We start from the raw sequence: 113,821 nt of genomic DNA, 5'->3' as shown, positions 1-113,821 counted from the left end.
CATCTTGATATAGGCTACGCCCTCGGCCAGCAAACGATCCCAGCCCGCTTCGACATTGCTGGCGATCGCTTTTGCCCGCAGCGCCATGTCACTGTCCAGCTGCGCCACTACCGCCGCCAGCAGCCCGCGCTTGTCGCCGAAATTATGATACAGCGCGCCACGGGTCAGCCCCACGCTTGCCGTCAGCTCATCCATTGATGCGGCGGCAAACCCCTTCTCCGCAAACGCTTTGCGCGCTGCGGCAATAAGCTTATTTCTGTTCTCTTCCATCATTGCAGCACGACGTCCCACAGTCACTCTCTATCCCCTTTCACATACGCCGCGTATTTTATTTTGACATACGAGGTGTATATGTGATTTATTCAACATACGCCTTGTATATTAAATCAATTGCGTCTCGCACGCATCCAGCCTGCAATAGCCAAAAAGAGGTCGCTTATGACGGAACGTGAAACAATATTTCCTGCCAGTCGCCATGCCTTGTATGAACAGCACGGCTATTCCGCTGCTATTCGATCGGGTGATTTGCTGTTTGTCTCCGGGCAGGTTGGTAGCCGGGAAGATGGCTCGCCGGAGCCCGATTTTTCCGCCCAGGTCAGGCTGGCGTTTGATAATCTGCGCGCAACGCTTGATGCCGCAGGCTGCGGGTTTGACGATCTGATTGATGTCACGACGTTTCATACCGATCCAGAAAACCAGTTTGCCACCATCATGGCCGTTAAACAGGCAATCTTTCCCCAGCCGCCCTATCCCAACTGGACGGCGGTGGGGGTGAACTGGCTTGCCGGGTTCGATTTTGAAATAAAAGTCATTGCCCGGATACCGCAACAGCCGCGTTAAGGGTTTCCTTTGCCTGGCGCGCGGAAGGCGGCCAGGCAACGTGTTTAATCGACCCAGCCGCGCATAACGTAAAACATCTCGGCGTGGTCGTAACCCGCCTCAACGCCACGGTATGAGGCCAGGCGTTTTACGCCATCAAGTGAGATTAACGCGTTACGGGTAGCGGACATCTGTGACTGATGGGCGGTCAGCATCGCCAGTTTCGCCGGTAAATAATCGCTGATATTGATATATACCGCGCCGCGCGAGCTATCCCAGGAGGAAGAGTTTCCCCAGCCCGCAGCCGGATATTCATACGCAGCGATAAGGCGCAGGGAGCGCTGATTTTTAGTAGGACGCGTGGCGGCGACACAGCAGTGATAAACCCACTGATGCTCCTGATGAAACGAGGGAACCGGCATCAGCATCAGTTCGGGCTGGAGCGTTTCCAGCAGTTGATCCAGCTGCTGCACGCATACCGACTGGCTTGAAGAGGCCATATCAAAGCTTTCCCCTTCATTAACAAAGTTCAGCACTGAGTAGTGCGCGCCTGCGCTGTTCATCGCGGCGGCCAGTTCCTGATGGCGCTGCGTGGCGGAAACATAGCGCTGTTCACGCAGATGGGTTTCCCCTTTTAGCACCACCACGGCGATATGCACTTCAATACCGGCTTCGATAGCGCGGGCGATACTGCCGCCGCAGCCCAGCTCGGCATCATCCGCGTGTGGGCTGATAATCAGCCAGCGCCGGTAAGAAAAAATCTGCTCCATCATCAGTTTACTCCCTTCATACCGGCCACAACGCCGAACGTTTTCAGGAAAATATAGATATCCATGCGGCCATGGCGACAGCGGCTGTAATAACGGTCAATCGCCACTCGCCGGTGATAAGGCAGATCGTCTCGTCCCGAGACCTGCCACAGGCCGGTAATCCCGGGTTTGACCGAGCAGTAATAGCGATAGCTGCGGCCATATTTATCTTTTTCATACGCGGCAATCGGACGCGGCCCGATGATCGACATATCCCCCATCAGCACGTTAATAAACTGCGGCAGCTCATCGATGCTGGTTTTACGAATAAACGCGCCGAAGCGGGTTACGCGCGGATCGTTTTTTACCACGCTATAAAGCTGAAGCTCATGATGAATGCGCGCCTGTTCGGCCGCAGGAATTTTCTCCATTGGCAGCATGGAGGTGAATTTTATACAGTAAAACGTTTTGCCTCCCTGCCCCATTCTGGGATGACGGAACAGAGGTTTCATGCCCGTCGACCACAAAATAAGCGCCGTGATTAACATCATCGGCATCACAAGAAGCAAACAGAATGAGGCAACAAGGATATCAAACAGCCGTTTTTTTCCTGTCATAGCAACTCCAAAGAGCAGCAACGCAGCCGTAACATTAGAAAAATAAAGCAATCTAAAGATACAGATTGAAATATAAGCAAACCCAGGTAAAGGCGCTTATTTCTCTGCTGGAGCGGGCGGCCTGTTATTATTTTTTAAATTAACGGCTTATCTGATTACGCACAGAAAAAATTAAGAGTTTCCTTATTATTCTTCCATGCAAAAACATATGATTCACCTTAATGTGAACCCATTAATTAACCAGGATTTATTGCGTTTTATGTGCTCTTGTTGCTGGCCAAATGATCATCGCCAGGCCAGCTGTTGCGGCAAAGAGCGCGAGCGCACTGACCGCGCCCATCCACGCCAGCGAGGCGCTAAACAGCGGTGTTCCCACGCTCTGGCCAATCGCCAGCATCAGGAAAGGAATGCCAAGCCCCAAATCGGGCCGGTCCGGGAGAAGGTTGATGCCTTGTATCAGATACACGCCGGAAGAGACAATATAAGCGGCACCGAACAAGCCCATGGCAACGAAGCCACTGGCGGGAAAAACAGAGGCGGCGGAGAGTCCGATAATGGCAACGGCCATCGCCAGCAGCGCAAAAACATGTATGCGCCCTGCGCCGAACCGGTTAGTCAATACGCCGGTGAAGGAACCGCAAATCCCGGCCGCGCCAAGCACAATCCAGCCCCAACCGATATAAGTATCAGACAAGCCAAACTGGCTACGTAAAATATCTGCTCCGAATGTCCAAATCGCCGTGCTGGCAAGGCCCATAAGAAATGCGCTGATGCAAAGCGTTGAGACGCCAGGCCGCTTAAGCATGCTCAGGCGAAACCCTTGCGTAGCGTCACCCTTCGCATGCGGCGGGATGGCAAACCAGAGCCAGACTGTCACAGCGCTACCGATCGCCGTAAACAGCGCATAAAGCTCGCGCCACGCTCCGGCAGCCACCAGCGCCGCCGCACCGGAAAACATAATCCCCGCTGCGGTTCCGGCATTGATCGCTGCGTTCGCTTTTGGACGATCGTTACCCGTGAACTGCCGCGTAACCGCAACAGCAAGCGGAGGAGATGTCAGGCCGGTACTTAACCCCGCGAGCGCGATACCTGCGCCCAACGCCAGGCCTGAAGCAGCCATAAAGACCAGCCCCATTCCTGCCGTTGCGGCGAGACCTGCCGCCAGCGCAATCACGCGAGAACTGAGTTTACCGCTGTAATAAAAGGTGAAAATAATGCCCGCACAGTAGGCGATAAAGGTACCGCTGCCAATCCACCCGGCGACGGTAACATCAAGCGACAGCGCGGCACGCATCTGCGGTAAAAGTAACCCATAAGCAAAACGCGCCAGGCCATAAGAAAGCGCCGTCAGGGTGAAAGCGGCGGCGACAAGATTGATGCCCTGTTTCATATGCGGCCTGCCCGGGCGAGTTTAAGCAGCGGCAGCGCGGCATCACGGGCGTCGTCAGTAACCGCGCCCGCAATAATTTCCAATAATTTCATTAGGTTTATTCATATGCTAAGCGTAAAACGATCGCTTTACCCGTCAAGTTTATTTTGTGTACAGCCAATTCAGGCCGATTCACGTATCACCAACTGTCCGGAGAGAATAATGCGCTGTGGCGGCAGCGCGGGTTCACTCAGCTTGCGCAGTATTAAACCCGCCGCCTGACGGCCCGTTTCTTCACTGGCGGACGACACATAGGTAAAGGAGGGAGACGTGAGATTAACGTGCAGCATATCTTCGAAGCCGAGCAGCGCGACCTGCTGCGTCAGAAACAGATCCTTGCCCGGCGTGCGGCCCACCTGATAAATACCGGTAATGCCGCCGATCACCGCATTGGACGAATGGCAGAGCAGCGCGGTAATGGTGTTGTTGCTCTCCAGCAGCTGACGCGTGATTTGGCTGGCTGCCTGGGTGCTTTCAGCGCAGGCGGGCATCAGCGCCTCACGCAGAACCATGCCATATTGCGCCAGCGCGCTGCCAACCCCTTGCAGACGCTGCCAGCGAACGCGATCGTTCTCTGCGCCGCCGATATAGGCGATATGGCGATGCCCGCGCTCAAGCAGATAGCGGGTCGCGAGGTTAGCAGCCTGGCGATTATCACGCAGCACCACATCGCAGGCATCCTCCTGCAGCGACTGCGACACCACCACCAGCGGCAATGGGCAACGGCGGATCTTTTCCGGTAGCGAAGAGGCGGTAACGTCCGATGCCAGATAAATCACCCCCGCGACGCCCTGCTGTTTAAAAGAGAGCAGACAGCGCTCAAGCGCGTCGTCTTCATCCTGCGGCTGGCCTAAAAACACCATATATTGCTGGCGCTCCAGCTCCTGCACGATACTTGCCATCACCTTAATGGCAAAGCTGTCGCTGAAATCACGCACGATCAGGCCAATCAGATTAGAAGTGTTGGCGCGCAAATTCGCGGCGGCCACATTGTGTACATAGCCCAGCGCATTCATTGCCTCATGCACGCGGGCGATGGTGGCGGCGGAAATTTTTCCTTTCTGACGCAACACCAGCGACACGGTGGAAACCGATACGCCAGCCTCTCTGGCGACATCAACAATGCTGACCCTTTTCACATCTTCTCCCTGAACCTGCTGGCGTTTAGGCGCCAGAGTAAAGCCTCCTGCAACAACAGAGGAGGCTTATTTCACTACCGCTCCCGTTTTATTTGCCCAGCATGGCGGACATTTTCTGGGCAATAAACTGCGCCCGGGCGCCAAAAATAACCTGAATGCCCCGCTCGCCGACGAACACGACGCCACGCGCGCCTAACCCATTCAGCCCATCTTTATCCACCTGTCCGCCCTGCGCCACTTCCAGACGCAGACGCGTGATACAGGCGCCGACCGAATCAATATTACGCGCGCCGCCCAGCAGGCCGATGATTTCCGTTGCCAGCTCGTCGTCGGTTTTATCACCGGCATCGGCAGTGACATCGGCGCGCCCCGGCGTTTTGATATCAAAACGGCGAATCACAAAGCGGAACGTTACGTAGTAGATCAGCCCCATCGGCACGCCGATGATAATCGCATTAAGGAAGTTGGTCTGATAACCGTTAAACGACGGCAGAATACCGAACGAAATATAGTCAATAAGCCCGGCGGAGAAAGATTTAGCAATATGCGCATGCAACAGATACATACACATATAGGAGAGTCCCGCCATCACCGCGTTAAACACATACAGGATCGGCGCGACAAAAATAAAGGTAAATTCAACCGGTTCGGTGATGCCGGTCAGGAAACAGGTCAGCGCGGCGGAAAACAGAATCCCGGCAGCGATTTTTTTGTTTTTGCTCTGCGCTTCATGGTACATCGCCAGACAGGCGGCTGGCAGCGCAAACAGCATCAACGGGAACTCGCCCTGCATAAATTTACCGGCGTTCTGGTAGGTGTCACTGCTGAACGATTTCACCCCCTCCTCTAGCATTTTGAACCAGATGGTCTGGTCGCCGTGAATCACCTGCCCGGCATGGGTGGTGTAATCGCCAAACGAGTACCAGAAAGAGGGATACCAGATATGGTGCAGGCCAAGCGGGATCAGCGCGCGCTCCACCAGCCCGAAAATAAAGGTCGAGGCCGCCTGGTTATCACCGTTAACCACCACCGAGAGCGCATCAATCCCGGATTGAATATATTGCCAGATATAGGGCAGCAGCAGGCCCAACAGGAACGAAAGAAACGCCGTGGCAATAGCGACAAAGCGTTTACCGGAGAAGAAGCCGAGAAATTCCGGCAGCTGAATGGTGTGAAAGCGGTTATAACACCAGGCGGCAAGAATGCCGCACAGCAAGCCGCCGAACACGCCCATTTGCAGCGTAGGGATCCCCACCACCATGGCATACTTCCCGCCCTGCGCGGCCATTTCCGGGGTAATCCTCAGCACGGTGCCGATGGTCATGTTAGTGATAAACACCGATACGGCAGCGGAGAGCGCGGCAATGCCCGATTCTGAAGCCAGCCCCACGGCAGAACCAATGGCAAACAGTAGCGGCAGGTTATCAAATATCACCCCGCCCGCATTCATCATTAACGGCAGGTGAAACTTGTCCCCAAACGCCAGTAACAGCCCGGCGGCGGGCAGCAGCGAGATAGGCAGCATCAACGCGCGGCCAATCATAGAAAGCCTGGAAAGCGATTTAACAAACCCTGACAGTACACGCATTTTTCATCCCCGGGTTACGGCCATTATCTGCGCCAGAGCGGCGCTGTTATTGTAGGTAGAACGTTTTATTAGAACGTTCTACCATCGTGAAATAAGTGATAACGACGCGCAACAAAAAAAGCACATTGCGTCATAGGGAATTGTGATTGTTTGAAGTCCATCAAAGATTGCGTGGCCGATCGCCCTGTATGCAGGGCGTCGCATTGCAGGAGGCCAGCAGCGTGGTCGGGGCGAGATCGCTAACGTAGCATTCCCTGTTCATCGGGACGCAAGGTTAACACCGAGACGCCGTTGGCCGTGACGGCCACGGTATGTTCAAACTGTGCGGAAAGCGAGCCGTCTCTGGTCATCACCGCCCACCCGTCAGCCTCGGTTTTAATGCTGCGTCCGCCCTGATTGATCATTGGCTCGATGGTAAACACCATACCTTCACGCAAAATCAGGCCGGTTCCTCGCTTGCCATAGTGCAGAATTTGCGGATCTTCATGCATTTCGCGGCCAATACCGTGACCACAATATTCACGCACCACAGAATAGCCGCTGCGTTTTGCATGGCGTTCAATCGCCCAGCCAATATCGCCTAAACGCGCGCCCGGACGAACCGTTTCGATGCCTTTCCACATCGCTTCATATGTCGTCCGCACCAGCCTGCTGGCATCCAGGCTGACCTCACCAATCAGGTACGTTTTACTGGCGTCGGCGATATAACCGTTCTTCTCCAGCGTAATATCAAAATTAACGATATCGCCCGCCCGCAGTTGGTCGGATGCAGAGGGAACGCCATGGCAAATAACCTCATTTATTGAGGCGTTTAATACAAATTCGTAGCCGTACTGCCCTTTACTGGCGGGCCTTGCCTGCAGATCCTGGGTGATAAACTGTTCGACGAGGCCATCGACATCCAGCGTCGACATCCCACAGAGCGGTAGCCGATCCAGCATAGTGAATACGCTGGCCAGCAAGCGCCCCGACTCCGCCAGCAAAGCGATCTCCTGCGGTTGTTTGATCATGCGCCGCTTACCAGCAAAGGTTCAGCGGTGACGCCCGCCGCGTCCAGCTCACGCCGCATAATTTCGTTGAAACTGAGTTCAGGGTTGGTTTCGCACAGCATGCCTATTTTGATCCAGTAAGCGGCCTGCGCATTTATGGATCGCAACGATGCTTTCGTCGCCTTACGCACCTGATCGTGCAGATGATCATCAATGTTAACAATGCCCACGTCTCTCTCCTTATATGTTTCATATACGAAACATATATTATTACTCAGAGAACAGCGAGGTCAATGTTCGATGGCGGGTAATAACGCCAGCGCCTGTTTCATCCGGCGCGTCTCTTCCCCGGGGCTGCGGCCAAAGAAGCGGCGAAACTCACGATTAAACTGCGAAGCGCTTTCATAGCCCACCTGCAACGCGATTTTTGACGCCGGGATCTGGCTACGTATCATCATCAGCCGGGCCTGATGTAGCCTGACGGATTTGATGTACTGGATGGGCGAAGTATGGGTAATGGCTTTGAAATGCAGATGAAAACGCGGCACGCTCATGCCCGCCGTAGCGGCCAGCAGCGGCACGCTTAACGGGCTTTGCCACTGCTGATGGATATGGTTCAACGCGCGGGAAATGCGGCCAAAATGTCCCTGACAGGCGAGCGCCGCCCGGATAGCGCCGCCCTGCTCGCTCATTAAGACGCGAAAATAGAGCTCGCGCAGCAGCGACTTGCCCAACGCTTTCGCTTCCAGCGGCGATTGCAGCGCCAGCAGCAGCCGATGCAGCACATCCAGCAAAGGTGCATCCAGCGACGTGGCAATCATCCCTTCCGGCGCGGAGGGAATCGGTTTCCCCGCCTCTCCTACCAGCATCAGCAGCTCGGTCGCTAGCGCCAGGTTAAGCTTTACCGCAACCGCCAGCATTGGCTCTTCCGGCGTCGCTTCCGTTTCCGAAGAAAAAGGCAACGGCACGGAAAGCACCAGAAACTGCTGCGCATCATAGTGCCAGACGCGATCGGCGAGATAGCCTCTTTTGCGCCCCTGACAAACGATAATAATGCTGGGTTCATAAAGCACCGGCGTACGCTCAATCGGCCGATCCGCGCGCATAAAGCGCACCTCGTCCAACAGCGAAGCGGTGTAGCCTTCCTGCGGTGCCAGCGTCTGGAGCGCGCGGCAAATCTGCTGCTGTATGGCTGACATCATCCCGTTATCGTCCCGGCGGTTAAACGGCTCAGGCCATAGTAACCGCTTTTTATTGGTCAGCAACAGCGCTGCCGTGATAACGAGACAATCAGGCAATACTAAGCGAGGAATGGCGCTATCAGCGGCTGTGGGATGTTTTTAAGCTTAAGGCTCAACGATTCGATGGAGAAGCAAACCATGAGCCAGACAATTCGTGAAGCTAATAAAGTGATCATTCTGACCGGCGCCAGCAGCGGCATCGGTGAGGCTACCGCGCGCCTGCTGGCGGCTGAAGGCCATATGCTGGTGGTGGGCGCCCGGCGTACTGACCGTCTGGAAAAACTGTGCGCTGAACTGCGCGCTGAGGGCGCCAACATCGATGCGTTAGCGTCCGATGTGCTGGAGCGTAGCGCGTTGCAGCAGCTGGCCGATCTGGCGATGGAAAAATATGGCCGCATCGATGTGCTGATTAATAATGCGGGCGTGATGCCGCTGTCGCCGCTTTCAGCCCTGAAGGTTGAAGAGTGGGAACTGACGCTGGATGTGAACGTTCGCGGCGTACTGTATGGTATCGCGGCGGTGCTACCGGTCATGGAAGCGCAGGCGTGTGGACATATTATCAATGTCGCTTCAATCGGCGCGCATAGCGTTACGCCTACCGCTGCCGTGTACTGCGCCAGCAAATATGCGGTTCGCGCCCTCTCTGACGGCCTGCGTCAGGAGAGCGACAAAATTCGGGTAACGGTGATCTCTCCAGGGGTGGTGGAATCGGAACTGGCGGATATTATTAGCGATGACACGGCGCGCGAGGCGATGCGGGCATTTCGTCGCGTGGCGCTGCAACCAGAAAGTATTGCCAGAGCGATCTCTTATGCCATCGCCCAGCCTGATGAGGTTGATGTAAGCGAAATTATCGTACGTCCTACCGCCAGCCCTTACTAATCTCCCTTTCGCTGCCGGACGCAGGCCTCGCCTCCGGCAGCGCAACGCCTTTTCTTGCTGCCGGTTAAGCCGCAACAGGCAGCCAGCACACAGAAAACCAGTGAAAAGCTGCCGCTCAGCCCGATTTCAGTAAATTAACGTAACAATAAAAGGTTGGGGTTATGGATAGCATTTCTTTCCGTTATAAAACAGAATATTCAGAACCTTCCCCCTTTATATAGCGCGCTAATCTAAAATGAATCGCACACTGGCCCAAACGTTATTGCTTATCTCTTTTATTACCCTTGTGGGTTGTTCGTCATCATCCGGTAAAAAAACAGCAATGGCGCAGGAGCCGGTCGATGCCAGCAGCCTGCCTGGCGATCAGGCAGATTTGATTCCGGTGATTGCCGCCCTGCACGATCAAATGCATACCTGGCACGGCACGCCTTATGAGTGGGGCGGCACGAAGCTGTCTGGGGTTGATTGCTCAGGGTTTGTCTGGCGAACGTTAAAAGATCGCTTCAACTTACCGGTGGAACGGCTGACCACGCGCGACCTGATCCACATGGGCACCCATGTAAAGCCAAAGCAGTTGCGCCCTGGCGATTTGGTTTTCTTCCGCATCAATGGCGGCATGCATGTCGGCTTTTACGACACCGACCGCCATTTCCTGCATGCCTCCACCAGCAAAGGCGTGATTCGCTCTTCGCTGGACAATCCCTACTGGAAATCGGTTTTTTATCAGGCGCGTCGGCTGGATAAAGCCTATCAGTCGGGCATCAGCTTAGATGATGACGGCATCAAATTAAGCAAACGGAATTAACCGGCCTGCGGCAGTGGTCGTTTCTGCCGCCGGAATCTGAGGATTGCGTCTGTGACTTTGCCGCGCCGCTTTACATAACGCCAAAATAGCGCGTTACGGCGGTTACCAGCCCGGCGCTGATAATCACCACGATCAGCGGCGCTTTACGCCAGGCAAGAAACAGCGCTACCAGCACGCCCGCCAGCCGCGCGAACCCGGCAAACTGTTGCCCGGTAAACAGCGTGGCGGTAGCCGCCACCGCCAGCAGCAGCACAATAGCCGCATCGGATAACAGCATGCGGGTACCATCTGATAACGCCATGCGGCTGCCCAGCTTATAACCGATAAAGCGCATCAGCCAGGTGCCGGAAGCCAGCAGGGCGATCCCGCCCACCATCATGGTTGTCGACGTCATTTTCTGTTCCTCCACGCCAGCAGGCCCGATAAGGAAAGCAGCACCGGCATGCCCACCGGCACCCACGGCAAGGTCACCAGCGCAATGGTCGCGCCTGTTATCGCTGGAATGCGCACCCGCCGCTGCTGCAAGGCCGGAAAAATCAGCGCGATTAAGATGGCCGGAAATACCGCATCCAGCCCGATAGCATCGGTGTCCGGGATCCAGCGCCCTACCACGGTTCCCAGCATCACGCTCAGCGGCCAGCAGAAGGCGATGCCTAATCCGCACAACCAGTAGGCGGCCCGGCGCTCAACCTGTTTGCGCTGAGAAATGCCAAACACCACGCTTTCATCATTCATGATATGGCAGCCCAACCAGCTCAGGTATTTACGCCCTACCAGATCTTTAACGGCAATGCCAAAAGGCAGATGGCGAGCATTCACCAACAGCCCAGCCGCCGCGGCGGTAAAAGGGCTGCCGCCACCGGCGATAATGCCGATAAACATAAATTCTGACGCACCGGCCAGCACCAGTACAGAGAGTGTCATCGGAACCCAAAATGGAAAACCGTCGGCAATCGCCAGCGAGCCGTAAGAAAGCCCCACCAGCGCATCGGCCAGGCATACCAGCACGATCCCCTTCAGCACACTATTTTTGAGTAAAAAACGCCGCCGAACCATAACCCCTCTCCCATAACGAACAGATGACCGTTATAATGAACAGTTCAGGAACGTTTTACAAGACGAACGATCGTTCGATACAGGAAGAGCGCGTGACCCAACCGATTACGATTATTGCTGAAGGCCTGATCCGAGAGCGACAAAGAGCCGGACTCTCCCTGGCGGAGGTGGCACGACGCGCCGGGATTGCCAAATCGACCCTTTCTCAGTTGGAGGCGGGCAACGGCAATCCCAGTCTGGAAACGCTTTGGGCGCTGTGCGTGGCGCTGGATATTCCTTTTGCGCGTTTAATGGAGCCGCAGGTTAATCAGATGCAGGTAATTCGCCGTGGCGAAGGGCCAACCGTCACCGCCGAACTGGCCGATTATAAAGCTATTCTGCTGGCTACCTGCCCGCCTGGCGCGCGACGAGACGTTTATTTGCTGATGACGCAGCCTGGCAGCGAGCGCCTCTCCAGCCCGCACTCGTTGGGTTCGGTAGAGCATATTATTATCGCTCAGGGCCGGGCGCTGGTGGGGCTGACTCACGCCCCGGTAGAGTTGAATGTGGGCGACTATATCTCCTACCCGGCGGACCAGGAGCACCTTTTTCGGGCGCTGGAACCGGATACGCTTGCGATACTGGTTTCCGAGCAGAACTAAGCGCAGGCCAGGCGCGCACCAGCCTGGCCGGACGGCTCCTGGTTCGCCGCTTTGCCTGCGGTATTGGCTGCGAGCAAAATTAAGCACGGGCCAGGCGCGCACCCTATTTCACCGCTTTAATGGTAAATGTCACTACGCCAAAGATTTGCAGCCCTTCCTCGCTGTTCGGCACAATAGGACGCCAGGCCGCATTCATCGGCACCAGCTGCACCTGCGGCCGTAGCTGAAGCTTTTTAACCGTAAACTCCCCTTCCACCGCCGCCACCACGATATCGCCATGCTCAGGGGTAAGAGAACAATCCACCACCAGCATATCGCCATCGCTGATGCCGCCTTCAATCATCGAATCACCGCTGACCCGCACAAAATAGGTCGCGCTGGGGCGCTGCACCAGCAGATCGTTGAGATCGAGGCGTTGTTCAATATAATCCTGCGCCGGAGAAGGAAAGCCGCACGCCACCCGCTCAATAAACAGCGGCAGCTGCAAAATAATGCCCAGCTCGGCAGGCTTGATGAACTCCATAACCCATAATTCCAATGAATACTGTATATAAATACAGTAAACGTAACAGGCGCTTTTGATCAAGCGCAGCGGGAATATTTTTCAGAAAAACCGGTCGCGGTATTCCTTTCAGCTATTACGCTTTGCGTTGAAATTAAGCACAACGGCAGACAGCATATTATTTTGCCGCCTCGCCAGATTGCTGGTTTTTTCAGCATTGGCGGAAAATTTAATTTTGCTGAATCGGGAACATCACCCAAAAATTGTAATATCAATTCATTATAAAACCACAACCATTTAACCCGCCTTGACACCGGAAGGGTCCGTGTTAATGCTTAGGAAAAAACTTATTATAAATTGTTGTGGAGATTGCGATGCCTCTGAAAGTCCTGTCCATGCTCCCTGCCACCGGCGCAGCCATCAAAACCACACGTCAGGCGGCGGGCCTGACGCAAGCGGAAGCAGCAGAACGCTTTGATTACAGCCTGCGCGTATGGCAAAAGAAAGAGTCAGAAGCGGAAGCGGGTAAAAACGGTGGGCTTAGCGCAGGTGAATATGAACTACTGCTGCTGCTGGCGGGAAAACATCCCGATTATCTGCTGACGCCCAGAAAATAAGATGCGTAACCTGACCAACGCCGCCGACTGTATCAGGGCGGCGCAAAGCAGCAGCGTGCTGATGGCACCTCATGCATAACCGTCGCCGGGCGATCGCCTGGCCACATAGCGGGTTAGCGTAGCTGGCTGTCTTTACTGCCGCGACGATTATACAGACTGAGGTTTTTTTGTTGTTTATCCATTTCTGTCTGGCAGGCGAGGCAAAAACGTACGCCTTTTAGCGCTTTACGTCTTGCCTCAGAAATTTCCTCACCACACTCCTGGCAGAAGCGTTCACTTTCGCCCTGCCCCAGCGCCTGGCGCACCCGTTCTACGCCATCGTTGATGGTGCTGTTGATCTGGTCATTTACGGCTTCATCAGAAGCCCAGCCGCTCGCCATGATTTTCTCCTGATCCGTTGATTAAGATTAAATATGGTTGCAGGTGCCCCACACTTCAAGTCACACAGCACTTAACAAGGTGCTGAGAAACCGCCGTGTTCAATAAGGACAGTAACAAGAGATGATTCAGGCAGCCTGCGGCACCCGATAGCTTACCAACATGGGAGATTTACAAAAGATGCAGATAGCACCGTGGGGATTACGCATGGAAACATCGAACAAAGAGATACGGCACTGATGCCCCTGACAACGCGAGCATCGATATTTGATAGTTAGAATAAAAAAACCTTAATATTTGCTGAATGATTAGTCAGCTTAGCACCCTTCATTCGCGCTGTCTGCGGTTGACCGATTTTTATTTTTTTCATCCTGAACAGCGCAGCGCAAATTTCTGAAGGTTTCCCTGGTGTTGCAGCCTGATGGCTTTTTTTCTCCGCCCAACAGCATCACACTGTGGCAGGTTTGCGTTGCCGTGGACGTTAACTGCTGCGACGCCCCGTACAACCAACGCTGCCTATATTCCGTTAAAATAATTTATGTATCAACTCTCTTAAAGTACAGGTACCCCCACTTCTCAGAACATTCCTGTTTTACTTCTCATCACCTTTTGCCCTCTTCACTCGCCCATCGCCTGACTCAGCAAAAACTTATTTCATTTCGCAAAATAATCAATAAGTTAAATCAAAAGCACTAAAAAGTTGCGAAAAATTAATTAATTTCTAAAAATAGCAGTAAATTCTGACTATAATCTGTGTAGCAGAGTCGAGACTCTTTTACTCAAAAAGCAGGATTTTTTTGTTGCCGTTTTATGGAGCAGTTATGGTTTGGTATGTACTTGACTCTATTGTCAGCCCTGATTCAGATACCGTTTTTTCGCTGGTAAGCTCGCCTTACAACCTGAAGTTCGTTTTATGGTACGACGCAGAAAGGTACTTATTTCCCGGAGATAAACTGGAAACATCCGATCAGGGCATGATTATCAATGGCGATATCCAGCCTGTCACCATCCTTGATGTTTCCATTTTTCGCACCCTCTATTGGCAGAAACTTCATGCTTATAATCAACATTGCCCGGGCAACAATCATCAGGCCAAAACTGTCTGCACTTATCAACATAAGTGTCGAATAAAAAGGTGCCCTTTTACTGCCCACTAAGGCAACGTTAAATACGGTACATTAAAGATAGCGTTTTATTGCGCCATGGCTTTTTCTAATCCATACGGACAACGAGCAAAGCGACAGACTGCGGGACAATCACAGCCTGATGGCTTATGTATGCCATTTGCCGGGCATCTTGTGCGTTTAGATAACAGTGACCAGTTGGCCCGATTAAAAGGAAACACCGTAAGAACATTGATGTCACTGACGACACCATTAACCGCTAATTTATCGCCTGCTGAAGATAATCTATCGCCAGACTGAATGATTGTCTCTCCCTGATACCAGATAATTAACTTTAGATTTTTATCTGTAATCACACCGCTAAAAATCGTCCCTGTTAAAGGGCACATCAGCGAGTCCATAACGTTGTAATGCATGCCACCCTCTCATCGATAACGCAAAAACCCATTGTACATCCGGTGGTTATAAACTTATCACCCTAATGAAACCATGTTTAACCATGAGTGAAATAATATTTCACCCGACTAATGGTTGAAAGGAAAATTCTTATTATTTTAGTTAAATTAAACAAACAATAATCAATAAGAGGTTTGCTCAGCTAACTTTAGATAGCTTAGAAACAATGACAATTGGATACATTGATTGACATATTACAGATAACATTATTTATATGACTTCTTTGCATTGTTTTCGTTTTTTTAAAAACAAATAACATTTGTTTTATATATTGCCTTTTTTAGCGATGATTTAACATCTACCTAAAAAACACCAGGAAAAAACAACATTTGCTTTAATTGCGAGGTCAATATTAAGTTAGCTATTACTAAGTTAGCTAAGCATTATAGATAAAAATGATTAACGGGACATATAAATGACCATGAAAACAGGTCTGACCACACAAAATGATAAATAGCAAAATGGATAAATATTCATTTTCCGATATAACTTCAGCAATGCAAAACAAGCAAAAGAGACCACAGAAACTTACCTGACGAATAAGAAATATCGCGCCCCGACTTCAGGCCCTATCTTTTTTACGGGCATTTCTCTTTTGATATCGTATATTTATTCTCAAGGAAGCATTATTTTTACAGGAGATGAGCCGTGAACCCTACCCCAGGTATTGAAACGCAAATTGTTGATTATTTTAAGCAGTCTCAGGAAAAACAAAAAAGCCATGAGGCGGCTTTGCGCACGCTAATGGAGCACATTTCCAGTAAGAAGAAAGGACGCGACGAAAAAAAGATCATTGCAGGACTATTAGAAAACATTGAAACCGAAAAGGACACCGTTCGGCTACAGATCTATCGCCAGGCGCTGGAGTTATTATTGCGTGGCGACAGATGTTAACGCCTCGTGTTAACAGGGTGAAACCACTCTTTTTGTCGCGGCCGGATTGTTAATGAGTTTATCAACTGGCCTGACGGGTCGGCGTACCAGTTCGCCCTTGCAGTTCGGACAGCGCCCTGCCAGCCGCGTTGTGGCGCAGCTGTGGCAGAAAGTGCATTCAAAAGAGCAAATCATTGCCAGCGTTGATTCCGGCGGCAGATCGCAATCACAGCATTCGCAGTTAGGTCTTAATTCCAGCATAGCGGCCTCTACAGGGCGGACGTTGAACATGATCAGAGATTGGCACAGAGCGGGCGCAAAAGGAACTAGCAGTTATTTTCCAGTAAAAAATAAGGCCGCCTGACGGTGGCCTTCTGCAGCTCAGATAAGAAGCGAGTTAAAACACTTATTTCACCGTGCCGGTGGGCGGTACCGCGCCAGAGATCTGCTCACTCTGCGCGCCTGACCCCGGACGGGCTGGCCCCAGCAGAGGCTCATCGCCGAGAATTTCAGGTTGTTCTTTAGCAGAGAACTGCCCTTTACCATCATAAGCCGGGCCTTCGCTCCAGCGACCTTTCGGTAACGGTTTATCAAGCGAGGTATTCAGGCAGTAGTAGGCGTGCTCTGACGCTTCATTCTCCTGCGGGAAGCTGTTAGGAATCGGCAGCGAGGCATTCAAGCCGCCCATATCTTCAATCACCGCCAGCCACTGCTGTTGGTGCATGGTATCGCGGGCAATCAGGAAGGAGAGGAAATCCTTCATGCCTTTATCTTCCGTCATGTTATACAGTCGCGTAGCCAGAACGCGCCCTGTCGCTTCGGCAGTGACGTTCGCCAGCATATCTGCCGCCACGTTACCTGAAGCATAAATATGGCTCATATCAAAAGGCATGCCGTTGGCATTTACCGGCATCGCCGCCAGACCTGAAGAAAGAATATGACGCGGGTTCATGCCGCCAAGAATGGCGTTAACCACGGGATCTTTGGCTGAGGCTTCCTGATAAGAAAGCGGCGCACCTTCAAGATTCAGCGCGACAGCATGGGCCAGCATTTCGATATGACCCAGCTCTTCCGTGGCGGTGGACATCAGCAAATCTCTGATACGCGCATCGCCACGCGCCCCCATCGCCTGGAAGAAATACTGCATTGCCACACGAATTTCACCTTCCACACCGCCGATAGCCTGTTGCAGCAGCATCGCGAATTCTGGATCGGCTTTCTCTACTCGTACCGGGTACTGCAATTTTGATGAATGATGAAACATACATCCTCCGTTCTTGCCTGGTGGGTTAAAACGCCAGATCAAGCCTGGAAGGTGTTTATCCATAAATCAAATAACAACAATAAACATTCGCATTTGACAATTGCCGTCTCTTTTTTCCTGCACGCTTTTCCCTTTGGAGAATAATGTCAATTTTCGTAAAAGTTAGCGCCATCTTTTCACGTTATCGCGCCTTTTAGCTGTCTGGTTGCGGCGTAATGCTGAAACCAAAACCAGCATGGCGCACCACGCTATTTAAGGAATTTCCTATCAAATCGAAAGGTTTAACCATGGGTGCTTGCCCCTCGGCTTGTTAACTGTCAGATGCGCTTTTTATGCCGCTAAAAAAGAGACCGGCGTATCAGCCAAAGCGGGACTGGTACTCCTCGCGGTTCGTTCTATGCTGATAATAAGGCCAGCGCCACCTGCCGCCTGCGCCTCATAATAAAATCGATTCAGGAGATAACCCATGAACATTGCATGCCTGGGCTGGGGTTCGCTGCTGTGGAAACCCGAGCCGCTGCCGGTCAGCGAAGAGTGGCACGCCGATGGCCCCTTTTTCCCGATTGAATTTTCCCGTGTGGGCGACAAAGGCGAACTGGCTACCGCCGTCTGCCTTAATGCGCCGTTGGTTCAGGTTTTCTGGACATTGCTGGCGGTTGATACGCTGGAACAGGCATGTGAAGCGCTACGCCAGCGCGAGCAGATCCCGCCAGATCGCGTCGATGGCGTTGGTATGCTGATAACCCAGGGAGCCACTGTTGGGCCGCTAACCGAATGGGCGCAGCAACGCCAGATTGATGCGGTGATCTGGACGGCGCTGCCGCCGCGTATGGCGCATAAAGAAGGTTTAGTCCCCACCATTGACGATGCCATCGCTTACCTGCTCAGCCTGGAAGGCGAGCAGCGTGAACATGCGCGTCATTATCTTGAGCAGGTGCCGCAGCAGTTAGATACGCCTTACCGCCGCGCTATCAGCCAGCAAACGGGCTGGGGTGAATAAATCCGGCACGCCTGATTATTTTTAATCGGGCGCCTTTTCTCCTGCCAGGCCAAGCCCGCTCACAATCCTGTTACGCTAACCCATTCTTTTACTTGACCCGACGCCGCTTATTTGCAGAATAGCCCGGCCTTCGGATCAGCCTCTTTCTGCCCGTAGGTTACAACAGCTGGCGGGCCGCCGACGATCCGCCCACAAAAAATAAAAGGAAGCCAATATGGGCATTACCCGTCGCGATTTTCTCAATGGCGTAGCGATTACCGTTGCTGCGGGCCTGACGCCGGGAGAGATCCTGCGTGCCGCGCCGCAAACCGCACAACAGACGCTCCATTACCCGCCAGGCCTGACCGGCTTACGCGGCAACCATCCCGGCTCGTTTGAGCATGCGCATCTGCTGGCGCGCGACGGGGGAAAATTTAACTTTGCCGCTTTGCCGGTCGAAGAAGAATATGATCTGGTGGTGGTGGGCGCGGGCATCAGCGGTTTGGCTGCCGCCTGTTTCTGGCAACAGCTGAAAGGCAAACAGCAGCGCATCCTGCTGCTGGACAACCATGACGATTTCGGCGGCCACGCCAAACGCAATGAGCTGAAAAGCGATAACGGCACGCTGCTCGGCTACGGCGGCAGTGAATCGTTGCAGTCGCCACGCTCTAATTTCAGTCCGGTGGCGATGGGCCTGTTAACGTCGCTTGGCGTCAGCATTGACGGGCTGGAACAGGCGTTTGATAAAACCTTCTATCCCGATCTGAATCTGAGCCGCGGCGTTTATTTTGACCGACAGAACTTTGGCGTCGATAAGCTGGTCAGCGGCGATCCGGGCCGGATGGTGGCGGACGATATCCCACGCGATCGCCTGAATGGCCGCCCTTACACAGAATTTATCGGTGATTTTCCGCTGCCGGAAAGCGATCGCCAGGCGCTGATTGCGCTACATACCGTCAAAAAAGATTATCTGCCAGAGCTGAGCGCGGAAGAAAAAATTAACTGGCTCGATACGCACAGCTATACCCAGTTCCTGCGGGAAAAAGTGGGTCTGAGCGAAATGGCTATCCGCTATTTCCAGCAAACCACCAGCGATTTCCAGGCGGTAGGCATTGATGCGACCTCCTGTAGCGATGCGCTTATTTGCGATCTGCCGGGTCTGGACGGAATGAATCTGCCGCCGCTGGATGCGGAGTCGCTGGCGGATCTGAACGATCCTTATGTGTTTCACTTCCCGGACGGTAACGCGACGCTGGCGCGCCTGATGGTGCGTCATCTGATTCCACAGGTCGCGCCGCCGGGCAAAGATATGCACGATATCGTGCAGGCCCGGTTCGACTATTCGCAGCTCGACCGTTCTGCCTGGCCGGTGAAGCTGCGCCTGAGCAGCACCGGTTTGCATGTGGCAAACGTTGGCGAGCAGGTAGAAGTAAGCTATATGACCGGCGATAAGCTGCGTAAAGTGCGCGCCGGGCAGGTGGTGATGGCCGGTTACAATATGATGATCCCCTATCTGGTGCCGGAAATGTCGCCGCAACAGCAGGAGGCGCTGAAGCAGAACGTTAAATCGCCGCTGGTCTACAGCAAAGTGCTTATTCGTAACTGGCAGTCGTTTGTGCAGCTCGGCGTACATGAGGTTTACTGCCCCACCGCGCCCTATTGCCGCGTGAAGCTCGATTACCCAGTTGATCTCGGCGGCTATCAGCATCCGCGCGATCCCAACCAGCCGATGGGGCTGCATATGGTGCATGTCCCGATTCTGCCAGGCAGCGGACTCAGCCCGCGCGAACAGGCCCGCAAAGGGCGCGCGCAGCTGCTGGGCACCTCGTTTGCAGAGCATGAGCGGATGATCCGCGAACAGCTACAGGGCATGCTCGGCAGCGCCGGTTTCGATCATCAACGCGATATTCAGGCGATTACCGTTAACCGCTGGTCGCACGGTTACTCCTACTTCCTTAACGGCCTGTTTGATGACGAAGAAGAAGCGCAGAAAATTATCGACACCGCGCGTCAGCCGGTAGGCAACATTACCATCGCCAACTCAGATTCAGACTGGAGCCCGTACGCCAATTCCGCCATCGATCAGGCGTGGCGCGCCGTCAATGAACTGGTCAGCGGCCAGGCGGCGAAGAAGGAGGAAGCATGAAACAGACTCTCTCGGCGTTTGCCCTGCTCGTGGCGTTAACCGGCAGCGCGCAGGCGATGTCGGCGGGCGAATATGTCGCCAAAGCGGGCGATTGCACCGCCTGTCACGGCGAGACGCTGGCGGGCGGCATGAAATTCACCACGCCGCTGGGCGATATTTATGCCACCAATATTACCCCGGACAAGCAGCACGGCATTGGCAATGATTCCTTTGCTGATTTCGAGCGGGCCATGCGTCAGGGCGTAGCGAAAGATGGGCATCACCTGTATCCGGCGATGCCCTACACCGCCTATGCGAAAATGAGCGAGGCGGATATGCGTGCGCTGTATGACTATTTACAGCATGACGTCGCGCCACAGCCGCAGGCCAACCGCGCCAGCGATATCCCATGGCCGTTATCGGTACGCTGGCCGCTGGCGATCTGGAATCGCTTGTTCCATCAGGAAGCGCGCTGGCAGCCTGATACGCAGCAGAGCGCCGCATGGAATCGCGGCGCTTACCTGGTGCAGGGCGCGGGCCACTGCGGCAGTTGTCATACGCCGCGTGGCTGGGCGATGCAGGAGCAGGCGCTGGACAACAGCGATGCGCGTTATTTAAGCGGCGCCGAGCTTGACGGCTGGTATGCGCCGTCGCTGCGCGGCCTGCCTGCGGAGCGGGTAGTCAGCCTGTTAAAATCCGGACGCAGCGCCCATAGCGCCGTTGCCGGGCCGATGGGCGATGTGGTCAGCCACAGCACGCAATATCTGAGCGATAGCGATCTGCAGGCTATCGGCAGCTATCTGCGCAGCCTGCCGCCGGTTACGTCCGTTGCCGCGCCTGCCCGCCCTACCGCCGCCGTGATGCAGTCAGGTGCGCGCACCTATGCGAAGTATTGCGCGACCTGCCACGGTGGCAAAGGCGAAGGCGTGGATAACACCATTCCGGCCTTAACCGATAACGCTGCGCTGATAGCGGATAACCCGCTGACCGCGCTGCGTGTGGTGCTGGAAGGGGCGCAAACGCCGATCACCGGTCAGGAGATGGCGCAAAAAATGCCGGGATACGGCTGGACGCTTAACGATAAGCAGGTGGCCGATCTGATGAGCTATCTGCGCGGCAGTTGGGGAAATCAGGCTGCGCCGGTAACGGAAGAGCAGGTGCGCGCAGCGCGTAAATTAGCAGCCGGGCACGCCAACTAAATCGATATCGCGAGGGGATGACGATCGTTATCCCCTTTTTATCCCTTCCCCTTCCCGGACGTTGTATACTCGCTTAACGGTTAGCATGGCCGCAGTTATTCCTGAAAAGAGGCTCTGTATGTTCCCTGAAAGATTAAAAACCGCCGAGGGCAAGAAGTTTCTGCTTTCGGTGCTGGTTGTTTTTATCATTGCGCTGGCAATTCTTATTCGCGCCACTATTGGCGGCGTTATTGAGGAGTACAATCTGCCGCTCTCTGACTGGACGACGCAAATGTATATTTTGCAGGGCGCCATGGTGGTGGTTTATACCACTGTGATTACGCTGATTTTTTCCCTGCCGCTGGGCTTCTATTTCCTCGGCGAAAAAGAGACGCATTAACCCCCTTATCGGTGACAGCTGGCCGCAGACTTGCATTGCGCCAGCTGAGGTTTTCCTTTATCAAAGCGGGAACATTTGCCGCGCGCGCTTTTTATCGTGCTTTCATCACACCGTTGGGTTGATGCGCCGCCGGTACGCTAAGATTATATAATCTTAACGAAAAAGGAGTGGTTATGTTCCCTTCCGTATTGCCTGTTGCACGCTACCCCGAACGCAAAGCCATCCCTTCCCTGCGCTGGGCCATTATCGGGCCCGGCTGGATTGCCGACCATTTCGCCAGCGCCTTAACGCAGCACACCGATCAGCAGCTGGTAGCAGTCTGTGGGCGGCGCGCGGAAAAAGTGCGCGATTTTGCCCGGCGCTGGGATATTCCGCACACCTATACCAATGCGGAGGAGCTGCTGGCGCAGGCTGATATTGACGTTGTTTATATCGCTACCCCGCACAACCATCACTTCCCTGATGGCATGCAGGCCCTGCGTGCCGGTAAGCATGTACTGATTGAAAAACCGCTGGCGCTGAACGCCACCGAAGGCGCAGCGTTACAGGCGGCGGCACGCGCAGCGAACCGCTTCTGTATGGAGGCGATGTGGTGTGACTTCACGCCCAAATATGATGTGTTGCGCCAGCTGCTGGCCGATGGCGCATTAGGCGAGCTGCATACGCTGATTGCCGATCACGGCGAATTTTTTACGCCCGACCACCGTATTTTCAATCCGGCGCTGGCGGGCGGACCGATGCTCGATCTCGGCAGTTACCTGGTTTCATTCAGCATGATGATCGGCGGCGCGCCGGAAAGCATTATGGCACAAGGCCAGCCAGCGCCGGGCGGCGTCAACGGTCAGGCCTCCATGCTGTTTACCCATGCACAGGGCATGCATTCGGTATTGAATACGACGCTGTTCAGCAATACGCCGGGGCGCGCCACGCTGGCAGGGCGTGACGCCACGCTGTTGCTGGACGGACAGTTTTATGCGCCCGGTAACTTTACACTGACCGCCAGTCAGGGCAACAAGGTGCTGCGCTGGGAAGAGCCTGCAAACCGATATAGCCAGCTGACGCATGAGGCCGAGCATGTCGCCTGGTGTATCGGCCAGGGGCTAACAGATTCGCCGATACGCCCGCTTGCCGCCTCGCTGCTTACGCTTGCCACCATGGATGAAGCGCGCCGTCAGTTGGGTATTGTGTTTAACGAAGAGCAACCACCGCGCAGCACGTTGTGAATGGCGCATTATGGTTTGCTGCGTTAGCCTGTGCTGAGGTAACGGAAAAACAGACATAAAGGAGACAGACGCTGAAAATTTACACTTATCCTAAAAGCCGCTCGCTGCGCGTATTGTGGACGCTGGAAGAGATAGGCATGCCGTATGAATCTGTTCGCGTCGCTTTGACACCGGGAGAACCCGGTATCAGATCGCCCCACCCCCAGCGTAAAGTTCCGGTGCTGGAAGATGGCCCATTTTTCCTCGCCGAAACGCTGGCTATCTGCAAATTTATTTGCAGTAAATATGCCGCGCGCGTGCTTTATCCGGTGCAGGCTGACGAGCAGGCAATCATCGATCAATGGTTAAGCTTTGCCATCACGGAACTGGAAGCGCCCGTCTGGTTACTGCTGAAGCATACGCGGCTGCTGCCGGAGTCAGCGCGGGTTGCGGCGGTTGCCGAGGTCGCGGCGGCCGATGCGCAGGCCTCGCTGCGTCTGCTGTCGCAGGCTCGCACCGATCGCTGGATTGCCGGAGAAAACTTTACGCTGGCCGATATTTTCCTCGCGCATAATTTGTCGTGGGCGCAGGCTGCGGGTCTAACGCTTAGCGAACCGTTAAAGAATTATATGACGCGCTGTTTTGACCGCCCCGCAAGCCAGCGAGCGTTAGAAACCAATAACGGTTAAACTTCCCCGGAAGGCGCCATCGCTTTCCTTTCCATAATGGCTGGTCAGATATTTTTACTTCAATGCGCCACGATAGCAGGAAATGAATAAACGAATAACGCTATGGAGAAAGTCATGACGCTGAAAAAATTGATGTGGTTACTGGCAATAGCCGCCAGCTTTACCGCTGCGATCCACGTATCCGATAGCCTGATTGACCACCAAATCACTGAAATGGCAGAACAGGAATAGTGATGTTTTGTTGACGCGCTAAAGTTCCCCTTTGGCGCGCCGATAGTCATCAAGCCTGACGAGAGGATGCAGATTCTGCGCAACTCATCAGGCAACTCATCACTGACGTAATCTTGTAAGCTGCTTGCCGGTATCGCTACCGGCTCTTCGGAAATGTCCAGCCCGCCTCGCGCGGGCTTTTTTATTGCGCTAATACGCCCTTGTTCACTGCGGAATCTGAGTTTATCGCGGCGGCTCTGCCGTAAAAACATAAGCTGTGCTTTACTTAACAGAGACACCTGGAGCAAAAAGAGCGATGAAAATTAGCGAGAAACTTTCCGGCGCGTTTGTTTTGCACTCTTCGCTTGGCAGAACCATGGCGATATTTATGCTGCTGCTGTTGACGGCGGTGCTGGTGGTCAGCGCCTGGACGCTCGATCGCTCCTGGGCGCGCAAACTGCAGGATACTGAAAGCAGCGCGGTTAACCTCTCGGTTTCGCAGGCGCGTCAGGCGGAAGATACCTTTTTACAAACGGAGATCACGCTGCGTGCGATTCAGCGCGATATTCCGCCCGACGGCCCGGCAGCGGTAAATAAAGCGGCGCTCAGCGCGGTGCTGACAGAAATGAAAAGCGGCCTGCCGCATCTTAACGGCCTGTTTGTCTATGATGCGCAGGGAAACTGGGTAGCCACCGCCGCTGCGAACACGCCAGCCAATATGAATAATGCCGATCGGGAATATTTTATCTATCATCGGGCAAATCGTCATGGCAGCCTGCATATCGGTCATGTGATCCGCAGTCGGTTAACCGGCGATTTGGTGATCCCGGTTTCAATGCGCCTGAACGATGCGGCCGGTAGTTTCGCGGGCGTCGCACTGGCCACGGTGCGGGTTGACTCTTTTCGCCGCTTCTACAGCTATTTTGAAATGGGCGATGGCGATCTGCTGGCGCTGCTGCTGGACGACGGCACCGCCCTGTATGTGCGTCCGTTCCCCGACTCGTTTATCAATCGCAGCCTCTCAGCCAGCCCCTTATTTACCACGCAGCTGGTGCGTGCGGATCGCGGCAAAGGCACCTGGAACTCGGCGCTGGACAACAAGGTCCGTATCTTCGGCTATGCGCGTTCCGGGCAATATCCGCTGATTGTGGCGGCCGGTTTTGATAAATCCGCGCTCTGGTCGCAATGGGTACATGACAGCATGCCGGATCTGGTGCTGAACGGCACGCTGCTGCTGATCATTATTTTGATCGGCGCGGTGGTGCTGCGCCAGGTACGAACGAATGTAGAAAACCAGGTGGAGCTGACCACACTGCGCGATGAGCTGACCACCATCAATCAGAGTTTGCAGGCGCTGGCTATGCTGGATGGCCTGACCGCGCTGGCGAACCGGCGTCAGTTTGACGTTTTTCTGGCGCAAAGCCTGAAGCGTTCGTCCATCAGCGGCAGGCCAGTGGGATTAATTATGATGGATATCGATTTTTTCAAACGCTACAACGACACTTACGGGCACGTGGCGGGCGATAACTGCCTGCGCCGCGTAGGCGACGCGTTAAAAAATCTGCCGCTGCGGCAAACGGATTTAATTGCGCGTTACGGCGGCGAGGAGTTTGCGATTGTTCTGCCCGACGCCACGCTTGATGCCGCCTTGCGCATTGCGCAAACGGCGGTGGACGCGGTGCGCGAAGCGGCGATTCCCCATGAAAGCACCGAGCTGGCCGAGGGGGTCGTCACGCTGAGTGCGGGCTGCTTTGTGCTGGTCGGCAGCGATGCCGCACAGGATGCGCAGCGCATTAAAGAAGGCGCCGACCATGCGCTCTATCAGGCCAAGCATAGTGGCCGCAACCAGGCGATAAGCAACGCCGCCGCCTCTCTGACGTAATAACCGAACCTCACGGCGGAACGCATCCCCTCACGTCCCGCAGCGCGATCAGATCATTGAATAGAGCAGCGCGGAAAGCGTGGCAATCCCGCCAGCTAAAATCGCCAGTGCCTTGCCACCGCGCAGAAACGCCAGCGACGGCTTGTTATAAATCAGCCACGCGGGGATCAGAAACAGAATAATGGCGATCAGCGGGCCGCAAAATGCCTCAATTAACGTGATCACGTTTGGATTTTCATAAACGATCAACGAAGTGACGCCATACATGACCAGCATCGCTGCCGCCTGGCTGTATTTGCGGCCTTTATCGCTGCGGCAGTTAAACAGCCTGACGGTAAAGTCGCTGAAGGTTTCCGTAACCGATAACGAAACGCCGAGAAAGGATTTTGTCATGCCGACAATGGCGATAAAAGGCGCGACATAAAACAGTATCCCCGCGCCGCCTGGAGAAGAAATAACCGACAGCACGTTCAGGTTTTTCTCTTTCGCCTCAATAAATGTCGTGTGTGGAATGCTCAATACGCAACTGAACACGAAAAAGATAATGCTGAAAAATATCGCCAGATAGGCCACTTTGATTACCCGGTAAACCTGCAGCTTATCGCGCGATTCCTGATAATCGGCCACCAGCGGAGAGATAATCGGCGCACAGCAAAAAGAGAAGGTAATAAGCGGCAACGTCAGCCAGATATTTTTAAAGGTGTTTTCAACAGAGGCGTCGGGCAGCGCATCCAGCGCATCGGTAACGTTACTCCAGCGCCAGTGCGGGATCTGTACGGCGGCAATCGCAATAATGGCGATGGCAAAAGGCAACGCCAGCGTGCCTAATGTGCCCACCACTTTGCTACGCCCTTTGCTGAGAATGCCGAACAGCACAATCATACACAGCAGGGTAAGCAGCCCTTTGTTGAGGCTGGCAAGGTGAAGGTGTTCTACCAGAAAGTTATCCAGCGCATTAACCAGCGAAATCCCATAAACCAGCATCACTGGATAGAAAGCCACACAATAAAGCAGCGTCATCAGCCAGTCACCGCGCGGCCCAAACCAGCTACTGAGCGCAGGCAAGCGCTGCGGCGTGGCTTCGCTCATATAGACGCGCCCCAGCACCAGATGCGGCAGCAGTGAGAGCGGTAATCCCAGCAGCAGCATAATAATAAAAATAACCGGGCCGCGCGTGCCAATCTCAATCGGCAAAAAAAGCGTGCCCGCGCCCACCGTGGTGCCATACAAACCTAACGTCCAGACCGTATCCTGGAGTTTCCAACCCTGCTGTTTCATAAAAGACCTACAAAAATAACCTATCCGAAACCAAACAACACAAACCCCGACGCGTTGATTTAAGCGCTTTAATAAGGCGTAACGGGGTCAAAGCCAGCAGCACCGCAACCATAGCCGGAATTCGACAGGAGAGAGAAAGGTCTGCGCATGAGATTCTATCAGAAAAGGCAACGTGAGGCCGTATGGCAGACGCGCCAGCGGCCCTCATTGCGTGCTATTCAGGGCGTTTTATCGGTTTCGTTGCCGCGACTGCCTGCCCGTTTATCAACGAAGCAGCATGTGAGCATCAGAAAATTAACATTGCGCTTATGTTTATGAAATAAACCGGTTTGCAGCCAGGCTGGCTGACAAAATGATTCAGACTGGAACGGGCAGCAGGACTCGAACCCGCATCTTCAGCCGGTACGGCTGGTGTAATCGCCGCTTATACCACGCCCGTAATGTCACAGTTTAAAGTTAAAAGCTTTTAGCCCACTGCGGACTATTTGCCGCGGCAGCAAGACAGGAAGCGATGGTGAGAGGACGTTGACAGCAGGCGCAGCTGGCTCCGTGACGGGTTTTTTTAGCATTTGACTGACAGGTGAAAATGAATTTGTTGCTCCCGCAGAGGGGACAACAGAACCGGAGTGAATACATGATTACCTCATATTGATAAGACCTCGTACATTTTCGACGTGCCTTAAGCCTACGCTTAACTGATGCTTTAACAAGCATCCATCCCGATTAAAATTGCATATATATATCTATAATTGTCAGGCAAAGTTGCCATGTCAGGGCTGACGCGTTTTGCCGCTGCGGCAGATTAAGATAAATCTTAATCAGCGGCTCTTTTATCTCCGGCAAATGGCAAACTGAATAACTGGGTTTAGGCTGATAATTCTGACCACGGTAATCAGGAGGAGTTATGCCCTCTGTTCAACTGCACATTAAAGACCATCCGGAATATGCCTTTACCGGCAACTATTTTACCGAGCAGCCAGCAGGAGAAGATGCATCCCCACGCAGCCATTTTGAGATATTAAAGGCGACGCAGCCCGCCGAAGCGTTTGAGGAGCTCACCCAGGGCGATACCGTGACCTTTGTTTCCGCCAGCGGCGAGGCGGAGGAGATGTTGCTGATGAGCGAAACGCCTTCGCATATTATTTTTATTTCCCGCGATTAGGCTTCACGTCACGCGATATCGGGCTGAGCTCTCTGTCTGACAGCCCCGTTCCTGTTCCGCGCCTTACGCTATCGAGGTGGGTTTACAGAGACGGGGCTGTTTTTTTGCCGTTCGCTGCTGTACTTGCTGTCAACTTTTTTACCACGGAGGTGCCATGCTTTTGGCCGGTGCAATTTTCATTTTTACGCTTGTTTTGGTTATCTGGCAGCCGCGCGGCCTGCAAATTGGCTGGAGCGCCTCTCTTGGCGCCGCGCTGGCGTTACTGAGCGGCGCGGTCAGCCTCAGCGATATTGCTACCGTCTGGCAGATTGTCTGGAACGCGACGGCCACCTTTATCGCCATCATCATTATCAGCCTGCTGCTGGATGAGAGCGGCTTTTTTGAATGGGCGGCGCTGCACGTGGCGCGCAGCGGCAAAGGCCATGGAAAACGGCTATTTACGCTGATTATTTTGCTGGGTGCCTGCGTGGCGGCGCTGTTTGCTAATGATGGCGCGGCGCTGATTCTGACGCCGATTGTGATCGCGATGCTGATGGCACTGGGCTTTAGTCGCGCTTCCACACTGGCTTTCGTCATGGCCGCTGGCTTTATTGCCGATACCGCCAGCCTGCCGCTGGTGGTTTCGAACCTGGTAAATATCGTCACGGCGGACTATTTCCACCTCGGCTTTAAAGATTACGCGCAGGTTATGGTGCCGGTTGATCTGGCCGCCATTGCCGCCAGCCTGGCGATGCTGCATCTCTTTTTCCGCCGCGATATACCCGCTGCTTATGATACGGCACGGTTGAAAACGCCCCGCGAGGCCATCCGCGATCCACGCACTTTTAAAGCGGGCTGGATGGTGCTGGCAATCCTGCTGGTCGGCTTTTTTGTTCTGGAGCCGCGCGGTGTGCCGGTGAGCCTGGTCGCGGCGGTAGCTGCGTTTATCCTCTGGCTGATTGCGCGGCTCGGAAAGGTCATTGATACCGGCAAAGTATTACGCGGCGCGCCGTGGCAAATTGTGATTTTCTCTCTGGGCATGTACCTGGTGGTTTACGGGCTGCGTAACGCTGGCCTGACCGGCTTTTTGTCTGCCCTGCTCAGTCAGCTGGCGCATCAGGGGATCTGGATAGCCACGCTGGGCACCGGCCTGCTGACGGCGGCGCTGTCCTCGGTGATGAATAATTTGCCAACGGTGTTAATCGGCGCGCTATCCATTCATGCCAGCGAGGCGCACGGCGTGATTAAAGAAGCGATGATTTACGCCAATATTATCGGCTGCGATCTCGGTCCTAAAATTACCCCGATTGGCAGCCTGGCGACGCTGTTGTGGCTGCATGTATTAGCGCAAAAGGATATTCGCATCAGTTGGGGCTACTACTTTCGCGTGGGTTTAGTGATGACGCTGCCGGTTTTACTGGTGACGCTTATCGCGCTGGCGCTGTGGCTGTCGTTATAATCGGCCCTTCCCTGGTTTTGAGACACGCTAATGACTATCACTATTTATCACAACCCAAAATGCGGAACCTCACGTAACACCCTGGCGCTGATTCGCAACAGCGGCGAGGAGCCACGCATTGTTCACTATCTTGAGACGCCGCCTTCGCAGGACGAGCTAAAAACGCTGCTGGCGGATATGGGCATCGGCGCGCGCGACCTGTTACGCAACAACGTCGAGCCTTATGCCACGCTGGGGCTGGAGGAAGATCGGTTTAGCGATGAGCAGCTTATCGCGTTTATGGTGCAATATCCGTTACTGATTAATCGTCCGATTGTGGTGACGCCGCTGGGCACCCGGCTCTGTCGGCCAATGGAAAAAGCGCTGGATATTCTACCCAATCCGCAACAGGGCATGTTTGCTAAAGAGAATGGAGAACTGATCATTGACGCGTCAGACAAGCGCGTAAAATAGCGGAGATCTGGCGTACCGCCATCGTTTGATGGCGGTACCTGGTGCAACGCGGCCAGGCTTGCCGTTAGCGGCACTGACCGGTGATACCATCCCGTCCGTTTGGACAGACATCCGAGGCGGGAATCAACGACGCCACGCCCCATGAACACCCGGTAAGATATAAACAGACCACCAGCATTAATACTTTTTTCATAGCGCCCCTTCCGATGTGTCTGCGTCTCTTGTTATCTGCGCACCTAGTATAGGCGCTGTTTTCGCGCTTGCGATCGGCGTATAGCGAATTTGTGTAACTAAGAAAATTCCTAGCGAGAAAGCCAGGCTAAGCGGCTGGATCAGGCATTATCAATTTTCATAATAGTGGAAATGAGCGGCTTTCCCGTACTACTGCTTTATTACAATCCTGATAACAGTGCTTTATTCTTAGTGAATACTAGTCGCTTATTTTTAAGTCGGGCGTTGATTACAGGCGATATAATCCGCCTAAATAATTTTGGCTCGCTGCCGATACCTTCTGTAAATCATTTCAGGAGACATTTCAATGGAAAAGCCCAACCCGCTGGCAGCGCTTTCGCTAATAATCTGGTTAATCACTTTCGTTCCTTGCTATCGCATGGCTCAGAAAGCGGGCTTCGACTGGAAAATGGCACTCTTTCTGTCCATGCCCGGACTGCATTTCATTATGCTTTATGTTTTTGCCTTTATAAAGTGGCCAGCTGCACCAAATCGATAGAAGCTGCTCCACGGTCAGAGTTACAGGAGAAGGTTCTGGTAGCGGTAGGAACACAATAAGCCATCAATGAGATAACCTTGCTTTGTCAGATGAACACAGGAGAGGGAGTTAACTTCAGTTTTAGATAAGAGACTGGTAAAATCAGCGTATGTAAGCAACCCCGTAGGGGTTTTATTAATAAGAAAGCTATACAAGGCAATTTGATGCGTTATCGTTCAGATATTGATGGTTTAAGAGCAGTTGCAGTATTGTTAGTTATTATGTTTCATGGCGGCATAAGTTTATTCCCCTCTGGTTTTATTGGCGTTGATATATTTTTTGTTATCTCGGGTTTCTTGATAACATCCATTATTTCCTCTTCTTTGGAAAAGAGAACATTTTCACTTTCAGATTTTTATGTTCGACGTTTATGGAGATTGCAACCAGCCTTTATCTCGGTATTGATTTTTACTTTATTACTTGCAGCCATTTTTTACTTACCTGCCGATTTCATTGATTATGCAAAAAGCGCTAAATACACAACACTACTGACTTCAAACCAGTATTTTTCTCGCTCAACCACCGGATATGCAGCACCAGATGCCGCATATTTGTTGTTACTACATACATGGTCATTATCAATCGAATGGCAATGGTACCTGCTATTACCAACCGTACTTTTTCTTGCTAACCGCTACCTATCAAAAAGAAAAGCACAGACAGTCACCATCTTTTTCAGTATCGGCATGTTAGGCATTGCGCTTTATTTGTCTGATAAAGCCCCTAACAAAAGCTATTATTATTTAAGCGCTCGTATATTTGAGTTTATGCTAGGCAGCGCCATTGTTATATTGAACATTGAGCGAGTAAAACTAAATCCAAAACTCGCTTCCTTATTAGGCACCCTTTCTATTTCAGCAATAATTTATTGTGCAACCAAAGAAAATATTGTACTAGGTTACCCTGATTATCATGCAGTAATTGTAAGCTTCGCTAGCGCAACGCTTATTTTCACAGGAATATCCGCTAGCGGTGTCATAACTCGTCTACTTTCCATTCCTCCATTAGTTTTTATCGGCTCTATTTCTTACTCTGTATACTTATGGCACTGGCCTGTTTTCGCAACAGGTAAATATCTTGGCCTACAAGAAAACACGAGCATTAAAATTTTTTCTTTCTCTTTAACCTTCGTCATCGCATATTTTTCTTATATTTTCATTGAAAAGCCATGCCGAAAAATAAGGTGGTCATTAGCAAAATCATTTTCATTTTTGGTGTTAACTCCTGCAGTATTCTTTCTGGCTTTATATTCTTTTAGCGAAAAACAAAACGGCTTTGATAATCGTTTTGGTTCAGAATACGCTCGAATTGAAAGTATATTACAGAGTCATGAGTCCCCTTACAGAGAATCATGCCTTAACGGAAATACTGATGGTGCGGATACGAATTGTACTGTAGGAGATGTCAATGCTGAAAAAAAAGCTTTGCTAATAGGCGATTCTCACTCTAATCACTTCTGGGATTTTTTTGATGTTCTTGCAAAAGATGCCCGTATCTCAGTCACCGTTCAGGGGACATCTTCATGCTTAACCCTGCCCGGCATTTATCAATTTGACTGGTGGTATTTTAAAAACACTGTCTATAAAGACTGTCATGATAATACTAAAAAATATTATGAAAATATAAAAACCGGAAAATTTAGCTATGTAATCATTGGTGAAGTATGGATGAATTACGCTGGAGATCACATAATCAACAATGCCGGTGACAAGCGCTCAATGTCCCTCTCAAGAGATAGAATTGAAAACTCTTTCAGAACCGCACTGGATATAATTGTGGCATCCAAAGCAACGCCAGTTGTCATAAAAACCATTTATCCAATGCCAAAAAACTATATGACCTGCTTTTTTCAGCATATAAAACTCAGAAAAGATTACATCCCTAATTCTTGTAACCATATGGATTGGGCGGGTGATGAAAATGAATGGTTCAGCCAGCTATTTGATAAACTTAAAAAGGACTATCCGTCATTGATAATCATAGATCCTAAAACGGTGCAGTGTCAGGATAACACCTGTAAAACAGTTATCAACGGCGTCCCCGTTTATCGTGACGTCGGTCATTTGACGGATTATGCATCATATACTTTTGGCAAAGAGTACATTGATAAGCAAGGCAATCCTTTTAAATAAAAAATTCTTTAACAGGCGGCGCTTTGATCTTATTCCATAAAGGACATTTCACAGCGCCATTTAAATTTTTCTATCCCGCACTGATACAAAGCATGCACACTCAACGGGCGCAATTTTCATTCAAGAAAAGTGTTTTTCTAAAAATATCCCTTAGTCGATTCGATGGGGGTTATTTAAGTAATTCACTGACCCGTTTTTTTAACTCGCTTGCACTAAACTCCGAGTAATGACGGTATAGATCAGGATTGTACTGATCGGCAAGGCAGAATAACGTGGATAATTTCTCGTTGAGTTCTGCAGGGTCTTTTGCTAGCAAACCCTTATCACGCTCAGCTTTCCATTTTTCCTGATAAGGGTTAGCAAATTCATCACCAGTAATCTTGTTGTTAATAAAGTCTTTTGCAAACTGTAAAACTTCCTGACTCATCTTAGCGCCCTATTTTAATAGAATATTCATATTATTATTACTAAGCTTTAAGCCCCAGCGCGATATAAGCATTCCACATCTATCAAGGGTTTGCGTATATTTATCATTATCCAGTAGATCCTGCAGCATTATATAGAGCTGCTTTGATCGATAGAGGTGAGCACTTGATGAAAACAGTGCTTCATAATAATTTTTTTTAAGCGGTTTTAAGGGGGGTTTTAGGAAAAGGTAATAAACAAAAAAGCCAACACAAATTTAATAACCCGTGTTGGCTGGGTGTGGCTAATCAGCGCTTACATATTGCTGATCATTGCATCGCCAAACTCTGAACATTTCAGCAGCTTGGCACCTTCCATCAGACGTTCGAAGTCATAGGTTACGGTTTTCGCGTTGATGGCACCGCTCATGCCTTTCACAATCAGGTCAGCGGCTTCTGTCCAACCCATATGGCGCAGCATCATCTCGGCGGACAAAATCACGGAACCTGGGTTCACTTTATCCTGACCGGCATATTTCGGCGCGGTGCCGTGCGTGGCTTCGAACAGGGCGCACTCGTCGCCGATGTTTGCGCCAGGCGCGATGCCGATACCGCCAACCTGCGCCGCCAGGGCGTCAGAAATGTAGTCACCGTTCAGGTTCATACAGGCGATAACGTCATATTCCGCCGGACGCAACAGGATCTGCTGCAGGAAGGCGTCAGCGATCACGTCTTTGACCACGATCTCTTTGCCGTTGTTCGGGTTCTTGATTTTCACCCACGGGCCGCCGTCAATCAGTTCGCCGCCGAACTCTTCACGCGCCAGCTGGTAGCCCCAATCTTTAAAGGCACCTTCGGTGAATTTCATGATGTTGCCTTTATGTACCAGCGTCACGGAATCGCGATCGTTGGTAATGGCATAGTCAATCGCGGCGCGAACCAGACGTTTGGTGCCCTCTTCAGAACACGGCTTCACGCCGATACCGCACTGCTGCGGGAAGCGGATTTTGGTTACGCCCATCTCGTCCTGCAGGAACTTGATGACTTTATCCGCTTCCGCCGAACCTGCTTTCCACTCGATACCGGCATAGATGTCTTCGCTGTTTTCACGGAAGATCACCATATCGGTATCCTGCGGACGCTTAACCGGGCTTGGTGTGCCCTGATAGTAGCGAACCGGACGCAGACAGATGTACAGGTCCAGCTGCTGACGCAGCGCAACGTTCAGAGAGCGGATACCGCCGCCAACCGGCGTGGTTAACGGACCTTTGATGGCAACGCGGTAATCCTTGATCAGGTCAAGGGTCTCCTGCGGCAGCCAGACATCCTGACCATACACCTGAGTTGATTTCTCACCGGTGTAAATTTCCATCCAGGAAATTTTTCGCTCGCCGTTGTAGGCTTTTTTCACAGCGGCATCAACCACTTTGATCATGACGGGAGAAACGTCTACGCCAATGCCATCACCCTCGATATAAGGGATGATCGGATTAGCGGGAACAACCAGTTTTCCCTGATCGTCGAGCGTGATTTTCTGACCTTCCGCCGGAACAACTACTTTGCTTTCCATTAACCTCTCCTTCGAGCGCTTTTTTGTTAATGATTTGTAAGATGCGGGTCAATACTACTTGAATATTGCCGTCGCGCCAATCATCTCAATTTCGCGTTATAATGCGCCCATTCAAGTCAAGTGCAAAGCCTATGCGTAAAACAGTTGTTAATAATCACCGAGTTAAACGATTCAGCCGCCCATCTGCCGCCAGACCGCAAGATAAGGGGCCGCGACGTGTTATCGTTTTTAACAAACCCTATGATGTGCTGCCGCAGTTTACCGATGAGGCGGGACGCGCCACGCTGAAGGATTTTGTTCCGGTCAGCGGTGTGTATGCCGCAGGCCGCCTGGACCGCGACAGCGAAGGCCTGATGGTGTTAACCAACGATGGCGCGCTGCAGGCAAAGCTGACCCAGCCTGGCAAACGTACCGGAAAAATTTATTACGTTCAGGTAGAAGGCGAGCCGGATGAAAGCGCGCTGCAGGCGCTGCGCAGTGGCGTTATTCTGAAAGATGGCCCTACCCTGCCTGCCGAGGTGGAAAGCGTGGCGGAACCCGCCTGGCTGTGGCCGCGGCAGCCGCCGATCCGCGAACGTAAAACGATTCCCGTTAGCTGGCTGAAAATTACTCTGTATGAAGGACGTAACCGCCAGGTGCGCCGCATGGCCGCGCACGTGGGTTTTCCTGTTTTGCGTCTGATTCGTTATGGTATGGCGTCGTTAACGCTGGATAATCTTGCGCCGGGCGAATGGCGCGACGTGACCGACCGTTTTTAACCGGAGCAGCCTATGTACAAACCACACGTTACCGTCGCCTGCGTGGTGCAGGCGCAAGGCGAACTGCTGGTAGTGGAAGAGACCATTAACGGCAAAGCGACCTGGAACCAGCCCGCGGGTCATCTGGAAGCGGAAGAAAGCCTGCTGGAAGCGGCCAGCCGCGAACTCTATGAAGAAACCGGCATTCAGGCAGAAATGGCGCATTTTCTGGGCGTGCAGCAGTGGACCGCGCCGGATAACACCCCGTTTATCCGCTTTCTGTTCGCCCTCGATCTGCCTGAACGGCTGGAAACCCAGCCGCAGGATAGCGATATCGACCGCTGCTGGTGGCTGCCGCCGCAGCAGATTTTAACCGCCGCCCATCTGCGCTCGCCGCTGGTGGCGGAAAGCGTGCGCATCTGGCAGAGCGGCGTGCGCTATCCGCTGTCGATGGTGCAATTTTATCGATAATGGCTTTCCGCTCAGGCGGCGTCCGCATCGGGGATGCGCCGGTGGCGGACGCGTGCTAGAATACGCCGCCTGTTTTTGTTCCTTGTCGTGAGTGTGTCATGTCTGACAACAGCCAGAAAAAAGTGATCGTCGGGATGTCCGGCGGCGTCGATTCTTCCGTTTCCGCCTGGTTACTGCAGCAGCAGGGCTATCAGGTGGAAGGTTTATTTATGAAAAACTGGGAAGAGGACGACGGCGAAGAGTATTGTACCGCAGCGGATGACCTGGCTGATGCCCAGGCCGTTTGCGACAAACTCGGTATGAAGCTGCATAAAGTTAACTTTGCCGCGGAATACTGGGATAACGTCTTCGAGCATTTCCTGGAAGAATACAAGGCTGGCCGTACGCCAAACCCCGATATCCTGTGCAATAAAGAGATCAAATTCAAAGCGTTCCTGGAGTTCGCGGCGGAAGATCTCGGCGCAGATTATATTGCCACCGGCCACTATGTGCGCCGCCAGGACAGCAACGGCAAAAGCCAGCTGCTGCGCGGCCTTGATGGCAATAAAGATCAAAGCTACTTCCTCTATACGCTCAGCCATCAGCAGATCGCACAGAGCCTGTTTCCGGTTGGCGAACTGTCGAAGCCGGAAGTGCGCCGCATCGCCGAACAGCTGGAGCTGATCACCGCGAAGAAAAAAGATTCTACCGGCATCTGCTTTATCGGCGAGCGCAAATTCCGCGACTTCCTTGGTCGCTATCTGCCTGCGCAGCCGGGCGCGATCGTGACCGTTGATGGCCAGACGGTGGGTGAGCACCAGGGACTGATGTACCATACGCTTGGCCAGCGTAAAGGGCTGGGCATCGGCGGCCTGAAAGAGAGCAACGACGATCCCTGGTACGTGGTGGACAAAGATGTCGCCGGTAACCGCCTGATTGTGGCGCAGGGCGCTGACCATCCGCGTTTGATGTCGGTGGGTTTGATTGCGCAGCAGCTGCACTGGGTCGATCGTCAGGCGCTGCGCGAGCCGTTGCAGTGCGTGGTGAAAACGCGCTACCGTCAGGAAGATATCCCCTGCGTGATCGCTCCGCTGGATGATGATCGTATCGAGGTGCGCTTTGAGCAGCCGGTTGCTGCCGTCACGCCAGGCCAGTCCGCCGTGTTCTACCTGGGCGAAATCTGCCTTGGCGGCGGTATTATTGAGCAGCGCTTACCGCTGGTGCCGGCATAACGTCGCGTGCGGCTCACGATGTGTATACAGGAGTAACCGTGGCTAAAAATTATTACGACATCACGCTGGCGCTGGCAGGGATCTGCCAGTCCGCGCACCTGGCACAGCAGCTGGCCCATCAGGGCCAGTGCGATGCGCAGGCGTTGAAAACCTCGCTCAGCAGCCTGCTCGATCTGAACCCCTCTTCCACGCTGGCCGTTTACGGCAACGATGAAGCCCAACTGCGTTTCGGCCTTGAAACGCTGCTGGCGGTGCTGAGCAATCCCAGCCGCCAGGGGCTAAGCGCCGAACTCACGCGTTATACCCTGAGCATGATGGTGCTGGAGCGTAAGCTAAGCGCCAATAAAACGGCGCTTAATACGCTGGCGCAGCGCATTGCTCAGCTCGATCGTCAGCTCAGCCATTATGATATTGAGTCTGAGACGATTATCGCCGCCATGGCCGGGATTTATGTGGATGTCATTAGCCCGCTTGGCCCACGCATTCAGGTGACAGGGTCACCTGCGGTGCTGCAAAATTCTCAGGTGCAAAGTAAAGTGCGCGCCGCCCTGCTGGCCGGTATTCGTTCCGCCGTGCTCTGGCACCAGGTAGGCGGTGGCCGTTTGCAGTTGATGTTTTACCGAAATCGTCTGATTCGTGAGGCGAAACGTATTTTAGCCGGTATGCCCTCGGCCTGATCGGGCCGGATGCACCAGACCTTTAGTTAACGATCCAGGAGTTGCTCTGATGGAATTATCCTCTCTGACCGCCGTCTCACCTGTCGATGGTCGTTACGGCGAAAAAGTCAGCCCATTGCGCGGCATTTTCAGCGAGTACGGCCTGCTGAAATTCCGCGTTGAGGTTGAAGTTCGCTGGTTACAAAAACTGGCCGCGACCGCAGAGATCAAGGAAGTTCCTGCATTTGACGCCGACGCAAACGCTTACCTTGATGCAATCGTGACCAATTTTGCGGAAAATGACGCGGCGCGTATCAAAACCATCGAACGTACCACAAACCACGACGTAAAAGCGGTTGAGTATTTCCTGAAAGAGAAAGTGGCCGATATCCCTGCGCTGCATGCCGTCTCTGAGTTTATCCACTTTGCCTGCACCTCCGAAGATATCAATAACCTCTCCCATGCGCTGATGCTGGAAACCGCTCGCCGCGATGTGATCCTGCCTTACTGGCAGCAGCTGATTGAGGCGGTGAAAGATCTGGCGCAGCAATACCGCGATATTCCACTGCTGTCGCGCACGCACGGCCAGCCAGCCACGCCCTCCACCCTGGGTAAAGAGATGGCCAACGTCGCTTACCGTATGTCGCGTCAGCTGCGTCAGCTGGAGCAGGTAGAGATTCTGGGTAAAATCAACGGCGCGGTGGGGAACTATAACGCGCACCTGGCGGCCTACCCGGAAGTTGACTGGCATCAGCTGAGCGAATCTTTCGTCACCTCGCTGGGCATTAGCTGGAACCCCTACACCACGCAGATTGAGCCGCACGACTATATTGCCGAACTGTTTGACTGTATCGCCCGCTTCAATACCATCCTGATCGATTTCGATCGTGATATCTGGGGCTATATCGCACTGAATCACTTCAAACAAAAAACCATCGCCGGTGAAATTGGCTCCTCGACCATGCCGCACAAGGTCAACCCGATCGATTTCGAAAACTCGGAAGGCAACCTTGGCCTGGCGAACGCCGTGATGCAGCATCTGGCGGCCAAGCTGCCGGTTTCGCGCTGGCAGCGCGATCTCACCGATTCCACCGTGTTGCGTAACCTGGGCGTCGGTGTCGGCTATGCGCTTATCGCTTATCAGGCGACGCTGAAAGGCATTTCCAAGCTGGAAGTGAACCGCGATCGCCTGCTGGCGGAGCTGGACCAGAACTGGGAAGTCCTGGCCGAGCCGATCCAGACGGTGATGCGTCGCTACGGCATTGAAAAACCGTATGAAAAGCTAAAAGAGCTGACGCGCGGTAAACGCGTTGACGCGGCGGGCATGCAGGCGTTTATTGATAGCCTGGCGCTGCCGGAAGAAGAGAAAACCCGCCTGAAGCAGATGACGCCAGCTAACTACCTGGGCCGCGCGGTTCAGATGGTTGACGATCTGAAGTAATATGTTGTCCCGGGCGTGCCACGTCCGGGATTATTCTTGCGTTAACCCTCGGTTTATCCGCGCCCCCCTATACTCAACGCAAGATTATTGGTAAAGGAACGTTATATGCGCGTTTTGGTTGTAGAGGATAACGCTTTGCTGCGCCATCACCTCTCTGTACAGCTGCGTGAAATGGGGCATCAGGTCGATGCGGCTGAAGATGCGAAAGAAGCGGACTATTTCCTGGCTGAGCACTCTCCCGATATCACGCTGGTGGATTTAGGCCTGCCCGACGAAGATGGCATGACGCTAATCCGTCGCTGGCGTGCGCAAGAGGTTAAGCAGCCGATTCTGGTGCTGACCGCGCGCGAAGGCTGGCAGGCCAAGGTAGAGGCGCTGGAAGCGGGTGCGGATGATTATGTCACCAAGCCTTTCCATATCGAAGAAGTGGTGGCACGTATGCAGGCGCTGATGCGCCGCAACAGCGGGCTGGCCTCGCAAATCATTAATCTGGCCCCTTTTCATATCGATCTGTCACGTCGTGAGCTGACGGTCAACGAGCAGTCGATCAAACTGACCGCCTTTGAATACACCATTATCGAGACGCTTATTCGTAATGTGGGCAAAGTGGTCAGTAAGGATTCACTGATGCTGCAACTTTATCCCGACGCCGAACTGCGTGAAAGTCACACCATTGATGTGCTGATGGGTCGGCTACGTAAAAAAATTCAGGCGGCGTATGCGCAGGAAGTGATCACGACAGTGCGCGGTCAGGGCTACCGCTTCGATATTTAACCATTGATGAAACTTCTACAGAGCTATCGCCCTTTTTCGCTGCGCGCCCGCTTCCTGTTAGCGACCGCCGCCGTGGTGCTGATCCTTTCTCTCTCCTATGGCATGGTGGCGGTGGTTGGCTACATCGTCAGCTTTGATAAAACCACCTATCGCGTTATGCGCGGCGAAAGCAATTTGTTTTATACCCTTGCCCAGTGGAAAGATAACCAGCTGACCATTGAGCAGCCAAAGCAGATGACGCTGAACTCGCCTACGCTGGTGTTTATTTACGATGAACGCGGACGGTTGCTGTGGCAGCAGCGCAACGTGCCGGAAATCCGCCATAAAATTCATCCCGAATGGCTGAAAAAGCCCGATTTTTACGAAATCGACACCAATAATCAAACCAGTAATAAAGCGCTGGGCGATGACCAGGCAGCGAAAAACAAGCTGCACGCTTATGACGATAACGGCGACGGCACCTTTACCCACTCGGTGGCGGTGAACCGTTACGATGCCACCACCAGCCTGCCTGCGCTGACCGTGGTGGTGGTGGATTCTATTCCCCAGGAACTGCAACACTCCGACGTGGTCTGGTCATGGTTCAGCTATGTGCTGCTGGTTAACCTACTGCTGGTGATCCCGCTGCTGTGGCTGGCGGCGCACTGGAGCCTGCGGCCTATCGGCACGCTGGCCAGCCAAATTCGAGAGCTGGAGAGCAGCCAGCGTGACGCACTGGATCCCAATCCGCCGCAGGAGCTGCGCAGCCTGGTGCGTAACCTGAATTTGCTGCTGGACAATGAGCGCCAGCGCTACACGCGCTACCGCACCACGCTTTCCGATTTGACGCACAGCCTGAAAACCCCGCTGGCGGTGCTGCAAAGTACGCTGCGCTCGCTGCGCGGCGGTAAAAATTTCTCTGTCGAGCAGGCGGAGCCGATCATGCTGGAGCAGATCAGCCGCATTTCGCAGCAGATTGGCTACTACTTGCATCGCGCCAGTATGCAGGCGGACCACAATCCCCTGAAGCGCGAGCTGCATTCCGTTTCCGCGCTGCTGGATAGCCTCTGCTCGGCGCTGAACAAGGTTTATCAGCGCAAAGGGGTTTCGCTGACGCTGGATATTTCGCCGGAAATCACCTTTGTCGGCGATCAAAACGATTTTATGGAAGTGATGGGCAATGTGCTGGATAACGCCTGCAAATATTGCCTGGAATTTGTGGAGATCAGCGCGCGGCAGACCGATTCCAGCCTGCAATTGATTGTGGAAGATGACGGGCCAGGCATTCCTGAAAGCAAACGCGAAATGATCTTCCTGCGCGGTCAACGCGCGGATACGCTGCGTCCAGGCCAGGGGCTGGGGCTGGCGGTAGCGCGCGATATTCTGGAGCAGTACGCTGGCGATATCGAAGCCGGAACCAGCCCGCTTGGCGGCGCGCTTATGAAAGTAATTTTTCAGCGACAGGAGGTCGAACATAACCTTGAGTAGAACCCTGCCGCCGCTGTTATACTCTACCTATTCTCGCCTGCACTGGAAAATCTTATGGATTATCAGCTCGACCTCAACTGGACCGATTTTTTACAAAATTACTGGCAGAAGCGCCCTGTCATTCTGAAGCGCGGCTTCAAAAACTTTGTCGATCCCCTCTCGCCGGATGAACTGGCGGGCCTGGCGATGGAGGCGGAAGTAGACAGCCGCCTGGTGAGCCAGCAGGACGGCAAATGGCAGGTCAGCCATGGCCCGTTTGAAAGTTACGATCACCTTGGTGAGCATAACTGGTCGCTGCTGGTGCAGGCGGTTAACCACTGGCATGAACCGTCTGCCGCGCTGATGCGTCCGTTCCGCTTTTTACCGGACTGGCGTATTGACGATCTGATGATCTCTTTTTCGGTGCCCGGCGGCGGCGTTGGCCCGCATCTCGATCAGTATGATGTCTTTATTATTCAGGGCACCGGCCGCCGACGCTGGCGCGTAGGGGAAAAGGTGGCGCTTAAGCAGCACTGCCCGCACCCCGATCTGCTGCAGGTCGAGCCGTTTGACGCCATTATCGATGAAGAGATGGAACCGGGCGATATCCTCTATATTCCGCCAGGTTTTCCGCATGAAGGTTATTCGCTGGAAAACGCGCTGAACTATTCCGTGGGTTTCCGTGCGCCAAGCGGACGTGAGCTAATCAGCGGCTTCGCTGATTTTGTGCTGGCACGCGAGCTGGGCGGTCGCCGCTACAGCGATCCGCAGATTGCCGCGCGCGACTGTCCGGCAGAGATTCTGCCGCAGGAAATCGACGGTATTCGTCAGCTGATGATGGAGGTTATCGATCAGCCGGAGCAGTTCCGTCAGTGGTTTGGCGAGTTTATTTCCCAGTCGCGTCATGAGCTGGATATCGCGCCGCCGGAGCCGCCCTATCAGCCGGATGAAATTTATGATGCGCTGCAACAGGGCGACAAGCTGTCACGTCTTGGCGGGCTGCGGGTGCTGAAAATCGGCAACGCGGTGTTTATCAACGGCGAACAGCTGGAATCCGCTTGGCCTGCGGCGTTAAACGCGCTGGCGTCGAAGCAAACGCTGGGGCTGGATGATTTTGCCGACGCGCTCGACGATCCGGCGTTTCTGGCGCAGCTGGCTGGCCTGGTCAACAACGGTTACTGGTATTTTAACGAAGGCTAACCGATCACAGCAAAACGGGAGCGGCGGCGGGTGCGATACCCGCCGCCGTTTTTTTATGATTTTTTCTCTGCTGCCAGTCGGGCAATATCCACAATCACGTCTACCGTTTTTTGCATAATATCCAGCGAAGCAAACTCATGTTTACCGTGGTAGTTATAGCCGCCGGTAAAGACATTCGGGCAAGGCAGGCCTTTAAAAGAGAGCCATGCGCCATCGGTGCCGCCACGAATCGGCTTCACATCCGGCTCTACGCCGCAGTTGCGCATCGCCTGCAGCGCCAGCTCAATGCTGTGCGGATGCGCCTCAACGATTTCGCGCATGTTGTAATAGCTGTCCTCGACCGTGACATCGATATAGCAGTCGGGATTCAGTCCTTTGCCCACGCGGCGGGCGATATCAATCAGCTTCTGCTTGCGCGTTTCAAAACTGTCGCGGTCGAAGTCGCGGACGATATAGCTTAGCTCTGCGCGCTCCACTGAGCCTTTGATGCCATGCAGATGGTAAAAACCTTCATAGCCGCTGGTAAACTGCGGCTTCTCGGTCGCCGGGACTTCGGCATGAAAGCGCATCGCCAAATCAAGGGCGTTCACCATTACGCCCTTCGCCGTGCCGGGATGCACGTTATTGCCGACGATTTTGACCGTCACCGAGGCGGCATTAAAGTTTTCAAACTGAAACTCGCCCAGCCCGCTGCCATCAATGGTGTAGGCCCAGTCTGCGCCGAAGGCGGCCACATCAAAATGCTCGGTGCCGCGTCCCACTTCTTCATCCGGCGTAAAGGCGATGCGAATTTCGCCGTGCGCAATATCCCCCTGCATCAGTCGCGCCACCGCCGTCATGATTTCCGCTACGCCCGCTTTATCGTCCGCGCCGAGCAGGGTTTTGCCGTCGGTGGTAATCAGCGTATGACCAATCAGCTGGTGCAGCACGGGAAACATCACCGGCGAGAGGATCTCTTCACCGATGCCGAGCGCAATATCACCGCCGCGATAGTTCTCCACGATTTGCGGGTTGACATGCTTGCCGCTGAAATCGGGCGAGGTATCCACGTGGGAGATAAAGCCGATCACCGGCGTGGGATAATCCACATTTGCCGGTATGGTCGCCATCACGCAGCAGTGTTCGCTCAGGGTGACATTTTTCAGCCCCAGCTCGGTTAACTCTTTCTGTAGTGCCCTGGCCAGCTGCCACTGCCCTTCCGTACTGGGAACCTGGCGCGCATGCGCACGCGACTGCGTATCAAACGAAACATAGTGTAAAAACCGGTCGAGTAGCGTTGTCATCTTTATTCTCTCTCAATGGCAGTGAGCTATTATGGAAAGCCTGCGTTGCCAACATATTGCGTCAGGTCATAGTGTTAAAGCGTAGTGTGCAAAAAGGCAAATCGCTTTTTTATCAGGGTAAATAGCGGTTATTAGCCTGCAAGCATGGAATTAACACGGTTTTCAGGTATCATCGCGCCCCTGACTTTGTTGGCTGGTCGACCGTAGCGACCCGCTCTACACACATACAGGCAGACCTGACTGCCGATAACTTCGGGCTGAGTGACTAAAATGACGCAAACACGCGCGCAAACGGCGCTGGTTACGCTTTCTGGCATCAGTAAAGCTTTTGACGGCAAAGAGATCATTGCCGACTTTAACCTGACCATACACCACGGCGAATTTATTACGTTGCTGGGCCCCTCCGGCTGCGGCAAAACCACCATTCTGCGTTTGATCGCCGGTCTGGAAGAGACCGATAGCGGCGAGATTGTGCTCGACGGTGAAACCATCACCGCGACCCCTGCTGAACAGCGCCACGTCAATACCGTTTTCCAGAGCTATGCGCTGTTTCCGCATATGTCGGTGTTTGAAAACGTTGCGTTTGGCCTGCGGATGCAGAAAACGCCCGCGGCTGACATTACCGCGCGCGTTAACGAGGCGCTGGCGATGGTGCAGCTGGACAGCTTCGCCGACCGGCGTCCGCATCAGCTCAGCGGTGGTCAACAACAGCGCGTCGCCATTGCGCGCGCGGTGGTGAACCGGCCGAAAGTGCTGCTGCTGGATGAGTCGCTGTCGGCGCTGGATTACAAGCTGCGCAAGCAGATGCAGAATGAGCTAAAAGCGCTGCAGCGCAAACTGGGCATCACCTTTGTCTTCGTCACGCACGATCAGGAAGAGGCGCTCAGCATGTCGGATCGCATTGTGGTGCTGCGTGACGGCCGCATCGAGCAGGATGGCTCGCCGCGTGAGATTTATGAAGAGCCAGCCAACCTGTTTGTGGCGCGCTTTATCGGCGAGATCAACGTATTTGACGCCGAGGTTATCGCGCCGCTGGACAATCAGCGCGTCCGCGCGCGCGTGGAAGGCCGCGAATGCGATATTCTGGTGCCCTTCCCGGTCACCGTTGGACAGCCGCTGCATGTGCTGCTCCGCCCGGAGGATCTGCGCGTTGAAGAGATTCACGACGGCGACAACGCCGAAGGCCTGGTGGGCTTTGTGCGCGAACGCAATTATAAAGGCATGACGCTGGAATCCACCGTTGAGCTGGAAAACGGCAAACTGGTTACCGTCAGTGAGTTCTTTAACGAAGACGATCCCGATTTTGATCACTCGCTGAATCAAAAAATGGCCATTACCTGGGTTGAAAGCTGGGAGGTGGTGCTGCCTGATGAAAATAATGCGTAACCGTTTTCAGAAAACCATTATCACGCTGATTGTCGGTTGGCTGTTACTGTTTGTCTTTCTGCCCAACCTGATGATTATCGTCACCAGTTTCCTGACGCGCGATGACGCTAACTTTGTTCGTCTGGCGCTCACCTTCGATAACTACACCCGGCTGCTCGATCCGCTGTATGGCGCGGTGCTGCTGCACTCGTTGAATATGGCGCTGATCGCCACGCTTTGCTGTTTGCTGCTGGGTTATCCTTTTGCCTGGTGCCTGACGAAGCTGCCGACGCGCATCCGCCCGATACTGCTATTTCTGCTGATTGTGCCTTTCTGGACTAACTCGCTGATTCGCATCTACGGCCTGAAAATCTTCCTCAGTACACGCGGCTGGCTGAACGAGTTTCTGCTGTGGCTGGGGGTGATCGATAAGCCCTTCCGCATCATGTACACCTCTGAAGCGGTGGTGCTGGGGCTGGTCTATATTCTGCTGCCGTTTATGGTGATGCCGCTCTATTCCAGCCTGGAAAAGCTGGATAAGTCCTGCCTGGAAGCGGCGCGCGACCTGGGCGCCAGCAAGCTGCAAACCTTCTGGCGTATTATTCTGCCGCTGACCATGCCGGGCATTGTCGCCGGTTGCCTGCTGGTGCTGCTGCCCGCGATGGGGCTGTTTTTCGTAGCCGATCTGATGGGCGGGGCGAAAAACCTGCTGATCGGTAACGTGATTAAAAGCCAGTTCCTGAATATTCGCGATTGGCCATTTGGCGCGGCCACCAGCATTGTGCTGACGCTGGTCATGGGTCTGATGCTGCTGTTCTACTGGCGCGCAGCGCGCATGCTGAACAAGAAAGTGGAGCTGGAATAATGGGTAAAACATTACGCAGCGGCTTTATGTTTCTTATTTACGCCTGGCTTTATATTCCGATCGTGATTCTGATCGTTAACTCGTTTAACGCCTCGCGCTTCGGCATTAACTGGCAGGGTTTCAGCACCCAGTGGTATGCGCTGTTAATCAATAATGACAGCCTGATTCAGGCGGCGAAGCACTCGCTGATTATGGGCGTGCTCTCTGCCAGCTTCGCGACGCTTATCGGCGCGCTGACGGCGGTGGCGCTTTACCGCTATCGCTTTCGCGGCAAACCGTTTGTCAGCGGCATGCTGTTTGTGGTGATGATGTCGCCCGATATTGTGATGGCCATTTCCCTGCTGGTGCTGTTTATGCTGCTGGGCATTTCGCTGGGCTTCTGGTCGCTGCTGGTTTCGCATATTACCTTCTGCCTGCCGTTTGTGGTGATCACCGTCTACTCACGCCTGAAAGGGTTTGATGTCAGGATGCTGGAAGCGGCGCGAGATTTAGGCGCCAGCGAGGTCACCATTCTGCGCAAAATTATTCTGCCGCTGGCGATGCCGGCCGTTGCCGCAGGCTGGCTGCTGAGCTTTACCCTGTCGATGGATGACGTGGTGGTCTCCTCGTTCGTCACCGGGCCGAGCTTTGAAATTCTGCCGTTAAAAATCTATTCCATGGTAAAGGTCGGCGTTTCGCCGGAAGTGAACGCGCTGGCAACCATCCTGATGGTGCTGTCGCTGCTGCTGGTGGTCGCGAGTCAGCTGTTGCTGCGTGATAAAACTAAGTAAGAGGAAAAGTCATGAAGAAATGGGGTTACTGGCTGGCCGCTGGCGCGCTGGCGCTGGGCTTACAGAGCGCGCAGGCCGCTGATGACGGCAAGACGCTTTATTTCTATAACTGGACGGAATATGTCCCGCCGGGGCTGCTGGAGCAGTTCACCAAAGAGACCGGCATCAAGGTGATCTACTCCACCTACGAATCCAATGAGAGTATGTACGCCAAGCTGAAAACCTATCAGGACGGCGCATACGACCTGGTGGTGCCTTCCACCTATTTCGTGGCGAAAATGCGCAACGAAGGCATGATCCAGAAGATCGATAAAAGCAAGCTGAGCAACTTCAGCAATCTCGATCCCAATCTGCTGAATAAGCCGTTCGATCCCAATAACGACTATTCGATCCCTTATATCTGGGGCGCAACGGTGATCGGCGTTAACAGCGACGAGATCGATAGCAAAAGCGTCACCCGCTGGGCCGATTTGTGGAACCCGCAATATAAACAGAGCCTGCTGTTAACCGACGATGCGCGTGAAGTTTTCCAGATGGCGCTGCGCAAGCTGGGCTATTCCGGCAACACGCGCGATGCCAAAGAGATTAACGCGGCTTACGAAGAGCTGAAAAAGCTGATGCCGAACGTGCTGGCGTTTAACTCCGACAACCCCGGCAACCCGTTTATGGAAGGTGAAGTTAACCTGGGCATGATCTGGAACGGTTCCGCTTACGTGGCACGCCAGGCAGGCACGCCGCTGGAAGTGGTATGGCCGAAGGAAGGCGGCATTTTCTGGATGGATAGCCTGGCTATTCCGGCGAATGCCAAGAACAAAGAAGGCGCGTTGAAGCTGATTAACTTCCTGCTGCGCCCGGACGTCGCCGCGCAGGTAGCAGAAACCATCGGTTATCCGACGCCGAACCTGGCGGCGAAAAAATTGCTGCCCGCTAACGTCGCCAACGATGCCTCGCTCTACCCCTCTGAAGCGGTGATCAAAAACGGCGAATGGCAGGATGACGTCGGCGACGCCAGCGTGCAGTACGAAATGCTGTTCCAGAAGCTGAAGGCGGGCCGCTAAGCATAGACCTTCCCTGCCGCAATGCCATCGTGCTTAAGTTGGCGTTGCGGCAGCATAAGCAGGCGCTAACTAATCGCGCCTGTGACTAACCTCACACCAGGCGATACAAACCTTTCTGAAACTTCTCCACCCAGGCAGGCACCACTTCGCTCGCCAGCCCGTAGTGTTTCTCCGCAAACTGGTTGCCCACCTGGCTCGGTTCCAGGTTTAGCTCAACGGTATGCACGCCCTGCAATTTTGCTTCATGCACAAAACCGGCAGCGGGATAGACATGGCCAGACGTGCCGATGGCCAGGAAGTAGTCCGCCTCCGCCAGCGCCTGATAGATCTCATCCATTCCCAGCGGCATTTCACCGAACCAGACTACGTGCGGACGCAGGCGGGCAGGAAACTGACAGCAGTGGCAGCGATCGTCGGCGCTGACGTCACCGCTCCACTCCAGCACCTGGCCGCTCATTTCACAGCGCACCTTGAGCAGTTCGCCATGCATATGCAGCACGCGCTGGCTACCGGCACGCTCGTGCAGGTTATCGATATTCTGGGTGACCAGCAGAAAATTATCGCCCAACACCGATTCCAGCTCCGCCAGTGCCAGATGCGCGGCGTTTGGCTGGATCTCCGGCTGCTGGAGCTGGCGGCGACGCGCGTTATAAAACGCCTGCACCAGCGCGGGATCGCGCGCGAAGCCTTCCGGCGTGGCGACATCTTCAATACGATGCTCTTCCCACAGTCCGTCGTCGGCGCGAAAAGTACGAATGCCCGATTCAGCGGAAATGCCCGCACCGGTCAACACCACCACCCGAGGTTGCGGATGGGCCGCCAGTTCAGCGTTACGATCGCGCTCAAAAATACGCTGCCGGAAGCGCTGATGCATTTTGCGCCGGGTTTTGCGGAAGCGCGCAATACGTAAACGGCGACGGGGTGTGCGCATAAAAACTCCTTAAGTTACCTGAGATGCAGGAATGCGGCACCGCGCATTCCGCCCGCATCGCCATGACGCGCCTGGGCAAAGCGCGGCGGCTTCGCCCGCGGCAGCAGATGCGGTTGCACCTGCTCCGCCAGCCCGTCATAGAGCGCTGCGAAATTGGACAATCCACCGCCCAGCACCACTAAATGCGGATCGAGCAGGGTAAGCAGATTGCCGAGACAAACCGCCAGCAGCGCGCGAAAGCGTTCGGTATGCGCCTGCGCCTGCGGATCGCCCTGATAATAGCGTTCAACAATGGCGGGCGCACTGAGCGTCTGCTGATAAAAATGGTGAAACAGCCAGGCGAACCCCTGGCCGGATAGATAGGTTTCAATGCAGCCGCGTTTACCGCAGCCGCACTGGCGCAGCGGAATATCCGCCCCCAGCAGCGCCAGCGCATCCATCGGCAGCCGCATATGCCCCGCTTCGCCGCTGATAAAGCTGCGCCCGGAGAGCGGCTTGCCATCAACCACAATGCCGCCGCCGACGCCGGTGCCGAGAATCAGCCCCAGCACCACCGGGTAAGCGCGGAATTCATCATCCCACGCTTCGGAAAGCGCAAAGCAGTTCGCATCGTTATCGATACGCACGTCACGCCCCAGCCGTGCGCTGAGATCGTGACCCAGGCGCTGCCCCTGCGCCGCCGGTACGTTGGCGGTAAACAGCGTGCCGTCGTCGGGGTTCGGCAGGCCGGGTACGCCCACGCCGACGCATCCGCGCTGACCGGTTATTGCATCCGCCTCCGCCGTCAGGCTGGCAAAGCTTTCCAGCAGCTGCGCATAGTCATCACGCGGCGTCGGGACGCGCTTGCTCCAGATCAGCTGGCGCTGCGCATCGTAAACACCGAGGGCGATTTTGCTGCCGCCCATATCGAAGCCGTAGTAGATCTTTTCCGCTGTCACGATTACTGCCCGCTTAATACGCGCGCCGGATCGATACGGCTGGCGCGCCGGGCCGGATACCAGCTGGCCACCAGGCTCAGGACAATGGCGGTTGCCAGCACCGAGACCACATCCAGCCAGTGCAGCTCCGACGGCAGGAAATCGATAAAGTAGATGTCGCCGGAAAGAAAATGATGTCCGGTCAGATGTTCGATGCCGCGCATCAGCGGCGTCAGGTTCAACGCGGCCAGCACGCCCACTATCGCCCCGCTAACGCTGCCGGTCAGCCCGGCACGCAGCCCGTACCAGACAAAAATAGCGCGAATCAGCCCATCTTTCGCCCCCAGCGTACGCAACACGGCGATATCGCTGCTTTTATCTTTCACCGCCATCACCAGCGTGGAGACAATGTTAAAGCAGGCGACGCCGATCACCAGCACCATCGCCAGATACATAATGGCGCGGATCATCTGAATATCGCGATACATATAGCCGTAGGTGCCGATCCAGCTGCGGATATAGACGTAGGCGTGGGTGACTTCGCCCGCATCGCGTACCAGCTTAACGGCGTTGAACGGGTCGGTCATTTTCAACGCAATACCGCTGACGTTGTCCGCCATATCAAGATACTTTTGCGCGTCGGCCAGCGGCACCAGCGCCAGACTGTGATCGAGCATCCCGCTCAGTTGCAGAATACCGCTCACCTGCAAGCGGATACGCTTCGGCTGCAACAGCTTATTTTGCCCATCGCTGTTGGGGATCATCACCGTCAGCCAGTCGCCCTGCTTAACGCCCAACGATTTTGCCGCGCCGCTGCCGATAATGATTTGCTGTTTACCGGCGCTGAAGCTGGACCAGGCATTGTTCTGCACAAACTGCGGCAGTGCGCTCAGTCGCTTTTCCTGCGCGGGATCGACCCCTTTCACCTGAATCGCCTGTAGCTTCGCGCCACTTTCAATCAGGCCGGTAAAATTGATATAGGGCGCGGCGGCGGCGATGCCTGACACCTGCTCCATACGCGGCAGCAGCTGTTGCCAGTCGGCAAGCCGCCCGTCGACCGGCTCGATTTCACCGTGCGGCACCACCGCCAGAATGCGATTATTTAACTCGCGTTCAAAGCCGTTCATCGCGCTCAGGCCGACGATTAACACCGCGACGCCCAGCGCGATGCCCAGCGTAGAGATCACCGAGATCAGCGAAACCATGCCGCCGCGCCGCCGTCCGCCGCTGAAGCGCGTGGCTAACAGTAAAGAGAGTGAAGCCATTACAGCGCTCCCGTCAGCGTAACCTGCTCGCTGAGCTGACCATCGCGCATTTCACGCTGCGTGGGCAGCCGCTTCGCCAGATGTAAATCGTGCGTCACCACCAGGAAAGCGGTACCCTGGCGCACGTTCAGCTCGCCCAGCAGATCGAAAATCGCATCGGCGTTGCGAGCATCCAGGTTGCCGGTAGGCTCATCGGCCATTACCAGGCGCGGATTGTTCACCAGCGCGCGCGCAATCGCCACACGCTGACGCTCGCCGCCGGAGAGTTCAGCCGGACGATGCGCCGCCCGTTTTTCCAGGCCGACCGCCCGCAGCATTTCCAGCGCGCGATCCTGCGCCTCCTGCTTCTGTTTTTTGCCAATCAGCAGCGGCATCGCCACATTTTCCAGCGCGGTAAAATCGGGCAGCAGGTGGTGAAACTGATAGATAAAGCCCAGCTCACGGTTACGTAATTCCGCTTTCTGTGCGGAAGACATGCTGCTTAACGCGCGTCCGCTGAACAGCACATCGCCGGAAGTCGGCGCGTCCAGCCCGCCCAGCAAATGCAGCAAGGTACTTTTCCCGGAGCCGGAACTGCCGACAATCGCCATCATTTCGCCGGGCCGCATGGTGAAACTGACGTCGCGTAACACGTCTGTCTGCACGCTCCCTTCCTGATAGCGTTTGCACAGTTTGTTACACTGTAACAGATTCAAATCACTCATAGCGTAAAGCCTCAGCAGGTTGTACGGCGGCAGCGCGCCAGGATGGATAAAGCGTCGACAGCAGCGCCAGCGCCATCGCCGTCAGCGCAATGGCGATCACCTGCCAGAAGGAGATATCCACCGGCAACGCCGCGCCATCAAGAAACAGACCGATAACCGGCATCAAATTATTCAGCTGGCTGGCCAGCAGCACGCCAAGCAGCGTACCGAGCAAAGCACCGATAATCCCGGCGCTGGCGCCCTGCACCATAAACACCAGCATAATCTGGCGGCGCGTTAGCCCCTGGGTTTGCAGGATTGCCACCTCGCCCTGCTTTTCCATAATCAGCAGGCCAAGCGAGGTAATGATGTTAAACGCCGCCACGGCGATAATCAGGCTCAGCAGCAGCCCCATCATGTTTTTTTCCATGCGCACCGCCTGGAACAGATCGCCTTTGCGATCGCGCCAGTCTTTCCATACCAGACCGGCCGCCAGCGGCTGCTGGCTGGTGCTGTCCACCTCCAGCGGCTTATCGAGCCACAGGCGCCAGCCGGTGATATTGCCCGCCGGGTAGCGCATCAGGCGCGAGGCGTCCTGCTGGTTAACCAGCATCTGATAGCCATCCACTTCGCTGTTAGCGGCAAAGGTGCCGATCACGTTAAACAGGCGCTGGCTGGGCAGGCGACCCATCGGCGTAAATTGGCTGGCGGAAGGCACCATCAGGCGCAGCTGGTCACCGCGCTTCACGCCCAGCTGTGAGGCCAGCTGCTCGCCCAGAATCACATTGTATTGCCCCGGCTGCAGCGCCTGCTGCTGCACGTTAACCAGGTAAGGGGTGAGAGGATCTTTTTCGTCGGGCTGCACGCCCAGCATCACGCCCACCGCCACGCTGCGCGCGCTTTGCAGCACCACGTCGCCGGTGGTTAAGGGAGCAACACGCTGCACGCCCTGCAAACGCAGGCCGCTGGCGGGCTGTTGTTGCGGATTAAGAGAGCCTTTATCGCTGGTGATCAGCGCCTGCGGCATCAGGCCAAGGATATTGCCTTCCAGTTCGCGCTCAAAGCCGTTCATGACTGAGAGAACGGTGACCAGCGCCAGCACGCCCAGGGTAATGCCGATGGTGGAAAGCCAGGATACAAACCGACCAAAGCGGTCTGAGGCACGTCCGCGCATATAGCGCAAACCGATAAATAACGCGACAGGTTGATACATGAGATCCGTCTTATGCGTAGCAAAAGCAAAAGTAGTCAGGATGATAAAGGAGCCGCTTGTTTTATGGAACCTTTACCCGTCCGAGTTGATGTTAAAGATGCATCAGAATTTTTCCGCTGCGGTTAATTGCACAAAAAAGCCCCTGCTGTTCACGCAGCGGCACGCTAATCTGCACTATACTTGCCCTTAGTATTTAAAGGGTTAACGTTACTGATTTGCCGTGCCGCTGGCACTGGAGCCGCTTATGAGTAAGTATCTAAAAGGCGCTATTGTCAAACATCAGTCTGGTGAAATTCGCGGTGAAGTGGTTACGGTCTTTGCCCAGGGAAATTTCCCCGCCAGCTATCACGTTCAATGGGATGACGGCACCTGGAGTCTGCATGCGGAGAAAGAGCTGGAGTGGGCCAATAGCGATCGCCGCACACAGGGCGATGGCGCGCGTCCCGCACATTAATGCGCCGCGCCGAGCGCTGTTCACGAGGCTTGCCGGGTAAAAACCCTGCCGCAGCAGATGATCCCCGCCGCGTTCTGTGGAATGATTGTGCCCCTGAAATAACAGAGAGAATGTCGAAACGACTATGCCTGAACAGATTCGCTATGCCCTGCCCGCCGCGGCAAACGATCAACGCCAGCTGGGAGAGCTAACCGGCGCTGCCTGCGCCGTTGAATGTGCGGAAATCGCCGAGCGTCACCCAGGGCTGGTGATGCTGATCGCACCTGATATGCAAACCTCGCTGCGCCTGCAGGATGAGATTCAACAGTTCACCCGCCAGCCGGTTATTAGCCTGGCCGACTGGGAAACGCTGCCGTTCGATAGCTTCTCTCCACATCAGGATATTATCTCTTCACGCCTCTCGACGCTCTATCGTCTGCCGACGCTGGAACGTGGCGTGCTGATCCTGCCGGTGACCACGCTGATGCAGCGCTACTGCCCGCACGACTTCCTGCACGGCCATGCGCTGGTGATGCATAAGGGGCAGCTGCTCTCGCGCGACCGGCTGCGCGATCAGCTGGAGCAGGCGGGCTATCGCCATGTCGATCAGGTCATGGAGCATGGCGAATACGCCACGCGCGGCGCGCTGCTTGACCTGTTCCCCATGGGCAGCGAACAGCCCTATCGTATCGACTTTTTCGACAATGAAATCGACAGCCTGCGGCTGTTTGATGTCGACAGCCAGCGCACGCTGGAAGAGGTGGAAGCGATTAACCTGCTGCCCGCCCATGAATTTCCCACCGATAAAGCCGCTATTGAGCTGTTCCGCAGCCAGTGGCGCGAACATTTTGATGTGCGCCGCGAGCCGGAGCATATCTATCAGCAGGTTAGTAAGGGCACGCTGCCCGCCGGGATCGAATATTGGCAGCCGCTGTTTTTTGAACAGCCGCTGGTGCCGCTGTTCAGCTACCTACCGCGCGATACGCTGGTGGTCAGCACCGGCGATCTGGAAGCGAGCGCGGAGCGCTTCTGGCAGGATATCATGGCGCGCTTCGAGAACCGCCGCGTGGATCCAATGCGTCCGCTGTTGCCGCCGGAGTCGCTGTGGCTGCGCACCGATGGGCTGTTCACTGAGTTAAAACAGTGGCCGCGCATCCGCATGAGCGGCGAAGCGCTGCCCGATAAAGCCGCGAACACCAACCTTGATTATCAACCGCTGCCGCCGCTGGCGGTAGAGCCGCAGGCGAAAGCGCCGCTGGAGCAGCTGCGCCACTTCCTGGAGGCGTTTGACGGCGCGGTGATCTTTTCCGTGGAGAGCGAAGGCCGTCGCGAAGCGTTGCAGGAGCTGTTGGCGCGCATCAAGCTCCAGCCGAAAGTGATTCAGCGCCTGAGCGAGGCCGACGCGCCCGGTCGTTATCTGATTATTGGCGCCAGCGAGCGCGGTTTTATCGATAACCTGCGCCAGCGCGCGCTGATCTGCGAAGGCGATCTGCTGGGCGAACGCGTGGCGCGCCGCCGTCAGGACACCCGCCGCACCATTAACCCGGATGTGCTGATCCGCAACCTGGCTGAACTGCATCCCGGCCAGCCGGTGGTGCATCTGGAACATGGCGTGGGCCGCTATATCGGCATGACCACGCTGGAAGCGGGCGGCATCAAAGCGGAATATCTGATGCTGGCCTACGCCAACGACGCCAAGCTGTATGTGCCGGTCTCTTCGCTGCATTTGATTAGCCGTTACGCGGGCGGCGCCGATGACAATGCGCCGCTGCATAAGCTGGGCAGCGATGCCTGGTCGCGGGCGCGTCAAAAAGCGGCGGAGAAAGTACGCGACGTAGCGGCTGAGCTGTTGGATATTTACGCGCAGCGCGCCGCGAAAGCGGGCTACGCCTTTAAATACGATCGCGAGCAGTATCAGCTGTTCTGCGACAGTTTCCCGTTTGAAACCACGCCCGATCAGGCTCAGGCGATTCATGCGGTGCTGAGCGATATGTGCCAGCCGCTGGCGATGGATCGTCTGGTTTGCGGCGACGTCGGCTTTGGTAAAACCGAAGTGGCGATGCGCGCCGCCTTTTTGGCGGTGGAAAACCACAAGCAGGTGGCGGTGCTGGTGCCCACTACCCTGCTCGCCCAGCAGCACTATGATAACTTCCGCGACCGCTTCGCTAACTGGCCGGTGCGTATCGAAATGCTTTCCCGTTTCCGCAGTGCCAAAGAACAGGCGCAGGTGCTGGAGCAGGCAAGCGAAGGCAAAATCGATATCCTGATCGGCACGCATAAGCTGCTGATGAGCGATCTGAAATGGCGCGATTTGGGGCTGCTGATTGTCGATGAGGAGCATCGCTTCGGCGTGCGCCATAAGGAGCGTATCAAGGCGATGCGCGCCGACGTCGATATTCTGACGCTCACCGCCACGCCAATCCCGCGTACGCTGAACATGGCGATGAGCGGCATGCGCGATCTGTCGATTATCGCCACGCCGCCCGCGCGCCGTCTGGCAGTGAAAACCTTTGTGCGGGAATATGACAGCCTGGTGGTGCGCGAAGCGATCCTGCGTGAAATCCTGCGCGGCGGCCAGGTCTATTATCTCTATAATGATGTGGAAAATATTGAGAAAGCGGCGCAGCGGCTGACGGATCTGGTGCCGGAGGCGCGCATTGCCGTGGGTCATGGGCAGATGCGCGAGCGCGATCTGGAGCGCGTGATGAACGATTTCCATCATCAACGTTTCAACGTGCTGGTCTGTACCACCATTATCGAAACCGGCATCGATATACCTACCGCCAATACTATTATCATTGAGCGCGCCGACCACTTTGGCCTGGCGCAGCTGCATCAGCTACGTGGACGCGTTGGCCGCTCGCATCATCAGGCCTATGCATGGTTGCTGACGCCGCCGCCGAAAGCCATGACTACCGATGCGCACAAGCGGCTGGAGGCGATTGCCTCGCTGGAAGATTTGGGCGCAGGTTTCGCGCTGGCTACCCACGATTTAGAGATCCGTGGCGCGGGCGAGCTGCTGGGCGAAGATCAGAGCGGCCAGATGGAAAGTATCGGCTTCTCGCTTTATATGGAGCTGCTGGAAAACGCGGTCGATGCGTTGAAAGAGGGTCGCGAGCCTTCGCTGGAGGATTTGACCAGCAATCAAACCGACATTGAGCTGCGTATGCCCGCGCTGCTGCCGGATGACTTTATCCCTGATGTGAATACGCGCCTGTCGTTCTACAAGCGTATTGCCAGCGCCAGCGACCGACGCGAGCTGGACGATTTGAAAGTGGAGTTAATCGATCGTTTCGGCAATCTGCCCGATGCGGCACGTAACCTGCTGGATATCGCCGCGCTGCGGCTGGATGCGCGTCAGCTGGGCATTCGACGCATCGAAGCCAGTGAAAAAGGCGGGTTTATTGAGTTTGCCGAGAAGAACTGTGTCGATCCCAGCTGGCTGATTGGCCTGCTGCAAAAAGATCCGCAGCAGTGGCGGCTGGAAGGGCCGACCCGCCTGAAGTTCACGCGTGAATTAGCCGAGCGTAAGCTGCGCATGACTTGGGTACGTGAGCTGATGGAGCAGATGCTGGAAAACCGGCTGGCGAGCTGAATAACTGGAAAGTAACGTTGAACGGGGCCGAACGGCCCCGTTTAATCGTAGCTTTATGCCCAAATGTGCAGAAAAGGTAGCAATGACTAACGGGGCCAAACGGCCCCGTTTAATCGCAGCTTTATGCCAAACATGTGCAGAAAAGGTAGCAATGATTAACGGGGCCGAACGGCCCCGTTGGTTTATGCCTGATTGCTGTTGCTGTTAAGAATAAGTTGCCCGTTCCGATCCAGCGGAATTCGGGTGCCGGGATCGCTCTCCATACGGATTTTCCCTTGCTGATCGCCAATTTTATAGGTGACGTCATAGCCCAGCATTTTATCTTGTTTATCGTAGACCGTTTTGCAGCGCTGTTCGGTGGTGGTATAGGTATCACGATCCTGCAGACCGCCCTGTACCTGATTACCGGCATAGCCGCCCGCCAGAGCGCCCGCTACCGTTGCCACATCCTTACCGCGTCCGCCGCCAAACTGATGCCCCAGAACCCCGCCCGCGACCGCACCCAGTACCGATCCAGTGATGCGATTCTCATCCTGTACCGCCCGACGATGGGTCAGCGTAACGTTGCGACACTCCTGACGTGGGTTTTTAATCGTTTCCTTGATGGGCGTTGCGGAAATAACCTGTGCGTATTGGGGAGCTGGATTAAACACGTTCATGCTGGCAACAGCGGCCACGCCTAAAGCAGCAACCATACCAATACCCACACCCGCTATCATTGATTTATTCACAGGAAAACCTCCTGACTCTGTTACCGCGCAATCCTGCTGCTGCCTGTTCCGTGGCAGTAAGCCCTACTCGGCGTGCGCGACTCGCCGTGGTAATTAATAAAAATTGTGCAGACCGGGACGAAAACCAGCAATCAGATAAAGGGAAGAAAAGCCGTGAAGCGGGATAAACAGAGGCTTTTCAGAGAGTTCTTAGCGGCAAACCTGTACCACCCGTCTCTGTTTTAGCCACTTTTCCCGCGCCCTTTTTTCCTGAACGTAGCCCCGATCACATAAACGCTTTATGCCGCTTCTTCACCCGATTCGCTTGCTGTCGCCTGAAATTCGTGGCATTTTGGAATCAATCATTTCCTTATAAAATAAATCATGGGCGGTTAACCATGCATAAAGCGAAAGAACGCGGACGCCCGCGTGAATTTGATACTGAGCTGGCGCTGGATCGGGCGATGCTGGTGTTTCGGCAAAAAGGGTTTCATGCCGCCTCCATTGCTGATTTGTCCATGGCGATGAACCTGACCGCTGGCAGCATCTATAAGGCGTTTACCGATAAACGCACCCTGTTTTTGCAGGTGTTTGAACGTTATCTCTCTCAGCGTAATGCCCTGTTACTACAGCGCCTTCAGCCGTGCACCACGGGCGGCGAAAAAATAGCGGAGCTGCTGAGATTCTATCTTGATTCCGCACGCGAGCTGGAAGGCAGGCATGGCTGTCTGGTGGTGGGTAGCGCCACGGAGCTGCAGGTGCTGGACAGTGAATTGTCCGAGCGGGTACGCCATGCCATTATGCGTAATAAAACGTTTTTTACCGCCCTGGTGCTGCAGGGGCAAAAAGATGGTTCCGTCTCGCCCGATCTTAACGTGGATAGTGCCGCAGAGCTGATCCTCTGTATTACCTTCGGCATGCGCGTGCTGGGAAAAATAACAAACGTGGCGCATCGGGAAGAGACCATTAAGCTGGCAATGAAGCTGCTGCGTTAAAAATTTATTCATTTAGGAAATGATCATTCCTTAAATATAGCTTAGCCGTATCGGCAAGCGCTAAAACACAGGAGCCAACATGGATACGCATACACCGACAACGGCAGCCCCGCTTCGCTATGTTAGCGCTGACCCTGCCAGCTGGCACGATCGGGATCTTGCTGATTTTCAGCATAGCTACGCGACGGTCGACGGCATCAGAATGCATTACGTCGCAGGCGGAAACGCACAGGGTGAAACGGTGGTTTTGTTAGCAGGCTTCCCACAGAGCTGGTATGCATGGCGTAAAGTCATGCAGCAGATGGGCGCGGCTTATCACATTATTGCCGTGGATCTGCCTGGTCAGGGAGATTCCGACCGCCCGCTAACCGGTTATGATACGCGCTCACTGGCGGAGAAGGTTCATGGCCTGTTGGCGCAGCTCAACGTCACGCGCTATTTTCTCGCCGCGCATGATATTGGTGCCTGGGTCGCCTGGCCCTATGCCATGCTCTACGCCAGCGAAGTTAAGCGCCTCGCCTTACTGGACGCGGGTATTCCTGGTATTACGCTGCCGGATGCTTTGCCCGTCACGCCGGATAAGGCCTGGAAAACCTGGCATTTTGCTTTTCATATGATTCCCGATCTGCCTGAGGCGCTGCTTACCGGACGCGAACGAATTTATATCGAGTGGTTTTTGAAAAGGAAAACCGCCTGCCCGGATGTTTTTTCAGATCAGGAGATTGATGAATATCTGCGCGTGCTGCTTGCCAGCGGTGGGTTACGCGCCGGTCTCGACTATTATCGTTCGGTTTCGCTTTCCGCCGCTCAGAATGCCGCCCTGCAACGGGAAGGAAAACTTAACGTGCCGGTGCTGGCCGTGAGCGCCGAGTTTGGTTCAATTCCCGATATGGCTGCGCCGTTGCGTGCTTTCGCCGCTGAGGTGACAGGCATTTTGGTGCCGCATTGCGGACATTTTTTACCGGAAGAGCAGCCGCAGGTCATGGCTAATGAGCTGAGCGCATTTTTTGTCTGAAAGGATGATCAGAAAGAAAGCAGCCCACGGAATGGGCTGCCTTACTGCGCGAACCTAGTGCAGTTTCAGACGCGGACGGATCACCCGGTTAATGCTGCCTACCAGCATCATCAGGCCGGTTTTGAAGTAGCCATGCAGCGCAATCTGGTGCATGCGATAAAGCGAAATATAGACGAAGCGCGCAATGCGCCCTTCCACCATCATCGAACCGCGCATCAGGTTACCCATCAGGCTGCCGACAGTGCTGAAACGCGAAAGCGAAACCAGCGAGCCGTGATCTTTATAAACGTACGGCTTCAGCGACTGCTTACGCATTTGCGCCAGGATGTTTTCCAGCGCCTTTGAGGCCATCTGGTGAGCCGACTGCGCACGCGGTGGCACAAATCCGCCTGACGGCAGCGCGCAAGAGGCGCAGTCGCCAATGGCGTAAATATCCTCATCCCGCGTGGTTTGCAGCGTATCTTTCACCACCAGCTGATTGATACGGTTGGTTTCCAGACCGCCGATATCTTTCATAAAATCTGGCGCTTTGATGCCTGCCGCCCAGACCATCAGATCCGCTTCAATAAAGTCGCCGCTTTTGGTGTGCAGACCGTTTTTATCCGCGCTGGTGACCATGGTTTGCGTCAGCACCTGCACGCCCAGTTTGGTCAGCTCCTGATGCGCCGCAGCGGAAATACGTGCCGGTAGCGCAGGCAGAATGCGTTCGCCCGCTTCCACCAGCGTGACGTTCAGCACCTGATTATCCAGCCCTTTATAGCCGTAGCTGTGCAGCTGTTTTACCGCGTTATGCAGCTCGGCGGAAAGCTCAACGCCCGTTGCGCCGCCGCCGACAATGGCGATATTGATTTTGCCCTGCTCATCAGCATTGGCGGAATATTTCAGGAACAGATTCAGCATTTCGTTGTGGAAACGCTGCGCCTGATGCGGATTATCGAGGAAGATACAGTGATCTTTCACGCCCGGCGTGCCGAAATCATTCGAGGTACTGCCCAGCGCCATGACCAGCGTGTCGTAAGGCACTTCGCGCGCGGGAACCAGCACTTCGCCCTGCGCATCACGAATTTCTGCCAGCTGTAGGCGCTTGTTTTCCCGATCGATATCGGTTAACGAACCCAGCTGGAATTGGAAATGATGGTTACGCGCATGAGCAAGGTAGCTTAGCGCGTCAATGCCTTCATCCAGCGATCCGGTGGCGACTTCATGCAGCAGCGGTTTCCATAAATGGCTGTGGTTACGATCAACCAGCGTTATTTCTGCTTTCTGGCGACGCCCCAGCTTGTGTCCAAGCTGCGTTGCCAGTTCCAGCCCACCGGCTCCCCCTCCAACGATAACAATCTTTCTTAACGGTGTAGTCAACATGACCCCCTCAAAATGTAAACCAAAAGTTAATCAAAGGTTAATAAAAACCTTAGTTAACATAGGGTTGCGACGTTAAATCGCGAGCTGAAATCAGAATAACATGGCGGGGTAAGTTGGTCATACCAAATTTGATGCAGATCAATTTTGCTGCAATAAGTCAGATTATTGCCCATAAAAAAACGGGCGATTGCCAGGCAATCCACCCGCCGGGCCGGTCTTAACCGAGGGTTTTAAACGCTTTGATGCGCTGTAAGTGGCGAGAAAGGCTGGGAAATTTGTGCGGCTGCTCTTCATCCCAGATAATTTCATACCAGGGCTGCAACGCTTCTGCCGTACGTTGGCTATCAAGAATGCCGTCGTGGCGCGACAGCAGCGTCAGGCTACGGTCGCGGTTTTTCTCGCGGAAATTACTGACGCACTTGGTGGCGATATCAAGGTACTCTTCCGGCCGATCGATTTTGCCCGTCATATTCTCCTGCGGCCACAGGTTGGGATTGACGATGACCTGACGAATATCACATAAAAAACCGATGCGCTCGGCCCAGAAAGCCCCCAGACCAACGCCGCAAATCAGCGGCCGTTCATCGACGTTCAGCAGCAGCATTTTGTCAGTCTCTTTTAACAAATGCTGCATATCATGTTTTGGATGGCGCGTGCTGTAACTGAGCAGACGCACATCTGGATCGATAAACTGCAGCTGCAACACTTTTTCATGGTTACCCGGACTTGTGGAATCGAAACCGTGCAGATAAATAATCATCACTATCCTCACCGTTGCTTAGCCTGCCGGGTTTCCCGTTAGTTACCCGACGCCTTATGGGCCAGCCAGCGCGCCTGTAATGCGCTCAGCTGCTGACTGGCATGCTGCCAGCGCGCAGAATCAAGCAGTTGCTGGCGGTTAAATGTTCCACGATGATACAGGCGGCTAACCTGCTCTGCTTTGATCGGCGGCAGGTTATCCAGCACGCTAACGGCGCCTTTACGATCGTTACACACCAGGATCATATCGCAACCTGCTTCCAGCGAGGCACGCGCTCGCTCCGCATAGCTGCCCATCACCGCTGCGCCTTCCATTGACAGGTCATCAGAAAAAATAATGCCGTTAAAGCCCAGTTCGGCGCGCAGCACCTGTTTCAGCCAGTAAGAGGAGCCGCTGGCCGGACGTGGATCCAGCTGGGTATAGATAACGTGGGCTGGCATAATCGCGTCCAGCGCTTGTTCATCGATCAGCTGCTGGAAGATCGCCATATCGTGCTGACGGATAACCGCGCCGTCGCGATCGTCGTGCGGCGTCTCTTTATGGGAGTCGGCGCTGACGGCGCCATGACCAGGGAAATGTTTGCCGGTGGTTTTCATTCCTGCTTCATGCATACCAGCGATAAAGCGGCGCGCCACCCGCAGCGCAATAGCGGGATCCTGATGGAAAGCGCGATCGCCAATGGCCGCGCTGATATGACCAATATCCAGCACCGGCGCGAAACTGATATCGATATCCATGGCCATCATCTCTGCGGCCATCAGCCAGCCTGCTTCCTGCGCCAGCCTGTCGGCCTGTTCGGGACTGTTCAACGCAGCAAAAGATTGCATCGCTGGCAATGTAGTAAAGCCGTCGCGGAAGCGCTGTACCCGCCCGCCTTCCTGATCCACCGCCACCACCAGCCGCGCATGAGATGCGGCCCGAATCTGACGTACCAGTTCGCTCAGCTGAGCGGGATCGTGATAGTTACGCGCAAATAAGATCAGACCGCCCACCAGCGGGTGCGCCAGAATTTCGCGCTCCTCGGCGTCCAGCTCATAGCTTGCCACATCCAACATTACCGGACCGGGTATCGACATGATGTATCCTCCTGTAAAAACTGGCGCACATCATAGCCGGAATGCGGAAAACGCGCGCTAAATTTGTCGCCAGGCGGTGATAGCCAGCTGATGCAGCGCCGGATCGCCGCTCTGCTCCCAGCGCAGCTGATACCAGCTTGCCATCAGCAGTTGCAGCCAGGGCTGCCAGCGCCGAACCTGACGTTGCAGCGCGCGCAGATCCAGCCGGTTAGTCTCGGCATAATCAGCCAGCAACGCCGTACGTTGCGCAGCATTCAGCTCATTGCCGCCGATGATGGCCGCCAGCTCCAGCGCGATATCGCCGTCGGCGGCATACTCCCAGTCAATCAGCCGCAAACCCTCGGGATGCGCCAGCAGGTTGCCGGGATGCACATCCATATGCAGCACGCCCAGCCGCAGCGGCGTCGGTTCCCCCTGGCGGGCCAGCTGATGCAGCCGTCGCAGCCAGCGCGGATTGCGTTGACGACACTGTTGCCAGTAATGGTGCAACAGCGGCAACAGCCGAAGCCGATAGCCGCTAAGCGGCTGATGATGCAGTTGGGTTAACAGCGCAATCAATTCTGGCTGACGCGCCAGGAACGCCGTCTGCGACAGCGTTTCGCCGGGTAGCCACTGCAACAGCAGCCAGCGTTGATTTATCGCCAGCGCATGCGGCGCCAGCCCGCTGAGCGCCAGATGCCGTAACAGCCGCCATTCCCGTCGCCGGGAGATAAAGGGGATCGGCTGCGGTGGGATACGCCGCGCCAGCCATGACTGCTGGCCGCACACCACTTTTCCGGAGAGCCCGGTCAGGCCGTTAAGTGGATAAAAAGAACCGGCAGACAAGGCTGCCGGTAAGTGTCTGTCAATCAGCGCCTGGAGGGCGTTATCAATGCTCGACGCTGCCATTGCCTGACCAGATAATTTCTCCGGTTTGCACCAGCATTAATTGCATTTGCAGCTCAGGTTGTTTCACATCGCCCTGCGCATTGCTGTAAAGCACATACTGCGCGCCAACGTAACGCGCCAGACCGATCGCTTTACTGCGCGAGTTCAGGCTGTCTTCGGGCGACAGCCCCAGCGTTTGTTTGGCCTGCGTCAGCTGCTGCGGCGTCACCAGGGTAAAGGTGTTGTTGCTCGCCAACGCGTTTTGCAGCGCGCTGGTTGCCTTGGCGGTTTGCAGGCTGCCGTTGGTGCTGTTTTTTATGCGATCCACCAGCAGCACGCTGCCGGGGGTCACGCCCTCTGCCTGTAACATCTGCGCGACCAGCGGCTGTACGCTGGCATCCCAGTTAATGGATTTCAGCTTTGGCGGCTGCGGCACCGTTTCGCCCGGCTGCGGGCTGGTAATCGGCGGCGGCTGCACCACAACCGGCGGCGATGGCTGAACCGGCTCTACCGGTGCGGGTTGTTGCTGTTGATTATTGATACAGCCCGCCAGAACAAATGCCAGCAGCATAACGCCGGAGAGTTTTAAACGCCTGAACACGGTATTTCCCCTTACAAATAAAGATAGAGACGAACTTTACTGGCCATCAGATTGCCTATCTGCGAACTGATTTCCACCCGCTGATTTGCCGGAACCACCAACGTGCGCGGCGTTTCAAAAGGCTGAATTTCAAGGCCTTTATCGTCATACCAGTAGAAACGGTAATGTACGGTTACCGGTTTGTTTTGCTGATTTTCCAGCGAGCTTACCGCTCGCTGCTGTCCGGCCTGTTCAGAAAGCGTGGGCTTGCTGGGCAAAATCCCCGCAGAGAGCACCGACGACTCCATGATCAGCGACTGGGAAGTATTTATTCCCGTTTTATCGCTGCTACAGGCGGTCAGCGTCAGAATCAGCGACAGGCTGGTTAATAAGGCGCGCATGATGGCGTTCCGCTCGTTAATTAATGGCTTAGCATCGGCCCGAGCGGGCTACCACCGACCAGGTGCATATGGATATGATAAACTTCCTGCCCGCCGTGGCGATTGCAGTTCACGATCAGCCGGTAACCCTCCTCAGCAATGCCCTCTTGTTTGGCAATCTTCGCCGCAACGGTAAACATCCGTCCCATCGCCTGCTCGTGTGCTTCGCTGACATCGTTAGCGGTCGGGATCAAAATATTCGGCACGATCAACACGTGAGTGGGCGCTTTTGGCGAGATGTCGCGGAACGCCGTAACCAGTTCGTCCTGATAGACGATATCAGCGGGAATTTCACGACGAATAATTTTACTGAAAATGGTTTCTTCAGCCATGATGCATATCCTTAGCAGAGAAGTAAGCATGGAGTATGAGCGAGAATTTCGTTTTCTTTCAACCTTCCTGCCGTTTTTCTTTTATTTCCCCTGCCGTAGTGCCACTTTTTTGTACACCCCTGCGATGCCGGACGATTTTTTGTGCGGCTTTTCGCATTCCGGTGCGCTTACCCTTCCAAAAATAAAACGCCGTTTTATAAATTAGATGCCGGGCAGGTTTTCCTTTGTTTTTTTGCCACTCTGCCCGTTTCCTTAGCAAAACCGCGAAGGTTTGCCCTCTTCCGCCATTCTACCTTCGAGGTAATCCGTCTGAGCTGTCGGAGTCCGTGCGTTTTCACTGGTTATGACGAGGAGATTAACAATGCCAGCGCGTAAAATAGGTTTACGGCACTACCTGGCTTATGGATCGGGCGACTTCCTGGGGGCCGGCACTACCGCCCTGACGGCAGCCTGGCTGCTCTATTTCTATACCACGTTCTGCGGCCTGACGCCGATCGAAGCGACGTTTATCTTTGCCATGGCGCGTGTGCTGGATGCGGTGGTTAGCCCGCTGATGGGCTTTCTTACCGATAATTTTGGCTCTACCCGGCTTGGTAAACGCTTTGGCCGCCGTAAGTTCTTTATTCTGCTCGGCATCCCCTGCGTCTTCAGCTATAGCCTGATGTGGGTCGGCGATATGAGCTATCTCTATTACCTGCTGACCTACCTGCTGTTTGATATTGTCTACACCATGATTCTGGTGCCCTACGAAACGCTGGTGCCGGAAATGACGGACGATTTCAAAAAGAAAACCAAGTTTTCCGGCGCGCGTATTGCGCTGGCGCAGCTTTCCGCCATCCTGGCCGCCTTCCTGCCGGGCGTGCTGATTAATCACTTCGGTAAAGACAACGCGGTCTCCTTCTTTTATGCCAGCCTGGTTTTTTCGGTGATTTGCGCCATCGTTCTGACGCTGGTGTGGTTCTTTACCTGGGAACGCGCCCCGGAAGATTTTTCTGAGGAGTCACGGCGCGCTGAGGCGGAAAAACAGCAGCTGACGCTGGCGCAGAGCCTGAAGCGCCTCTATGTCGAGCTGGCGTCCACCTTCCGCGTACGTATTTTCCGGCAGCATCTGGGGATGTACCTTGGCGGCTATATTGCGCAGGATGTGTTCAACGCCGTTTTTACCTGGTATGTGGTGTTTGTGCTGATGCAGAGCGCGCAGATCGCCTCTAACCTGATGGGCACCATGGCTATTCTGCAGTTTATCGCCGTCATGGGCATGATCCCGCTCTGTATTCGCCTCGGGCCTGCGCCCTCCTATCGCCTGGTGGTCACGCTGTTTGGTGTTAGCGCCCTCTCCTACGCCGGGCTCTGGTACACCGGCATGAACGACAATATGGCGCTGCTGGTACTGATCTCTGCGCTGGCGGGGCTGGGTCGTGGCGGCATTAACTATGTGCCGTGGAATATCTATACCTATATCGCAGATGTGGATGAGGTCATTACCGGCCAGCGCCGTGAAGGGATTTTCGCCGGTATTATGACCCTGACGCGTAAAGCGTCGCAGGCGGGCGCGGTAATGCTGGTGGGCATTGTGCTACAGCTTTCCGGCTTTGTTTCCGGGCAGGCGAATCAGAGCGACAGCGTGCAGCACACCATTCTGTTGATTCTGAGCGTAGGTACGCTATGCGTGCTGGCGATCGGCTTCTTTATCTCCCTGCGCTTCCGCCTGAACCTGCAAACGCATTCGGTGCTGCGTGAAGAGACGCAAAAAATGCGCCAGGCGGGACGTCCGGTGCCGGAAAGCCTCACGCCTGACGCCCGGGCAACGGTAGAAACGCTGGCCGGATTGCCTTATGAAAACCTGTGGGGCAACAACAATATCGGCTTCCTTAACCGCCATAAATCCCCGGCGCCGACGCTGCGGCCTGCTCAGGCCCTGGGCGCGGTGCAGCCACATACGTTAAAACGATAGGATCTGAATGATGACGGTATTTCCTGTAAAACATAGCGCTTTACTGCGTCAGCCTGAATTTCTGCTGCCACGTTCCGAACTGGTGACGCTGATTGAAAAACTCACCAACAATCTGGTGGCGATTACCGACGAAAGCGGTGAATTTCTGCTACGTCTGGATGATGGTCGGGTGATTGATACCAAAGGCTGGGCGGGCTGGGAGTGGACGCACGGCATCGGGCTGTATGGCATGTATCACTACTATCAGCAAACGGGCGATGCCAAAACGCTGGCGATTATTGATGACTGGTTTCAGCAGCGGCTGGCGGAAGGCACGCCGACTAAAAACGTGAATACCGTTTGCCCGCTGTTAACCCTGGCTTACCGTTATGAAGAGACGCGGAATCCTGCGCTGTTGCCGGTGCTGGAGCGTTGGGCTGAATGGGTGATGTATGAAATGCCGCGCACCGAACAGGGCGGCCTGCAGCATATTGTGTATAACAATGAGAACCACCAGCAGCTGTGGGACGACACGCTGATGATGAGCGTAGTGCCGCTGGCGAAAATCGGCAAGCTGCTTAACCGTCCGGAATATGTTGAGGAAGCGAGCTACCAGTTTTTACTGCATGTGCAGTATCTGATGGATCGCGAGACCGGCCTGTGGTTTCACGGCTGGAACTTCGATGGACGTCATAATTTTGCTAAAGCACGCTGGGCGCGCGGCAACAGCTGGCTAACCATTGTGATCCCGGAATTTATTGAGCTGATGGCATGGCCGGAGCAACACGCCACGCGCCGCTTCCTGCAACAGGTGCTGGAAAGTCAGGTCGCGGCGCTGCGTCAATGGCAGCATGAAAGCGGACTGTGGCATACGCTGCTGGACGATCGCGACAGCTATCTGGAAGCCTCCGCTACCGCCGGTTTCGCCTACGGCATATTAAAAGCGGTACGTAAGCGTTATCTGTCACGTGAGTATCTGCCGATGGCCGAACAGGCAGTGAAAGGCGTGATGCAGCATATCAATAGCGACGGCGAATTGACGCAGGTCTCTTTCGGCACCGCGATGGGCAGCGACCTCGACTATTATCGCCAGATCCCGTTGACCTCCATGCCTTATGGCCAGGCGATGGCGCTGCTCTGTCTGACGGAATATCTGCGCGTTTATCTTTAATCATATAACGTAAAAAGGCGAGCCGAAGCTCGCCTTTGCTGTGTGCATCAGTGATTAACTGTTGCGAATATAGTCGTCCATTTCGGTTTTCAGGTTATCGGACTTGGTGCCGAAAATCGCCTGAACACCAGAGCCTGCCACGACCACACCGGCAGCGCCCAGTTTTTTCAGGCCAGCCTGATCCACTTTGGATACGTCGGCCACGCTCACGCGCAGACGAGTAATACAGGCATCCAGGTTGGTAATGTTCTCTTTCCCACCAAACGCGGTAACCAGATTGGCCGCCATTTCGTTTGCTGTACCGGTTGACTGCTCAGTCGTGGTCTCTTCACGGCCCGGCGTTTTCAGGTTCAGCTTCGCGATCAGTACGCGGAAGATGGAGTAGTAAACCAGACCGTAAATGATACCGATAATCGGGAACAGCCAGATTTTGCTGCTGTTGCCGCTCAGCACGATAAAGTCGATCAGACCGTGTGAGAAGCTGGTACCGTCACGCATGCCAAGCAGGATACAGATCGGGAAGGCCAGACCTGCCAGGATGGCGTGGATAGCGTACAGAATCGGCGCAACGAACATGAACGAGAACTCGATCGGTTCGGTAATACCGGTCAGGAACGAGGTCAGCGCGGCGGAGATCATGATGCCGCCCACTTTTGCACGGTTTTCTGGTTTCGCTGAGTGCCAGATAGCGATCGCCGCCGCTGGCAGACCATACATTTTAAACAGGAAGCCGCCGGAAAGTTTGCCTGCGGTCGGGTCACCCGCCATATAACGCGGAATATCGCCGTGGAATACTTGTCCTGCTGCGTTGGTAAACTCACCGATCTGCATCTGGAAAGGAACGTTCCAGATATGGTGCAGGCCGAACGGCACCAGCGAGCGCTCAATTAAGCCGTACAGGCCAAAAGCGACCACCGGGTTCTGATACGCTGCCCACTGGGAGAAGTCCTGAATCGCGGTGCCGATCGGCGGCCAGATAAAGGAAAGGATAACGCCCAGAATAATCGCCGCCATACCGGAAATAATCGGTACGAAACGTTTACCGGCAAAGAAGCCCAGATACTCAGGCAGCTTGATGCGGTAGAAGCGGTTAAACATATAGGCCGCGATGGAACCGGCAATGATGCCGCCCAACACACCGGTATCTGCCAGATGCTGTGCAGCGATCTGTTCGGCGGGTAAATGCAGCACCAGCGGCGCGACAACCGCCATGGTTTTCACCATGATGCCGTAAGCGACGACGGCAGCCAGCGCCGAAACGCCGTCGTTATTGGTAAAGCCTAACGCCACACCGATAGCAAATATCAGCGGCATGTTGGCAAACACTGACCCGCCCGCTTCCGCCATCACATGTGAAACTACGGCTGGCAACCATGAAAAGTTTGCCGAGCCGACACCCAATAAAATACCGGCGATCGGCAGAACCGATACCGGTAGCATGAGCGATTTACCGACCTTTTGCAGGTTTGCAAATGCGTTCTTAAACATATTGTGGAACTCCTGAGTATGAGTGCTTTTAATCGCGTGGTACGCGCGGCAAAAGAGGGAGGATCTTCTGCCATTGGAGCTTGTTAAGGCTCTCTGGATTTATTACGAAGAGTAAAATAAATCTGGTCTGTTTTGTTTGATACCTGTCACGTTTCGCCTATCAGGCGGCTAACCTTTAGGATATTTTTTATTGTTTCGCCATCTTTTGTACAGAAAAAACCACAAGTGCAGCGTTTTTGGCGCTGCACTTTACGCTGTTAGTCGATTAATTACGAGCCTTGAAAAAAGTTAAGCGGGCGTGTCGGTTAACCGTGACAGAGGGACGTGGAAAAGGTTAGAAAAGTTCTGCGTTGTGGCCTGCGCCAGCGTTTCCAGGTCGACGCCTTTAAGCACGGCCATATACTCTGCTACATCGCGGGTAAACGCCGGTTGGTTTTCTTTGCCGCGATGCGGTACTGGCGCCAGATAAGGGGAATCCGTTTCTACCAGCATGCGATCCAGCGGAACATAGCGCGCTGCCTCGCGTAACGCTTCTGCATTACGGAAGGTTACGATGCCGGAAAAAGAGATATAAAAGCCCATATCCAGCAGTTTGGCTGCGGTATCCCGATCTTCGGTAAAACAGTGCAGCACGCCGCTGCACTCCTCTGCCCGTTCTTCGCGCAGAATCGCCAGCGTATCTTCACGCGCATCGCGCGTATGCACAATCACCGGCTTGTTAAGCTGACGGCCTACGCGGATATGTTCGCGGAAAGAGGCCTGCTGACGCGCCATGGTTTCCCGCTGGTAATAGTAATCCAGTCCGGTTTCACCCATGGCAATAACGCGGGGATCGGCGGCCAGCTGCGCCAGTTCAGCGAAATCCCACTCTTCTTCCTGATTCAGCGGATGGACGCCACAGGACCAGGCCACATTAGGGCGGTCGCCCAACAGCTGCGCCATGGCTTTGAAACCGGGCAGCGTGGTCGCCACCGCCAGCATAAATTTAACGTCACGCGCGGCGGCCTTCGCCAGCACATCGTCCACATCTTTATGCAGCGTCTCATAATTCAGGCCATCAAGATGGCAATGGGAATCAACTAAAAACATAACAATTCTCTTGGTTAATCAGCCCGCGTTGTCGCCGCAGGGCTGAGTAAGGTTTCCCAGTTTAATAACTGTTCGGTAAGCAATAATTCGCGGTTGACCGCAACAATGTGCATCAGGCGCTCCCGGCAAAGCAGCCATTGCCGCAGGCTTTTATCCAGCGCGGCAGCCGGTAAACGTTGCGCCAGCTGCGTAATCAGCGCGGGCTGATCGACATTGGCGAGAAACCGATCGCCGCTGTGCTGCCACTTCAGCGCATCTGTTAACAGCGAGACCAGCCAGCCAATCCTTTCAGCAACATTATCGTGATTAAGCTGCGGCAACAGCGTCAGCACATCGCCCGCCAGCGCGCCGGAGAGCGTGGAGCACAATGCCTGGCGCTGTTCCCAGTGTTGCTTCTCCAGCAGCGTCAGCGCGGCGGCAGGCGCGCCGCTACTCAGGCGCAGCGCAGTTAACATCGCCTCATGCGATCCCGCGTTCTGCTTTTGCAGCCAGCTAAGGCTCTGCGCCTCGTCAGGCGGGGCCAGATGAAGCCGCAGGCAGCGGCTGCGTAACGTAGGCAGCAGCCTTGAGGGCTCTGCGCTACCCAGGAAAAACCAGCTGTTCTGCGGTGGTTCTTCCAGCGTTTTTAACAGTGCGTTAGCCGCCGCTTCCGTTAGCTGCTCCGCGTTCGGCAGCCACACCACTTTGGCGCCGCCCTGCTGGGCATGATGAAACAGGATTTCGTTAACATCGCGCACCGCATCGATCCCCAGCGCGCTTTTGCCTTTCTCCGCCGCCAGTCGATGCCAGTCAGGATGCGTGCCCGCCATCATCAACTGGCAACCATGACAGTGACCGCAGCTTTTTAGTCCATCGCGCCGCTGACATAACAACCAGCGGCTTACCGCCCAGATTAACGCGGCGTCGCCCATGCCCGGTAAAGCCTGCACCAGCACGGCATGATGCGCCCGGCCCGCCTGATGCTGGCTAATCAGCTGGCGATAAACAGGATTGAGCCACGGATACCAGTTCATTATTTCTGCTCCGCCAGCCAGGCTTGCAGCACCGCTTTAAGTGACAACGTCACCTGCTCCAGTGGTTGGCTGGCATCAATAGTCTTAATAGATGCATCGCTGGCTGCCAGCGCCTGATAGCGTTCACGGGTACGCATAAAGAAATTCAGCGATTCCTGTTCAATGCGATCCAACTCGCCGCGCGCGCGAGCGCGCTTCAGGCCGATCTCCGGCGTGACATCCAGATAAAGCGTCAGGTGGGGACGAAAATCGCCCAGCACCGCATCGCGTAGCGTCTGCATTAACCGCTGGTCGATACCGCGCCCGCCGCCCTGATAAGCCTGCGAAGAGAGGTCGTGGCGGTCGCCTACCACCCACGCGCCACGCGCCAGCGCCGGTTTAATCACCGTTTCCACCAGTTGCACGCGCGCGGCATACAGCATCAGCAGTTCAGCTTTATCCGTTATCTTTTCCCCTTCCAGACCCTGCTTGATAAGATCGCGCAGCTTCTCCGCCAACGGCGTTCCGCCTGGCTCGCGGGTAAAGACAATATCGCTAATGCCCTGCTCGCGCAGCTGTTCGACAATGCAGTCGCGCGCGGTGGTTTTCCCGGCGCCTTCCAGCCCTTCGATCACAATAAACTTAGCGTGCATTTTTTTCCTTCATGGTCATGCGCCAGGCCTGCACGGCCCGATTGTGGCTGGCCAGGTTGGTGGTAAAGGTATGTCCGCCCTTGCCGTCGGCGACAAAATAGAGATAGTTGCTTTTCACCGGATGCGCCGCAGCTTCAAGCGAGGCTTTACCCGGCAACGCAATCGGTCCCGGTGGCAGCCCGTTAATGGTGTAAGTGTTATAAACCGTCGGCGTTTCCAGGTCTTTACGCGTCAGCGTGCCGTTATATTTCTCACCCATGCCGTAAATCACCGTGGGATCGGTTTGCAAACGCATGCCAATCCGCAGACGGTTGATAAATACCGAGGCGACTTTGGTACGCTCGGTGCCGACCGCCGTCTCTTTTTCAATGATAGAGGCCATGGTCACTAAATCATTGGGCGTTTTATAGGGCAAATCCGCCATGCGGTTCTCCCAGATGTTCGCCACTTCCGTTTTCATCCGCTGGTGCGCGCGCTGTAACAGCGCCACATCGCTGGTATTGGCGGTATAAAGCCAGGTATCCGGCCAGAGCCAGCCCTCAAGATTTTCATCCGCTTTCAGCCCCAGCGCCGCCGCCACTGTCTCCGGCCGATCGTCTTTCAACGTATGCTTGATCCACGGCGAGCTGCGTAACGCCTGCAGCACATCCTGCAGCCGGGTGCCTTCGGTAAAGCGTACCGGGAACTGCGCCTCTTTGCCGCTGGCCAGCAGCGTCAGCAGTTGACGCACATTCATGCCCGCTTCCAGCCGATAGGTTCCCGCTTTGAACTCTGCCAGTTCCGGTTCCAGCTTCAGCAGCACGCCAAACCACGGCGTCGGTTTAATGATATGCTGACTTTCCAGCTGCGCTTCCAGCGCAAGACGCCCGGTACCGGCCGGTAGAGTGAAGATTTTTTCCTGGTTAAGGGTTAATGGCGAAGCGGCAAACTGACGCACCTGCCAGTAACCTATAGCGGCGGCAGCCGCTAACAGCAGCGCTACGGCGGCTAAAATCTTTATTTTTCGAGTCATGATCAATCCATTATTAGCAATCCGGCAGCAGCCGCTGATAAAGCGTACGGGAGCGGTAATGCCACTGCTCAATCTGCCGTACCGGCAGTAACGGCATCAGCGCGTTAGAGATAAATACCTCATCCGCTTCCGCCAGCGCCTGTGGCTCTTCCCGCACCTGCTGACAAACGTAACCGAGCTGCCCGGCCAGCGCGATAATGCGCCTGCGCATAATCCCGTTGACGCCTGCACCGCCGACAGCGGGCGTGAACAGCTGGTTTTCTTTGCGCCAGAATAAATTAGCCGCACAGCATTCCACCAGCTTACCCTCGGTGTCAAGCACCAGCGCCTCATCGGCGCCGCTCTGCTCAAGCCGTGTGCGAATCAGCACCTGCTCCAGCCGGTTAAGGTGTTTGATTCCGGCAAGCTGCGGATTAATGCCAAGGCGCACCGGGCTGATGGCCAGGCGGACGCCGCTTGCACGCAGCGCGGCATAGTGCGCAGGCGCGGCAGACAGCATGATTATTCGTACGGGCTGCTCGCATCCTGCGGCGCTATAGCCACGCCCGCCAGAACCGCGTGACAGTATCACTTTCAGCACGCCCTCGCCCTGCTGCGCGCTTGCGGCTGCGTGCAGCATTTCCCGTTGTAGTCGATGCCAGTCAACGCCCTGGATCATCAACACCGAAGCCGCTTCTTGCAGGCGTTGCAGGTGCGCCTCCAGCCAGGCTATTTCCCCCTGCTGCAGACGCGCGGTGGTAAAACAGCCGTCGCCATAGTGTAAAGCGCGATCGCTAACCGCGATCTGTTGCTGGCGCTCGCCATTAATCCAAATCATTTGCTCCCTCGTTGGCTGCTGATGGTGACTTAAGCTTACCGCGCTGGCGCTCAGGTTACCGCCCTGCGCGGCCCGGCGTTGTTCAGATGCAAAAAAGGCCCGCAAAGCGGGCCTCAGAGAGCAATAATGTTGTTACACGCGACGGAAAATCAGCGAGCCGTTAGTGCCGCCGAAACCGAAGGAGTTACACAGCGCATATTCCAGATCTTTAACCTGACGTGCGGTATGCGGTACGAAATCGAGATCGCAGCCTTCATCCGGATTATCAAGGTTAATGGTTGGCGGAATAGCCTGATCGCGCAGCGCAAGGATCGAATAGATAGATTCGACCGCGCCTGCCGCACCCAGCAGGTGACCGGTCATCGACTTCGTCGAGCTGACCATCACGCTGGACGCCGCCGCGCCAAACACCGACTTAACCGCCTGCGCTTCAGCTTTATCGCCAGCTGGCGTTGAGGTGCCGTGAGCGTTAACGTAGCCCACCTGCTCCGGCGTCAGCTGCGCATCTTTCAGCGCATTGGTCATCGCCAGCGCCGCACCTGCGCCATCTTCCGGCGGTGAGGTCATATGGTAGGCATCGCTGCTCATACCAAAGCCTACCAGCTCAGCGTAGATTTTCGCGCCGCGCTTTTTCGCATGCTCATACTCTTCCAGCATGATAATGCCCGCGCCATCGCCCAGCACAAATCCATCGCGATCTTTATCCCACGGACGGCTGGCCGCCTGCGGGTTATCGTTACGCGTGGAAAGTGCGCGCGCCGCGCCAAAGCCGCCGACGCCCAAAGGCGAACTGGCTTTTTCCGCGCCGCCAGCCAGCATCGCATCCGCATCGCCATAGGCGATCATACGCGCGGCATGGCCGATGTTATGCACGCCGGTGGTACAGGCCGTTGCAACAGAGATGCTGGGACCACGCAGGCCGTACATAATGGTCAGGTGACCGGCCACCATATTAACAATGGTAGAAGGCACAAAGAACGGACTGATTTTACGCGGGCCGCCTTTTACCAGCGACGCGTGGTTTTCTTCAATCAGCCCTAACCCGCCAATGCCTGAGCCGATAGCCGCGCCGACACGCGTTGCGTTCTCTTCGGTAATGACCAGGCCGGAATCCTGCATGGCCTGTACGCCAGCGACAACTCCATATTGAATGAAGGCGTCCATCTTGCGCTGTTCTTTGCGCGAGATGATCTCTTCACAATTAAAATCCTTTACTAAGCCAGCAAAACGCGTTGCGTAGGCACTAGTATCGAAATGGTCGATCAGGCTGATGCCACTCTGCCCGGCAAGGAGAGCACTCCAGGTTGACTCTACGGTATTGCCGACAGGAGACAACATGCCAAGACCGGTCACAACTACACGACGCTTAGACACGTTCGTCCTCCAGGGAGGGAAAGATGGATACTATAGTGGGACGGATAAAAAACTCAGGCGGTCGAGTGACCGCCTGATGGTAGTTCATTAGGCCTGATGGCTATTGATGTAATCAATGGCTGCCTGAACGGTAGTGATCTTCTCAGCTTCTTCGTCCGGAATCTCAGTATCAAACTCTTCTTCCAGAGCCATTACCAGCTCAACGGTATCAAGAGAATCAGCGCCCAGATCTTCAACGAAAGATTTTTCGTTGGTGACTTCTTCCTGCTTAACGCCAAGCTGCTCGGAGATGATTTTCTTAACGCGTTCTTCGATAGTGCTCATACTATTAAATTTCCTATCAAAACTCGCTTTCGCGATGGTTTTCGTAGTGTATAAAAAGTTGGAAAAGATGCAACTCAATCCCGGCTGGTCCAACCACGATTTGACGCTATTTTGCGGCTATTACCGCAATTAACGCAAATAATTTTCGTAATTATCAGACCATGTACATTCCGCCATTGACATGCAGCGTCTCACCAGTGATGTACGCTGCCTCGTCAGAGGCTAAAAATGCAACGGCATTGGCGATTTCCTGCGCGTCGCCAAGACGACCTGCAGGGACTTCGGCCAAAATGCCAGCGCGCTGATCGTCGCTCAACGCGCGCGTCATGTCGGTTTCAATGAAACCAGGAGCCACGACGTTAACGGTAATACCACGTGACGCAACTTCGCGCGCCAGTGACTTGCTGAAGCCGATCAAACCCGCTTTTGCTGCCGCGTAGTTTGCCTGGCCCGCATTACCCATGGTACCAACAACGGAACCGATGGTAATGATACGGCCCACACGTTTTTTCATCATGGCACGCAGAACCGCTTTCGATAAGCGGAAAACGGAGGTCAGATTGGTATCCACAATGGACTGCCACTCGTCATCCTTCATGCGCATCAGGAGATTATCACGCGTAATGCCAGCATTATTGACTAAAATATCCACCTCGCCAAATTCGGCGCGGATATTTTCCAGTACGCTTTCAATTGACGCGGGATCGGTCACATTCAGCAGTAAACCTTTACCGCTCTCTCCCAGGTAGGCGCTGATCGCGTCCGCACCGCTCTGGCTGGTAGCCGTGCCGATAACTTTCGCACCGCGTGCCACCAGCGTCTCCGCAATAGCGCGGCCGATACCACGGCTGGCGCCGGTTACCAGGGCAATTTTTCCTTCGAAGCTCATTTTTATCCTCTGTTATTGTTCAAGCGCCGCTGCCAGGCTGGCGGCGTCATTTACCGCCGAGGCTGTCAGGGTGTCAACAATACGTTTAGTCAGGCCCGTCAGGACTTTACCCGGACCGACTTCCAGCAGCGAGCTCACGCCCTCTGCCGCCATAAATTCTACGCAACCCGTCCAGCGTACCGGGCTATAAAGCTGGCGCACCAGCGCGCTGCGAATCGCTTCTGGCGAGGTTTCGCATTTTACATCAACATTATTCACCACCGGCAAGGCTGGCGCGTTAAATGTGATGTTTTCCAGCGCGACCGCCAGTTTATCGGCGGCAGGCTTCATCAGGGCACAGTGCGACGGCACGCTTACCGGCAGCGGCAGCGCACGCTTTGCGCCTGCGGCTTTACAGGCGGCACCCGCACGTTCAACCGCCTCTTTATGACCGGCGATCACCACTTGACCCGGCGAGTTGAAATTCACCGGTGAGACCACCTGCCCCTGCGCGGCCTCTTCGCACGCCTGCTGAATGGCGGCATCGTCAAGGCCGATAATCGCCTGCATCGCGCCGGTACCGGCCGGTACCGCTTCCTGCATCAGTTTCCCGCGCAGCTCAACCAGTTTAATCGCTTCGGCAAAATCGAGCACGCCTGCACAAACCAGCGCAGAGTATTCGCCCAGGCTGTGTCCGGCCATCATGGCTGGCGTTTTACCGCCTTTTTGCTGCCACAGACGAAAAAGCGCAACCGAGGCGGCCAGCAGCGCAGGCTGCGTTTGCCAGGTTTTATTTAATTCTTCCGCCGGGCCCTGCTGCGTCAGCTGCCAAAGGTCGTAACCTAACGCGTCGGACGCTTCTTTAAACGTCGCTTCGACGATTGGATTGGCCGCAGCCAGCTCGGCCAGCATGCCAACGGTTTGCGAACCCTGACCCGGGAAAACCATTGCAAATTGCGTCATCGTTTGTTCCTTCGATTAAAAACGAACCAGAGCCGAGCCCCAGGTGAATCCACCACCAAAGGCCTCCAGCAGAACCAGCTGGCCCGGCTGAATACGTCCATCGCGCACCGCTTCATCCAGCGCAGCCGGTACGGAAGCCGCAGAGGTGTTGCCATGACGATCGAGCGTGATGACGACTTTATCCATGCCCATACCCAGCTTTTTCGCCGTGGCTTTAATAATGCGCAGGTTAGCCTGATGCGGCACCAGCCAGTCGATTTCCGTGCGCTCAAGGTTGTTGGCCGCCAGCGTCTCATCAACGATATGCGCCAGTTCCGTTACCGCAACCTTAAACACTTCATTACCGGACATCGTCAGGTAAGCGGGTTGATCCTGCTGCGCACGATCCTGATAAGGCAGCGTCAGCAGTTGACCGTAACGGCCATCGGCGTGGAGATGGGTAGAGATAATGCCAGGCTCTTCGCTGGCGGAAAGCACGACGGCGCCTGCGCCATCGCCAAACAGAATAATGGTGCCGCGATCGCTGGGATCGAGGGTACGCGCCAGCACATCGGCGCCAATCACCAGCGCATGTTTTACCGCGCCGTTTTTAATGTATTGATCGGCCACGCTCAGGCCATAGGTGAAGCCCGCACAGGCAGCCGCCAGATCGAAAGCCGCGCAATCTTTGATTGCCAGCATATTCTGGATCATACAGGCTGAGCTGGGGAAAGCATGGCTGCCAGAGGTGGTGGCGACGATAATCAGTCCGATATCATCTTTACTTACGCCCGCCATCTCCAGCGCGCGCTCGGCGGCTTCGAAGCCCATTGTTGCAACGGTTTCATCGGGTGCGGCGATACGACGTTCACGAATGCCGGTACGCGTCACAATCCACTCGTCCGAGGTATCCACCATTTTTTCCAGATCGGCGTTAGTCCGCACCTGAGCGGGCAGATAGCTGCCCGTACCGATAATTTTGGTATACATGTCCGCTCAATCACTCCTGGCTAATACAGCCTTTAAGCGCGCAGCAATCCGCTCCGGGACTTGCCGCCGCACTGCCTGCTCTGCCTGTTCGATCGCGGCGGCAAAAGCGCGTTGATTTGCCGCGCCGTGGCTCTTGATTACCGTGCCACGCAATCCCAACAGACAGGCGCCATTATATTGGTCGGGGTTCAGATGTCCGAAACGCTTAGCCAGACGTTTTTTAATCCAGCGCTCCAGCAGTTTCATCCACCACGCCCGCTTTTTTCCTTCGCCTGAGGTTTTCAATAGCGAAAGAAACATTCTCACCACGCCTTCCAGGGTTTTCAGCGTGACATTGCCCACGAAACCGTCGCAAACCAGCACATCGGTTCTGCCGGTCAGCAGATCGTTACCTTCAAGGTAGCCGATATAATTGATATGCGGCGATCCCCTGAGCTGTTCCGCCGCTTCACGAATCGAATTCAGCCCTTTGCTTTCTTCCTGGCCGATATTCAGCAATGCCACGCGCGGTCGTTCTATGGCGAAGACTTCTTCCGCCATCACCGCACCCATAATGGCAAACTGCACCAGCATGGCACTGTCAGATTCAACGTTAGCGCCTAAATCCAGCACCACCGTATTCCCGCGTTGCTGATTCGGCAACACGGTCGTTAACGCCGGGCGCTCAATGCCGTCCAGCGGTTTTAATAACAGTTTCGCCAGCCCCATCAGGGCGCCGGTATTCCCTGCACTAACACAGGCCTGGGCCTTGCCCTCTTTCACCAACTCAAGCGCGATGCGCATAGAGCTACCGCGACTTTGGCGAATAGCCTGAGAAGGTTTGGCATCACTGGCGATAACCGATTCGGCAGGGATAACCTGCAGACGCCGTTTGACAGCGGAATCAGCTTTAGCAAGTAATGGCGTGATAGCGGCGGAGTCGCCGATCAGAAGAAGCTGTAATTGCGAATGTAAGGCCAGTGCCTGCAAAGCTGCAGGCACTGTCACGCAGGGACCGAAGTCCCCGCCCATAGCATCAATGGCCAGGGTCAAACGTGTCAAAGTATCGCCTTGCGTTGCCGCAAGTTATTACTTAACGATGACCTTGCGACCGCGGTAGTAGCCATCCGCAGTGATGTGGTGACGCAGATGCGTTTCGCCAGAAACTTTATCTACGGACAGAGTGGAAGTGGTCAGCGCATCGTGAGAACGACGCATGCCACGCTTGGAACGGGTTGGTTTATTCTGTTGTACGGCCATGGACCTTACTCCTATTACTTACGCTTTAAACTGGCTAATACGGCGAATGGGTTTGGTTTCTCCGCCTCTTCAGGCAGTTTACCAAAGACCATGTCCGCGTCGGACACTTCACAGTGTTCAGAATCGTGCACCGGAACTACAGGCAGGGCGAGGATGATTTCATCTTCCACCACCGCCAGCAGATCGATTTCACCGAAATCGTTGACTTCGATCGGCTCGTAGGCTTCCGGCAACGCATCAGCCTGCGCATCATCTGCGACCGGGCTGAAGCAATACGTTACGTGAACCTGATGTGCAAATGGCTTGTTGCAGCGCTGGCAGCTCAACGTGACGCTAACGTCAGCGGTTCCTTGCAGAACGGCTAAACGTTGGTTGTCAACGGCAAACGACATAACGCATTGCACATCACTGTCCACACTAACAACGGTATCGGCCACGCGCTCCACCTGTACAGGTGTATACACGCCTTCATAATCAAGGCGTTTCTGAGCGGCGCGAACCGGATCAATTGTCAGGGGTAATTTTACCTTTTGCATAGGGCGCGCATATTAACTTTGTAACGACAGAGAGTCAAAGAAAAAGGCTGTTTAACAGCATCTTTCACTTGGTATTCGCATCCAGTGCGGCGGACAGTTTAAAATGTCTGCATCCGATTCGCTATATTTTAACTGAAAAATTATGACTCAGCTTATTTTAGCTTCAACCTCCCCCTTCCGTCAGGCGTTGTTAAATAAACTCGGCCTGCCTTTTATTACCGCCGCGCCTGAGGTGGATGAGACGCCACGGCCCACGGAAAGCGCGCCGCAGCTGGTGGAGCGGCTGGCGCAGGCCAAGGCGCAGGCACTGGCCGCGCGTTATCCGCAGGGCTGGATTATCGGCTCCGATCAGGTTTGTGTTCTGGATGGCAAAATAACCGGCAAACCTCATACGGAAGAAAATGCGCGCGCACAGTTACGCGCCGCCAGCGGAAAAGTTATTACTTTTTATACCGGGCTGGCGCTTTATTGCGCGCAACAAAATCAGCTGCATTCAGTTTATGAAACTTTTCACGTTGGGTTTCGTGCATTAAGCGACGCGGAAATTAATGCTTATGTGGCGATTGAGCAGCCGCTCCAGTGCGCCGGTAGTTTTAAAAGCGAGGGGTTGGGAATTACCTTATTCGATCGGCTGGAAGGACGCGATCCTAATACGCTGGTGGGGCTGCCGCTGATCGCGCTGTGCGATATGCTGCGCGCGGCAGGCATCAATCCGTTAACCACGGCGCGCTAAGCCAGCGCGCCTGCGGCCTGCCAGATGCGGCATCCACAGCCGCATCTGTTTTTCGCCGGTTACGGTTTACGTAACCGCGCCAGGCAGCGCTTCAGTTCTTCGTCCAGCGGCGCTTCAATGCGCATTCTGTCGCCGCTGTGGGGATGCGTAAAGGTCAGCGCCGCCGCATGCAGGAACAGACGACGCAGCCCGGTCGCGCTTAGCTGCTTGTCGAACTCGCGCTCGCCATAGCGATCGTCGAAGGCGATGGGATGACCGGCATGCTGCGTATGCACACGAATCTGATGGGTACGCCCGGTGACCGGACTGGCCTTCACCAGCGTGGCGAACGTATAGCGCTCTTCCACTTTAAAACGGGTTTCGGAAGGTTTGCCTTCGCTGCTGACGCGCACGATACGCTCGCCGCTCTGCAAAATATTTTTCAGCAGCGGCGCCTGTACCGCTTTCACATGCGAAGGCCACTGGCCGCGCACCAGCGCCAGATAATCCTTCTGCATGCCTTTTTCACGCAGCTGCTCGTGCAGCGAACGCAGCGCGGAGCGTTTTTTCGCCACCAGCAGCACGCCGGAGGTATCGCGGTCAAGGCGATGCACCAGTTCAAGGAAGCGCGCTTCCGGGCGCAGCGCGCGCAGCCCTTCAATCACGCCAAAGCTTAAACCGCTGCCGCCATGCACCGCCGTCCCGGAGGGCTTGTTCAATATCAGGATATATTCATCCTCATAAAGGATGGCGTCCGCCAGGCTGGCCACACGCTCAAGCTTGGGCGAAATAGCGACTTCTTCGCGCTCTGCCACGCGCACTGGCGGAATGCGCACTTCATCGCCAGCCTGAAGTTTGTATTCAGGCTTAATGCGTTTTTTATTTACGCGCACTTCGCCTTTACGCAAAATGCGATAAATCATGCTTTTCGGCACGCCTTTAAGCTGCGTGCGCAAAAAATTGTCGATGCGCTGTCCCGCTTCTTCAGCGGAAATGGCGACGATTTGTACCGATGGCGTATTCATATTCATGGGCGGCGATTCTAATGAGTGGCGGATAATAGCGCCACTTCTTTTTCTGTGCTTAACTGACAACGTACCGCCAATTCTGCGGCTTGCCTCCCGCTTTTTCAGAGTGGTGGTGAAAAAGCCTGCAAAATGAACGCGTAATGCTGTAAGAAAGTTTATCAGTAATGAAAAGTCACCTTGCTATAACAAGGTTAGCAATGGAATAATGGCCCGGTCTCCTGAGCGTCTCTCGTCAGGAAACCATAAATAGCGAATTAAGAAATTTTGCCGGATAGCACATACACGCAGCAATGGCGTAAGACGTATTGTGAAATCAGGCATTTAGCGGGCTGCGGGTTGCAGCCTGGACGATAAGACGGGATTGACTCTCTCTGGTAAATTCAGTGGCGGTTCCCTCATCCGAGCACTGTTTTTTCATATAAAAACAGGCTGCCGAGATTTTTGCGCCCCTTGAGCGACCGACAACCGTGAGGTTGACGAGGAAGCGATAAGACACGGGGCCGTCGGTTATTCTTCGTCCAGTGTTACTTAGCCCGCAGCTTAGTCACTCACGTAAGAATAACGAGTACGTTACGATGAAAAGAATGTTAATAAACGCAACTCAACAGGAGGAGTTGCGTGTAGCCTTAGTGGATGGACAACGTCTGTACGACCTGGATATTGAAAGCCCCGGACACGAGCAGAAAAAGGCGAACATCTATAAAGGTAAGATCACCCGCATTGAACCCAGCCTGGAAGCAGCGTTTGTTGATTACGGCGCTGAACGACACGGTTTCCTTCCGCTTAAAGAAATTTCCCGCGAGTATTTCCCTGCCAGCTACAACGCGCATGGCCGTCCCAATATTAAAGATGTATTGCGTGAAGGCCAGGAAGTTATCGTTCAGATTGATAAAGAAGAGCGCGGCAACAAAGGCGCAGCCCTGACCACCTTTATCAGCCTCGCAGGCAGTTATCTGGTTCTGATGCCGAATAACCCACGCGCAGGCGGCATTTCACGCCGTATTGAAGGCGACGACCGCACCGAGCTGAAAGAAGCGCTCTCTTCGCTGGAGCTGCCGGACGGCATGGGCTTGATCGTGCGTACCGCAGGCGTTGGTAAATCGGCCGAAGCGCTGCAGTGGGATCTGAGCTTCCGTCTGAAACACTGGGAAGCGATCAAAAAAGCGGCGGAAAACCGCCCTGCTCCGTTCCTGATTCATCAGGAGAGTAATGTTATCGTTCGCGCCTTCCGCGACTACCTGCGTCCCGACATCGGCGAAATTCTGATTGATAACCCCAAGGTTCTCGATCTGGCGCGTCAGCATATCGCTGCCCTTGGCCGTCCCGATTTCAGCAGCAAAATTAAACTTTACACCGGTGAAATCCCGCTGTTCAGCCACTATCAGATTGAATCGCAGATCGAATCCGCCTTCCAGCGTGAAGTGCGTCTGCCTTCCGGCGGCTCGATTGTTATCGACAGCACCGAAGCGCTGACCGCGATTGATATCAACTCCGCGCGCGCGACCCGCGGCGGCGATATCGAAGAGACCGCGTTTAACACCAACCTTGAAGCCGCCGATGAAATCGCGCGTCAGCTACGCCTGCGCGACCTTGGCGGCCTGATCGTTATCGACTTTATCGATATGACGCCGGTGCGTCACCAGCGTGCGGTCGAGAACCGCCTGCGTGAAGCGGTGCGTCAGGATCGCGCCCGTATTCAGATCAGCCATATTTCCCGCTTTGGTCTGCTGGAGATGTCTCGTCAGCGTCTTAGCCCTTCGCTGGGCGAATCGAGCCATCACGTTTGTCCGCGCTGTAGCGGAACCGGCACCGTGCGTGATAATGAATCGCTGTCGCTCTCTATTCTGCGTCTGATTGAAGAAGAAGCGCTGAAAGAGAACACCAAAGAAGTCCACGCCATTGTTCCGGTGCCGATTGCCTCTTACCTGCTGAACGAAAAACGCGACGCCGTAAACGCCATTGAAAAACGTCAGGGCGGCGTGCGCGCGATTATCGTGCCGAACGATCAGATGCAAACGCCGCACTACTCGGTACTGCGCGTACGCAGCGGTGAAGAGACGCCAACGCTCAGCTATCATCTGCCGAAACTGCATGAAGCCGAAATGGCGCTGCCGTCAGAGAATGAGCAGGCTGAACGTCGTCGTCCTGAGCAACCTGCGCTGGCCGCCTTTGTAATGCCTGATGCGCCGCCTGCTCCGCAGGAAACCGCCGTTGAAAGCGAAAAACCAGCCCAGCCTGCCGCGCCGACCAAAGCCGCAGCGGAACCAGCTGCCTCAACCGGTATTATCGGACGTCTGTTTGGCGGCCTGAAAAAGCTGTTTGCCTCGGAGCCAGCCGCGCCAGCTCAGGTTGAGCAGCCGCAGCCGCAGCAGGATCAACCTGCCAGCGAAGAGTCTGAGCCCGCGCAGCAGCGCGAACGCCGCCCAGGCAACAACCGCCGCAACAACAACAATAACCGCCGTGACCGCAATCGCGATCGCAACGGAGAAAACGCACCGCAGCAGGCGCGTGAGAGCCGTGAACCGCGTGAGAACCGTGAACCGCGTGATAATCGCGAAACACGTGACGAACCGCGCCGCAACAACAAACGCCAGCAGGCCAACGCGGAAGTTCGCGAAGAGACGCAAAATACGCTGTCTGATGAAGCGCGCGCGCAGCGTGAAGAGCAGCAACAGCAGCGTCGTGAGCAGCGTGCCGAGCGTCAGCGTCGCCGTCAGGAAGAGCGTCGTCAACAGCAGGAAGCCGCTAAAGCCGCTGCTCAGCAAGAGCAAGCGCAGCAGCCGGTCGCCAGCGTAGTTGAAGAGAGCGAAGAGAACCCGGCGGAAGAGCGTGGTCAGGTTATGGCGCGCCGCAAGCCGCGTCAGCTGACACAGAAAGTGCGTGTTGAAAGTGCAGAGCAAATGGCTGAAAAGCAGGCCGCTGAAGAGGTGAAAGCTGCCGCGACCGAAGCGCCGACATTTGATGCCGTGCCGGAAGCGCCAGCGCAGCAGCCTGAAGAGCAGCAGGATGAGCAGGAAAACCGTGAAAACGGCAACATGCCGCGTCGTTCACGCCGTTCTCCGCGTCACCTGCGCGTCAGCGGTCAGCGCCGTCGTCGTTACCGTGATGAGCGTTATCCGACGCAGTCGCCGATGCCGGTTACCTGTGCCGCCGCCTCGCCGGAAATGGCTTCAGGCAAAGTCTGGATCCGCTATCCGGTGGCTCAGACCAGCAACGACAACGCCCAGGCCGTAGACGCGCAGCAGGAAACGCCGGACTACAACCACGTTGAAACCGCTGCCGCCGTCGCCTTACCGGTTGCTGCCAGTGAAGCCGTTGCTCAGCCTGCCGCGCAGACTGAACAGGCATCTGCGCAGGATGCGGTACATGAAGTCGCGCCGCAGCAGGAAGCTGTGCCGGTTACGCCGGTTGATACGCACGACACGTCAGCTATCGATGTACCGGTTAATGAAGAGCCTGCGGTGATCCCAGCCGCTGCCGAAGCGCGTGCCGCTCATGTTGCTGCTCAGGCACAACCGGTGGGAACCGCGTCTTCAGCAGCCGCTGTACCGCAGACCGCTGAAGCCGCGCCGTCAGAAGCCGTTGCGCCGCAGACAGTTGAAGCCGCGCCGTCAGAAGCTGCTGAACCGCAGACCGCTGAAGCCGCGCCGTCAGAAGCTGCTGAACCGCAGACTGCTGAAGCCGCACCGTCAGAAGCTGCTGAACCGCAGACCGCTGAAGCCGCGCCGTCAGAAGCTGCTGAGCCGCAGACCGCTGAAGCCGCGCCGTCAGAAGCCGCTGCGCCGCAGACTGCTGAAACAGCGCCGTCAGAAGCCGCTGCGCCGCAGGTTAGCGACGTTGCCGCGACCAGCGCCAGCGACGTAGGCCAGGATGTTGCCGAGCAGGTTGAGCAGGTACTGAACGCACCAGCAATCGCTCCGCAAGAGACGCTACCGGTTAGCGAACCGCATGCGCCGGTTCCGGCTCGCGATGAAGCGCCTGCCGCGGCAGCCAGCCAGTCACTGCTGGCCGGTAAATTCCATGCCAGCTCGCCGATGACCAAAGCACCGGCTCCAGCATGGCAGCCGGAAGCGCCGCGTCACAGCGACTGGGTGCGTCCGCCTTTCGCGTTTGAAGGCAAAGGCGCAGCCGGTGGCCACAGCGCGACACATCAGGCAACGGCTCCGGCCACCAAACCCTGATAGCGTGTAGTAAGCACCTGTTAACCCCGGCTTCGGCCGGGGTTTTTTATGGCTGAAAGCCAGCAGAATTACGCCGATTGGCAACAGAGTTAGCCTGCTGTTTCCAGCAACATCAATACCTCCGTGCGCATTGCTGCTTTGCCTGTAGCAATACTGCTCTGCTCTGCTCTGCTCTGCTCTGCTCTGCTCTGCCAGCATTAATGCTTCCGCACACATCTTTTGCACTACTTATCTCTGCGCTTTATAAGCTTTCCTGCTTCTGCCCATCCCTGCACTGCCCGGAATGCCCGGAATGCCCGGAATGCCCGGAATGCCCGGAATGCCCGGAATGCCCGGAATGCCCGGAATGCCCGCGCAGGCTACCAGCATTCACCTTTTTCAGGGCAAAAAAAACCCGTCAGCGACGATAAGCCATCGGTGACGGGAAAAAACGAACGCGCCCGGTTTAAGCACGTTCAAAACGAAATTTTTTTAGCGGTTCATCTGAAACAGAGACATCTGCGACATATCGCTGAAGGTCTTATAAGAAGCCTGTAACGCCTGCTGCTGCATGGTATATTTTGAAATCGCGCTGGTATAATCCACATCCACCAGCCCGCTCATTTTGGTCGCCTGCAGCGTGCTGCGATCTTTCCCCAAACTATCCAGCTTATCCAGCTCGTCCAGCTGCGTACCCAACTCTGAGCGCACCGCCAGTACGTTGTTCAGCGAGTTGCTCAGGCCGCGCGTCGCTTTATCCAGCGCATCCTTCGATGCCGCTTTCGTGGCCTCATCGCCATTCTGGATTGGCTGTTTCAGAGCGCTAATCGCGCTATCCAGCGTGGCGAAAATATCTTTTTCGCTGGCGCCGTTATTCGGCTCTTTTACCGCATTGCTGGTAATCGACTTAAATACCTGCTCACCGGTATGGCTGGTGGTCATGGTACGGCTGGCGTCCACCTTCTGCGTAATTGCTTCGCTGCCGCCGTTATAAACCACTTTGCCACTGGCATCTTCGGTAAAAGGCGCGCTGCCGCTGTTATAGCCAGCGAAAATATAGCGGCCGTTGCCGTCAGTGCTGTTGGCCAGGTTTAATAGCTGGTTGCGTACGCCTTCCAGCTGGGTCGCATAGGAGGCGCGGTCATCGTCAGAAAGCGCGCCGTTGCCTGCGGAAATCACCAGCGTCTGAGCGCTCTGTACCGCCGAGGTCACGTTTTGCAGCGTACTCTCTTCCAGCGACACGCTCTGGGTGGCGAAGTTGCGCGCCAGCTGGTACTGGCTGTTCTCCGCCTGCGCCTGGGAAAGCACCACCGCCTGTGCGGCGGCCAGCGGATCGTCAGACGGGTTAACAACCCGTTTGCCGGTAGAGAGCTGTTCGCCCGCTTTCAGCCAGCTCGACTGGGCGTTGGTCACGCCACGCATCTGCTGGTCATACATCATGCCGGTACTGAGTCGCATGGTGGTTATTCCTTCATTAATTCAATTAGCCACGGATGCTGATTAAGGCATCAAAAATTGCTGATGCTGTCTGCAGAACCTGCGCGTTCGCCATGTAATATTGCTGATAGCGTTGCAGGTTCACGTACTCTTCATCAAGGTTAACGCCGGATACCGATTGCTGACGGTTGGTAAGCTGGTTCACCACGTTGCCTTGCGTCTCGCTGGTGGTCTTCAGCGTGTTGGTTTTGTTACCAATATCGCTCACCAGGCTGGCATAGCCCTGCGCCAATGTCGCGTTGCCGTTAACCAGATTTTTGCTCTGTAGATCCAGCAGCTTTTGCGCGTTGCGGTTATCACTTTCACCGCCCACCGCGCCAGCGGCAGCAATCTGCGATTCATTGGATATCGCCACGTCCATATTGACGATCGCATTGCTGACCGGCTTAACGATAAAGCTGTCTTTGGCGCCAGGCGTACCGGATGGGGTAATCTGCAGGCCGTCGAAATTAAGCTTGCCGTTGGCGTCCAGCGACGCGCTGACATTGGTGTTGTCAGAGAGGCGCTTCACGTTCCAGTTACCGCCATCCCAGCTCACTTTATAATCAGTGGCCTGCGCTTTGCTGGTGTCGCTCCAGCTGGCGCTCAGGGTAACGCCGGAGGTATTTTTGCTGTTGCCGACCACGGTAGGGCCGCCGATGGCAAAGAAATCGGTACCGGCTTTACCTTCGCTGTCGAAGCCCGCCTTATGCTGCGTGTTAAAACTGTCAGCGAAATTCAGCGCCAGCTGGTTAAGCTTATTACGCGCCGAATCGAGATCTTCGCTGCGGAACTTCAGCAGACCGCCCAGCGAGCCGGTACTGACCAGGCTTTCCGGGATCTCAACGTTACCGGCGGATTTATCAACGTAGCCAACGGTGGTGCGGGTTGGATCGCTGCTGGCGGTCATCGCCACCAGCTGACGGGTATCTGCGCCGTTAACCAGCGACAGGCCGTTGGACATCGAAACGATATAGCTCCCATCCTGCTGCGTCACGCTTACGCCGACCAGATCGTTCAGCTTGTTGACCAACGCGTCGCGCTGATCCATCAGGCTGTTAGGATCGGCACCGGCGCCCGCCGCCTGCAGTTTGCCAATCTGGGTATTCAGGTTGGCAATCTGGCTGGAGTAGCTGTTAATCTGCTGCACGGAAGAAGAGATGCTGGTGTTGATGCTGGCATCCATATTGCGCAGATATTTATCCGTGACTTTAAACTGGTTCACCAGGCCATCCGCCTTGCCCAGCAGCGTCTGACGCGCGGAAGGATCGTCCGCGTTGCTCACCACGTTCTGTACGTTAGTGAAGAAATCAGAAAGCGTGGTCGACAGGCTGTTTGACGATGAAGACATCAAATCGTCAATGTTAGAGATCTGGTTGTACTGGGTGGTAATGCCGCTGTTTTGCGCCGAAGCGCCACGCAGCTGCCCGGTAATAAACTCATCATATTCGCGGTGAACGTTGCTGATCGTTACGCCGTTACCATAATAGCTGCCGCCGTTCAGGGTGCTTGGCAGTGAAGTCAGTACCGCCGTCTGGCGTGAATAACCAGCCACATTATAATTGCTGATGTTACTGCTGGTGGTATTCAGCGCAGCCTGCGCGGCGCTCAACCCGCTCATTGCGGAGTTAATTAAGCTGGACATGTCGGTTCCTTTTTGCGCCGGTACGCACCGGGCGGCATTCAACGAATCGGGTGCCGCAAGCGTGACGGGACGCTTTCTGGCCTGTTGTGGTTATCGGCGTGCTTAAGTGAAACTTGAGTAAAAAATCAGAACAGATCGCCTAACTCATTGCCGTACGCTTTAGCGACTTTTTCACCCAGGTCTTTAAACTGCTGAATCATGCTAACCAGCTTTTTGGCATATTTCGGATCGGTGGCGTAACCCGCTTCCTGCAACGCATGCGCGCCCTCTTCCGCAGTTTTTGCCGTGGTCACTTTGGCATAGCGCGAATTTTTACTCAGCAAGTTGGCGTAATCGGTTAACGCATCGACGTATGAGTCATAGACGCGGAACGCCGCCTTCACTTTTTTCGCCACGCCGTTTTCATATTCGGTGGTGGTGATTTCGGTGGTTTTGCCCTGCCAGCTGCCAGTGGCTTTAATGCCGAACACGTTGTAGCTCGGCTGGCCATCTTCGGTCATGATTTGGCGTTTCCCCCAGCCTGACTCCAGCGCCGCCTGGGCGAGGATCAGCTGATGAGGAATGCCGGTCTGCTGGCTGGCAAGCTGCGCAGGCTGCGTCAGCTTAGCGATAAAGTCGCTGCTGTCGCCGCTCAGTGGCGCGCTGGAGGTCGGCTGCGGCAGTTTAGGCACCGCCCGCTGCACCATTTGCGCCATCTGCATCTGCATCTGTTCCATCTGACGTGGCAGCAGCGTGTTGATCACCACCGAACGATCGAGCGGCATCGGTACGGTGCCCGCGCTTTCGTCCGGTGCCTGGGCTGGCATCATCTGTTTCACGATGACGTCAGCCAGCCCCAGCCCTTTATTTCCCATTTCCTGCGCAATCTGCTGGTCATACATTGAGGTGAACATCCGCGTCTGTTCGGTGCTGAGCATGCCTTCCTGCGGCAGCGCCTGACGCATACTCTTCAGCATCATCTGTACAAACATGCCTTCTACCTGCTTCGCCACCTGCAACGCTTTTCCTTGCGGGTCGTTGCCGGCCTGACGTTTCAGACTGTTAAGCGCCTGGCTGTCATAAGCCGCGCTCATTACAGATTGCGTATCGTTCATTAGATAATTTCCAGTTTGGCGCGCAGGCAGCCCGCGCTCTGCATTGATTGCAGAATCGACATCAGATCCATCGGCGTTGCACCCAGCGCGTTCAGAGCGCGTACTACGCTGTTCAGGTTGGCACTGGCGTTAACACGCTGCAGCGCACCGCCTTCCTGACGCATATCAATCTGGGTTTGCGGCGTGACCACGGTCTGCCCACCGGCCAGCGGCGTATCAGGCTGGCTGACGTTCTGCTGCTGATTGATGGTGACCGACAGGTTGCCCTGCGCCACCGCACATGAGCTGAGCGTGACTTCGCGGTTCATCACCACCGAACCGGTGCGCGAGTTGATGATCACTTTCGCATCCTGAATCGGTACTGACACATCAATGTTCTGGATATCAGCCAGCAGACGCACCTGCGAACTGTTGTTCATTGGCATATGGACCTGCACGGTACGGGCGTCCAGCGCCTGCGCCGAGCCGTAGCCGCGACCGTTGATGGCATCGCTGATGCGTTGCGCCATGCTGAAATCTTCCTGATTCAGCTGCAGGTTCAGCGTGCTTTGCGTACCGAAGTTGCTCTGCATTTCACGTTCGATAGTCGCGCCGCCGGTAATGCGACCGCCGTTCAGCTGGTTAACCTGCACGCTGGAGCCGCCTGCCGCCGCGCCTGCGCCGCCGACCAGAATGTTGCCCTGCGCCAATGCGTAAACCTGGTTATCCACCCCTTTCAGCGGCGTCATAATCAGCGTGCCGCCGCGCAGGCTTTTGGCGTTACCGAGTGAGGAAACCACCACGTCGATCTGCTGCCCCTGACGACCAAAAGCGGGCAGACTGGCGGTCACCATTACCGCCGCGACGTTTTTCAGCTGCATATTGGTGCCAGCCGGTACGGTAATGCCCAGCTGCGACAGCATGTTGTTCAGCGACTGGGTGGTAAACGGCGTTTGCGCCGTCTGATCACCGGTGCCATCAAGGCCAACCACCAGACCATAGCCGATCAGCTGGTTACCACGGACGCCCTGCACCGTGGTGAGATCGCGGATGCGATCGGCGCTTGCCAGCGTGCTGATGCTCAGCAACAGCAGAGAAAGCGCGAAATGAATAATGCGTGACTGTGACATAAAAGCCTCTTACATCGGTGAGATGTTCAGGAAGAAGCGCTGCAGCCAACCCATGTTCTGCGCTTCATTGATATAACCGTTACCGACATATTCGATACGGGCATCTGCCACCTGCGTGGAAACCACGCTGTTGTTACCGCTGATGGTGCGCGGGTTGACGATGCCAGAGAAGCGAATGAATTCGGTGCCCTGGTTAATCTCAATCTGTTTTTCACCCACCACATTCAGGTTGCCGTTAGGCAGAACCTGATTAACGGTAACGGTGATGGTGCCGGTAAAGGTGTTATTGGCCGACGCGCCGCCTTTACCTGCGAAATCATTTTTGCCTTCGCCGCTCAGCGAGGTCTTATCGCCGCCCAGCAGGCCTTCAAGGGCGCGCGGCACGGCGGTCAGGCCGAGGCTGGCGCTGCCGTCACGGCTGGCGTTAGCTGAGGAGCTTTTGCTGGCGCTGACGTTTTCCTGCAGCACGATGGTCAGCGTGTCGCCGATATTGCGCGGACGACGATCCTCAAACAGCGGCTGATAGCCATAGTTCATCGGCATCACCCCCTGGAAAATAGATCCGTTAACCACGGGCGGCGAAGCAGGCAGCGGCTGAGCCGTTGTCGGGCCGTTGACCAGCGGCGTACGGGGAACAAGAGCACAACCGTTAAGGGTCATCAGCATCGCTGCGATAACCAAATGTCCAGGCTTAAGAGTGAATTGCTTCGCCACGACGTGTATACCTTTCATTGCATTATTTAACGTAAGGGCGGAGCCGAAACGCCGCCCATCCGCGCCTGAGCGCGTTTACTACCGTTACACCTGCGTCAGTTTTTGCAGCATCTGATCGGAGGTGGTAATGGCTTTACTGTTGATTTCATACGCGCGCTGCGTCTGGATCATGCTGACCAGCTCTTCCGCCACGTTGACGTTCGAGGTTTCAACATAACCCTGATACAGCAGGCCAGCGCCGTTCAGGCCAGGCGTGCTGTCGGTTGGCGCGCCGGAAGCCTGGGTTTCCTTGTAGAGGTTTTCACCCACGCTTTCGAGGCCGGTATCGTTCATAAAGGTGCTCAGCGTCAGCTGACCCACCTGTACCGGCTGCGCCTGGCCCTGCTGCGTCACGCTTACCACGCCGTCACGCCCGATAGAGATGCTCAGGGAGTTAGCGGGAATGGTGATGCCGGGCTGTACCGGGAAACCGGCGTTGGTCACCAGCTGGCCGTTCTGATCCACCTGGAAAGAGCCGTCGCGGGTATAGGCCGCGGTGCCATCCGGCATCTGAACCTGGAAAAAACCCTGGCCGTTAATCGCCACATCTTTCGAGTTGTCGGTTTTCGACAGGTTGCCCTGGGTATGCAGACGCTCGGTCGAGACCGGACGCACGCCGGTACCGATCTGCAGGCCAGACGGCAGCGTGGTTTGCTCAGAAGACTGAGCGCCCGGCTGACGCATGGTTTGGTACATCAAATCTTCAAATACCGCACGTGAACGCTTAAAGCCGTTGGTGCTGACGTTTGCCAGGTTGTTGGAAATGACATCCATATTGGTTTGCTGGGCGTCAAGACCGGTTTTGGCGATCCATAAGGAACTGATCATGCTGTTTTCCTCTTGCCTTAGCTGCTCATATTGAGCAGCTGGTTGGCGCGTTGTTCGTTTTCATCGACGCTGGAGATGACTTTCATCTGCATCTCAAAGCGGCGAGCGTTGGCAATCATGTCAACCATGGTTTCGACCGGTTTGACGTTGCTGCCTTCCAGTACACCCGGCATCACCTGCACCGTCGGGTCGTTTTGCAGCGTCGCGCCGCGTTGCGCCTGCGCTGCCGGGCTGAGACGGAACATGCCGTCATCGCCGCGAACCACTTCCTGCCCTGTCGCCTTCACCAGCTTCAAACGTCCCAGCTGTACCGTCGCGTTGGGCTCATCGCCCGGGTTCAGCGCGGTAATGGTGCCGTCAGCCGCAATAGTGATTTCTGCCGCCTGCGGCACCGCAATCGGACCGCCGTCGCCCATCACCGGATGACCCTGAATGGTCAGCTCGCCGGTGGGGCTAATCTGCATGTTACCGTTGCGGGTATACGCTTCGGTGCCATCTGCCGTTTGTACCGCCAGCCAGCCATCCTGCTGCACCGCGACGTCGAGCGGACGCTGCGTATAATCGAGCGGGCCCTGCGTCATGTTGGAGCCCGGCGTCGAGGCGGTAACCAGCGTACGCGTCGGCAGAGATAATCCCTCTACCGGCACCGCACGCAGCGCATTAAGCTGCGCGCGGAAGCCCGGCGTTGAGGCGTTGGCCAGGTTGTTGGCCGTAACCGCCTGCATGTTGAGCGTCTGGCTTGCCGCGCCCATGGCGGTATAAATAGCGTGATCCATAGCGCTCTCCCGTCAGTCCTGTTAACGCAGGTTAACCAGCGTGTTGAGGATCTGATCCTGTGTTTTGATGGTCTGCGCGTTCGACTGATAGTTACGCTGCGCGACGATCATGTTTACCAGCTCTTTGCTCAGGTCAACGTTAGATGACTCCAGCGCGCCTGCGGTCAGGGTGCCGAGGTTACCGGTGCCAGCCAGGCCAACCAGCGGCTGACCAGAAGAGGCGGTAGATGACCAAACGTTGTTGCCTTCAGATTTCAGGCCTTCGGCGTTAGCGAAGTTCGCCAGCACGATCTGTCCCAGGGTCTGGGTTTTTTCGTTGGAGTAGTTACCCACTACCGTGCCGTCGTTGTTGATCTGGTAGCTCACCAGGTCGCCCGGCTTATAACCATCCTGCACCGGGTTGCCGAAGGTATTGGCACCGGTGTTCTGCTGCATGCTGCCGGTTAAATCCAGCGTAAAGGTCTGTGCGTTAGAACCGTTCAGCGCGCCCATAGAGATGGTCTGGCTGGTGGCGGTGGTCATCACGCCGTTCGGGTTAAAGCCCATGGTGAATGGCGTGGTGGTGGCGCCGCTGCTGGAATCGATCGGATGCACGTTCCAGTTGTTGTCTGCGGTTTTCACGAAGTAAAGATCGATAGTGTGCGCGTTGCCCAGCGAGTCAAAGGTAGTCATTGACGACTTGGCGTTGTAGCTGGTGGCATCGGTGCTGTCGAAATTCGCGTCAACTTTAGTGCCGTCAGAAGAGTTCAGGTTCGCAACCAGTGAACCGGTCTCGGTACGTTTCGCCGTCATCTGGGTAGTCGGTACGCTCAGCGCCACCGGGTTTGCGCCGGTCTGTACGGTCGGCGGGGTACCTGCTACCGGATAACCGGTCAGCTTCATGCCCTGCATGTTGACGATGTTGCGGTTCTCATCCAGCGTGAACTGGCCGTTACGGCTGTAGTAAACCGCGCCGCTGTCGTCCGCCATGCGGAAAAAGCCCTGCTGGCTGATCGCCACATCAAGACCACGGCTGGTGGTCGAGGTGGTGCCGTCGTTAAAGTCCTGGATCACGCCCGCAACTTTTACGCCCATACCCACTTTTGAACCGGCGAACATGTCGGCAAAAGAGACGGTGCTGGATTTAAAACCTGCCGTCGCGGAGTTGGAAATGTTGTTGCCGATAACGTCGAGGTTACTGGAGGCCGCGTTTAAACCGCTGACCGCTTGTGAAAAGCCCATGTGTCACTCCTGAGTAAATTAGTGTCTTATTAAAGAATCTGACGAATTTTATCGAGCGTGGAAGTGCCCAGCGTCCCGAGGTCAAGTTTTGCCCCGCTGGAATCGGTGGTCACACCGTTCACTAAGGCGTAATTCAGTGGCTGCGCCACCAGTTGCTCCGTTCCGTCGCTGGCGGCGAGGGAAACGTTATATTTGCCGTCCGGTGCGGTAGTGCCGTCCGTTAAAGTGCCATCCCATGCGAAGGTATGAACGCCTGCGGTGAGTTTACCGAGGTCGATCGTGCGCACTACTTTGCCGCTGCCGTCGGTGATGGTCGCGGTGGTAGAGGTGGAGGCGCGCGTCAGCTCAACGCCAAACGGCGTGGTTTCGCCTTTGCCGGTCAGGATCTGGCTGCCCGGCACCATCACACCGCGGCCGATCAGGGTTGACGCCTGAACCGACTGGTTGCTGTTGATCTGACCGGAAATCGAACCCAGCGTGGTGTTCAGCTTCTCGATACCGCTCACGGTATTGATCTGCGCCAGCTGCGTGGTCAGTTCGTTGTTCTCCATCGGATTGGTGGGATCCTGGTTTTTTAACTGCGCCACCAGCAGGGTCAAAAAGTTGCTCTGTAGATCGGTTGCGCTGCTGCTGCTTGATGCGCCAGTGGTGTTGGACAACACACTGGGATCGATTCTTTCATTTACGCCAACGGCTAAGCCCATGGTTATTCTCCGTTATTGACCGATGGTCAGGGTTTTCATCATCATTGACTTGACGGTGTTCAGCACTTCAACGTTCGCCTGATAGCTGCGTGACGCCGCCATGCTGTTTACCGTCTCGCTGACCACATCAACATTGGGCATTTTGACGTAGCCCTTGGCGTCCGCCAGCGGATTGCCCGGATCAAACACCAGCTTCGCCGGGCTTTGATCTTCCACCACCTGCGCAACGCGTACGCCGCCGGTGGCCTGTCCCGGCGCGGCATCCACCTGGAATACCACCTGTTTAGCGACATACGGCTGGCCGTCAGGACCGGTAACGCTGTCGGCGTTGGCCAGGTTACTGGCGGCGACGTTTAAACGCTGTGACTGTGCAGCCATCGCCGAACCGGCGATATCAAAAATATTAAGCAGTGCCATCGGTTATTGTCCTTGCAGCACGCTCATCATGCCTTTTATCTGGCTACTGATAAGCGTGAGGTCGGTTTGGTATTTCAGGCTGTTATCAGCAAACTGCGTACGCTCACGGTCCATATCGACCGTGTTACCATCCATCGACGGCTGATCGGGAATGCGATACAGCAGATCCATTGACGGCGGCGTGGCAGTCTGCGCAGGAATATGGCGTGCCGACGTCACCGCCAACGACAGGCCAGAACCCTGCGCCCGCCCTTTCTCCAGCGCGCGGTTAAGCTCGCTGGCAAAATCGATATCGCGGGCCTGGTAGCCTGGCGTATCAGCGTTAGCGATGTTGGATGCCAGGATTTCCTGACGCTGCGCCCGCAGATTTAGCGCTTCAGTGCCGAACTGCAAAGCTGCATCCAGTTTGTCGAGCATGCTTTCCTCCGGATGTGAAATTTTGAGTTGTCAGCATAATCGGGCGCGGCAAAAGCTATCGCTGGAATAGCGCTAAAAAGCATCGCTATTTTTTGCCTTGAAAAATTGCACGCGCGGGTAGAATCAGCGTCATGAATCAGGTGGGGATAAACAAATGCGGATAATGATGTGGTGGCTGGGTGCGATGCTCTCTTTACTGGTGATGCCGGTAGAGGCGGACGAGCTGGGCGCACAGCTTAACCAGTTCTTTAAAACCCGCGATCCGCTGCACGCCGCTGGCATCAATGTGGTGGTGCGTACGCCGGAGAAACAGTGGCCCACCTGTAGCGCGCCGCAGCTTAGCCTGCCGGGCAATAGCCGGTTATGGGGCAACATGAGCGTGGCGGCCACCTGCGATCGAGAGCGTCGCTTTTTGCAGGTTGAGGTGCAGGTAACCGGCGACTATGTGGTGGCGAATCGCCAAATCCCGCGTGGCTCCGCCTTAACCGCCGGTGACATTCAGATCAAACAGGGTCGGCTGGATACGCTGCCTGCCCGCACGGTGTTGGATCCGCAACAAATAGTAGAAGCGGTAAGCGTACGCGATATTTTACCGGATCAGCCGGTAACGCTTTCGATGGTGCGCCAGGCCTGGCGCGTAAAGGCGGGTCAGCCGGTGTTGGTGATTGCGCAGGGCGATGGTTTTAACGTGAGCAGTGAAGGGCGTGCGCTCAATAACGCCACGGCGATGCAGCGGGTTCGGGTTCGTATGGAAAATGGGCAAATAGTGAGTGGCAGCGTGAATGCGGATGGGAATATTCTTATAACGCTATAAACTGCTAAAGATGGCTGTTGAGCTGCCGATAGTGGGATCAACATACATAGAGTACTCTTTGCCTATCAGGCTGCATGAATGCCTGAATCTACAGGAGCCAGACCATGAGCATCGACAAAACCAAAGCGACGCAGCCCGTCAGTACCGTTCAGCCACGTGAGACGAATGATAACGGCGCGGCAAAGGTGCGTCAGACCACTGGCGCAAAAGCGCCCGCCAGCGCAGCGCAGGTTAGCCTGAGCGGCGCCCAGGCCCAGCTGATGACTGCGGACGGGAAAGATATTAATACCGCTCGCGTTGAGCAACTGAAAACCGCCATTCGCAATGGCGAACTGAAAATGGATACCGGCAAAATCGCCGATGCCCTGATTCAGGAAGCGAAATCTTATTTACAGGATAAATAACCGCTATGAATAGCCTGATTACCGCGCTGGATAAAATGCAGGAAGTGCTTGGTTCGCTGAGCAATATAATGAAGGAAGAACACGAGCAGCTTTCTGCCGGCCTCATTAACAGCAGCCTGCTACAGCGTATTACCGAAGATAAAAGTTCATTGCTGACCACGCTGAACTATCTTGACGGTATCCGGCGGGAATCAGAAAAGCAGTACCGTATTCAGGCGCCCTATGCCGCTCAGCCGGAACTGGCGCGTCGCTGGCAGAAGATTGAGCAGCATACCCGCCAGCTACGCAACAACAACAGCCATAACGGCATGCTGTTAAATCAGCAGATGGCTTACAACGATCGGGCGCTGGCGCTGTTGAAACCGCATCAGACGCAGGCGTTTTACGGCCCGGATGGCCAGGCGACGTCGGCAGGCGGTTTTACCTCGCGTCGCGTATAGCCTTAGCTCAACCCCATGAAACTTATTTAAAAAGTTATTATGAGAGTGTTAACCGGCGTAGTTTAAAAACAGGGCCACCTCCGTGGCTCTGTTTTATGAGGCTATTGATTTGGTCATCTCAGTGCACTTTTCTATGAGGCGCACAGCCATATTAATAGCTAAGCCTGACTGCTTAGACGTCACATGCTGATCTAACCTGTAATCAGCAATTATCCTTTGGGCTTTTAACTGAGTAAGAATGAAACCTATGCCCCTCATATCCTTTGGGTCATAAGCTTCATGCCCCCGGCAAGCATCGCCCTGTAAATAATTTATCAGCCCCTGATGACTCTCTTTGGGGCCATTAACCATGGCCGGTAAAACGTGATGGTATGAGCTATAGTATGCTCTGCCGATGGCGTTACGGTAGCCAATTTCGTCAGCTCTATTATGGCAATCCTTAGCAAAACTAAGGAAATCATGACTATTAACTGGCATGAGGCCTACTCCTTTTAACACGAAATAAGGCTGAGCCTGTATGTTGCGTATTTTGTTCTTCTTCAGCTTCAAACCATAAAGAAAAATTCTTATGCATGAAGCAATCATGTTCAGCAACAGAGAAAGCAAGCTCAACATTCATATCAGCAAGTAGGCTTACGTCAGGGGTTTTAGTAACGACGACCAAAGCATTAACTTTTTCTTCTGCAATTTCGTAAAATTTAAGCGCTAAGGGATGCAGTTTATGCGAATCCATTATTTGTGTAAGCGCCTGGAACAGAAGCTCGTATTCCAGACCAGAAAAGCCTGCGCTCTGCTTAAAAGCATTCACCTCGAATAATACATCGTCCAGTTTATTGTCCATTGATTCCAACGCCTCGCCACTGAAAAGTTTAGCGTAAGAATGATAGTATTTTTCAGCCAAATCCATTCGTCCTACAAAGATACAATTTTCATAGGCATGCTGATAAATAAATGGCGAAACATACTTTTCGGCAAGCTCAACACTTTTTGTGAAGCTGGCAGTTAATGAGCCAAAGTCGGATAAGTAGACGAGAAAGTTTTTTGCTACAACCTCATTGTGGCACACCTGCAAAGATCGTTCGAAGTGTGCAATGGCATTATCTTCACGTCCATAGGCGCCAAATACCAGCGCTTTAAGGTAATCTTCAGCCACTGGATCTTTAAGCGCTTCAATATCACGAAGATATCGCCGAAAAGATACTTCATCCAGACGCTCTCCTTCGGTAAGATATGCTGTGAGTTCTGTGCTAATTACAGCAGCTTTAATGGCGGGTTGTAGCATGTTGTTCCTTATCTAACAGGTAGTTAGGGGAAATATATCTACCAGGTTCCTTGTCAGTGCTGTAAGAATACATGAATATAACAGCGTCATCCACCTACCAATATAGATATCAATGGCTAAAACAACACCTTTATTTATAGCGCCCCGAAATATGCAACGTTGCCCTATCGAGTAAATTATTTATTACCCCTTCTATTAATAAGCACCTGTGTGGCCAAAACAAATCATAAACAATCACCACATCCTAATCGGGAACATTTCGTTGGTTAATCATTAATTTTCAATAAATTATAGCCGATAAGATAACAATGAATTAATTTAATTAGCTTATTATTTAAATAACATCAGGGTACTGATTATAGTACTTACTTAAACAATGTTCTTTTAGCCTCTATTCTATAAAGAAATGTAATTTTTAATTTCTTTCCTGTTATTGATCAATAACGTAATGAATACAAAAACATCCTTGCAGCGTACCAAAAATAAAATTTATTGAACGAAAAGTTTTAATAACTCCATTCGTGCGGATACCACTCACGCACAAAACCCACCGAATTGGCTTTCGGCGGGTTTTGTACGTCGGTTATCACACCACCGAGCGGCGCGCGAAGTCCTTCGGGCGGAATCCCAGCAGGCCCAGCACCAAAAAGTAAGCGCCGCCGCCCACCGCACAAACTGCCGCCAGACGTACCAGACGATACAGCATGCTGCCGGTATCCCACGCAGGCATCACCATCATCATGCCGATCAGCACGCCCGCCATAACGATCACCGCCACAATCAGACGCAGTAAAAAGCCTGTCCAGCCCGGCTGCGGCTGAAAAATCTGCTGCTTACGCAGCTGCCAGTAGAGCAACGCGCCGTTCAGACAGGCCGCCAGCCCGATAGAGAGCGCCAGCCCGGCGTGTTTCAGCGGCCCGATAAACGCCAGGTTCATCAACTGGGTCATAATCAGCGTGACGATAGCGATTTTTACCGGCGTTTTAATATCCTGACGCGAGTAAAAGCCCGGTGCCAGCACCTTCACCACAATCAGCCCCATCAGCCCGACCGAATAGGCGATCAGCGCCCGCTGCGTCATGGCGGCGTCAAAGGCGGTAAATTTCCCATACTGGAACAGCGCCACGGTAAGTGGGCCAGAGAGGATGCCCAGCGCCACCGCGCTCGGCAACGCCAGCAGGAAGCAGAGCCGCAGCCCCCAATCCATCAGGCGCGAATACTCGGCGTGATTGCCGCTGGCGAAGCTGCGCGACAGCGACGGCAGCAGAATGGTGCCCAACGCCACGCCCAGCACGCCGGAAGGAAACTCCATCAGGCGGTCGGCATAGTACATCCAGGAGACGGAACCGGAGACGAGGAAAGAGGCGAAAATGGTATTGATGATCAGCGAGATCTGACTAACGGACACCCCGAGAATCGCCGGGCCCATTTGGCGCAGCACGCGCCAGACGCCCGCATCCTTCAGATTCAGGCGCGGCAGCACCAGCATGCCAATTTTTTTCAGGTGCGGCAGTTGATAGCCGAGCTGTAGTACCCCACCCACCACCACCGCCCAGGCCAGCGCCAGCACCGGTGGATGAAAATGGGGCGCGCCGAACAGCGCGAAGCCGATCATGCTGATATTTAATAGCGTGGGCGCAAAGGCCGGCACCGAAAAGCGATTCCAGGTATTCAGGATCGCGCCAGCCAGCGAGGCGAGCGAAATCAGAAAAATATAGGGAAAGGTAATACGCAGCAGATTGCTGGTAAGCGCAAACTTATCGGCGGTATCGGCAAAGCCCGGCGCGGTAATCATGATCACCCACGGGGCGGCAATCATGCCGAGAAAGGTAATTAACGCCAGCGCCAGGGTTAACAGGCCGGAGATATACGCCACGAAAACGCGCGTCGCTTCCTCGCCCTGCTTGCTTTTATATTCCGCAAGGATCGGCACAAACGCCTGAGAAAAGGCGCCTTCGGCAAAAATACGACGCAATAAATTGGGAAGCTTAAAGGCGACGAAAAAGGCATCGGTCGCCATTCCGGCGCCGAATACTCTTGCCACGATCGCATCGCGGGCAAAGCCCAGCACGCGGGAAAACAGCGTCATTGAGCTGACCGCTGCCAGAGATTTCAACAAATTCATGGTTAACTGCGCATCCTGAATATTCAATCCGGTTAACAGACAATAGCGGACCGGCTGCGGGCCGATCCGGCGGTTAGTCTACCGATACGCAGCGAAATAACCACAAACGATTGTTACCGCAGGTTATTCACGATCCATGTCGCGCCAGATTTTTTCCACTATGCGCTGGGCTTTTAACGCCTGCTCACCGCTGGTTTCCGGCATTGTCTGATTTTGCACACAGGCGATAAAGTGGCGTGCCGCGCCGTCGAAGCCGCGCTGAATTTGCGTGGTTTGCCAGGCGGGTACCGCCTCGGTTAGCGTGGCGCCGTCACGCTCGTGCCGCCACTCGCGCATCTCATCCAGCTGCCAGACGCCGCCGTCGGCAATCGCCGTCACCGATTCGCGCTGCGTTCCGGCGCGCCGGTGCATGCTGGTAGTGATCTGCGTAGTGCCTACGCTAAAGTGATGTTCGCCATATAACATTTCACCCGCGTCCGTGGTCTGGATATAGCCATGACGCAGCGAGGCTTTTCCCTCCGCCAGCCACAGCGCGGTATCAACCACGTGCAGATAATCATCCAGCAGCGTAAAACGCAGATCGTGCGGCCCCACGCTGTCGCTGCGGTGTTTCTCCATGCGAATCGACGCGGGCTGCTGCAAGGCCGCTTTCAGCTGCTGGTAGCGCGGCGCGAAACGGCGGTTAAAGCCCACCATCAGTTTCCGTCCCCGCTTGTGCGCCAGCTCAACCAGCGCCTCCGCCTCGCTCAGCGTTTCCGCCAGCGGCTTATCCACGCAGACATCCACGCCCTGCTCCAGCAACGCCCGCACCACCTGATAGTGGCTGGCGGTGCTGCTGTGAACAAAAACCGCATCGCAGTCGGCGGCCAGCGCATCCAGCTGCGCGTAACAGCGCATCCGCCAGCTGTCACAAATCTTCTGCGCCTTCTGCTGATTAGGCGAAAAGCCGCCTGTGAGCGTCCAGCTGTCGGCCTGCGCCAGCACCGGCAGCCAGGCTTTTTGTGCAATACCGCCCAGCCCCACAACCCCAATTTTTACCGTCATCGCAGACTCCCGCGCCGCTTTTGCCAACAGCGCCTAAAGTGAAACATCGACGCTTAGCCGCGCCGCTCCGGCGCCCACTCCTGATGAGTCAGCGCAGTTAACACATGATCCTGCCAGCGGCCATTAATCAGCAGGTAATCTTTCGCGTAGCCTTCTTTCTCAAAGCCCAGCCGCGCCAGCAGATTGCCGCTGCGCTGATTATGCGGCATATAGTTGGCCATAATGCGATGCATACGCTGCTGGCGTTGCATGTAGCGAATCGCCGTCTGCAACGCTTCAAACATTATGCCCTGCCCCTGCCACTTTTCACCCAGCGAATAGCCAAGGTAACAGGCATGAAACGAACCGCGCAGCACGTTGCTGAAGTTAGCCACGCCGCGCACTTCATTCTCTTCCGGGTCCATGACGATAAAATAGAAGGCGCTGCCCTGCCGGTGCATATCGGTAATCAGCCCAAGCCGCGCCTGCCAGCCCGACGGATAGCAGTGGCTCTCATCACGTACCGGCTCCCAGGGCTTAAGGAACGCGCGGTTTTCCGTGTAGTAATCAGCCAGTCGCCATGCATCGCGCTCATGAACAAGACGAACCACCAGCCGATCGGTGGTCAGGCGCACTTTTGGTGCGGCGGAACGGTAGCCAAACATCTCTTCTCCTGAAAGCCATGGCTGATAAGCAAAATTAATTGATGCCCGGTGCGTTAAAAACAGACGCAGCCCGATTATTACCGATGAGTCACCGCGGCCTTTCTGATTAACGATAGCGGAACATATCGCTCAGTGTGCAGCGGCAGACATCATTACTCCACTGAAATTACAGCACATTTTGTCAAAGATCGATAAAAAAATATCATTCTGCTTTTGCTGTTAAATTAAACAGTTAACGCGCAAAATAATATCCCTCAAACGCAATTTTATGTAGCACTGTTAAGGAATTAGCATGGCCGGAGTGGCGCGCGCCCGACGTCTTGGTCGGGTTTTTCTGTTGGTCGATAACATGCTGGTAGTGCTGGGCTTCTTTGTGGTTTTCCCGTTGATTTCCATCCGCTTCGTCGATCAGCTCGGCTGGGCGGCAATGATTGTCGGTATTGCGCTGGGGCTGCGTCAGCTGATTCAACAGGGGCTGGGCGTGTTTGGCGGCGCGATTGCCGATCGCTTTGGCGCTAAGCCGATGATTATTTGTGGCATGCTGCTACGCGCCTCCGGTTTCGCCGCCATGGCGATGGCGCATGAGCCGTGGGTGCTGTGGTTATCCTGTCTGCTTTCCGGCCTGGGCGGCACGCTGTTCGACCCGCCGCGAACCGCGCTGGTGGTGAAGCTTATCCGTCCTGAGGGCCGCGGCCGTTTCTTTTCTCTGTTAATGATGCAGGACAGCGCTGGCGCAGTGCTGGGCGCGCTGATTGGCAGCTGGCTGCTGGCGTGGGATTTCCGTCTGGTTTGCTGGGTTGGCGCGCTGGTTTTCGTACTGGCTGCGCTGCTTAATGCCCTGTTGTTACCCGCCTGGCGCATCTCCAGCGTGCCTACGCCGCTGCGTGAAGGGTTAGGACGCGTACTGAAAGATCGCCGCTTTTGCACCTATGTGCTGACCTTAACCGGCTACTACATTCTGGCTGTTCAGGTGATGCTGATGCTGCCGATTATGGTGAACCAGATCGCCGGAACCGCCAGCGCGGTGAAATGGATGTATGCCATTGAAGCGACGCTGTCGCTGACGCTGCTTTATCCTATCGCGCGCTGGAGCGAAAAGCGTTTCCGCCTGGAGCATCGTTTAATGGCGGGCCTGCTGCTGATGACGCTCAGCATGGTGCCGATCGGCCTGACCGATTCGCTGCAACAGCTGTTTATTCTGATCTGCCTGTTCTATGTTGGGGCGATTATTGCCGAACCGGCACGTGAAACGCTGAGCGCCGAGCTGGCCAGCGCCAGGGCGCGCGGCAGCTACCTGGGCTTTAGCCGCCTGGGCCTGGCGCTGGGCGGCGCGCTCGGCTATACCGGCGGCGGCTGGCTATTCGATACCGGACGCGAGCTGGCTCTGCCGGAGCTGCCCTGGCTGATGCTGGGCTGCATCGGCACCATCACGCTGCTGGCGCTGTGGTGGCAGTTTCAGCCACGTCGCGTCGCACCGGCGATACTGCGCGGCGGCTAAGCTGCCGTTGCGGTTTGCCCTTCCCCACAATCTCTTCCATACTTTTTAAGCATATTCAAATAATTGCTGATGGCAGCCCGCTGTCGGCAATATCAGTAAGGAGAGATGCGTTGAAACTCTATATTTACGATCATTGTCCGTTTTGCGTTAAAGCACGCATGATTTTTGGCCTGAAAAACCTGCCGATTGAACTGGTGGTAATGCTTAACGATGATGAAGAGACGCCAACCCGTCTGATTGGTCAGAAAATGGCGCCGATCCTGCAAAAAGAGGATGGCAGCTGTATGCCGGAGAGCCTGGATATTGTGCGCTACGTCGATCAGCTGGATGGCGAGCCGCTGCTGACCGGTAAAACCAACCCGGCTATTAACGACTGGCTGCGCAACGTAAATAGCTACGTGAATAAGCTGCTGCTGCCACGCGTTGCCGACGGCGCTTTTGCTGAGTTTGCCACGCCGCAGGCGCGCGCTTATTTTAAAAACAAAAAGGAAGCCAACATTGGCGACTTTGCGGAATTAAAACAGCACGCGGACGGATTGATCAAAAAGATCTCTAACGATATGCGCGATCTCGACAAGCTGATCGTGAAACCCAACGCCGTTAACGGCGAGTTAAGCCTCGATGATATTAATCTGTTTCCGCTGCTGCGCTCGCTAACGCTGGTGGCGGGCATTAACTGGCCCAGCCGCGTGGCGGAATATCGCGATAATATGGCGAAGCAAACTCAGGTTAATTTGTTAAGTTCTGTTGCCGGTTGATCCCTAAAGGCGGCGTTTCGCCGCCTGCTGCCACCCTGGCCCCGCTTTTCCCCCTACGCTTTTTCGCTTTTCCTGGTGACTCACGGCGGTGATTACGGCAAGCTTAGCCCTCTAAAAAGGAGACTTTCTCCGCTTCACTTTCGAGGATTGTCATGAACAAGGCGTTTTTGGCGCTCTGCGCCCTGCTGGTGGCCGGTCTGTTGACCGCCTGTAACCAGCTTACCCAATACACGATTTCCGAGCAGGAGATCAACCAGGCTTTGCAAAAACATAATAATTATCAGAAAGATATTGGCGTTTCCGGGCTGATTAACGCCCATATCGTGCTGAGTAATCTTAGCAGCCAGATTGGCCGCGAAGAGACCGGTAAAGTCACGCTTTCCGGCAATGCAAAAGTGAATATCACTTCGCTGCTGGGCCCGCAGCAGGCAGATATGCAGCTGAAAATGAAGGCGCTGCCGTTCTTTGATAAAGAAAAAGGCGCGATCTTCCTGAAAGATCTGGAGATCGTAGATGCCAACGTGCAGCCAGAGAAAATGCAGTCGATTCTGCAAACGCTCACGCCTTACCTTAACCAATCGCTGAAAAGCTATTTCGATCGCGAACCCGCTTACGTACTGAGCGAAGATCGCAGCAAAGCGGAAGCGCTGGCGAAGAAGCTGGCGAAAGGCATCGAGGTTAAACCGGGCGAGCTGGTGATTCCTTTTACCCAGTGACCCACCGCTGCCCGCGCCCGTTTCCCGGCGCGGGCAGCGCTTTTTGTCCGCTATCCATTCGCGTTCTATGCCGCGCCAGACATGCAGGCGATAACTTCAGCAACTTTCCCGTTACGCACGACTTTTTTAACGCGCCCGTGATAAAGCATGTGCAATCGGTTGCTTTTATCCTTATGCTTGATACCCGGCTAAAAACTGCCTTTTCCCTATCGCCGGAGCCTAATTCATGACTGCACAACCTCAGCAACTGATCATTCGCCGCCCTGACGACTGGCATATCCATCTGCGTGACGATGAGATGCTGCGCGCCGTATTACCCTTTACCAGCGCCGTGTGCGGCCGTGCGATTGTGATGCCTAATCTGGTGCCGCCGGTCACCAGCGTGGAGGCGGCCATCGCCTATCGTGCGCGTATTCTGGATGCGTTGCCGAAAGAGCACGCTTTCCAGCCGTTAATGACCTGCTACCTTACCGATTCCCTGCAGCCGGATGAGCTGGAAAAAGGCTTTCAGGCTGGCGTGTTTACCGCCGCTAAACTTTATCCCGCCCACGCGACCACTAACTCCAGCCACGGTGTAACCAGTATCGACGCCATCGCCACGGTACTGGATCGGATGCAAAAGATCGGTATGCCGCTGCTTATTCATGGCGAAGTGACCGATGCCCATATCGATATCTTTGACCGCGAAGCGCGCTTTATCGAAACGGTCATGGAGCCGCTGCGCCAGCGCTATCCGGCGCTGAAAGTGGTGTTTGAACATATCACCACCAAAGAGGCGGCGCAGTATGTTGAAGCGGGCAACCAGCTGCTGGCGGCAACGATTACGCCTCAGCATCTGATGTTTAACCGTAACCATATGCTGGTGGGCGGCGTGCGTCCTCATCTTTACTGCTTGCCGATTCTGAAACGCAACGTGCATCAGGAGGCGCTGCGTAAGGTGATCGCCAGCGGCAATCGTCGCTTTTTCCTCGGCACCGATACCGCGCCCCATTTGCGTCATCGGAAAGAAGCCAGCTGCGGCTGCGCCGGGGTGTTTAATGCCCCAACCGCGCTGCCGGCCTACGCGACCGTTTTTGAAGAGATGAACGCGCTGGAACATTTTGAAGCCTTCTGCTCGGAAAATGGCCCGAACTTTTACGGCCTGCCGCTGAATGAAGGCACGCTTCGTCTGGTGCGCCAGCCCTGGACCGTTCAGGAAAGCATTGCGGCGGCGGACGACACGCTGGTGCCGTTCCTGGCGGGCGAAACGCTGAACTGGCGCATCGCGTAATCTTGTTAGCGGCTGACGTTAGCGCGTTAGCCGCTTCTGTGATCGTCTCCGTTTTTTCCTGTTTCTCTTCCTACCTTTTCGTTGCTTTGCCTGTGCATTAACTGTATAAATAGCCAGTACTCACAGCGGAGGCAGATATGCGTGTTGAAGTCACTATAGCGAAAACTACTCAGCTCCCTGCCGGCGCTATCGATGCGCTGACGCAGGAACTGTCAAAACGAATCGATAAAGAATTTCCGGAAATGGCTAACCATATTTCGGTGCGCTACGCCAGCGCCAATAACCTGACCGTGATGGGCAGTGGTAAAGAAACCAAAGATCGCGTAACCGAGATCCTGCAGGAAACCTGGGAAAGCGCCGACGACTGGTTTATCACTGACTAACTTTCTCTTTGTGCCGTTGTTTGCCGGATATCGCCATCCGGCTTTTTTTTATCTCTACCGCCTCGCCGCCGCCTCAACGCGGTTATAGACTGTTGTAAGCCGATGACATATTCTGGCGTCCGTCATGACTTACAGGAGGTGTTAACCATGACCGCTGATAAACCTGAAGAGGCGATGACCTTTGGTGAACTGCTGGCGTTAATAGGTGAACAGCAGCGTCGTCTTACCGTGCTGGAAAACGCTTTTTCCTATCTTGCCTTTTGTCTGGACGATAAATCGAATCAGTTATTGATTCATAGTCTGCGACTGGAAGCGCAAAATCAAAATCATGATGAGGGAATGCAGCAGCACTTTGCTCGCCTTGCGGCTGAGCTGGAAAAACGCCACGCCCCGGTTAAAATTCAACCCGATCCCGGCATTTGATTTTTATAAACTCCTGCATTATGCAGGAGTTCTTTTCCTGCTAAGAATAATCAGAATTCTGTGCAAATATTATTCACTGTGGATTAATTACGCTATTCGCGCATTTTTCGTGCCGCTTAAATCTGTAACACTGTTATAATCATTCTGCTCTGTGAAAAAAAGCCGCATTGAAACCTCAAATAATCACTTCGTTCTACGAGTAATAAGGGGGTTATAATGGACAGTAATAAAGAGATTATTCAGACACATCCCCTCGTTGGATGGGATATCAGTACCGTGGACTCGTATGATGCGATGATGATTCGTCTGCATTCGCTTTCATCTAATGAGCAACAGACCGATGAAGCCGACGTAGGGCCGACATATTGGTTGACTACGGACGTTGCCAGACAGTTTATCTCTATTCTGGAAGCAGGTATCGCTAAAATAGAAGCCAGCGAAATCCTTGCCCGAGACTACAAAAAGCATTAAACCTGATTTTGGTTTACCAGGCACCCTACGGGGTGCCTTTTTATTATCTGTACGCTTTTGCTATGCTGCTAACCCTTCGCAGCATCAGGAGAAGTTGGCTAATGGTTTATGATCTTATCGTTATTGGCAGTGGTTCCGTTGGGGCCGCCGCTGGCTGGTACGCAACCCGTGCCGGACTCAAGGTGCTGATGATCGACAGCGCGCATCCGCCCCACCAGGAAGGCAGCCACCACGGCGCGACGCGTTTGATTCGTCACGCCTATGGCGAAGGCGCGCGCTATGTTCCGCTGGTTTTACGCGCCCAGCAGCTGTGGGATGAGCTGGAGCAGACATGCGGCGAGCAGATTATGCATCGCAGCGGCATCATCAATATCTCCCCCGTGGATTCGCCGTTTATTACCAATGTCATCGAGAGCGCACGCCAGTTTGAGCTGGAGGCAGAGATTTTATCGCCGGAACAGATACGCGAACGCTGGCCCGATATTAACGTGCCCGAAGGCTATGCGGGCGTATTTGAACCCCGTTCTGGCTATCTGAAATCGGAAGTGGCGATTCGCAGCTGGATTCGTCTGGCGCGCGAAGCGGGCTGCGCGCAACTGTTTAACTGCCCTGTCACCGCTATCGCCCGTGAAGGTGAGCGACAGCGCGTAACCACCGCCGACGGCGACTATTACGGTCGTAAGCTGTTACTCAGCGTCGGCACCGCCGTAAAACAGTTCTGCCCTGAGCTGCCGGTTACGCCAGTGCGTAAAGTATTCGCCTGGTATCAGGCCGATGGCCGCTACAGTGAAAATAATAAATTTCCCGGCTTCACCGTGGAAATGACCGATGGCAGCCAATATTACGGCTTTCCTGCGGATAATAATGAACTAAAAATAGGTCGTCATGATGGCGGACAGCCGATGCAAACCGCACAGGATCGCCAACCTTTTGGCGCGCTGGCCAGCGACGGCAGTGAAGTGTTTAATTTTTTGCGCTGTTTTCTGCCGGGCGTGGGCGTTTGTTTACACGGTGCCGCCTGCGCTTATGATAATTCTCCCGATGAGGATTTTATTATCGATACGCTGCCAGAAGATAATGATCGGCTGATAATAACCGGACTAAGCGGTCACGGTTTTAAATTTGCCAGCGTGCTGGGTGAAATAGCCTGCGCCTTTGCCAGCAATAAATCTTCTGAATTTGATTTAACGCCGTTTTCTTTAGCGCGCTTTAAATAAAAAACAGTAAGGCACAATAACATTGTGCCTTACTGTTTTCGTGATAATTATTATTGTTATAACGTTTGATATTAACCGTTCGGCTTTATCAATTATTATTGCAGCGCCTGGCTCTCTTTTTGACGACGCAGCTTTAACTTTTTCACCAGTTTTACCGCTTCCGCTTCTGAACCTACCGCCGGTGCTGAACCATGCAGCGGCTTGCGTGCCGTTTCGCGCATAAAGAATACGGTAATCAGGCCAATCACGCTTGCGCCCATTAAATAATAGGCAGGCATCAGCAGGTTCTGGAACCGATCCACCAGCCAGGCGGTCATCAGCGGCGTGGTGCCGCCAAACAGCGAAACAGAGATATTAAAACCGATAGCCAGCGCGCTGTAGCGAATGTCGGTGGCAAACAGCGCTGGCAGCGCTGACGGCATAGTGCCGCTGAAGCAGCTGTGCAGGACGCCCAGAATCATCAGGCCCACAAACACGAATACCAGGTTACCGGTCGCTACCAGCATCAGGCACGGAATCGCCAGCACCAGCATCCCTACCGCGCCCAGCGCAATCACCGGACGACGCCCCAGACGATCGTTCCAGTGGCCCCAGAACAGCGTCAGCGGCATCATCACGAACATTACCACCAGCACCAGCATCAGGCCGCTCAGCTCGCTAAGACCCAGCACGCCGGTAAGATAGCTGGGCATATAAGAGGTCAGCATATAGTTAGAGACGTTGAACAGCAGCACCAGACCGATACATTTCAGCATCTGTGCCCGATACTTACGCAGCATCTGCCATACGCTCATCTGAGGTTTGCTGTGCTCCAGCGCTTCCTGCTTTTCCATATGTTTTTGAAACGCCGGTGTTTCTTCCAGCTTCAGTCGAATATAGAGGCCAAACAGACCCAGCGGTGCCGCTATAAAGAAAGGAATACGCCAGCCCCAGTCAAGCAGCTGATCGGCAGGCATTAGCGCTGTCAGCATGGTCACCAGCGCAGCACCAAGCAGATAGCCGCCCAGCGTACCGAACTCCAGCCAGCTGCCCATAAAGCCACGGCGCTTATCGGTAGAGTATTCAGCGATAAAAGTGGCCGCGCCGCCGTACTCGCCGCCGGTGGAAAAGCCCTGCACCAGGCGTGCTAACAGCAACAGCAGCGGTGCTGCGATGCCGATCGAGTCATAATCGGGTATCAATCCAATACAGAAGGTGCCGATCGACATCATGATCATGGTGAGCGCCAGCACTTTTTGCCGACCAATACGGTCGCCCAACGGACCGAAAAACAGGCCGCCAATCGGGCGCACCAGGAAGGCGGCGGCGAAGGCACCAAAGGTGGCTATCAGCTGGGCAGCAGGGCTGCCGCCGGGGAAAAAGACTTTACCAATGGTAACGGCCAGGTAGCTATATACGCCAAAATCGAACCACTCCATGGCATTACCCAGCGCAGCTGCGCCGACGGCGCGTTTCAGCATAGCGTTATCGACAATGGTAATATCGTCGACGGTTAATTCTTTTTGGCCTTTTTTCTGCCAGAAATGTTTTTTTGATGAGCCTGTAGTGACGTTCATATCGTTTCCTCACGGATGACGCGATGACGGGAGGCAGCACCATAGCTTTCATAGCCAGCAGCGGCTGATGGTAAGGAAAGCTATAACGCAGCATGAATACGTGCAACAGAATGAGATCTGAATCACGTTTATTGACACTGATTTACTTTATCGGCTGCGAAGCAAAAATGCAAACCGGATGAAATATTGCCCTGTTTGCACACGACAAGGTAGCCGGGAATATCATTCTTTAGCTAAAAGATAGTGTTTAAAACCATAAAGAATGAATGGAGATATCAGCTGTTATCTGCCGGAAAAAATTAACGCGCGCGGTGTTAAATGCACAATGTTATAAAAATGTTAATACCAAACAAGCGTAGTTCCTTGCCAGCCAGCAAAACAGGGCCATTCAATTGACAAAAGCTGACAAAAAACCGACAAAAATCGATATTTGATTCAAAATTTCTGAACGCATTGCTTGTTTACTTACTTGCCTTATCTAACCTTTGTTTTGTCCTGCATGGCGATTACCGTTCTACTTATATTTACGTTATGCCCCTTTCGCTGCAAAAACCTTTCTGACCCGTTGTCTTTAACATTTTACTGAGCGGTTACCGGCCGTTTTCAGGCGATAAAATTGATAATCAAACGCCATGATCATCAATTTATTTGAACTTAAGGAAAAAAATGCGCTGGCCTGCGGTTTTTTATTGATTTTCTGTTTCAGCTTGTACAGTCTCATGTCAAAACGTTAACAAGGGACAAGACGATGAGATGGAAAAATAGTGGTGAGGAATATGGGCATTTCAGCTTATTGCTTCACTGGCTGGTGGCGCTGGTGCTGTACGGCATGTTTGCGCTGGGACTCTGGATGGTTTCACTGGGCTACTACGACACCTGGTACCACAAGGCGCCTGAGCTGCATAAAAGCGTCGGCATGGTGCTGTTTGCGGTAATGATTTTACGGGTGATCTGGCGCTTTATCTCGCCGCCCCCTGCCCCGCTCGCCAGCTACACGCCGCTGGTGCGCTATTCCGCCGTGGCGGTTCATCTGCTGCTTTATTTACTGCTGTTCGCCATTTTTATCAGCGGCTATTTGATCTCAACCGCTGAAGGCAAACCGATTGATCTTTTCGGCGTGCTGCCGATCCCGGCCCTGCTGAGCGCCGACGCCACACAGACCGATCTGGCAGGCGATATCCATTTATGGCTGGCGTGGACGGTGGTCATTCTGTCGCTGTTGCACGGTCTGGCGGCACTAAAACATCACTTTATCGATCGCGATATTACCCTGAGACGTATGCTGGGTTACCGCATCACTTCATCTATTAAAACGGAGAAATAATATGTTGAAAAAAACACTTTGCGCTTTAACGGCGGCAACGCTGCTGCTGGGCGCGCAGGCGGCGACCGCGGCAGAATACAAGATTGATAAACAGGGACAGCATGCGTTTATCCAGTTCCGCATTAAACATCTGGGCTACAGCTGGCTGTACGGCACCTTTAATGATTTTGACGGCGGCTTTACCTTTGATGAA

The 113,821-nt window shown here is 54.7% G+C and carries 120 protein-coding genes and 1 tRNA gene (2 of these 121 only partly in view); 52 read left to right on the top strand and 69 right to left on the bottom strand.

Annotation, left to right across the window (positions count from 1 at the left end):
• Positions 1–273, bottom strand: the beginning of a protein-coding gene (locus J2X14_RS02135) for a TetR/AcrR family transcriptional regulator (RefSeq protein ID WP_352410121.1). Its footprint begins 291 nt before the window's first position; the window shows 273 of its 564 coding nt (coding positions 1–273); its start codon is at positions 271–273; its stop codon lies beyond the left edge, outside the window.
• A 165-nt stretch (positions 274–438) separates the two neighbouring features.
• On the opposite strand from J2X14_RS02135, the gene J2X14_RS02130 reads away from it, so the two are divergent.
• Positions 439–840 carry a RidA family protein gene (locus tag J2X14_RS02130; protein WP_352409563.1) on the top strand — a complete coding sequence of 134 codons (402 nt, stop codon included), beginning with the start codon at positions 439–441 and terminating at the stop codon, positions 838–840.
• A gap of 44 nt (positions 841–884) precedes the next feature.
• On the opposite strand, the gene J2X14_RS02125 is transcribed toward J2X14_RS02130, so the two are convergent.
• The 8 genes from J2X14_RS02125 to J2X14_RS02090 form a co-directional block, all read right to left on the bottom strand.
• Complete coding sequence (locus J2X14_RS02125) at positions 885–1,592, bottom strand: PIG-L deacetylase family protein (protein WP_352409562.1); 708 nt, start codon at positions 1,590–1,592, stop codon at positions 885–887.
• Positions 1,592–2,185: a sugar transferase gene (locus J2X14_RS02120; protein WP_352409561.1), complete on the bottom strand. Its 594-nt coding sequence runs from the start codon at positions 2,183–2,185 to the stop codon at positions 1,592–1,594. The genes J2X14_RS02125 and J2X14_RS02120 overlap by 1 nt, the downstream gene beginning before the upstream one ends.
• Before the next feature lie 247 nt (positions 2,186–2,432).
• The gene (locus J2X14_RS02115; protein ID WP_352409560.1) at positions 2,433–3,575 is read right to left on the bottom strand and encodes an MFS transporter; all 1,143 of its coding nucleotides are present in this window, start codon (positions 3,573–3,575) and stop codon (positions 2,433–2,435) included.
• Between the two features lie 161 nt (positions 3,576–3,736).
• Positions 3,737–4,753, bottom strand: coding sequence for a substrate-binding domain-containing protein (locus J2X14_RS02110; protein ID WP_352409559.1), 1,017 nt, complete (start codon positions 4,751–4,753; stop codon positions 3,737–3,739).
• 88 nt (positions 4,754–4,841) lie between these two features.
• Positions 4,842–6,341 (bottom strand): PTS transporter subunit EIIC, encoded by a 1,500-nt coding sequence (locus J2X14_RS02105; RefSeq protein ID WP_352409558.1) that lies wholly within the window; start codon positions 6,339–6,341, stop codon positions 4,842–4,844.
• Positions 6,342–6,580: 239 nt separating this feature from the next.
• Positions 6,581–7,351 carry a type I methionyl aminopeptidase gene (map, locus tag J2X14_RS02100; RefSeq protein ID WP_352409557.1) on the bottom strand — a complete coding sequence of 257 codons (771 nt, stop codon included), beginning with the start codon at positions 7,349–7,351 and terminating at the stop codon, positions 6,581–6,583.
• Positions 7,348–7,560, bottom strand: a complete 213-nt coding sequence (locus tag J2X14_RS02095; protein WP_352409556.1) for a ParD-like family protein — start codon at positions 7,558–7,560, stop codon at positions 7,348–7,350. The genes map and J2X14_RS02095 overlap by 4 nt, the downstream gene beginning before the upstream one ends.
• Positions 7,561–7,620: 60 nt before the next feature.
• A complete protein-coding gene (locus J2X14_RS02090; RefSeq protein WP_352409555.1) occupies positions 7,621–8,532 on the bottom strand; it encodes an AraC family transcriptional regulator in 912 nt (303 codons plus the stop codon).
• Between the two features lie 177 nt (positions 8,533–8,709).
• Here J2X14_RS02090 and J2X14_RS02085 point away from each other — a divergent pair, with 177 nt between their 5' ends.
• Together J2X14_RS02085 and J2X14_RS02080 are read left to right on the top strand one after the other, a co-directional pair.
• On the top strand, positions 8,710–9,453 hold the full coding sequence (locus J2X14_RS02085) for an SDR family oxidoreductase (RefSeq protein ID WP_352409554.1): 744 nt from the start codon (positions 8,710–8,712) through the stop codon (positions 9,451–9,453).
• A 235-nt stretch (positions 9,454–9,688) separates the two neighbouring features.
• Positions 9,689–10,258: a C40 family peptidase gene (locus J2X14_RS02080; protein WP_352409553.1), complete on the top strand. Its 570-nt coding sequence runs from the start codon at positions 9,689–9,691 to the stop codon at positions 10,256–10,258.
• A gap of 70 nt (positions 10,259–10,328) precedes the next feature.
• Here J2X14_RS02080 and J2X14_RS02075 read toward each other — a convergent pair whose 3' ends face one another.
• A complete protein-coding gene (locus J2X14_RS02075) occupies positions 10,329–10,652 on the bottom strand; it encodes an AzlD domain-containing protein (RefSeq protein WP_352409552.1) in 324 nt (107 codons plus the stop codon).
• A complete protein-coding gene (locus J2X14_RS02070; RefSeq protein ID WP_352409551.1) occupies positions 10,649–11,314 on the bottom strand; it encodes an AzlC family ABC transporter permease in 666 nt (221 codons plus the stop codon). The genes J2X14_RS02075 and J2X14_RS02070 overlap by 4 nt, the downstream gene beginning before the upstream one ends.
• 92 nt (positions 11,315–11,406) lie before the next feature.
• Here J2X14_RS02070 and J2X14_RS02065 point away from each other — a divergent pair, with 92 nt between their 5' ends.
• Positions 11,407–11,955 carry a helix-turn-helix domain-containing protein gene (locus tag J2X14_RS02065; protein ID WP_352409550.1) on the top strand — a complete coding sequence of 183 codons (549 nt, stop codon included), beginning with the start codon at positions 11,407–11,409 and terminating at the stop codon, positions 11,953–11,955.
• Positions 11,956–12,058: 103 nt separating this feature from the next.
• On the opposite strand, the gene umuD is transcribed toward J2X14_RS02065, so the two are convergent.
• Entirely contained in the window at positions 12,059–12,478 is a 420-nt protein-coding gene (gene umuD, locus J2X14_RS02060; RefSeq protein ID WP_352409549.1) for a translesion error-prone DNA polymerase V autoproteolytic subunit, read from the bottom strand.
• Between the two features lie 353 nt (positions 12,479–12,831).
• Between umuD and J2X14_RS02055 the strand changes: the two genes are divergently transcribed.
• Positions 12,832–13,074 carry a helix-turn-helix domain-containing protein gene (locus tag J2X14_RS02055; RefSeq protein WP_502889930.1) on the top strand — a complete coding sequence of 81 codons (243 nt, stop codon included), beginning with the start codon at positions 12,832–12,834 and terminating at the stop codon, positions 13,072–13,074.
• Between the two features lie 113 nt (positions 13,075–13,187).
• Here J2X14_RS02055 and J2X14_RS02050 read toward each other — a convergent pair whose 3' ends face one another.
• Together J2X14_RS02050 and ymcF are read right to left on the bottom strand one after the other, a co-directional pair.
• Entirely contained in the window at positions 13,188–13,454 is a 267-nt protein-coding gene (locus J2X14_RS02050) for a DksA/TraR family C4-type zinc finger protein (protein WP_352409548.1), read from the bottom strand.
• 126 nt (positions 13,455–13,580) lie between these two features.
• The gene (gene ymcF / locus J2X14_RS20980) at positions 13,581–13,724 is read right to left on the bottom strand and encodes a cold shock small protein YmcF (RefSeq protein WP_502889956.1); all 144 of its coding nucleotides are present in this window, start codon (positions 13,722–13,724) and stop codon (positions 13,581–13,583) included.
• 549 nt (positions 13,725–14,273) lie between these two features.
• Between ymcF and J2X14_RS02045 the strand changes: the two genes are divergently transcribed.
• Positions 14,274–14,609: a hypothetical protein gene (locus J2X14_RS02045; protein WP_352409547.1), complete on the top strand. Its 336-nt coding sequence runs from the start codon at positions 14,274–14,276 to the stop codon at positions 14,607–14,609.
• Positions 14,610–14,644: 35 nt separating this feature from the next.
• Here J2X14_RS02045 and J2X14_RS02040 read toward each other — a convergent pair whose 3' ends face one another.
• Positions 14,645–14,992 (bottom strand): hypothetical protein, encoded by a 348-nt coding sequence (locus J2X14_RS02040; protein ID WP_352409546.1) that lies wholly within the window; start codon positions 14,990–14,992, stop codon positions 14,645–14,647.
• Positions 14,993–15,680: 688 nt separating this feature from the next.
• Between J2X14_RS02040 and J2X14_RS02035 the strand changes: the two genes are divergently transcribed.
• Positions 15,681–15,926, top strand: a complete 246-nt coding sequence (locus J2X14_RS02035; protein WP_352409545.1) for a biofilm development regulator YmgB/AriR family protein — start codon at positions 15,681–15,683, stop codon at positions 15,924–15,926.
• A gap of 9 nt (positions 15,927–15,935) precedes the next feature.
• On the opposite strand, the gene J2X14_RS02030 is transcribed toward J2X14_RS02035, so the two are convergent.
• Both J2X14_RS02030 and J2X14_RS02025 read right to left on the bottom strand, forming a co-directional pair.
• A complete protein-coding gene (locus tag J2X14_RS02030; RefSeq protein ID WP_352409544.1) occupies positions 15,936–16,166 on the bottom strand; it encodes a DUF1272 domain-containing protein in 231 nt (76 codons plus the stop codon).
• 145 nt (positions 16,167–16,311) lie between these two features.
• Positions 16,312–17,169: a manganese catalase family protein gene (locus J2X14_RS02025; protein ID WP_352409543.1), complete on the bottom strand. Its 858-nt coding sequence runs from the start codon at positions 17,167–17,169 to the stop codon at positions 16,312–16,314.
• 466 nt (positions 17,170–17,635) lie between these two features.
• On the opposite strand from J2X14_RS02025, the gene J2X14_RS02020 reads away from it, so the two are divergent.
• The 7 genes from J2X14_RS02020 to J2X14_RS01990 all read left to right on the top strand — a co-directional run bounded on the left by J2X14_RS02020 (position 17,636) and on the right by J2X14_RS01990 (position 25,834).
• Positions 17,636–18,169: a hypothetical protein gene (locus J2X14_RS02020; protein WP_352409542.1), complete on the top strand. Its 534-nt coding sequence runs from the start codon at positions 17,636–17,638 to the stop codon at positions 18,167–18,169.
• 214 nt (positions 18,170–18,383) lie between these two features.
• Entirely contained in the window at positions 18,384–20,294 is a 1,911-nt protein-coding gene (locus J2X14_RS02015; protein ID WP_352409541.1) for an NAD(P)-binding protein, read from the top strand.
• On the top strand, positions 20,291–21,472 hold the full coding sequence (locus tag J2X14_RS02010) for a cytochrome c (RefSeq protein WP_352409540.1): 1,182 nt from the start codon (positions 20,291–20,293) through the stop codon (positions 21,470–21,472). Before J2X14_RS02015 ends, J2X14_RS02010 begins: the two co-directional genes overlap by 4 nt.
• Before the next feature lie 118 nt (positions 21,473–21,590).
• The gene (locus J2X14_RS02005) at positions 21,591–21,851 is read left to right on the top strand and encodes a DUF2534 family protein (protein WP_352409539.1); all 261 of its coding nucleotides are present in this window, start codon (positions 21,591–21,593) and stop codon (positions 21,849–21,851) included.
• A 173-nt stretch (positions 21,852–22,024) separates the two neighbouring features.
• On the top strand, positions 22,025–23,074 hold the full coding sequence (locus J2X14_RS02000; protein ID WP_352409538.1) for a Gfo/Idh/MocA family protein: 1,050 nt from the start codon (positions 22,025–22,027) through the stop codon (positions 23,072–23,074).
• A gap of 71 nt (positions 23,075–23,145) precedes the next feature.
• Positions 23,146–23,742, top strand: coding sequence for a glutathione S-transferase family protein (locus J2X14_RS01995; protein WP_352410119.1), 597 nt, complete (start codon positions 23,146–23,148; stop codon positions 23,740–23,742).
• 526 nt (positions 23,743–24,268) lie between these two features.
• The gene (locus J2X14_RS01990; RefSeq protein WP_352409537.1) at positions 24,269–25,834 is read left to right on the top strand and encodes a sensor domain-containing diguanylate cyclase; all 1,566 of its coding nucleotides are present in this window, start codon (positions 24,269–24,271) and stop codon (positions 25,832–25,834) included.
• 48 nt (positions 25,835–25,882) lie between these two features.
• Here the strand turns inward: J2X14_RS01990 and J2X14_RS01985 are convergent, their stop codons facing one another.
• Positions 25,883–27,112: an amino acid permease gene (locus J2X14_RS01985; protein WP_352409536.1), complete on the bottom strand. Its 1,230-nt coding sequence runs from the start codon at positions 27,110–27,112 to the stop codon at positions 25,883–25,885.
• A gap of 363 nt (positions 27,113–27,475) precedes the next feature.
• A tRNA-Val gene (locus tag J2X14_RS01980) sits at positions 27,476–27,551 on the bottom strand.
• Positions 27,552–28,016: 465 nt separating this feature from the next.
• Here J2X14_RS01980 and J2X14_RS01975 point away from each other — a divergent pair.
• The 3 genes from J2X14_RS01975 (at position 28,017) to arsC (ending at position 30,165) form a co-directional block, all read left to right on the top strand.
• Complete coding sequence (locus J2X14_RS01975; RefSeq protein WP_352409535.1) at positions 28,017–28,274, top strand: hypothetical protein; 258 nt, start codon at positions 28,017–28,019, stop codon at positions 28,272–28,274.
• A gap of 154 nt (positions 28,275–28,428) precedes the next feature.
• Complete coding sequence (locus J2X14_RS01970; RefSeq protein ID WP_352409534.1) at positions 28,429–29,712, top strand: arsenic transporter; 1,284 nt, start codon at positions 28,429–28,431, stop codon at positions 29,710–29,712.
• Positions 29,713–29,742: 30 nt separating this feature from the next.
• A complete protein-coding gene (gene arsC / locus J2X14_RS01965; RefSeq protein ID WP_352409533.1) occupies positions 29,743–30,165 on the top strand; it encodes an arsenate reductase (glutaredoxin) in 423 nt (140 codons plus the stop codon).
• Positions 30,166–30,229: 64 nt separating this feature from the next.
• Here arsC and J2X14_RS01960 read toward each other — a convergent pair whose 3' ends face one another.
• Entirely contained in the window at positions 30,230–30,358 is a 129-nt protein-coding gene (locus J2X14_RS01960) for a hypothetical protein (RefSeq protein ID WP_352409532.1), read from the bottom strand.
• A gap of 345 nt (positions 30,359–30,703) precedes the next feature.
• On the opposite strand from J2X14_RS01960, the gene J2X14_RS01955 reads away from it, so the two are divergent.
• Together J2X14_RS01955 and J2X14_RS01950 are read left to right on the top strand one after the other, a co-directional pair.
• Positions 30,704–30,895 (top strand): hypothetical protein, encoded by a 192-nt coding sequence (locus tag J2X14_RS01955; RefSeq protein WP_352409531.1) that lies wholly within the window; start codon positions 30,704–30,706, stop codon positions 30,893–30,895.
• A gap of 203 nt (positions 30,896–31,098) precedes the next feature.
• Positions 31,099–33,066 (top strand): acyltransferase family protein, encoded by a 1,968-nt coding sequence (locus J2X14_RS01950; RefSeq protein ID WP_352409530.1) that lies wholly within the window; start codon positions 31,099–31,101, stop codon positions 33,064–33,066.
• Between the two features lie 169 nt (positions 33,067–33,235).
• Here the strand turns inward: J2X14_RS01950 and J2X14_RS01945 are convergent, their stop codons facing one another.
• A complete protein-coding gene (locus J2X14_RS01945; RefSeq protein ID WP_352409529.1) occupies positions 33,236–33,493 on the bottom strand; it encodes a colicin immunity domain-containing protein in 258 nt (85 codons plus the stop codon).
• Positions 33,494–33,786: 293 nt separating this feature from the next.
• On the bottom strand, positions 33,787–35,040 hold the full coding sequence (gene icd / locus J2X14_RS01940; RefSeq protein WP_352409528.1) for an NADP-dependent isocitrate dehydrogenase: 1,254 nt from the start codon (positions 35,038–35,040) through the stop codon (positions 33,787–33,789).
• Between the two features lie 131 nt (positions 35,041–35,171).
• On the opposite strand from icd, the gene rluE reads away from it, so the two are divergent.
• From rluE to J2X14_RS01900, 8 genes are all read left to right on the top strand, one after another.
• The gene (gene rluE, locus J2X14_RS01935) at positions 35,172–35,798 is read left to right on the top strand and encodes a 23S rRNA pseudouridine(2457) synthase RluE (protein ID WP_352409527.1); all 627 of its coding nucleotides are present in this window, start codon (positions 35,172–35,174) and stop codon (positions 35,796–35,798) included.
• A gap of 12 nt (positions 35,799–35,810) precedes the next feature.
• On the top strand, positions 35,811–36,248 hold the full coding sequence (locus J2X14_RS01930) for an NUDIX domain-containing protein (RefSeq protein ID WP_352409526.1): 438 nt from the start codon (positions 35,811–35,813) through the stop codon (positions 36,246–36,248).
• Positions 36,249–36,346: 98 nt separating this feature from the next.
• Positions 36,347–37,459 (top strand): tRNA 2-thiouridine(34) synthase MnmA, encoded by a 1,113-nt coding sequence (gene mnmA / locus J2X14_RS01925; RefSeq protein ID WP_352409525.1) that lies wholly within the window; start codon positions 36,347–36,349, stop codon positions 37,457–37,459.
• Positions 37,460–37,497: 38 nt separating this feature from the next.
• Positions 37,498–38,136, top strand: a complete 639-nt coding sequence (gene hflD / locus J2X14_RS01920; protein WP_352409524.1) for a high frequency lysogenization protein HflD — start codon at positions 37,498–37,500, stop codon at positions 38,134–38,136.
• Positions 38,137–38,185: 49 nt separating this feature from the next.
• The gene (gene purB, locus J2X14_RS01915; RefSeq protein ID WP_352409523.1) at positions 38,186–39,556 is read left to right on the top strand and encodes an adenylosuccinate lyase; all 1,371 of its coding nucleotides are present in this window, start codon (positions 38,186–38,188) and stop codon (positions 39,554–39,556) included.
• A gap of 105 nt (positions 39,557–39,661) precedes the next feature.
• Positions 39,662–40,330: a two-component system response regulator PhoP gene (gene phoP, locus J2X14_RS01910; RefSeq protein ID WP_352409522.1), complete on the top strand. Its 669-nt coding sequence runs from the start codon at positions 39,662–39,664 to the stop codon at positions 40,328–40,330.
• Between the two features lie 6 nt (positions 40,331–40,336).
• Positions 40,337–41,797, top strand: coding sequence for a two-component system sensor histidine kinase PhoQ (gene phoQ, locus J2X14_RS01905; protein WP_352409521.1), 1,461 nt, complete (start codon positions 40,337–40,339; stop codon positions 41,795–41,797).
• 54 nt (positions 41,798–41,851) lie between these two features.
• Positions 41,852–42,976, top strand: coding sequence for a ribosomal protein uL16 3-hydroxylase (locus J2X14_RS01900; RefSeq protein ID WP_352409520.1), 1,125 nt, complete (start codon positions 41,852–41,854; stop codon positions 42,974–42,976).
• Positions 42,977–43,029: 53 nt separating this feature from the next.
• Here J2X14_RS01900 and pepT read toward each other — a convergent pair whose 3' ends face one another.
• Positions 43,030–44,259, bottom strand: a complete 1,230-nt coding sequence (gene pepT / locus J2X14_RS01895; RefSeq protein ID WP_352409519.1) for a peptidase T — start codon at positions 44,257–44,259, stop codon at positions 43,030–43,032.
• A gap of 270 nt (positions 44,260–44,529) precedes the next feature.
• Between pepT and potA the strand changes: the two genes are divergently transcribed.
• From potA to potD, 4 genes are read left to right on the top strand one after another with little or no spacing between them, the layout of a single operon-like run.
• Positions 44,530–45,645, top strand: a complete 1,116-nt coding sequence (gene potA, locus J2X14_RS01890; RefSeq protein WP_352409518.1) for a spermidine/putrescine ABC transporter ATP-binding protein PotA — start codon at positions 44,530–44,532, stop codon at positions 45,643–45,645.
• The gene (gene potB, locus J2X14_RS01885; protein WP_502889929.1) at positions 45,629–46,489 is read left to right on the top strand and encodes a spermidine/putrescine ABC transporter permease PotB; all 861 of its coding nucleotides are present in this window, start codon (positions 45,629–45,631) and stop codon (positions 46,487–46,489) included. Before potA ends, potB begins: the two co-directional genes overlap by 17 nt.
• Positions 46,486–47,259, top strand: coding sequence for a spermidine/putrescine ABC transporter permease PotC (gene potC, locus J2X14_RS01880; RefSeq protein WP_352410118.1), 774 nt, complete (start codon positions 46,486–46,488; stop codon positions 47,257–47,259). Before potB ends, potC begins: the two co-directional genes overlap by 4 nt.
• Positions 47,260–47,270: 11 nt before the next feature.
• On the top strand, positions 47,271–48,317 hold the full coding sequence (gene potD, locus J2X14_RS01875; protein ID WP_352409516.1) for a spermidine/putrescine ABC transporter substrate-binding protein PotD: 1,047 nt from the start codon (positions 47,271–47,273) through the stop codon (positions 48,315–48,317).
• Between the two features lie 91 nt (positions 48,318–48,408).
• Here the strand turns inward: potD and cobB are convergent, their stop codons facing one another.
• The 5 genes from cobB to lolC are packed head-to-tail and all read right to left on the bottom strand — an operon-like array spanning position 48,409 to position 53,326.
• Complete coding sequence (gene cobB / locus J2X14_RS01870; RefSeq protein WP_352409515.1) at positions 48,409–49,248, bottom strand: Sir2 family NAD+-dependent deacetylase; 840 nt, start codon at positions 49,246–49,248, stop codon at positions 48,409–48,411.
• A gap of 14 nt (positions 49,249–49,262) precedes the next feature.
• Entirely contained in the window at positions 49,263–50,171 is a 909-nt protein-coding gene (nagK, locus tag J2X14_RS01865) for an N-acetylglucosamine kinase (RefSeq protein ID WP_352410117.1), read from the bottom strand.
• Positions 50,172–50,188: 17 nt separating this feature from the next.
• Entirely contained in the window at positions 50,189–51,430 is a 1,242-nt protein-coding gene (gene lolE, locus J2X14_RS01860; protein ID WP_352409514.1) for a lipoprotein-releasing ABC transporter permease subunit LolE, read from the bottom strand.
• Positions 51,430–52,134, bottom strand: a complete 705-nt coding sequence (lolD, locus tag J2X14_RS01855; protein ID WP_352409513.1) for a lipoprotein-releasing ABC transporter ATP-binding protein LolD — start codon at positions 52,132–52,134, stop codon at positions 51,430–51,432. Before lolD ends, lolE begins: the two co-directional genes overlap by 1 nt.
• Complete coding sequence (gene lolC, locus J2X14_RS01850; RefSeq protein WP_352409512.1) at positions 52,127–53,326, bottom strand: lipoprotein-releasing ABC transporter permease subunit LolC; 1,200 nt, start codon at positions 53,324–53,326, stop codon at positions 52,127–52,129. Before lolC ends, lolD begins: the two co-directional genes overlap by 8 nt.
• Positions 53,327–53,570: 244 nt before the next feature.
• Here lolC and J2X14_RS01845 point away from each other — a divergent pair, with 244 nt between their 5' ends.
• A complete protein-coding gene (locus J2X14_RS01845) occupies positions 53,571–53,780 on the top strand; it encodes a hypothetical protein (protein ID WP_352409511.1) in 210 nt (69 codons plus the stop codon).
• 124 nt (positions 53,781–53,904) lie between these two features.
• Positions 53,905–57,354 carry a transcription-repair coupling factor gene (gene mfd / locus J2X14_RS01840; protein WP_352409510.1) on the top strand — a complete coding sequence of 1,150 codons (3,450 nt, stop codon included), beginning with the start codon at positions 53,905–53,907 and terminating at the stop codon, positions 57,352–57,354.
• Between the two features lie 182 nt (positions 57,355–57,536).
• Here mfd and J2X14_RS01835 read toward each other — a convergent pair whose 3' ends face one another.
• Positions 57,537–58,085 carry a glycine zipper 2TM domain-containing protein gene (locus J2X14_RS01835; RefSeq protein WP_352409509.1) on the bottom strand — a complete coding sequence of 183 codons (549 nt, stop codon included), beginning with the start codon at positions 58,083–58,085 and terminating at the stop codon, positions 57,537–57,539.
• 377 nt (positions 58,086–58,462) lie between these two features.
• Between J2X14_RS01835 and J2X14_RS01830 the strand changes: the two genes are divergently transcribed.
• Entirely contained in the window at positions 58,463–59,059 is a 597-nt protein-coding gene (locus J2X14_RS01830; RefSeq protein ID WP_352409508.1) for a TetR/AcrR family transcriptional regulator, read from the top strand.
• A 79-nt stretch (positions 59,060–59,138) separates the two neighbouring features.
• Positions 59,139–60,074 (top strand): alpha/beta fold hydrolase, encoded by a 936-nt coding sequence (locus tag J2X14_RS01825; protein ID WP_352409507.1) that lies wholly within the window; start codon positions 59,139–59,141, stop codon positions 60,072–60,074.
• A 54-nt stretch (positions 60,075–60,128) separates the two neighbouring features.
• On the opposite strand, the gene J2X14_RS01820 is transcribed toward J2X14_RS01825, so the two are convergent.
• The 7 genes from J2X14_RS01820 to hinT form a co-directional block, all read right to left on the bottom strand.
• Positions 60,129–61,433 carry an NAD(P)/FAD-dependent oxidoreductase gene (locus J2X14_RS01820; RefSeq protein ID WP_352410116.1) on the bottom strand — a complete coding sequence of 435 codons (1,305 nt, stop codon included), beginning with the start codon at positions 61,431–61,433 and terminating at the stop codon, positions 60,129–60,131.
• A 220-nt stretch (positions 61,434–61,653) separates the two neighbouring features.
• Entirely contained in the window at positions 61,654–62,196 is a 543-nt protein-coding gene (gene ycfP / locus J2X14_RS01815) for an alpha/beta hydrolase YcfP (protein ID WP_352410115.1), read from the bottom strand.
• 38 nt (positions 62,197–62,234) lie between these two features.
• Positions 62,235–63,251 carry a beta-N-acetylhexosaminidase gene (gene nagZ, locus J2X14_RS01810; RefSeq protein ID WP_352410114.1) on the bottom strand — a complete coding sequence of 339 codons (1,017 nt, stop codon included), beginning with the start codon at positions 63,249–63,251 and terminating at the stop codon, positions 62,235–62,237.
• A gap of 78 nt (positions 63,252–63,329) precedes the next feature.
• Complete coding sequence (gene thiK / locus J2X14_RS01805; RefSeq protein WP_352409506.1) at positions 63,330–64,160, bottom strand: thiamine kinase; 831 nt, start codon at positions 64,158–64,160, stop codon at positions 63,330–63,332.
• Positions 64,141–64,710, bottom strand: coding sequence for a penicillin-binding protein activator LpoB (gene lpoB / locus J2X14_RS01800; protein ID WP_352410113.1), 570 nt, complete (start codon positions 64,708–64,710; stop codon positions 64,141–64,143). The genes thiK and lpoB overlap by 20 nt, the downstream gene beginning before the upstream one ends.
• 41 nt (positions 64,711–64,751) lie before the next feature.
• Positions 64,752–65,120: a YcfL family putative periplasmic lipoprotein gene (locus J2X14_RS01795; protein ID WP_352409505.1), complete on the bottom strand. Its 369-nt coding sequence runs from the start codon at positions 65,118–65,120 to the stop codon at positions 64,752–64,754.
• A 20-nt stretch (positions 65,121–65,140) separates the two neighbouring features.
• The gene (gene hinT / locus J2X14_RS01790; RefSeq protein ID WP_352409504.1) at positions 65,141–65,491 is read right to left on the bottom strand and encodes a purine nucleoside phosphoramidase; all 351 of its coding nucleotides are present in this window, start codon (positions 65,489–65,491) and stop codon (positions 65,141–65,143) included.
• Positions 65,492–65,852: 361 nt separating this feature from the next.
• On the opposite strand from hinT, the gene J2X14_RS01785 reads away from it, so the two are divergent.
• Together J2X14_RS01785 and bglB are read left to right on the top strand one after the other, a co-directional pair.
• Positions 65,853–67,445, top strand: a complete 1,593-nt coding sequence (locus J2X14_RS01785) for an MFS transporter (protein ID WP_352409503.1) — start codon at positions 65,853–65,855, stop codon at positions 67,443–67,445.
• A 10-nt stretch (positions 67,446–67,455) separates the two neighbouring features.
• Positions 67,456–68,595: a beta-galactosidase BglB gene (gene bglB / locus J2X14_RS01780; RefSeq protein WP_352410112.1), complete on the top strand. Its 1,140-nt coding sequence runs from the start codon at positions 67,456–67,458 to the stop codon at positions 68,593–68,595.
• 54 nt (positions 68,596–68,649) lie between these two features.
• Here bglB and ptsG read toward each other — a convergent pair whose 3' ends face one another.
• The 14 genes from ptsG to yceD form a co-directional block, all read right to left on the bottom strand.
• Positions 68,650–70,083, bottom strand: a complete 1,434-nt coding sequence (gene ptsG, locus J2X14_RS01775) for a PTS glucose transporter subunit IIBC (RefSeq protein ID WP_352409502.1) — start codon at positions 70,081–70,083, stop codon at positions 68,650–68,652.
• Between the two features lie 288 nt (positions 70,084–70,371).
• Positions 70,372–71,172, bottom strand: coding sequence for a metal-dependent hydrolase (locus J2X14_RS01770; protein ID WP_352409501.1), 801 nt, complete (start codon positions 71,170–71,172; stop codon positions 70,372–70,374).
• Positions 71,173–71,186: 14 nt separating this feature from the next.
• On the bottom strand, positions 71,187–72,185 hold the full coding sequence (gene holB, locus J2X14_RS01765) for a DNA polymerase III subunit delta' (RefSeq protein ID WP_352409500.1): 999 nt from the start codon (positions 72,183–72,185) through the stop codon (positions 71,187–71,189).
• Positions 72,185–72,817 carry a dTMP kinase gene (gene tmk, locus J2X14_RS01760; protein ID WP_352409499.1) on the bottom strand — a complete coding sequence of 211 codons (633 nt, stop codon included), beginning with the start codon at positions 72,815–72,817 and terminating at the stop codon, positions 72,185–72,187. The genes holB and tmk overlap by 1 nt, the downstream gene beginning before the upstream one ends.
• A complete protein-coding gene (mltG, locus tag J2X14_RS01755; protein ID WP_352409498.1) occupies positions 72,807–73,829 on the bottom strand; it encodes an endolytic transglycosylase MltG in 1,023 nt (340 codons plus the stop codon). Before mltG ends, tmk begins: the two co-directional genes overlap by 11 nt.
• Positions 73,830–73,842: 13 nt before the next feature.
• Entirely contained in the window at positions 73,843–74,646 is an 804-nt protein-coding gene (gene pabC, locus J2X14_RS01750) for an aminodeoxychorismate lyase (protein ID WP_352409497.1), read from the bottom strand.
• A gap of 132 nt (positions 74,647–74,778) precedes the next feature.
• A complete protein-coding gene (gene fabF, locus J2X14_RS01745; protein ID WP_352409496.1) occupies positions 74,779–76,020 on the bottom strand; it encodes a beta-ketoacyl-ACP synthase II in 1,242 nt (413 codons plus the stop codon).
• An 87-nt stretch (positions 76,021–76,107) separates the two neighbouring features.
• Positions 76,108–76,344 (bottom strand): acyl carrier protein, encoded by a 237-nt coding sequence (gene acpP / locus J2X14_RS01740; protein WP_085072106.1) that lies wholly within the window; start codon positions 76,342–76,344, stop codon positions 76,108–76,110.
• A 154-nt stretch (positions 76,345–76,498) separates the two neighbouring features.
• Positions 76,499–77,233, bottom strand: coding sequence for a 3-oxoacyl-ACP reductase FabG (gene fabG, locus J2X14_RS01735; protein ID WP_352409495.1), 735 nt, complete (start codon positions 77,231–77,233; stop codon positions 76,499–76,501).
• Positions 77,234–77,245: 12 nt separating this feature from the next.
• On the bottom strand, positions 77,246–78,175 hold the full coding sequence (fabD, locus tag J2X14_RS01730) for an ACP S-malonyltransferase (RefSeq protein ID WP_352409494.1): 930 nt from the start codon (positions 78,173–78,175) through the stop codon (positions 77,246–77,248).
• Positions 78,176–78,190: 15 nt separating this feature from the next.
• Positions 78,191–79,144, bottom strand: coding sequence for a beta-ketoacyl-ACP synthase III (locus J2X14_RS01725; protein WP_352409493.1), 954 nt, complete (start codon positions 79,142–79,144; stop codon positions 78,191–78,193).
• A gap of 6 nt (positions 79,145–79,150) precedes the next feature.
• The gene (gene plsX / locus J2X14_RS01720; protein ID WP_352409492.1) at positions 79,151–80,185 is read right to left on the bottom strand and encodes a phosphate acyltransferase PlsX; all 1,035 of its coding nucleotides are present in this window, start codon (positions 80,183–80,185) and stop codon (positions 79,151–79,153) included.
• 27 nt (positions 80,186–80,212) lie between these two features.
• Entirely contained in the window at positions 80,213–80,383 is a 171-nt protein-coding gene (gene rpmF / locus J2X14_RS01715; protein ID WP_038626789.1) for a 50S ribosomal protein L32, read from the bottom strand.
• A gap of 14 nt (positions 80,384–80,397) precedes the next feature.
• On the bottom strand, positions 80,398–80,919 hold the full coding sequence (yceD, locus tag J2X14_RS01710) for a 23S rRNA accumulation protein YceD (RefSeq protein WP_352409491.1): 522 nt from the start codon (positions 80,917–80,919) through the stop codon (positions 80,398–80,400).
• Between the two features lie 142 nt (positions 80,920–81,061).
• Between yceD and J2X14_RS01705 the strand changes: the two genes are divergently transcribed.
• The gene (locus J2X14_RS01705) at positions 81,062–81,652 is read left to right on the top strand and encodes a Maf family protein (protein WP_352409490.1); all 591 of its coding nucleotides are present in this window, start codon (positions 81,062–81,064) and stop codon (positions 81,650–81,652) included.
• A 59-nt stretch (positions 81,653–81,711) separates the two neighbouring features.
• On the opposite strand, the gene rluC is transcribed toward J2X14_RS01705, so the two are convergent.
• On the bottom strand, positions 81,712–82,662 hold the full coding sequence (rluC, locus tag J2X14_RS01700) for a 23S rRNA pseudouridine(955/2504/2580) synthase RluC (RefSeq protein WP_352409489.1): 951 nt from the start codon (positions 82,660–82,662) through the stop codon (positions 81,712–81,714).
• Positions 82,663–83,234: 572 nt separating this feature from the next.
• Between rluC and rne the strand changes: the two genes are divergently transcribed.
• The gene (gene rne, locus J2X14_RS01695; protein ID WP_352409488.1) at positions 83,235–86,840 is read left to right on the top strand and encodes a ribonuclease E; all 3,606 of its coding nucleotides are present in this window, start codon (positions 83,235–83,237) and stop codon (positions 86,838–86,840) included.
• 228 nt (positions 86,841–87,068) lie between these two features.
• On the opposite strand, the gene J2X14_RS01690 is transcribed toward rne, so the two are convergent.
• The 12 genes from J2X14_RS01690 to flgB form a co-directional block, all read right to left on the bottom strand.
• Positions 87,069–87,209, bottom strand: a complete 141-nt coding sequence (locus tag J2X14_RS01690; RefSeq protein ID WP_352409487.1) for a hypothetical protein — start codon at positions 87,207–87,209, stop codon at positions 87,069–87,071.
• 102 nt (positions 87,210–87,311) lie between these two features.
• Positions 87,312–88,277: a flagellar hook-associated protein FlgL gene (gene flgL / locus J2X14_RS01685; RefSeq protein WP_352409486.1), complete on the bottom strand. Its 966-nt coding sequence runs from the start codon at positions 88,275–88,277 to the stop codon at positions 87,312–87,314.
• Positions 88,278–88,302: 25 nt separating this feature from the next.
• On the bottom strand, positions 88,303–89,940 hold the full coding sequence (gene flgK / locus J2X14_RS01680; RefSeq protein WP_352409485.1) for a flagellar hook-associated protein FlgK: 1,638 nt from the start codon (positions 89,938–89,940) through the stop codon (positions 88,303–88,305).
• Positions 89,941–90,065: 125 nt separating this feature from the next.
• Positions 90,066–91,034: a flagellar assembly peptidoglycan hydrolase FlgJ gene (gene flgJ / locus J2X14_RS01675; RefSeq protein ID WP_352409484.1), complete on the bottom strand. Its 969-nt coding sequence runs from the start codon at positions 91,032–91,034 to the stop codon at positions 90,066–90,068.
• Complete coding sequence (locus J2X14_RS01670) at positions 91,034–92,143, bottom strand: flagellar basal body P-ring protein FlgI (RefSeq protein ID WP_352409483.1); 1,110 nt, start codon at positions 92,141–92,143, stop codon at positions 91,034–91,036. The genes flgJ and J2X14_RS01670 overlap by 1 nt, the downstream gene beginning before the upstream one ends.
• 9 nt (positions 92,144–92,152) lie before the next feature.
• Entirely contained in the window at positions 92,153–92,857 is a 705-nt protein-coding gene (flgH, locus tag J2X14_RS01665; RefSeq protein ID WP_352409482.1) for a flagellar basal body L-ring protein FlgH, read from the bottom strand.
• A gap of 84 nt (positions 92,858–92,941) precedes the next feature.
• Positions 92,942–93,724: a flagellar basal-body rod protein FlgG gene (flgG, locus tag J2X14_RS01660; RefSeq protein WP_352409481.1), complete on the bottom strand. Its 783-nt coding sequence runs from the start codon at positions 93,722–93,724 to the stop codon at positions 92,942–92,944.
• 17 nt (positions 93,725–93,741) lie between these two features.
• Positions 93,742–94,500, bottom strand: a complete 759-nt coding sequence (locus J2X14_RS01655; protein WP_352409480.1) for a flagellar basal body rod protein FlgF — start codon at positions 94,498–94,500, stop codon at positions 93,742–93,744.
• Between the two features lie 21 nt (positions 94,501–94,521).
• Positions 94,522–95,721, bottom strand: a complete 1,200-nt coding sequence (gene flgE / locus J2X14_RS01650; protein WP_352409479.1) for a flagellar hook protein FlgE — start codon at positions 95,719–95,721, stop codon at positions 94,522–94,524.
• A gap of 29 nt (positions 95,722–95,750) precedes the next feature.
• The gene (flgD, locus tag J2X14_RS01645; protein WP_352409478.1) at positions 95,751–96,425 is read right to left on the bottom strand and encodes a flagellar hook assembly protein FlgD; all 675 of its coding nucleotides are present in this window, start codon (positions 96,423–96,425) and stop codon (positions 95,751–95,753) included.
• Positions 96,426–96,437: 12 nt separating this feature from the next.
• Positions 96,438–96,842 carry a flagellar basal body rod protein FlgC gene (gene flgC, locus J2X14_RS01640; RefSeq protein ID WP_085072124.1) on the bottom strand — a complete coding sequence of 135 codons (405 nt, stop codon included), beginning with the start codon at positions 96,840–96,842 and terminating at the stop codon, positions 96,438–96,440.
• A gap of 3 nt (positions 96,843–96,845) precedes the next feature.
• Complete coding sequence (flgB, locus tag J2X14_RS01635; protein ID WP_103058252.1) at positions 96,846–97,259, bottom strand: flagellar basal body rod protein FlgB; 414 nt, start codon at positions 97,257–97,259, stop codon at positions 96,846–96,848.
• 154 nt (positions 97,260–97,413) lie between these two features.
• On the opposite strand from flgB, the gene flgA reads away from it, so the two are divergent.
• The 3 genes from flgA (at position 97,414) to flgN (ending at position 98,917) form a co-directional block, all read left to right on the top strand.
• Positions 97,414–98,073: a flagellar basal body P-ring formation chaperone FlgA gene (gene flgA / locus J2X14_RS01630; RefSeq protein ID WP_352409477.1), complete on the top strand. Its 660-nt coding sequence runs from the start codon at positions 97,414–97,416 to the stop codon at positions 98,071–98,073.
• A gap of 104 nt (positions 98,074–98,177) precedes the next feature.
• On the top strand, positions 98,178–98,477 hold the full coding sequence (gene flgM / locus J2X14_RS01625; RefSeq protein WP_352409476.1) for a flagellar biosynthesis anti-sigma factor FlgM: 300 nt from the start codon (positions 98,178–98,180) through the stop codon (positions 98,475–98,477).
• Between the two features lie 5 nt (positions 98,478–98,482).
• Complete coding sequence (gene flgN / locus J2X14_RS01620; RefSeq protein WP_352409475.1) at positions 98,483–98,917, top strand: flagellar export chaperone FlgN; 435 nt, start codon at positions 98,483–98,485, stop codon at positions 98,915–98,917.
• A gap of 93 nt (positions 98,918–99,010) precedes the next feature.
• On the opposite strand, the gene J2X14_RS01615 is transcribed toward flgN, so the two are convergent.
• The 5 genes from J2X14_RS01615 to rimJ all read right to left on the bottom strand — a co-directional run bounded on the left by J2X14_RS01615 (position 99,011) and on the right by rimJ (position 104,012).
• Positions 99,011–99,394, bottom strand: coding sequence for a hypothetical protein (locus tag J2X14_RS01615; RefSeq protein WP_352409474.1), 384 nt, complete (start codon positions 99,392–99,394; stop codon positions 99,011–99,013).
• Complete coding sequence (locus J2X14_RS01610; RefSeq protein ID WP_352409473.1) at positions 99,384–100,199, bottom strand: hypothetical protein; 816 nt, start codon at positions 100,197–100,199, stop codon at positions 99,384–99,386. Before J2X14_RS01610 ends, J2X14_RS01615 begins: the two co-directional genes overlap by 11 nt.
• A 586-nt stretch (positions 100,200–100,785) precedes the next feature.
• Positions 100,786–102,324, bottom strand: coding sequence for a murein biosynthesis integral membrane protein MurJ (murJ, locus tag J2X14_RS01605; protein ID WP_352409472.1), 1,539 nt, complete (start codon positions 102,322–102,324; stop codon positions 100,786–100,788).
• 123 nt (positions 102,325–102,447) lie between these two features.
• Entirely contained in the window at positions 102,448–103,368 is a 921-nt protein-coding gene (locus J2X14_RS01600; RefSeq protein ID WP_352409471.1) for a Gfo/Idh/MocA family protein, read from the bottom strand.
• 53 nt (positions 103,369–103,421) lie between these two features.
• Positions 103,422–104,012, bottom strand: coding sequence for a ribosomal protein S5-alanine N-acetyltransferase (rimJ, locus tag J2X14_RS01595; RefSeq protein WP_352409470.1), 591 nt, complete (start codon positions 104,010–104,012; stop codon positions 103,422–103,424).
• 292 nt (positions 104,013–104,304) lie between these two features.
• Between rimJ and mdtH the strand changes: the two genes are divergently transcribed.
• The 8 genes from mdtH to solA all read left to right on the top strand — a co-directional run bounded on the left by mdtH (position 104,305) and on the right by solA (position 110,748).
• Entirely contained in the window at positions 104,305–105,510 is a 1,206-nt protein-coding gene (mdtH, locus tag J2X14_RS01590) for a multidrug efflux MFS transporter MdtH (protein ID WP_352409469.1), read from the top strand.
• Positions 105,511–105,620: 110 nt separating this feature from the next.
• On the top strand, positions 105,621–106,268 hold the full coding sequence (grxB, locus tag J2X14_RS01585) for a glutaredoxin 2 (RefSeq protein WP_352409468.1): 648 nt from the start codon (positions 105,621–105,623) through the stop codon (positions 106,266–106,268).
• A gap of 152 nt (positions 106,269–106,420) precedes the next feature.
• Positions 106,421–106,984, top strand: a complete 564-nt coding sequence (locus tag J2X14_RS01580) for a lipoprotein (RefSeq protein ID WP_352409467.1) — start codon at positions 106,421–106,423, stop codon at positions 106,982–106,984.
• 226 nt (positions 106,985–107,210) lie between these two features.
• Positions 107,211–108,254 (top strand): dihydroorotase, encoded by a 1,044-nt coding sequence (pyrC, locus tag J2X14_RS01575; RefSeq protein WP_352409466.1) that lies wholly within the window; start codon positions 107,211–107,213, stop codon positions 108,252–108,254.
• A gap of 137 nt (positions 108,255–108,391) precedes the next feature.
• On the top strand, positions 108,392–108,637 hold the full coding sequence (gene dinI, locus J2X14_RS01570; protein WP_352409465.1) for a DNA damage-inducible protein I: 246 nt from the start codon (positions 108,392–108,394) through the stop codon (positions 108,635–108,637).
• A 147-nt stretch (positions 108,638–108,784) separates the two neighbouring features.
• The gene (locus tag J2X14_RS01565; RefSeq protein ID WP_352409464.1) at positions 108,785–109,060 is read left to right on the top strand and encodes a hypothetical protein; all 276 of its coding nucleotides are present in this window, start codon (positions 108,785–108,787) and stop codon (positions 109,058–109,060) included.
• A gap of 216 nt (positions 109,061–109,276) precedes the next feature.
• Positions 109,277–109,531, top strand: coding sequence for a biofilm formation regulator BssS (gene bssS / locus J2X14_RS01560; protein ID WP_352409463.1), 255 nt, complete (start codon positions 109,277–109,279; stop codon positions 109,529–109,531).
• Positions 109,532–109,632: 101 nt separating this feature from the next.
• Complete coding sequence (solA, locus tag J2X14_RS01555; protein WP_352409462.1) at positions 109,633–110,748, top strand: N-methyl-L-tryptophan oxidase; 1,116 nt, start codon at positions 109,633–109,635, stop codon at positions 110,746–110,748.
• A gap of 95 nt (positions 110,749–110,843) precedes the next feature.
• Here the strand turns inward: solA and proP are convergent, their stop codons facing one another.
• The gene (gene proP / locus J2X14_RS01550; RefSeq protein ID WP_352409461.1) at positions 110,844–112,304 is read right to left on the bottom strand and encodes a glycine betaine/L-proline transporter ProP; all 1,461 of its coding nucleotides are present in this window, start codon (positions 112,302–112,304) and stop codon (positions 110,844–110,846) included.
• 748 nt (positions 112,305–113,052) lie between these two features.
• Between proP and J2X14_RS01545 the strand changes: the two genes are divergently transcribed.
• Both J2X14_RS01545 and J2X14_RS01540 read left to right on the top strand, forming a co-directional pair.
• Positions 113,053–113,628 (top strand): cytochrome b, encoded by a 576-nt coding sequence (locus tag J2X14_RS01545; protein ID WP_352409460.1) that lies wholly within the window; start codon positions 113,053–113,055, stop codon positions 113,626–113,628.
• Position 113,629: 1 nt separating this feature from the next.
• Positions 113,630–113,821, top strand: partial view of a YceI family protein gene (locus tag J2X14_RS01540; protein WP_502889928.1) — the 5' end (the start) only. 387 nt of this gene lie beyond the right edge of the window; only the first 192 of its 579 coding nucleotides appear in the window; its start codon is at positions 113,630–113,632; its stop codon lies beyond the right edge, outside the window.

The organism is Mixta sp. BE291 (assembly GCF_031457955.1).
GTDB lineage: Bacteria > Pseudomonadota > Gammaproteobacteria > Enterobacterales > Enterobacteriaceae > Mixta.
This window is presented reverse-complemented; position numbering and strand designations above follow the sequence as displayed.

Coding starts and splice junctions, on each gene's coding strand:
- J2X14_RS02120 (WP_352409561.1), bottom strand. CDS start 2,185: ATGACAGGAAAAAAACGGCTGTTTGATATCCTTGTTGCCTCATTCTGT.
- J2X14_RS01600 (WP_352409471.1), bottom strand. CDS start 103,368: ATGACGGTAAAAATTGGGGTTGTGGGGCTGGGCGGTATTGCACAAAAA.
- J2X14_RS01545 (WP_352409460.1), top strand. CDS start 113,053: ATGAGATGGAAAAATAGTGGTGAGGAATATGGGCATTTCAGCTTATTG.
- holB (WP_352409500.1), bottom strand. CDS start 72,185: ATGAACTGGTATCCGTGGCTCAATCCTGTTTATCGCCAGCTGATTAGC.
- J2X14_RS01930 (WP_352409526.1), top strand. CDS start 35,811: ATGTACAAACCACACGTTACCGTCGCCTGCGTGGTGCAGGCGCAAGGC.
- J2X14_RS01950 (WP_352409530.1), top strand. CDS start 31,099: ATGCGTTATCGTTCAGATATTGATGGTTTAAGAGCAGTTGCAGTATTG.
- flgA (WP_352409477.1), top strand. CDS start 97,414: ATGCGGATAATGATGTGGTGGCTGGGTGCGATGCTCTCTTTACTGGTG.
- phoQ (WP_352409521.1), top strand. CDS start 40,337: ATGAAACTTCTACAGAGCTATCGCCCTTTTTCGCTGCGCGCCCGCTTC.
- J2X14_RS01615 (WP_352409474.1), bottom strand. CDS start 99,394: ATGCCAGTTAATAGTCATGATTTCCTTAGTTTTGCTAAGGATTGCCAT.
- tmk (WP_352409499.1), bottom strand. CDS start 72,817: ATGCACGCTAAGTTTATTGTGATCGAAGGGCTGGAAGGCGCCGGGAAA.
- yceD (WP_352409491.1), bottom strand. CDS start 80,919: ATGCAAAAGGTAAAATTACCCCTGACAATTGATCCGGTTCGCGCCGCT.
- rne (WP_352409488.1), top strand. CDS start 83,235: ATGAAAAGAATGTTAATAAACGCAACTCAACAGGAGGAGTTGCGTGTA.
- icd (WP_352409528.1), bottom strand. CDS start 35,040: ATGGAAAGCAAAGTAGTTGTTCCGGCGGAAGGTCAGAAAATCACGCTC.
- J2X14_RS01690 (WP_352409487.1), bottom strand. CDS start 87,209: ATGCTGGTAGCCTGCGCGGGCATTCCGGGCATTCCGGGCATTCCGGGC.
- rluE (WP_352409527.1), top strand. CDS start 35,172: ATGCGTAAAACAGTTGTTAATAATCACCGAGTTAAACGATTCAGCCGC.
- thiK (WP_352409506.1), bottom strand. CDS start 64,160: ATGGCAGCGTCGAGCATTGATAACGCCCTCCAGGCGCTGATTGACAGA.
- map (WP_352409557.1), bottom strand. CDS start 7,351: ATGATCAAACAACCGCAGGAGATCGCTTTGCTGGCGGAGTCGGGGCGC.
- J2X14_RS02030 (WP_352409544.1), bottom strand. CDS start 16,166: ATGCTGGAATTAAGACCTAACTGCGAATGCTGTGATTGCGATCTGCCG.
- J2X14_RS01580 (WP_352409467.1), top strand. CDS start 106,421: ATGAACAAGGCGTTTTTGGCGCTCTGCGCCCTGCTGGTGGCCGGTCTG.
- dinI (WP_352409465.1), top strand. CDS start 108,392: ATGCGTGTTGAAGTCACTATAGCGAAAACTACTCAGCTCCCTGCCGGC.
- J2X14_RS01955 (WP_352409531.1), top strand. CDS start 30,704: ATGGAAAAGCCCAACCCGCTGGCAGCGCTTTCGCTAATAATCTGGTTA.
- solA (WP_352409462.1), top strand. CDS start 109,633: ATGGTTTATGATCTTATCGTTATTGGCAGTGGTTCCGTTGGGGCCGCC.
- J2X14_RS02090 (WP_352409555.1), bottom strand. CDS start 8,532: ATGATGTCAGCCATACAGCAGCAGATTTGCCGCGCGCTCCAGACGCTG.
- J2X14_RS02015 (WP_352409541.1), top strand. CDS start 18,384: ATGGGCATTACCCGTCGCGATTTTCTCAATGGCGTAGCGATTACCGTT.
- rimJ (WP_352409470.1), bottom strand. CDS start 104,012: ATGTTTGGCTACCGTTCCGCCGCACCAAAAGTGCGCCTGACCACCGAT.
- J2X14_RS01795 (WP_352409505.1), bottom strand. CDS start 65,120: ATGCGCGCCTTATTAACCAGCCTGTCGCTGATTCTGACGCTGACCGCC.
- J2X14_RS01985 (WP_352409536.1), bottom strand. CDS start 27,112: ATGAAACAGCAGGGTTGGAAACTCCAGGATACGGTCTGGACGTTAGGT.
- bglB (WP_352410112.1), top strand. CDS start 67,456: ATGACGGTATTTCCTGTAAAACATAGCGCTTTACTGCGTCAGCCTGAA.
- J2X14_RS01990 (WP_352409537.1), top strand. CDS start 24,269: ATGAAAATTAGCGAGAAACTTTCCGGCGCGTTTGTTTTGCACTCTTCG.
- J2X14_RS02010 (WP_352409540.1), top strand. CDS start 20,291: ATGAAACAGACTCTCTCGGCGTTTGCCCTGCTCGTGGCGTTAACCGGC.
- J2X14_RS01785 (WP_352409503.1), top strand. CDS start 65,853: ATGCCAGCGCGTAAAATAGGTTTACGGCACTACCTGGCTTATGGATCG.
- mltG (WP_352409498.1), bottom strand. CDS start 73,829: ATGACTCGAAAAATAAAGATTTTAGCCGCCGTAGCGCTGCTGTTAGCG.
- J2X14_RS02130 (WP_352409563.1), top strand. CDS start 439: ATGACGGAACGTGAAACAATATTTCCTGCCAGTCGCCATGCCTTGTAT.
- potA (WP_352409518.1), top strand. CDS start 44,530: ATGACGCAAACACGCGCGCAAACGGCGCTGGTTACGCTTTCTGGCATC.
- flgD (WP_352409478.1), bottom strand. CDS start 96,425: ATGGGCTTAGCCGTTGGCGTAAATGAAAGAATCGATCCCAGTGTGTTG.
- J2X14_RS02020 (WP_352409542.1), top strand. CDS start 17,636: ATGAACATTGCATGCCTGGGCTGGGGTTCGCTGCTGTGGAAACCCGAG.
- J2X14_RS02050 (WP_352409548.1), bottom strand. CDS start 13,454: ATGGCGAGCGGCTGGGCTTCTGATGAAGCCGTAAATGACCAGATCAAC.
- arsC (WP_352409533.1), top strand. CDS start 29,743: ATGACTATCACTATTTATCACAACCCAAAATGCGGAACCTCACGTAAC.
- J2X14_RS02080 (WP_352409553.1), top strand. CDS start 9,689: ATGAATCGCACACTGGCCCAAACGTTATTGCTTATCTCTTTTATTACC.
- ycfP (WP_352410115.1), bottom strand. CDS start 62,196: ATGATTATTTATCTGCACGGTTTCGATTCCACAAGTCCGGGTAACCAT.
- lpoB (WP_352410113.1), bottom strand. CDS start 64,710: ATGCTGCTGGCATTTGTTCTGGCGGGCTGTATCAATAATCAACAGCAA.
- J2X14_RS02045 (WP_352409547.1), top strand. CDS start 14,274: ATGGTTTGGTATGTACTTGACTCTATTGTCAGCCCTGATTCAGATACC.
- J2X14_RS01725 (WP_352409493.1), bottom strand. CDS start 79,144: ATGTATACCAAAATTATCGGTACGGGCAGCTATCTGCCCGCTCAGGTG.
- cobB (WP_352409515.1), bottom strand. CDS start 49,248: ATGCGCACACCCCGTCGCCGTTTACGTATTGCGCGCTTCCGCAAAACC.
- J2X14_RS01845 (WP_352409511.1), top strand. CDS start 53,571: ATGAGTAAGTATCTAAAAGGCGCTATTGTCAAACATCAGTCTGGTGAA.
- mdtH (WP_352409469.1), top strand. CDS start 104,305: ATGGCCGGAGTGGCGCGCGCCCGACGTCTTGGTCGGGTTTTTCTGTTG.
- J2X14_RS01565 (WP_352409464.1), top strand. CDS start 108,785: ATGACCGCTGATAAACCTGAAGAGGCGATGACCTTTGGTGAACTGCTG.
- hinT (WP_352409504.1), bottom strand. CDS start 65,491: ATGGCTGAAGAAACCATTTTCAGTAAAATTATTCGTCGTGAAATTCCC.
- J2X14_RS01975 (WP_352409535.1), top strand. CDS start 28,017: ATGCCCTCTGTTCAACTGCACATTAAAGACCATCCGGAATATGCCTTT.
- J2X14_RS01900 (WP_352409520.1), top strand. CDS start 41,852: ATGGATTATCAGCTCGACCTCAACTGGACCGATTTTTTACAAAATTAC.
- flgB (WP_103058252.1), bottom strand. CDS start 97,259: ATGCTCGACAAACTGGATGCAGCTTTGCAGTTCGGCACTGAAGCGCTA.
- flgG (WP_352409481.1), bottom strand. CDS start 93,724: ATGATCAGTTCCTTATGGATCGCCAAAACCGGTCTTGACGCCCAGCAA.
- flgJ (WP_352409484.1), bottom strand. CDS start 91,034: ATGAACGATACGCAATCTGTAATGAGCGCGGCTTATGACAGCCAGGCG.
- flgN (WP_352409475.1), top strand. CDS start 98,483: ATGAATAGCCTGATTACCGCGCTGGATAAAATGCAGGAAGTGCTTGGT.
- J2X14_RS01970 (WP_352409534.1), top strand. CDS start 28,429: ATGCTTTTGGCCGGTGCAATTTTCATTTTTACGCTTGTTTTGGTTATC.
- pabC (WP_352409497.1), bottom strand. CDS start 74,646: ATGATTTGGATTAATGGCGAGCGCCAGCAACAGATCGCGGTTAGCGAT.
- pepT (WP_352409519.1), bottom strand. CDS start 44,259: ATGACAACGCTACTCGACCGGTTTTTACACTATGTTTCGTTTGATACG.
- J2X14_RS01610 (WP_352409473.1), bottom strand. CDS start 100,199: ATGCTACAACCCGCCATTAAAGCTGCTGTAATTAGCACAGAACTCACA.
- J2X14_RS02055 (WP_502889930.1), top strand. CDS start 12,832: ATGCCTCTGAAAGTCCTGTCCATGCTCCCTGCCACCGGCGCAGCCATC.
- J2X14_RS01705 (WP_352409490.1), top strand. CDS start 81,062: ATGACTCAGCTTATTTTAGCTTCAACCTCCCCCTTCCGTCAGGCGTTG.
- J2X14_RS02070 (WP_352409551.1), bottom strand. CDS start 11,314: ATGGTTCGGCGGCGTTTTTTACTCAAAAATAGTGTGCTGAAGGGGATC.
- phoP (WP_352409522.1), top strand. CDS start 39,662: ATGCGCGTTTTGGTTGTAGAGGATAACGCTTTGCTGCGCCATCACCTC.
- potD (WP_352409516.1), top strand. CDS start 47,271: ATGAAGAAATGGGGTTACTGGCTGGCCGCTGGCGCGCTGGCGCTGGGC.
- J2X14_RS02075 (WP_352409552.1), bottom strand. CDS start 10,652: ATGACGTCGACAACCATGATGGTGGGCGGGATCGCCCTGCTGGCTTCC.
- ptsG (WP_352409502.1), bottom strand. CDS start 70,083: ATGTTTAAGAACGCATTTGCAAACCTGCAAAAGGTCGGTAAATCGCTC.
- J2X14_RS01655 (WP_352409480.1), bottom strand. CDS start 94,500: ATGGATCACGCTATTTATACCGCCATGGGCGCGGCAAGCCAGACGCTC.
- purB (WP_352409523.1), top strand. CDS start 38,186: ATGGAATTATCCTCTCTGACCGCCGTCTCACCTGTCGATGGTCGTTAC.
- bssS (WP_352409463.1), top strand. CDS start 109,277: ATGGACAGTAATAAAGAGATTATTCAGACACATCCCCTCGTTGGATGG.
- murJ (WP_352409472.1), bottom strand. CDS start 102,324: ATGAATTTGTTGAAATCTCTGGCAGCGGTCAGCTCAATGACGCTGTTT.
- rluC (WP_352409489.1), bottom strand. CDS start 82,662: ATGAATATGAATACGCCATCGGTACAAATCGTCGCCATTTCCGCTGAA.
- flgK (WP_352409485.1), bottom strand. CDS start 89,940: ATGTCCAGCTTAATTAACTCCGCAATGAGCGGGTTGAGCGCCGCGCAG.
- J2X14_RS01670 (WP_352409483.1), bottom strand. CDS start 92,143: ATGTCACAGTCACGCATTATTCATTTCGCGCTTTCTCTGCTGTTGCTG.
- J2X14_RS01770 (WP_352409501.1), bottom strand. CDS start 71,172: ATGTTTTTAGTTGATTCCCATTGCCATCTTGATGGCCTGAATTATGAG.
- J2X14_RS02125 (WP_352409562.1), bottom strand. CDS start 1,592: ATGATGGAGCAGATTTTTTCTTACCGGCGCTGGCTGATTATCAGCCCA.
- J2X14_RS01960 (WP_352409532.1), bottom strand. CDS start 30,358: ATGAAAAAAGTATTAATGCTGGTGGTCTGTTTATATCTTACCGGGTGT.
- J2X14_RS02105 (WP_352409558.1), bottom strand. CDS start 6,341: ATGCGTGTACTGTCAGGGTTTGTTAAATCGCTTTCCAGGCTTTCTATG.
- mfd (WP_352409510.1), top strand. CDS start 53,905: ATGCCTGAACAGATTCGCTATGCCCTGCCCGCCGCGGCAAACGATCAA.
- lolC (WP_352409512.1), bottom strand. CDS start 53,326: ATGTATCAACCTGTCGCGTTATTTATCGGTTTGCGCTATATGCGCGGA.
- J2X14_RS02005 (WP_352409539.1), top strand. CDS start 21,591: ATGTTCCCTGAAAGATTAAAAACCGCCGAGGGCAAGAAGTTTCTGCTT.
- proP (WP_352409461.1), bottom strand. CDS start 112,304: ATGAACGTCACTACAGGCTCATCAAAAAAACATTTCTGGCAGAAAAAA.
- J2X14_RS01830 (WP_352409508.1), top strand. CDS start 58,463: ATGCATAAAGCGAAAGAACGCGGACGCCCGCGTGAATTTGATACTGAG.
- J2X14_RS02085 (WP_352409554.1), top strand. CDS start 8,710: ATGAGCCAGACAATTCGTGAAGCTAATAAAGTGATCATTCTGACCGGC.
- umuD (WP_352409549.1), bottom strand. CDS start 12,478: ATGGAGTTCATCAAGCCTGCCGAGCTGGGCATTATTTTGCAGCTGCCG.
- J2X14_RS02040 (WP_352409546.1), bottom strand. CDS start 14,992: ATGCATTACAACGTTATGGACTCGCTGATGTGCCCTTTAACAGGGACG.
- lolE (WP_352409514.1), bottom strand. CDS start 51,430: ATGGCTTCACTCTCTTTACTGTTAGCCACGCGCTTCAGCGGCGGACGG.
- lolD (WP_352409513.1), bottom strand. CDS start 52,134: ATGAGTGATTTGAATCTGTTACAGTGTAACAAACTGTGCAAACGCTAT.
- J2X14_RS01945 (WP_352409529.1), bottom strand. CDS start 33,493: ATGAGTCAGGAAGTTTTACAGTTTGCAAAAGACTTTATTAACAACAAG.
- flgL (WP_352409486.1), bottom strand. CDS start 88,277: ATGCGACTCAGTACCGGCATGATGTATGACCAGCAGATGCGTGGCGTG.
- rpmF (WP_038626789.1), bottom strand. CDS start 80,383: ATGGCCGTACAACAGAATAAACCAACCCGTTCCAAGCGTGGCATGCGT.
- flgE (WP_352409479.1), bottom strand. CDS start 95,721: ATGGGCTTTTCACAAGCGGTCAGCGGTTTAAACGCGGCCTCCAGTAAC.
- potB (WP_502889929.1), top strand. CDS start 45,629: ATGAAAATAATGCGTAACCGTTTTCAGAAAACCATTATCACGCTGATT.
- J2X14_RS01825 (WP_352409507.1), top strand. CDS start 59,139: ATGGATACGCATACACCGACAACGGCAGCCCCGCTTCGCTATGTTAGC.
- pyrC (WP_352409466.1), top strand. CDS start 107,211: ATGACTGCACAACCTCAGCAACTGATCATTCGCCGCCCTGACGACTGG.
- fabD (WP_352409494.1), bottom strand. CDS start 78,175: ATGACGCAATTTGCAATGGTTTTCCCGGGTCAGGGTTCGCAAACCGTT.
- nagZ (WP_352410114.1), bottom strand. CDS start 63,251: ATGTTGGATGTGGCAAGCTATGAGCTGGACGCCGAGGAGCGCGAAATT.
- flgM (WP_352409476.1), top strand. CDS start 98,178: ATGAGCATCGACAAAACCAAAGCGACGCAGCCCGTCAGTACCGTTCAG.
- J2X14_RS02000 (WP_352409538.1), top strand. CDS start 22,025: ATGTTCCCTTCCGTATTGCCTGTTGCACGCTACCCCGAACGCAAAGCC.
- flgC (WP_085072124.1), bottom strand. CDS start 96,842: ATGGCACTGCTTAATATTTTTGATATCGCCGGTTCGGCGATGGCTGCA.
- J2X14_RS02025 (WP_352409543.1), bottom strand. CDS start 17,169: ATGTTTCATCATTCATCAAAATTGCAGTACCCGGTACGAGTAGAGAAA.
- J2X14_RS02115 (WP_352409560.1), bottom strand. CDS start 3,575: ATGAAACAGGGCATCAATCTTGTCGCCGCCGCTTTCACCCTGACGGCG.
- mnmA (WP_352409525.1), top strand. CDS start 36,347: ATGTCTGACAACAGCCAGAAAAAAGTGATCGTCGGGATGTCCGGCGGC.
- fabG (WP_352409495.1), bottom strand. CDS start 77,233: ATGAGCTTCGAAGGAAAAATTGCCCTGGTAACCGGCGCCAGCCGTGGT.
- acpP (WP_085072106.1), bottom strand. CDS start 76,344: ATGAGCACTATCGAAGAACGCGTTAAGAAAATCATCTCCGAGCAGCTT.